The organism is Sabulicella rubraurantiaca (assembly GCF_017355885.1).
Classification (GTDB): domain Bacteria; phylum Pseudomonadota; class Alphaproteobacteria; order Acetobacterales; family Acetobacteraceae; genus Roseococcus; species Roseococcus rubraurantiacus.
Genome location: NZ_JAFEUU010000001.1, coordinates 1 through 112,884 on the forward strand (window position 1 = coordinate 1; position 112,884 = coordinate 112,884).

At 68.5% G+C, this 112,884-nt stretch carries 102 protein-coding genes, 2 tRNA genes and 1 pseudogene (1 of these 105 only partly in view); 52 read left to right on the forward strand and 53 right to left on the reverse strand.

What is annotated here, in order from left to right; genetic code table 11:
* On the forward strand, positions 1-222 hold a 222-nt coding region (locus tag JTJ31_RS00005), incomplete at its 5' end, for a hypothetical protein (RefSeq protein ID WP_207536551.1).
* Positions 223-318: 96 nt separating this feature from the next.
* Positions 319-1,272: pseudogene (locus JTJ31_RS00010) on the forward strand (IS5 family transposase).
* Between the two features lie 342 nt (positions 1,273-1,614).
* On the opposite strand, the gene JTJ31_RS00015 reads toward JTJ31_RS00010, so the two are convergent.
* From JTJ31_RS00015 to JTJ31_RS00040, 6 genes are all read right to left on the reverse strand, one after another.
* Positions 1,615-2,118, reverse strand: a complete 504-nt coding sequence (locus JTJ31_RS00015; protein WP_207536552.1) for a lipocalin-like domain-containing protein — start codon at positions 2,116-2,118, stop codon at positions 1,615-1,617.
* Between the two features lie 895 nt (positions 2,119-3,013).
* Entirely contained in the window at positions 3,014-4,183 is a 1,170-nt protein-coding gene (locus tag JTJ31_RS00020; RefSeq protein ID WP_207536553.1) for a zinc-dependent alcohol dehydrogenase, read from the reverse strand.
* A gap of 11 nt (positions 4,184-4,194) precedes the next feature.
* On the reverse strand, positions 4,195-4,899 hold the full coding sequence (locus tag JTJ31_RS00025; RefSeq protein ID WP_207536554.1) for an SRPBCC family protein: 705 nt from the start codon (positions 4,897-4,899) through the stop codon (positions 4,195-4,197).
* A 248-nt stretch (positions 4,900-5,147) separates the two neighbouring features.
* Entirely contained in the window at positions 5,148-5,348 is a 201-nt protein-coding gene (locus JTJ31_RS00030) for a response regulator transcription factor (protein ID WP_207537264.1), read from the reverse strand.
* A 213-nt stretch (positions 5,349-5,561) separates the two neighbouring features.
* Positions 5,562-7,508: an elongation factor G gene (locus JTJ31_RS00035; RefSeq protein ID WP_207536555.1), complete on the reverse strand. Its 1,947-nt coding sequence runs from the start codon at positions 7,506-7,508 to the stop codon at positions 5,562-5,564.
* A gap of 1,113 nt (positions 7,509-8,621) precedes the next feature.
* Positions 8,622-8,695 (reverse strand) — tRNA-Gln (locus JTJ31_RS00040).
* Between the two features lie 131 nt (positions 8,696-8,826).
* Between JTJ31_RS00040 and JTJ31_RS00045 the strand changes: the two genes are divergently transcribed.
* From JTJ31_RS00045 to guaB, 3 genes are read left to right on the forward strand one after another with little or no spacing between them, the layout of a single operon-like run.
* Positions 8,827-9,831, forward strand: coding sequence for a Ppx/GppA phosphatase family protein (locus JTJ31_RS00045; protein ID WP_207536556.1), 1,005 nt, complete (start codon positions 8,827-8,829; stop codon positions 9,829-9,831).
* A gap of 43 nt (positions 9,832-9,874) precedes the next feature.
* Positions 9,875-10,567, forward strand: a complete 693-nt coding sequence (locus tag JTJ31_RS00050; RefSeq protein ID WP_207536557.1) for an RlmE family RNA methyltransferase — start codon at positions 9,875-9,877, stop codon at positions 10,565-10,567.
* A 48-nt stretch (positions 10,568-10,615) separates the two neighbouring features.
* Positions 10,616-12,100, forward strand: a complete 1,485-nt coding sequence (gene guaB / locus JTJ31_RS00055) for an IMP dehydrogenase (RefSeq protein ID WP_207536558.1) — start codon at positions 10,616-10,618, stop codon at positions 12,098-12,100.
* Positions 12,101-12,106: 6 nt separating this feature from the next.
* On the opposite strand, the gene JTJ31_RS00060 is transcribed toward guaB, so the two are convergent.
* On the reverse strand, positions 12,107-12,919 hold the full coding sequence (locus JTJ31_RS00060; RefSeq protein WP_207536559.1) for a class I SAM-dependent methyltransferase: 813 nt from the start codon (positions 12,917-12,919) through the stop codon (positions 12,107-12,109).
* Between the two features lie 119 nt (positions 12,920-13,038).
* Here JTJ31_RS00060 and JTJ31_RS00065 point away from each other — a divergent pair, with 119 nt between their 5' ends.
* From JTJ31_RS00065 to JTJ31_RS00115, 11 genes are all read left to right on the forward strand, one after another.
* Positions 13,039-13,491, forward strand: coding sequence for a hypothetical protein (locus tag JTJ31_RS00065; protein ID WP_207536560.1), 453 nt, complete (start codon positions 13,039-13,041; stop codon positions 13,489-13,491).
* A 12-nt stretch (positions 13,492-13,503) separates the two neighbouring features.
* Complete coding sequence (locus JTJ31_RS00070) at positions 13,504-13,743, forward strand: hypothetical protein (RefSeq protein WP_207536561.1); 240 nt, start codon at positions 13,504-13,506, stop codon at positions 13,741-13,743.
* A 97-nt stretch (positions 13,744-13,840) separates the two neighbouring features.
* A complete protein-coding gene (locus JTJ31_RS00075; RefSeq protein WP_207536562.1) occupies positions 13,841-15,139 on the forward strand; it encodes an RsmB/NOP family class I SAM-dependent RNA methyltransferase in 1,299 nt (432 codons plus the stop codon).
* Positions 15,136-15,702 (forward strand): GNAT family N-acetyltransferase, encoded by a 567-nt coding sequence (locus JTJ31_RS00080; protein ID WP_207536563.1) that lies wholly within the window; start codon positions 15,136-15,138, stop codon positions 15,700-15,702. Before JTJ31_RS00075 ends, JTJ31_RS00080 begins: the two co-directional genes overlap by 4 nt.
* Before the next feature lie 58 nt (positions 15,703-15,760).
* Positions 15,761-17,320 (forward strand): glutamine-hydrolyzing GMP synthase, encoded by a 1,560-nt coding sequence (gene guaA, locus JTJ31_RS00085; RefSeq protein WP_207536564.1) that lies wholly within the window; start codon positions 15,761-15,763, stop codon positions 17,318-17,320.
* A gap of 226 nt (positions 17,321-17,546) precedes the next feature.
* Positions 17,547-20,402 carry a PAS domain S-box protein gene (locus tag JTJ31_RS00090; protein ID WP_207536565.1) on the forward strand — a complete coding sequence of 952 codons (2,856 nt, stop codon included), beginning with the start codon at positions 17,547-17,549 and terminating at the stop codon, positions 20,400-20,402.
* A gap of 75 nt (positions 20,403-20,477) precedes the next feature.
* Entirely contained in the window at positions 20,478-21,764 is a 1,287-nt protein-coding gene (locus tag JTJ31_RS00095; RefSeq protein ID WP_207536566.1) for an ArgE/DapE family deacylase, read from the forward strand.
* A 324-nt stretch (positions 21,765-22,088) separates the two neighbouring features.
* Positions 22,089-23,921, forward strand: coding sequence for a ribonucleoside-diphosphate reductase subunit alpha (locus tag JTJ31_RS00100; RefSeq protein ID WP_207536567.1), 1,833 nt, complete (start codon positions 22,089-22,091; stop codon positions 23,919-23,921).
* A 113-nt stretch (positions 23,922-24,034) separates the two neighbouring features.
* On the forward strand, positions 24,035-25,087 hold the full coding sequence (locus JTJ31_RS00105) for a ribonucleotide-diphosphate reductase subunit beta (protein WP_207536568.1): 1,053 nt from the start codon (positions 24,035-24,037) through the stop codon (positions 25,085-25,087).
* 69 nt (positions 25,088-25,156) lie between these two features.
* Positions 25,157-25,858 carry an SCO family protein gene (locus tag JTJ31_RS00110; protein WP_207536569.1) on the forward strand — a complete coding sequence of 234 codons (702 nt, stop codon included), beginning with the start codon at positions 25,157-25,159 and terminating at the stop codon, positions 25,856-25,858.
* A gap of 84 nt (positions 25,859-25,942) precedes the next feature.
* Positions 25,943-26,230, forward strand: a complete 288-nt coding sequence (locus JTJ31_RS00115; protein ID WP_236019745.1) for a hypothetical protein — start codon at positions 25,943-25,945, stop codon at positions 26,228-26,230.
* 467 nt (positions 26,231-26,697) lie between these two features.
* Here JTJ31_RS00115 and JTJ31_RS00120 read toward each other — a convergent pair whose 3' ends face one another.
* The 3 genes from JTJ31_RS00120 to modA are packed head-to-tail and all read right to left on the reverse strand — an operon-like array spanning position 26,698 to position 29,248.
* Positions 26,698-27,804, reverse strand: a complete 1,107-nt coding sequence (locus JTJ31_RS00120; protein ID WP_207536570.1) for an ABC transporter ATP-binding protein — start codon at positions 27,802-27,804, stop codon at positions 26,698-26,700.
* The gene (modB, locus tag JTJ31_RS00125; protein ID WP_207536571.1) at positions 27,797-28,468 is read right to left on the reverse strand and encodes a molybdate ABC transporter permease subunit; all 672 of its coding nucleotides are present in this window, start codon (positions 28,466-28,468) and stop codon (positions 27,797-27,799) included. Before modB ends, JTJ31_RS00120 begins: the two co-directional genes overlap by 8 nt.
* A 6-nt stretch (positions 28,469-28,474) precedes the next feature.
* A complete protein-coding gene (gene modA, locus JTJ31_RS00130) occupies positions 28,475-29,248 on the reverse strand; it encodes a molybdate ABC transporter substrate-binding protein (protein ID WP_207536572.1) in 774 nt (257 codons plus the stop codon).
* Between the two features lie 114 nt (positions 29,249-29,362).
* Here modA and ilvD point away from each other — a divergent pair, with 114 nt between their 5' ends.
* A complete protein-coding gene (ilvD, locus tag JTJ31_RS00135) occupies positions 29,363-31,219 on the forward strand; it encodes a dihydroxy-acid dehydratase (RefSeq protein ID WP_207536573.1) in 1,857 nt (618 codons plus the stop codon).
* 214 nt (positions 31,220-31,433) lie between these two features.
* On the opposite strand, the gene JTJ31_RS00140 is transcribed toward ilvD, so the two are convergent.
* On the reverse strand, positions 31,434-32,153 hold the full coding sequence (locus JTJ31_RS00140) for a tRNA1(Val) (adenine(37)-N6)-methyltransferase (protein WP_236019746.1): 720 nt from the start codon (positions 32,151-32,153) through the stop codon (positions 31,434-31,436).
* 4 nt (positions 32,154-32,157) lie between these two features.
* Entirely contained in the window at positions 32,158-32,355 is a 198-nt protein-coding gene (locus JTJ31_RS00145; RefSeq protein ID WP_207536575.1) for a putative signal transducing protein, read from the reverse strand.
* 112 nt (positions 32,356-32,467) lie between these two features.
* Between JTJ31_RS00145 and JTJ31_RS00150 the strand changes: the two genes are divergently transcribed.
* Positions 32,468-33,463, forward strand: coding sequence for a polyprenyl synthetase family protein (locus tag JTJ31_RS00150; RefSeq protein WP_207537266.1), 996 nt, complete (start codon positions 32,468-32,470; stop codon positions 33,461-33,463).
* A gap of 2 nt (positions 33,464-33,465) precedes the next feature.
* Positions 33,466-34,140: a substrate-binding domain-containing protein gene (locus JTJ31_RS00155; protein ID WP_207536576.1), complete on the forward strand. Its 675-nt coding sequence runs from the start codon at positions 33,466-33,468 to the stop codon at positions 34,138-34,140.
* A 38-nt stretch (positions 34,141-34,178) separates the two neighbouring features.
* Here JTJ31_RS00155 and JTJ31_RS00160 read toward each other — a convergent pair whose 3' ends face one another.
* The 3 genes from JTJ31_RS00160 to JTJ31_RS00170 are packed head-to-tail and all read right to left on the reverse strand — an operon-like array spanning position 34,179 to position 36,316.
* A complete protein-coding gene (locus JTJ31_RS00160) occupies positions 34,179-34,571 on the reverse strand; it encodes a TadE family protein (protein ID WP_207536577.1) in 393 nt (130 codons plus the stop codon).
* The gene (locus JTJ31_RS00165) at positions 34,549-34,953 is read right to left on the reverse strand and encodes a TadE/TadG family type IV pilus assembly protein (protein ID WP_207536578.1); all 405 of its coding nucleotides are present in this window, start codon (positions 34,951-34,953) and stop codon (positions 34,549-34,551) included. The genes JTJ31_RS00160 and JTJ31_RS00165 overlap by 23 nt, the downstream gene beginning before the upstream one ends.
* Positions 34,954-34,957: 4 nt before the next feature.
* Positions 34,958-36,316 (reverse strand): pilus assembly protein TadG-related protein, encoded by a 1,359-nt coding sequence (locus JTJ31_RS00170; RefSeq protein WP_207536579.1) that lies wholly within the window; start codon positions 36,314-36,316, stop codon positions 34,958-34,960.
* An 88-nt stretch (positions 36,317-36,404) separates the two neighbouring features.
* Between JTJ31_RS00170 and JTJ31_RS00175 the strand changes: the two genes are divergently transcribed.
* The 10 genes from JTJ31_RS00175 (at position 36,405) to JTJ31_RS00220 (ending at position 44,956) form a co-directional block, all read left to right on the forward strand.
* Positions 36,405-36,590, forward strand: coding sequence for a Flp family type IVb pilin (locus tag JTJ31_RS00175; RefSeq protein WP_207536580.1), 186 nt, complete (start codon positions 36,405-36,407; stop codon positions 36,588-36,590).
* Between the two features lie 101 nt (positions 36,591-36,691).
* Entirely contained in the window at positions 36,692-37,168 is a 477-nt protein-coding gene (locus JTJ31_RS00180; protein WP_207536581.1) for an A24 family peptidase, read from the forward strand.
* A gap of 3 nt (positions 37,169-37,171) precedes the next feature.
* The gene (gene cpaB, locus JTJ31_RS00185) at positions 37,172-38,026 is read left to right on the forward strand and encodes a Flp pilus assembly protein CpaB (protein ID WP_207536582.1); all 855 of its coding nucleotides are present in this window, start codon (positions 37,172-37,174) and stop codon (positions 38,024-38,026) included.
* The gene (locus JTJ31_RS00190) at positions 38,023-39,531 is read left to right on the forward strand and encodes a type II and III secretion system protein family protein (protein WP_207536583.1); all 1,509 of its coding nucleotides are present in this window, start codon (positions 38,023-38,025) and stop codon (positions 39,529-39,531) included. The genes cpaB and JTJ31_RS00190 overlap by 4 nt, the downstream gene beginning before the upstream one ends.
* 4 nt (positions 39,532-39,535) lie before the next feature.
* A complete protein-coding gene (locus JTJ31_RS00195; protein ID WP_207536584.1) occupies positions 39,536-39,841 on the forward strand; it encodes a hypothetical protein in 306 nt (101 codons plus the stop codon).
* The gene (locus tag JTJ31_RS00200) at positions 39,828-41,051 is read left to right on the forward strand and encodes an AAA family ATPase (RefSeq protein WP_207536585.1); all 1,224 of its coding nucleotides are present in this window, start codon (positions 39,828-39,830) and stop codon (positions 41,049-41,051) included. The genes JTJ31_RS00195 and JTJ31_RS00200 overlap by 14 nt, the downstream gene beginning before the upstream one ends.
* Positions 41,048-42,397 (forward strand): CpaF family protein, encoded by a 1,350-nt coding sequence (locus JTJ31_RS00205; RefSeq protein ID WP_207536586.1) that lies wholly within the window; start codon positions 41,048-41,050, stop codon positions 42,395-42,397. The genes JTJ31_RS00200 and JTJ31_RS00205 overlap by 4 nt, the downstream gene beginning before the upstream one ends.
* A gap of 2 nt (positions 42,398-42,399) precedes the next feature.
* On the forward strand, positions 42,400-43,335 hold the full coding sequence (locus JTJ31_RS00210) for a type II secretion system F family protein (RefSeq protein WP_207536587.1): 936 nt from the start codon (positions 42,400-42,402) through the stop codon (positions 43,333-43,335).
* On the forward strand, positions 43,335-44,276 hold the full coding sequence (locus tag JTJ31_RS00215; RefSeq protein WP_207536588.1) for a type II secretion system F family protein: 942 nt from the start codon (positions 43,335-43,337) through the stop codon (positions 44,274-44,276). Before JTJ31_RS00210 ends, JTJ31_RS00215 begins: the two co-directional genes overlap by 1 nt.
* A complete protein-coding gene (locus JTJ31_RS00220; protein ID WP_207536589.1) occupies positions 44,273-44,956 on the forward strand; it encodes a tetratricopeptide repeat protein in 684 nt (227 codons plus the stop codon). The genes JTJ31_RS00215 and JTJ31_RS00220 overlap by 4 nt, the downstream gene beginning before the upstream one ends.
* A 51-nt stretch (positions 44,957-45,007) precedes the next feature.
* Here the strand turns inward: JTJ31_RS00220 and JTJ31_RS00225 are convergent, their stop codons facing one another.
* From JTJ31_RS00225 to JTJ31_RS25140, 6 genes are read right to left on the reverse strand one after another with little or no spacing between them, the layout of a single operon-like run.
* Positions 45,008-45,826, reverse strand: a complete 819-nt coding sequence (locus tag JTJ31_RS00225; protein WP_207536590.1) for an HpcH/HpaI aldolase/citrate lyase family protein — start codon at positions 45,824-45,826, stop codon at positions 45,008-45,010.
* Positions 45,823-46,707, reverse strand: coding sequence for a polysaccharide deacetylase family protein (locus tag JTJ31_RS00230; RefSeq protein WP_207536591.1), 885 nt, complete (start codon positions 46,705-46,707; stop codon positions 45,823-45,825). Before JTJ31_RS00230 ends, JTJ31_RS00225 begins: the two co-directional genes overlap by 4 nt.
* Complete coding sequence (locus JTJ31_RS00235) at positions 46,704-47,591, reverse strand: polysaccharide deacetylase family protein (protein ID WP_328805598.1); 888 nt, start codon at positions 47,589-47,591, stop codon at positions 46,704-46,706. The genes JTJ31_RS00230 and JTJ31_RS00235 overlap by 4 nt, the downstream gene beginning before the upstream one ends.
* Before the next feature lies 1 nt (position 47,592).
* The gene (locus JTJ31_RS00240; RefSeq protein WP_207536593.1) at positions 47,593-48,768 is read right to left on the reverse strand and encodes an acetyl-CoA C-acetyltransferase; all 1,176 of its coding nucleotides are present in this window, start codon (positions 48,766-48,768) and stop codon (positions 47,593-47,595) included.
* Between the two features lie 38 nt (positions 48,769-48,806).
* The gene (locus tag JTJ31_RS00245; RefSeq protein WP_328805599.1) at positions 48,807-49,799 is read right to left on the reverse strand and encodes an alpha/beta fold hydrolase; all 993 of its coding nucleotides are present in this window, start codon (positions 49,797-49,799) and stop codon (positions 48,807-48,809) included.
* Between the two features lie 16 nt (positions 49,800-49,815).
* Positions 49,816-50,286 carry a hypothetical protein gene (locus tag JTJ31_RS25140; protein WP_328805600.1) on the reverse strand — a complete coding sequence of 157 codons (471 nt, stop codon included), beginning with the start codon at positions 50,284-50,286 and terminating at the stop codon, positions 49,816-49,818.
* A 31-nt stretch (positions 50,287-50,317) separates the two neighbouring features.
* On the opposite strand from JTJ31_RS25140, the gene phaR reads away from it, so the two are divergent.
* Positions 50,318-50,863, forward strand: a complete 546-nt coding sequence (phaR, locus tag JTJ31_RS00250) for a polyhydroxyalkanoate synthesis repressor PhaR (protein WP_207536595.1) — start codon at positions 50,318-50,320, stop codon at positions 50,861-50,863.
* Positions 50,864-51,252: 389 nt separating this feature from the next.
* On the forward strand, positions 51,253-51,567 hold the full coding sequence (locus JTJ31_RS00255) for a DUF3140 domain-containing protein (RefSeq protein ID WP_268956976.1): 315 nt from the start codon (positions 51,253-51,255) through the stop codon (positions 51,565-51,567).
* Positions 51,568-51,574: 7 nt separating this feature from the next.
* Here the strand turns inward: JTJ31_RS00255 and JTJ31_RS00260 are convergent, their stop codons facing one another.
* Positions 51,575-52,744, reverse strand: a complete 1,170-nt coding sequence (locus JTJ31_RS00260; protein ID WP_207536597.1) for an MFS transporter — start codon at positions 52,742-52,744, stop codon at positions 51,575-51,577.
* Positions 52,745-53,105: 361 nt separating this feature from the next.
* Here JTJ31_RS00260 and JTJ31_RS00265 point away from each other — a divergent pair, with 361 nt between their 5' ends.
* The 4 genes from JTJ31_RS00265 to JTJ31_RS00280 all read left to right on the forward strand — a co-directional run bounded on the left by JTJ31_RS00265 (position 53,106) and on the right by JTJ31_RS00280 (position 59,981).
* The gene (locus JTJ31_RS00265) at positions 53,106-54,260 is read left to right on the forward strand and encodes an efflux RND transporter periplasmic adaptor subunit (RefSeq protein WP_207536598.1); all 1,155 of its coding nucleotides are present in this window, start codon (positions 53,106-53,108) and stop codon (positions 54,258-54,260) included.
* Positions 54,261-54,270: 10 nt separating this feature from the next.
* Entirely contained in the window at positions 54,271-57,405 is a 3,135-nt protein-coding gene (locus JTJ31_RS00270) for an efflux RND transporter permease subunit (protein ID WP_207536599.1), read from the forward strand.
* A 69-nt stretch (positions 57,406-57,474) separates the two neighbouring features.
* Positions 57,475-59,793: a xanthine dehydrogenase family protein molybdopterin-binding subunit gene (locus tag JTJ31_RS00275; protein ID WP_207536600.1), complete on the forward strand. Its 2,319-nt coding sequence runs from the start codon at positions 57,475-57,477 to the stop codon at positions 59,791-59,793.
* 105 nt (positions 59,794-59,898) lie between these two features.
* Positions 59,899-59,981, forward strand: a tRNA-Leu gene (locus JTJ31_RS00280).
* A 4-nt stretch (positions 59,982-59,985) separates the two neighbouring features.
* Here the strand turns inward: JTJ31_RS00280 and cysG are convergent.
* The 12 genes from cysG to JTJ31_RS00340 form a co-directional block, all read right to left on the reverse strand.
* Positions 59,986-61,338 carry a siroheme synthase CysG gene (cysG, locus tag JTJ31_RS00285; protein ID WP_207536601.1) on the reverse strand — a complete coding sequence of 451 codons (1,353 nt, stop codon included), beginning with the start codon at positions 61,336-61,338 and terminating at the stop codon, positions 59,986-59,988.
* Positions 61,338-63,863 (reverse strand): nitrate reductase, encoded by a 2,526-nt coding sequence (locus JTJ31_RS00290; RefSeq protein ID WP_207536602.1) that lies wholly within the window; start codon positions 63,861-63,863, stop codon positions 61,338-61,340. Before JTJ31_RS00290 ends, cysG begins: the two co-directional genes overlap by 1 nt.
* On the reverse strand, positions 63,812-65,323 hold the full coding sequence (locus JTJ31_RS00295) for a sulfite reductase subunit alpha (RefSeq protein ID WP_207536603.1): 1,512 nt from the start codon (positions 65,321-65,323) through the stop codon (positions 63,812-63,814). The genes JTJ31_RS00290 and JTJ31_RS00295 overlap by 52 nt, the downstream gene beginning before the upstream one ends.
* On the reverse strand, positions 65,323-67,008 hold the full coding sequence (locus JTJ31_RS00300) for a NirA family protein (RefSeq protein ID WP_236019747.1): 1,686 nt from the start codon (positions 67,006-67,008) through the stop codon (positions 65,323-65,325). The genes JTJ31_RS00295 and JTJ31_RS00300 overlap by 1 nt, the downstream gene beginning before the upstream one ends.
* Positions 67,005-68,177 (reverse strand): NAD(P)/FAD-dependent oxidoreductase, encoded by a 1,173-nt coding sequence (locus JTJ31_RS00305; RefSeq protein ID WP_207536604.1) that lies wholly within the window; start codon positions 68,175-68,177, stop codon positions 67,005-67,007. Before JTJ31_RS00305 ends, JTJ31_RS00300 begins: the two co-directional genes overlap by 4 nt.
* Positions 68,177-68,965 carry an ABC transporter ATP-binding protein gene (locus JTJ31_RS00310; RefSeq protein WP_207536605.1) on the reverse strand — a complete coding sequence of 263 codons (789 nt, stop codon included), beginning with the start codon at positions 68,963-68,965 and terminating at the stop codon, positions 68,177-68,179. Before JTJ31_RS00310 ends, JTJ31_RS00305 begins: the two co-directional genes overlap by 1 nt.
* 4 nt (positions 68,966-68,969) lie before the next feature.
* Positions 68,970-69,830 carry a nitrate ABC transporter permease gene (gene ntrB, locus JTJ31_RS00315; protein WP_207536606.1) on the reverse strand — a complete coding sequence of 287 codons (861 nt, stop codon included), beginning with the start codon at positions 69,828-69,830 and terminating at the stop codon, positions 68,970-68,972.
* Positions 69,831-69,833: 3 nt separating this feature from the next.
* Positions 69,834-71,087 carry a CmpA/NrtA family ABC transporter substrate-binding protein gene (locus JTJ31_RS00320; RefSeq protein WP_207536607.1) on the reverse strand — a complete coding sequence of 418 codons (1,254 nt, stop codon included), beginning with the start codon at positions 71,085-71,087 and terminating at the stop codon, positions 69,834-69,836.
* Positions 71,084-72,058 carry a CmpA/NrtA family ABC transporter substrate-binding protein gene (locus JTJ31_RS00325; RefSeq protein WP_207536608.1) on the reverse strand — a complete coding sequence of 325 codons (975 nt, stop codon included), beginning with the start codon at positions 72,056-72,058 and terminating at the stop codon, positions 71,084-71,086. The genes JTJ31_RS00320 and JTJ31_RS00325 overlap by 4 nt, the downstream gene beginning before the upstream one ends.
* Positions 72,059-72,241: 183 nt before the next feature.
* Entirely contained in the window at positions 72,242-72,787 is a 546-nt protein-coding gene (locus tag JTJ31_RS00330) for an ANTAR domain-containing response regulator (RefSeq protein WP_328805605.1), read from the reverse strand.
* A 93-nt stretch (positions 72,788-72,880) separates the two neighbouring features.
* Positions 72,881-73,315, reverse strand: a complete 435-nt coding sequence (locus tag JTJ31_RS00335) for a hypothetical protein (protein ID WP_207536609.1) — start codon at positions 73,313-73,315, stop codon at positions 72,881-72,883.
* A complete protein-coding gene (locus tag JTJ31_RS00340) occupies positions 73,312-74,544 on the reverse strand; it encodes a cupin domain-containing protein (protein ID WP_207536610.1) in 1,233 nt (410 codons plus the stop codon). The genes JTJ31_RS00335 and JTJ31_RS00340 overlap by 4 nt, the downstream gene beginning before the upstream one ends.
* Positions 74,545-74,681: 137 nt before the next feature.
* Between JTJ31_RS00340 and JTJ31_RS00345 the strand changes: the two genes are divergently transcribed.
* Both JTJ31_RS00345 and JTJ31_RS00350 read left to right on the forward strand, forming a co-directional pair.
* Positions 74,682-79,202, forward strand: a complete 4,521-nt coding sequence (locus JTJ31_RS00345) for an NAD-glutamate dehydrogenase (RefSeq protein ID WP_207536611.1) — start codon at positions 74,682-74,684, stop codon at positions 79,200-79,202.
* Complete coding sequence (locus JTJ31_RS00350; RefSeq protein ID WP_207536612.1) at positions 79,199-80,443, forward strand: MFS transporter; 1,245 nt, start codon at positions 79,199-79,201, stop codon at positions 80,441-80,443. Before JTJ31_RS00345 ends, JTJ31_RS00350 begins: the two co-directional genes overlap by 4 nt.
* Here JTJ31_RS00350 and JTJ31_RS00355 read toward each other — a convergent pair whose 3' ends face one another.
* From JTJ31_RS00355 to JTJ31_RS00365, 3 genes are all read right to left on the reverse strand, one after another.
* Entirely contained in the window at positions 80,444-81,415 is a 972-nt protein-coding gene (locus tag JTJ31_RS00355; RefSeq protein WP_207536613.1) for a Bug family tripartite tricarboxylate transporter substrate binding protein, read from the reverse strand.
* Positions 81,416-81,503: 88 nt separating this feature from the next.
* On the reverse strand, positions 81,504-82,490 hold the full coding sequence (locus JTJ31_RS00360; RefSeq protein ID WP_207536614.1) for a cyclase family protein: 987 nt from the start codon (positions 82,488-82,490) through the stop codon (positions 81,504-81,506).
* Positions 82,491-82,579: 89 nt separating this feature from the next.
* Positions 82,580-83,278, reverse strand: coding sequence for a CBS domain-containing protein (locus tag JTJ31_RS00365; protein WP_236019748.1), 699 nt, complete (start codon positions 83,276-83,278; stop codon positions 82,580-82,582).
* A gap of 138 nt (positions 83,279-83,416) precedes the next feature.
* Between JTJ31_RS00365 and JTJ31_RS00370 the strand changes: the two genes are divergently transcribed.
* Entirely contained in the window at positions 83,417-84,388 is a 972-nt protein-coding gene (locus tag JTJ31_RS00370) for a TAXI family TRAP transporter solute-binding subunit (protein WP_207536615.1), read from the forward strand.
* A gap of 78 nt (positions 84,389-84,466) precedes the next feature.
* Positions 84,467-86,485, forward strand: a complete 2,019-nt coding sequence (locus JTJ31_RS00375; RefSeq protein ID WP_207536616.1) for a TRAP transporter permease — start codon at positions 84,467-84,469, stop codon at positions 86,483-86,485.
* A 6-nt stretch (positions 86,486-86,491) separates the two neighbouring features.
* On the opposite strand, the gene JTJ31_RS00380 is transcribed toward JTJ31_RS00375, so the two are convergent.
* Positions 86,492-86,671, reverse strand: coding sequence for a hypothetical protein (locus JTJ31_RS00380; RefSeq protein ID WP_207536617.1), 180 nt, complete (start codon positions 86,669-86,671; stop codon positions 86,492-86,494).
* A gap of 115 nt (positions 86,672-86,786) precedes the next feature.
* Between JTJ31_RS00380 and JTJ31_RS00385 the strand changes: the two genes are divergently transcribed.
* Entirely contained in the window at positions 86,787-87,722 is a 936-nt protein-coding gene (locus JTJ31_RS00385) for a TIM44-like domain-containing protein (RefSeq protein ID WP_207536618.1), read from the forward strand.
* A gap of 27 nt (positions 87,723-87,749) precedes the next feature.
* On the opposite strand, the gene JTJ31_RS00390 is transcribed toward JTJ31_RS00385, so the two are convergent.
* Positions 87,750-88,424 carry an RraA family protein gene (locus JTJ31_RS00390; protein ID WP_207536619.1) on the reverse strand — a complete coding sequence of 225 codons (675 nt, stop codon included), beginning with the start codon at positions 88,422-88,424 and terminating at the stop codon, positions 87,750-87,752.
* Between the two features lie 192 nt (positions 88,425-88,616).
* Here JTJ31_RS00390 and JTJ31_RS00395 point away from each other — a divergent pair, with 192 nt between their 5' ends.
* Genes JTJ31_RS00395 through lpxK form a run of 5 tightly spaced genes read left to right on the forward strand, consistent with a single transcriptional unit; the run spans position 88,617 to position 93,389 of the window.
* Positions 88,617-89,393, forward strand: coding sequence for a UDP-2,3-diacylglucosamine diphosphatase (locus JTJ31_RS00395; protein ID WP_207536620.1), 777 nt, complete (start codon positions 88,617-88,619; stop codon positions 89,391-89,393).
* Complete coding sequence (locus JTJ31_RS00400; protein ID WP_328805609.1) at positions 89,390-90,418, forward strand: glycosyltransferase family 4 protein; 1,029 nt, start codon at positions 89,390-89,392, stop codon at positions 90,416-90,418. The genes JTJ31_RS00395 and JTJ31_RS00400 overlap by 4 nt, the downstream gene beginning before the upstream one ends.
* 42 nt (positions 90,419-90,460) lie before the next feature.
* Complete coding sequence (locus JTJ31_RS00405) at positions 90,461-91,117, forward strand: lysophospholipid acyltransferase family protein (RefSeq protein WP_207536621.1); 657 nt, start codon at positions 90,461-90,463, stop codon at positions 91,115-91,117.
* Positions 91,114-92,361 (forward strand): 3-deoxy-D-manno-octulosonic acid transferase, encoded by a 1,248-nt coding sequence (locus tag JTJ31_RS00410; protein WP_207536622.1) that lies wholly within the window; start codon positions 91,114-91,116, stop codon positions 92,359-92,361. Before JTJ31_RS00405 ends, JTJ31_RS00410 begins: the two co-directional genes overlap by 4 nt.
* A 41-nt stretch (positions 92,362-92,402) precedes the next feature.
* On the forward strand, positions 92,403-93,389 hold the full coding sequence (lpxK, locus tag JTJ31_RS00415; RefSeq protein WP_207537271.1) for a tetraacyldisaccharide 4'-kinase: 987 nt from the start codon (positions 92,403-92,405) through the stop codon (positions 93,387-93,389).
* On the opposite strand, the gene JTJ31_RS00420 is transcribed toward lpxK, so the two are convergent.
* The 8 genes from JTJ31_RS00420 to hutI form a co-directional block, all read right to left on the reverse strand.
* Positions 93,382-94,950: a TRAP transporter large permease gene (locus JTJ31_RS00420; protein WP_207536623.1), complete on the reverse strand. Its 1,569-nt coding sequence runs from the start codon at positions 94,948-94,950 to the stop codon at positions 93,382-93,384. The genes lpxK and JTJ31_RS00420 overlap by 8 nt on opposite strands.
* On the reverse strand, positions 94,947-95,495 hold the full coding sequence (locus JTJ31_RS00425) for a TRAP transporter small permease subunit (protein ID WP_207536624.1): 549 nt from the start codon (positions 95,493-95,495) through the stop codon (positions 94,947-94,949). Before JTJ31_RS00425 ends, JTJ31_RS00420 begins: the two co-directional genes overlap by 4 nt.
* 4 nt (positions 95,496-95,499) lie before the next feature.
* Positions 95,500-96,585 (reverse strand): TRAP transporter substrate-binding protein, encoded by a 1,086-nt coding sequence (locus tag JTJ31_RS00430; RefSeq protein ID WP_207536625.1) that lies wholly within the window; start codon positions 96,583-96,585, stop codon positions 95,500-95,502.
* 44 nt (positions 96,586-96,629) lie between these two features.
* Positions 96,630-97,418: a phytanoyl-CoA dioxygenase family protein gene (locus tag JTJ31_RS00435; protein ID WP_207536626.1), complete on the reverse strand. Its 789-nt coding sequence runs from the start codon at positions 97,416-97,418 to the stop codon at positions 96,630-96,632.
* 61 nt (positions 97,419-97,479) lie between these two features.
* Positions 97,480-97,980 (reverse strand): HutD/Ves family protein, encoded by a 501-nt coding sequence (locus JTJ31_RS00440; protein WP_207536627.1) that lies wholly within the window; start codon positions 97,978-97,980, stop codon positions 97,480-97,482.
* Between the two features lie 5 nt (positions 97,981-97,985).
* The gene (hutU, locus tag JTJ31_RS00445; protein ID WP_207536628.1) at positions 97,986-99,647 is read right to left on the reverse strand and encodes a urocanate hydratase; all 1,662 of its coding nucleotides are present in this window, start codon (positions 99,645-99,647) and stop codon (positions 97,986-97,988) included.
* The gene (hutH, locus tag JTJ31_RS00450) at positions 99,644-101,143 is read right to left on the reverse strand and encodes a histidine ammonia-lyase (protein ID WP_207536629.1); all 1,500 of its coding nucleotides are present in this window, start codon (positions 101,141-101,143) and stop codon (positions 99,644-99,646) included. The genes hutU and hutH overlap by 4 nt, the downstream gene beginning before the upstream one ends.
* Positions 101,140-102,336, reverse strand: coding sequence for an imidazolonepropionase (hutI, locus tag JTJ31_RS00455; RefSeq protein ID WP_207536630.1), 1,197 nt, complete (start codon positions 102,334-102,336; stop codon positions 101,140-101,142). The genes hutH and hutI overlap by 4 nt, the downstream gene beginning before the upstream one ends.
* Before the next feature lie 84 nt (positions 102,337-102,420).
* Here hutI and JTJ31_RS00460 point away from each other — a divergent pair, with 84 nt between their 5' ends.
* Together JTJ31_RS00460 and hutC are read left to right on the forward strand one after the other, a co-directional pair.
* Positions 102,421-103,743, forward strand: coding sequence for a formimidoylglutamate deiminase (locus JTJ31_RS00460; RefSeq protein ID WP_207536631.1), 1,323 nt, complete (start codon positions 102,421-102,423; stop codon positions 103,741-103,743).
* Complete coding sequence (gene hutC / locus JTJ31_RS00465) at positions 103,736-104,446, forward strand: histidine utilization repressor (protein ID WP_207536632.1); 711 nt, start codon at positions 103,736-103,738, stop codon at positions 104,444-104,446. The genes JTJ31_RS00460 and hutC overlap by 8 nt, the downstream gene beginning before the upstream one ends.
* Before the next feature lie 14 nt (positions 104,447-104,460).
* On the opposite strand, the gene JTJ31_RS00470 is transcribed toward hutC, so the two are convergent.
* Both JTJ31_RS00470 and JTJ31_RS00475 read right to left on the reverse strand, forming a co-directional pair.
* Positions 104,461-104,730, reverse strand: a complete 270-nt coding sequence (locus JTJ31_RS00470) for a hypothetical protein (protein WP_207536633.1) — start codon at positions 104,728-104,730, stop codon at positions 104,461-104,463.
* 60 nt (positions 104,731-104,790) lie between these two features.
* A complete protein-coding gene (locus JTJ31_RS00475; RefSeq protein WP_207536634.1) occupies positions 104,791-105,231 on the reverse strand; it encodes a DUF3429 domain-containing protein in 441 nt (146 codons plus the stop codon).
* Between the two features lie 53 nt (positions 105,232-105,284).
* On the opposite strand from JTJ31_RS00475, the gene JTJ31_RS00480 reads away from it, so the two are divergent.
* A complete protein-coding gene (locus JTJ31_RS00480; protein ID WP_207536635.1) occupies positions 105,285-106,604 on the forward strand; it encodes a hemolysin family protein in 1,320 nt (439 codons plus the stop codon).
* 10 nt (positions 106,605-106,614) lie between these two features.
* On the opposite strand, the gene JTJ31_RS00485 is transcribed toward JTJ31_RS00480, so the two are convergent.
* Together JTJ31_RS00485 and gpt are read right to left on the reverse strand one after the other, a co-directional pair.
* Positions 106,615-107,112: a DUF4142 domain-containing protein gene (locus JTJ31_RS00485; protein ID WP_207536636.1), complete on the reverse strand. Its 498-nt coding sequence runs from the start codon at positions 107,110-107,112 to the stop codon at positions 106,615-106,617.
* An 81-nt stretch (positions 107,113-107,193) separates the two neighbouring features.
* Entirely contained in the window at positions 107,194-107,673 is a 480-nt protein-coding gene (gene gpt / locus JTJ31_RS00490; protein WP_207537272.1) for a xanthine phosphoribosyltransferase, read from the reverse strand.
* 125 nt (positions 107,674-107,798) lie between these two features.
* On the opposite strand from gpt, the gene JTJ31_RS00495 reads away from it, so the two are divergent.
* On the forward strand, positions 107,799-109,400 hold the full coding sequence (locus JTJ31_RS00495) for a gamma-glutamyltransferase family protein (protein ID WP_207536637.1): 1,602 nt from the start codon (positions 107,799-107,801) through the stop codon (positions 109,398-109,400).
* 3 nt (positions 109,401-109,403) lie between these two features.
* A complete protein-coding gene (locus JTJ31_RS00500; protein WP_207536638.1) occupies positions 109,404-110,900 on the forward strand; it encodes an amidase in 1,497 nt (498 codons plus the stop codon).
* 9 nt (positions 110,901-110,909) lie between these two features.
* On the opposite strand, the gene JTJ31_RS00505 is transcribed toward JTJ31_RS00500, so the two are convergent.
* Both JTJ31_RS00505 and JTJ31_RS00510 read right to left on the reverse strand, forming a co-directional pair.
* Positions 110,910-111,152 carry a hypothetical protein gene (locus JTJ31_RS00505; protein ID WP_236019750.1) on the reverse strand — a complete coding sequence of 81 codons (243 nt, stop codon included), beginning with the start codon at positions 111,150-111,152 and terminating at the stop codon, positions 110,910-110,912.
* Positions 111,153-111,269: 117 nt separating this feature from the next.
* Positions 111,270-111,515 (reverse strand): Lrp/AsnC family transcriptional regulator, encoded by a 246-nt coding sequence (locus JTJ31_RS00510; protein WP_207536639.1) that lies wholly within the window; start codon positions 111,513-111,515, stop codon positions 111,270-111,272.
* Positions 111,516-111,620: 105 nt separating this feature from the next.
* Here JTJ31_RS00510 and JTJ31_RS00515 point away from each other — a divergent pair, with 105 nt between their 5' ends.
* Positions 111,621-112,721 (forward strand): ABC transporter ATP-binding protein, encoded by a 1,101-nt coding sequence (locus tag JTJ31_RS00515; RefSeq protein WP_268956977.1) that lies wholly within the window; start codon positions 111,621-111,623, stop codon positions 112,719-112,721.
* Positions 112,718-112,884, forward strand: partial view of an ABC transporter ATP-binding protein gene (locus JTJ31_RS00520; RefSeq protein ID WP_207536640.1) — the 5' portion only. It continues 832 nt past the right edge of the window; the window shows 167 of its 999 coding nt (coding positions 1-167); it begins with the start codon at positions 112,718-112,720; its stop codon lies off the right edge, out of view. Before JTJ31_RS00515 ends, JTJ31_RS00520 begins: the two co-directional genes overlap by 4 nt.

A 112,884-nucleotide genomic window follows, 5' to 3' on the forward strand; every position in this document is an offset into this window, starting at 1 on the left:
GGCCGGCATCGCCGCGGTACGCCGCCGCCGCGAGCAGGGCTGACCGGGCGGGGAGGAAGTCCCGCCCTCTTCAAACCCGCCGTCTTCTTTCGGGAAGGCGGCGGACGCCTCAGCGCCGTGCCAGCGCAACCATCAGGCCGGCTCAACTGCGAGGTGGCATTCCGCTACTGGTTTACAGCATCACGGCACAGCATCATCAAGTTCGTCATGACCGGTACCTGAAGGTGGACCCCCCTATTCGCTCCCGTATTCTGAAAGGGGCGCGGGGGTCTCAACAACAAGAAGGCGTTGTTGGGTAAACCTTGCAGGTCGTCGGTCATGAGGAACGGTGCGGCCGGGGGTGAGCGGCCGAGGAGGCGCTATCGGGTCTGGAATTGGCGCGAGTATGACCGTGGCCTGATCGCACGCGGTGACCTGATGGTCTGGTTGTCACCGGATCTGACCTGGCAGGCGCCGGAGGGCACGGGGAAGCGGGGCCGGGCGCGGGAGTTCAGCGATGCAGGCATCCAGTGCGTGCTGACCCTGAACATGCTGTTCTAGTTGTCGCTGCGAGCGGTGCAGGGCTTGTGGGAAGTCTACTTCGGCTCACGGGGTTGGACTGGCCGGTGCCGCACTACAGAACCCTCTCACATCGGCAGTCCGGCCTGACCGTGGCCATTCCTTGTCGGTCGCGACGCGAGCCGCTGCTCCTCGTCGTGGATAGCACTGGGGTGAAGGTGCTGGGCGAAGGGGAGTGGAAGGTGCGACGGCACGGCGCTGACCGGCGTTGGGTCTGGCGCAAAGTGCACTTGGCGGTTGATGCCGAGAGCCATGACATCCGCGCCCTCGAGATGACCGACCACCGGCACGGCGATGGAGAGATCTTCCCGGACCTGCTGGCGCAAGTGCCGGCAGGGGAGGAGATCGCCTCCATCTGCGGCGACGGTGCCTATGACAACCGATCCGCCTACGAGGCCGCGGCGGCCCGCAACGCGGCTCTCCTCGTGCCACCCCGGCGCAACGGGACCATGGTAGATGCGGACCACAGGAGCAGAAGAGCGCAACGAGACACTGCGCGCTGTCCGGCTCCTGGAGCGACGCATCTGGAAGCGTTGGAGCGGCTACCACCGCGGAAGCTTGGCCGAGACGGCCATCATCTGGCGCCTGAAGCGCCTGGGCGAGCGGCTCGCGGCCCATGATCCGGCCCGCCAGGTCGCTGAGGTTCAGGTTCGCTGCGTCATCCTCAGCACCTACAACCGGCTCGGCATGCCCGACACCATCGCCATTGGCTGAGGTCAGCGCCGAAGGAACACCCGCGCGACCTCAGCCGAAATTACGCAACAAAGCCCTCCTCGGTGCTCTGCCTTTGAGCGCCTAAGCCGCTGTCTCGATCTCTTGCACCGCGTATAGGTGCAATAAATCCGCCTCCGAGATCGCAACAGCTTTTGCGTCTCGGCAGCAGCCCGCAGCCCGGGTCCCTTGTCGTACCTCGTTGCCCTTGGCCGCGTGGCCGTGACGTCAGCTGCTGAGTGCGTTTATGGGTCCGGGTGTCGAAGGCAACCCGGCCTACTGAGGCTGTGCGCTTCGGCTACGCCTCAGGGCACCTCGCCCCCGACGCGGTGCCTCCTGTGCCGATTACTGGGCTCGCCGCCAGACCGCCTGAGACACCTGGCCAGACGAGCTTGCCGGATTGGCAATGGTCAACATGTCACCGGAGAGCGTGAAGGGCCGCCTCTGCTCGGCCCCGGCCGTGTTCGGAAAGGTACTCGCCTCGATGCGAAGGATCAGCGTCCTGTTCGCCTCATCCACCGTGTAGGTGCCAAATTGGGCCAAGCTGCCCTGGACGATCGCCGTGTTCTCCTCCGGGGTTCCCCTGGTGCGGACGTTGGACGCGAAGACCGGCAGCTCGCGACGCATGGCCACCCACACATAGCGGCCGTCAGCACCCAGGATCAGTATCCCCCGGGGATTGGGACCGAACAGGTCCACTTGGTTGCTGCCTTGCCCGGTGGTGATCGAGACGGCTGTCCACGTTCCCACGAGGTCCCTGGCCGTCTGCGCCACTGCCTCGTCTCCGGGCAGAGCAAGCCCCAGGATCACCGCTGACACAGCCAAAGCAGGCATGATGCGGCGTTGCATGGCACTCCTCCTACTGAGCGTGCCCGGATGCCGCCGGGCTTGGGACACCCTGAGCAGGCGAGCTTACAGTGCCGGCCTGCCTTGGCTGCGTCCAGCAGCCAAGCGACCTCGGCGGGCGAGAGGAAGTCCTGCACGCGCCCGTGCTGAAAAGATGCACGTTCCCCAGTGGCCAAAACACACGGCTTCGCGGTCACTGGACCAACCGGTAGCACCTCAGGCCGCGGCACACCCGCCATGGACGGAGAAACGACCGAGCCTTTCGGCTTTCTAGCGATCGGCCGCAAGAAGGTGGCCGCCGCCTTCGATGGTGGGCGGCTAACCTCGGACGCAACCTCCAACGCCGTATGCCCGACCCCAACATCGCCGCCGTACGCGGAGGCCAACGCATGACCAGCGATCAAATTAGCGCGACGACGCACCCGCCATCGCCGCCCGCCCCGCCCGGCGACGCATCCAGCCCGCCTTCATCCTGGCCTGGTCCGCTTGGCGAAGAGCACACCAAGCCCAGGCACGAGACGCGCGCCTGAAACAGAAAGCGCAAGTGTAATGCAAGTCCTTCTTGGCGTTTCGCAAAGCGTTCCATTCCTCGGTCGGGTAGGGCTTGCCCTGGCCATTCTCCATGATTTCGGCGGCGGAGACGGGCGCCTCCTCGCTCAAGCGCAGGAAACTTACGAAGATGCACCCGTCCGCCGCGACCGTCAGCCCCTGTGACCTGGTGCTCGAAGCTCGCCACGAGCTACAGCCGCGCTGCGCCGCCCGGCGCCGGAGCGGCCTGCTGCAGCGCGAGGGATGCGCCGCTGGAGAGGAGCGCCAAACTGAGGGCGGTGGATGCAGCGGCCGCGAAGTTGGTCATGGTCACCCATTGGCACGGCAGGCTTGCGACGGGTGGCGGCCCCTACGGCGCGAACACCGCGCGCACGCAGCCATCCGTCTTGTGCTTGAACATGTCGTAGCCGCGCGGTCCGTCCTCGAGCGAGAAGCGGTGGGTGGCGAGGTAGGCTGGGTTGAGTTCGCCCTTCTGGGCATGCGCGAGCAGCCCGTCCATGTAGGCCTGCCCGTGCTGCTGGGCGGTGCGCACCGTCATGCCCTTGTTCATGATGACGCCCATCGGGAACTTGTCGATCAGCCCGTAGACGCCGAGCACCGACAGCGTGCCGCCCTTGCGGCAGGCCATGATGGCCTCGCGGAGCGCCTGGGCGCGGTCCGTCTCCAGGTGCAATGCCTGCTTCACGCGGTCGTAGGCGTATTGGGGTCCGGTGCCGTGCGCCTCCATCCCAACGGCGTCGATGCAGGAATCTGGCCCGCGCCCGCCCGTCATCTCCTTCAACGCTTCCAGGACGCTGTGCACTTGCGTGTAGTCGATCGTCTCGGAGCCGGCGTGTTCGCGCGCCATGCGTAGCCGCTCGGGGAAGCGGTCGATCGCGATCACCCGCTCGGCGCCCATCAGCCGCGCGCTCTGCTGCGCCATCAGGCCTACGCCGCCGCAGCCCCAGACCGCGACCGTGTCGCCCGGCTGGATGCCGCAGAAATCGGCGCCCATGTAGCCCGTCGGTGCGGCATCGGAAAGGAACAGCGCGGTCTCGTCCGCGACGCCATCGGGCACCTTGAAGCAGTCCACGTCGGCATGAGGCACGCGGATATACTCAGCGTGGGATCCCGCATAACCCCCAAAGGCATGCGTATAACCGTAGATGCCGGCTGTCGGATAGCCGAGCAGCGGCTCCTGGAGTTCCGGCTTCGGGTGGGTGCAGTCGCAGAGGGAGAAGAGTTTCTGCTGGCAGTACCAGCATTGACCACAGGCAATGAACGAGGGGACGACGACGCGGTCGCCTTTCTTCACCTGTTGCACCTCCGGCCCAACCTCGACGACCTCGCCCATGAATTCGTGGCCGATCACGTCGCCGGCCTTCATGGTCGGGATGTAGCCGTCGATGAAATGCAGGTCCGAGCCGCAGGTGGTCGACAACCTGACCTTCAAGATGGCGTCGTGAGGGTTGACGATCTCGGGGTCCTTGACGGTTCCGACGCGCAGGTCGTTGACGCCATTCCAGTAGAGCGCGCGCATGACCAAGCTCCTCAGCGGGAATCGCGCCGGGCCGCCGGCTGACGATCGGTGGTGGGAATCTCGCCTGTCAGGACAAGGCTCTTGAAGTAGCGCAGCGCTTTCGACGCTAGTTCTTTCGGCACGACGCCATTGAAGAAGCGGGCGGCCACGTCGCCGAGCATCCCTCCGGGCGGATCGAAGCGGACGCGCAACGTGGCGATCGTGCCGCGGCCACCCGTCGCCGCGCGGAAGCGGACCTCGCACTCGGTCACAAGGGCGCCGCCGCCCGAGCTTGCACGGATCAGCTCGCCGGGCCGCTCTTCGGTGATCTGCATGACCCAGGCATGGCTTTGGCCGAGCGGGCCGTCGACGCGCCACTCGCTCCGTCCGTCTCCGGACGGGCGAATATCAGCCAAGAATGCCATGATACGCGGGAGGGTCGCCGGATCTCGCCAAGCCCGATAGAGTTCGTCGGCGGGGCGCTCGATGGTGATGGAATATTCGACCTCGGGCTCCTCGCTCCAGCCGTTTGCAGCTTCGGTCTCTCTCGCGCGACCTCGATTCGGCTGACCGAGCAGCTGGGTGCCGAGGATGGCAAGAGCTGCCACTCCAGCTGCACCGGCCAGCGCCCATCCGGCTCCGCCGAAGCCGGGCCCAGCGTGCTCACGCGAGCCAGATGGAGCGCGATAATGCTCCATTCGCTCGCGCGTTCTGCCGTTGCCCAATCGATCAGCCATGGGTCACCCTCTTGGTCAGATTGCTGCGACGTGCGGACTCGCGTGATAGTCAGGCGGCGAGTTGGGATGCGGAGCGACCGGCTCCGAACAGCCCGACCATTTCTTGAAAAACGGCGGCTGGAGCGCCTGGGTTTGATAAGGAGTGTCCCTAAGGATGTCCCGCTGTTTGCGCGAGCCGGAAGCTTCGCTGCACCGCTGACGTAATCCGCTCGACCTCTCACGCCTCGTGGGTCGATCAGGCGGGCACGTCAATCTGACGGCTTCAATCCGGCGGTAGCCATCGCCACAAGCGCGGACAGCGTCTTGGCGCCGAGCCGCTCCATCAGGCGCGCACGATGAACCTCGACCGTGCGCGGACTGATGCCCATCCTCTTGGCACTAAACTTGTTGGTGCCGCCGCCAACCAAGCCATCAAGCACTTCGCGCTCACGGGTGGAGAGTTGAGCAATCCGGGCTGACGTAACATGGGTCGAGCGATCGCGCGCTCACACCACCGTGCGGGACCTGGCCGAAGGCGCCTTGCTTCCAGAATGAATGTCCGGCTTGGGGCGCAGCATCAAGGTATTCATCCGGCGAGGGCTGCGGCGTGGTGGCTGGATCTGGCGGTCTAAGGCAAGTTGGCGTCTGAACCTGAGTCAGACCAGGGGGGCGGACCCAGGATGCTAGCGGCTTCGTACCTCCGCCAGATGATCGAAGCGATGCACATAGTTGCCCAAACCCTGTGTCTGCGATCGCAGTTCGATGATGAAATCGGATAGCTCCGGAGCCGGCACCAGCGCCTGGACCTCGTCCCAGCCTTCCCAACCAGCTTTTGCAGCGAAGCCGAGAATCTGCCCTCGCCTGCCAGTCAGTAGCCGTTGGACCGCGGAAGTGAAATCCGCAGGTGCCGTGACGACCACCTGCTCGACGGGTTCCAGAAGAATGGGGCCGGCTTTCGCCAGCCCCTCCTGCATTGCCATACGGGTAGCTGTCGCAAAGGCCATGTCGCTGCTGTCCACGGCGTGGAAGCCGCCATCCAGCAGGATTACCGCTACGTCCACGACTGAATGGCCCAGAGGTCCCTTCCGCGCGGCCTCCTCCGCCGCCTGGGCAATGGCCGGGATGAAGCGCTTCGGGACGGCACCGCCCACGACCTTCTCGTCGAAGTGAAAGCCTGCCCCACGGGGGCGGGGCGCGATCTGCAGCTTCACGTCCGCGAACTGGCCGTGTCCGCCGGTCTGCCGCTTGAGGCGCGCATGTTGGATGACGGCATGGCGGATCGTCTCCCGAAAGGCCACCGGAGGCCGTCCCGTGCGGATCTTGACCCCCGTCGACGCTGTCAGGCGATCGAGCGCGGTGCGGAGATGGATCTCTCCCTGGCCTCCGAGAATGGTCGTGCCGCTCTCTGCGTCCTGGGTAACCGTCAGCGCAGGGTCCTCCTCGGTCAGCCGCTGCAGGCCGGTGGAGAGGCGCACTTCGTCAGTGCGCGCTTCAGATATGATGCTTAATGCGAAGACCGGTGGAGGCGGCTCCGGAAATGCAAGGGGGTCGCCACCCAGGGTATCCCCGGTACGGATGCCATCCAATCGGCCAAGGGCCACGAGATCGCCTGCCTCGGCCTGCCGCACCTTCTCCGTCTCGCCGCCGGGAAAGCGGTAGATGCCGCCGACGCGTTGGCCGCCCAATGCCGCTCCATCCTCCAGCGGACCTCGCCAGAGCCGCACGAATGACAGTCGGCCAGCATGGCCTGCCTGAAGCGTACGAAATACCTGAGCGAGCGGTGCGCCCGCTAACGATATGCCGCGCCGTGCGGCGGTTTCCGTCGCCGAGGGAACGTCATGGCGGAGAGCCTTCCAGAGACGCTGGACGCCATTGCTGTGCTCGGCCGCTCCGAGAAGTACGCTGACCACGGCACCGCTTCCCTCGCCACGATGGAGCGGCCGGTAGATCTCGGCGGGCTCGGGCGCCAGATCCTCCAGCACTTTCTCGAACAGCGCGTCGTCATGGTCGGCCAGCGATTCGAGAAGCTCGGTGCGCGCCTCGCTTTTCCGGACCTGCATGAACTCGGGCATGGCGATGCGCTCGGAAGGCGCGCCCCGATGGTAGCGATAGGCGCGCTCACTCACGAGGTCGACGTAACCGGTCACCGTCTCGCCCTCGCGGATCGGGACCTGCCGGAGGACCAGCTTACGCCGCGTTTGCGCCTGCAGGGCAGCGAGGCTTTCGCGGACTGTTCCAACCAGCGTATCGATCTTGTTGATAAAGATGAGCGCGGGCGTGCCTGTCTCTTCAATGCGACGGAACAGGGGGGCGAGGTTCGCACTGCGCGCCGGAGCCGCCTCGCAGACAACCACGGCTAGATCAACAGCGGAGAGTGCACACTCGACATCGTAGGAAAACTCGGCGGAACCCGGGCAATCGAGGATCGCCCAGCTTGTATCCGACATCTGACGATGGGCGATCCGCAACTCCGTAGTCGCTCGGCGTACCGTGTTGCGGCGAGTGGGAGCAGTGGCTGCAATAGCCAGTAGTGCCTCGAACAAGGCTGATTTTCCGCTTCCTTGTAGACCCACCAGCGCAATGGAGCGAGGGGACGCACGGGTGGGCACGTCCAAGAACTGATCCTGCATCGGACTTTCCTTCCGATTGGGTCTGGTTCTGCTGAGCCGAGTGGACCTTGAGACTGGGCGCCTCTAAAGAACCTCGACCCATGCTGTGAAACTCATTGATTTAGCTAAGGAAGAAAGAGGCAAGCAGAGGTGTCCGCCTCTTATTATAAGAATTACAGGGCATTATCGCTATCAGCAGTTGAACACCCCCAAGATCTCTGGCCTGCACGCCGATGGGCTGAATCTCAGTACGGCTGGCACAGTTACGCCTCGCTGGTGATGCTGGCCTTTGCTATTCGCGCCCTTACCCGCCACCGCGCCAACGCCACAGTTTGGAAAACTCCGCCGCGCCTGAGTCGGAGGAGCGCAGGCCCGTCCGCTGGTCGCTCCAGGAGATCCGCCGCATCGCCGCCCACCTGGCCCATCGGCCCATCCAGCCCACCTTCATCGTGGCCTGGTCCGCTGGGCGAAGAGCACACCAAGCACAGGCACGAGACGCGCGCCTCATACAGAAAGCGTAACTGTTATATTAAATCCCAACCATAAAGTATTAAAACCGTCGGGGATGTGTCCCCAGATCCAAAAGCACCTGCGGGATGTTCACGCCCGCCGTTGCAAGGCTATCGCGACTACCGCGTTGAAGCTCGAACGCTGTACGACCCCGGCTCCCCGGTCTGACGCTGTCGAGAGATGGCTCAAAAGCCGCCGGCAGCGGCACTGAGGGTTACCCTCGGTGATCTCATTCCGCCGAGCAGACGGCTCAGGTCGAAGTCCACCTTCGCGAGGGCGTCACGCTGCAGAGGTAGTTTGTATCCGGAGAGGTAGACCGTGGTATTCACCCCTCTTCGGTGTGGCCATGATGGCGCGGACTAGCGTGTCCTTCACATCGGCGTTGTGCAGCCGGGTGTTCAGCGTGTGGCGGAGGGCATGGAAATCCCATCCAGGCTGGTAGATGCCATGCGCTCGCAAGAAGACACCGCCAACACCAGGTGGTGCCGCGCAACTGGAGGTGTGCAGGCACAGGCGGCGCCAGGGTCGGTCGTCGCGTCCGGGTATCGCATCCACGGCCTTGTGCGCTCCGCCGGAGGGCCGGCATGGCCAGAGGCAAGGTGTTGCGCGCGCTACGGAGGCGGATGGCTGGGGGACCTGGATTCGAACCAAGGCTGCCCGGGTCAGAGCCGGGAGTTCTACCGCTAAACTATCCCCCAGCAGGGACGGGCGGTGCCGACGCGGCAGGCAGATAGCATCGGCCCCGTCACTTGCCAAGACCGTGACGATCCTGCTTGCGCCCGGGGCCCGGGACGGGGATCATGCAGGACTGCCATCTGGGAAGAGTTTGATGCGCGCGCCTACCCTCCTCGATGCCCGGGGCGGGGCCGAGGACGGTTCAGCGGCGCTCTTCGCCGCCCTCGACCTGGGCACCAACAATTGCCGGCTCCTGATCGGCGCACCGACGCGGGGCGGGTTCCGCGTCGTGGACAGCTTCTCGCGCATCGTGCGGCTGGGGGAGGGTCTGGCGCGGACCGGCGCCTTGTCGCAGGCCGCCATGGACCGGACGGTGGAGGCGCTGGCGATGTGCGCCGACCGCCTGACGCGGCGCCGGGTCTATCGCGTCGCCGCCGTCGCGACGGAAGCCTGCCGCCGCGCCGCGAATGGCGTGCCCTTCCTGCGCCGGGTGGAGGAGGAGACGGGGCTGCGGCCGCGGATCATCTCCCCGCGCGAGGAGGCGGAGCTGGCGATGGAATCCTGCGCGCCGCTGCTCGCGCCGGATGACCGTCGCGCCATCCTGTTCGACATCGGCGGCGGCTCGACCGAGATCGCCTGGATCCGGGCGGGGGTGCAGCCGGAGCTGATCGGCTACGCCTCCATCCCCCTGGGCGTCGTGACGCTGGCCGAGCGAGTGGGTGAGGATTGCTTCTCCGCCAATGGCTTCGCCGAGGTGGCGGCGGAGGTGGAGGCGCGGCTGGCCGAGTTCGAGCGGCTCCATTGCATCCGGCACGAGATCGCGCGCGGCGGCGTCCGCCTCATCGGAACCTCGGGCACGGTGACGACGCTGGCCGGCGTCGTGCTGGACCTGCCGCGCTACCGCCGGCAGCTGGTGGACGGGCTGAGCCTGCCGGCGGAACGGGCGGACGAGGCGCTGGCGCGGCTTTTCGCCATGGGGCGGGCCGGGCTTTCCGCCCATCCCTGCGTCGGGCCGGAGCGGGCGGATTTCGTCCTGCCGGGCTGCGCTGTCTATGCGGCGATCCGGCGGCTCTGGCCGGTCCCGGAGCTCACCGTCGCCGATCGCGGGCTGCGGGAGGGGATGCTGATGCGCCTGATCCGCGGCGCGTCGCGGCGCTGAGCGGCCTGCTTCTGCCGGGGCGCGCGGCGCGTTAGGGAAGGGCATGGCCCCGCCCCCGCGCAACCTCCACACCAAGCTCAAGACCGCCAAGGGTCGGTCCACCGCCTCGCAGCGCTGGCTCGCCCGGCAGTTGAACGACCCCTACGTCAAGGCGGCCAAGGCCGCGGGGTGGCGGTCGCGCGCCGCGTTCAAGCTGATCGACCTCGACGCGAAGTTCCACCTGCTGCGGCCGGGGATGCGGGTCGTGGACCTTGGCGCCGCGCCGGGGGGATGGACGCAGGTGGCGCTGAAGACAATCGGCGAGGCGGGGCACGTGGTCGCGCTCGACCTGCTGCCCATGGACCCGGTGCCGGGCGCCGTGACCCTCCAGGGCGACTTCCAGGACGAGGAGGCGGAGCGGGAGGTGATCGAGGCGCTGGGCGGCAAGGCGGACCTCGTCCTGTCGGACATGGCGCCCAACACCACGGGGCACAACGCGACCGACCACCTGCGGATCATGGCGCTGGGGGAACTCGCGCTCGACTTCGCGGAACGGGTGCTGACGCCCGGCGGGGCCTTCGTGGCCAAGCTGTTCCAGGGCGGGGCGGAGCGCGCGATGCTGGATCGGCTGCGCCAGGGCTTCGCCCGGGTGGCCCATGCCAAGCCGCCCTCCAGCCGCAAGGAATCCAGTGAACTTTATGTGGTGGCCACCGGCTTCCGCGGGGGCAATCTGGACGCGGCCGGGCGGGGGGAGTAGGAGGGGCCGCCAAGGCCCGCGACCCCGCCCGAAAGGTCCCATCCCGCCATGGCTCCCGATTCCATCGAACCGCTCCGCATCGCCGAGGCCTATGCCTTCGACGACGTGCTGCTCCTCCCGGCCTATTCCACGGTGCTGCCGACGCAGACCGACACGCGCACCCGCCTGACGCGGGAGATCGGGCTGAACATCCCGCTGATCTCCGCCGCCATGGACACGGTTACGGAAGCGCCGATGGCGATCGCTATGGCGCAGCGCGGCGGCATCGGCGTGATCCACAAGAACCTCACCGCGGAGGAGCAGGCGGACCAGGTCCGCCAGGTGAAGCGCTTCGAGAGCGGGATGGTGGTGAACCCCGTTATGGTCCATCCGGACCAGACGCTGGCCGACGTCATGGCGCTCAAGGCGCGGCACAAGATCAGCGGCTTCCCGGTGGTCGAGCCGAAGACCAACCGGCTGGTCGGCATCATCACCAACCGCGACGTGCGCTTCGCCACCGACCCGAACCAGCGCGTCTATGAGCTGATGACGCGCGAGAACCTGGTGACGGCGCGCGAGGGCGTCAGCGCCGAGGAGGCGCGGTCGCTGCTGCACCGCCGCCGGATCGAGAAGCTGCTGGTGGTGGGCGAGGCCGGGCGCTGCGTCGGCCTCATCACCGTCAAGGACATGGACAAGAGCGAGGCGCATCCCGTCGCGGTGAAGGACGCGATGGGGCGGCTGCGCGTCGCCGCCGCGACCGGCGTGGGCGAGGACGGGCTGAAGCGCGCCGAGGCGCTGGTCGCCGCCGAGGTGGACGTGGTGGTGGTGGACACCGCCCATGGCCACAGCGAAGGCGTGATCCGCGCCATCGAGCGCATCAAGCGGCTGAGCAACACGGTGCAGGTCATCGCCGGCAACGTGGCGACGCCGGAGGCGGTGCTGGCGCTGATCGAGGGCGGGGCCGACGCTGTGAAGATCGGCATCGGACCCGGCTCGATCTGCACGACGCGCATCGTGGCCGGGGTGGGCGTGCCGCAGTTGACCGCGGTGATGGAAGGCGCGGCCGCGGCGCGCGAATCCGGCGTGCCCTGCATCGCCGATGGCGGCATCCGCAACTCGGGCGACATCGCCAAGGCGCTGGCTGCGGGCGCTGACTGCGTAATGATGGGCAGCATGATGGCCGGCACGGACGAGGCGCCGGGCGAGGTGTTCCTCTACCAGGGCCGCTCCTACAAGTCGTATCGCGGCATGGGCTCGCTGGGCGCCATGGCGCGCGGCTCGGCCGATCGCTACTTCCAGGCCGAGGTGCAGGACCAGATGAAGCTGGTGCCCGAAGGCGTGGAGGGCCGCGTCGGCTACAAGGGGCCGGTGGGCGCGGTGATCCACCAGATGGTGGGCGGGCTGCGCGCCGCCATGGGCTACACCGGCAGCGCCACCATCGCCGACCTGCAGAAGAATGCACGCTTCCGCCGCATCACGAATGCGGGGCTGCGCGAGAGCCACGTGCACGACGTGGCGGTGACGCGCGAGGCGCCGAACTACCGCGCCGACTGAGGGGCGTCAGGCGGTGCCGCGCACCGCCCAGGCGCGCGCGACGAGGCGGATGCTGCCGTCGGGCTCCGTCGGCAGCGTGCCACGCAGTCTTTCGCGCAGCGCGGCACGGCGGTCCTCGGGAAGGGCCTGGCAGTAGCTGGGCGCCGGGGCGCCGCCGGCCAGGAAGGGCGTCCAGTAATCGTCGAAGTCGCGGAAGGCGGTGGGGATGGCGATGCCCGTCACCTCGACCGCGCCAATGTCGGCGCCGCGGAACAGCGCGGCCAGCGGGTCGGGGCGGCAGGCGGGGAAGCGCAGCGCCTCGTCCCTTCCGCCCGCGCCCTCGGGGTCCAGCGCGGCGGCCGCGTCCCAGAAATGGCGCATCATCTGCATGCCCTCCGCATAGTCCCAGACATAGACGGCGACCGTGCCGCCCGGGCGGGATGCGCGTCGCAGCTCCGCCACGGCGCGGTGCTGGTCGGGCACGAAGTTCAGCACGAGGCCGCTCACCACCGCGTCGAAGGAGGCTTCCTCGACCGGAAGCGCCTGGGCGTCGCCTGTGCGGAAGCTGGCGCGCGGGTCGGTGACCTGGGCGCGGGCGTGGTCGAGGAACGCCTCGGAGAGATCCACCCCCGTCACGGATTCCGGATCGCATTGCGCAAGGATTGTGGAGGAAAGCGCGCCGGTGCCGCAGCCGACATCCAGCCAGCGCGCGCCGGATGGCACGCCGAGCCAGCGAAGGAACTCGGGCGCGACGCGGCGGCTCCAGCGCCCGACATAGGGTTCGTAGGCTGCGGCGGCGGACCAGAGCGGGGCCGGGGAGGGCGGCGTGCTGGCGGACATGGGCGCGTTCCTTGCGGCAGCGGGGGAAGTAGGGCGTTGCGGGCGGCGGCCTCGCAAGCGGAAGCTTGACTTCACCGTATCGTTCTTGGTTTGTTCGGTCGGTTTTGCGTGGAGGCGGCATGGCGGTGGCAAGGGCGGAGCGGGAGCGGAAACGGGGCGAGAGGGCGCTGCTTTTCGCGGGGGCCGTCGCGACGCTGGGGCGGATGGAGGTGCGGGGCAGGGCGAAGCCGCGCCTGTCCGCGCCGCATCCCTGGCGCCTGCTGACCGAGGCGGAGATCCGCTTCGTGTGGCCGGTGCGGGAGGCGCTTTGCGCGCATGAGGTCGGGCGGCCGGCGCGGCACGACCTGCTTTCGCGCTTCGAGGCCTGCCTGGAAGCCGCCTGCTCGCGCCTGCCCTGGCGGCAGGTCGAGACGCGCTCCGCGCCCGGGATGAAGGGCGACACGCTGCACCGGAATTTCCGCCGCTGGACGGAGCGGCGGCTGTGGATGGCGCTGCTGTTGAAGATCGGGCGGGAAAAGCCGGATCTTCTGGCGCTGGAGTATTTCCTGTGCCGCGCCTTTCGCCGCGCCTAGCGGGGGCAGGGGATGCGGGGCGTGCTGGTGGCGCGGGCGACGGGGCTGATGTCGGCGCTGCGTGCGCCGTTTTCCTGCTTCCCCGATCCGGGTTTGTCCGCGCGCTGCCACGCCGCTTTCATTTCGCCCGGAATCGCGGCGCTGCCGGGAGGGCCGCCGGAGGTGCAGGGGAGTTTCCTGCGTGCCAGCCGTGCCTTGTTCCGCCTGTTCGGTGGCACGCGGCGCATCCGGCGCTGCTGGGAGCCGGCATGAGAGCGGGCGCTTCGCCCTGCGGCGCATCGCTGGCAGGATACGGCATGATCTTTTCCATGATTTTTCCGAAGTCCTTTCTTCGCGCGGAGTACCGCGCATGACGCCCGAAGCCCGCCTCGCCGCCGCCATCGACCTGCTGCACGGCGTGATGGACCAGCCGCGCCGCCCGGCCGATGCCATCGCGGCCGAGTTCTTTCGCGCGCGCCGCTACATCGGCGGCGGCGACCGGCGCGAGGTGAGCGACCTCGCCTGGGGCGTGCTGCGGCAGAGGCTGCGGCTGGAATGGTGGATCAAGCAGTCGGGCGTGCGGGTGACGCCGCGTTTGCTCGTGCTGGCCTTCCTTCTGCTGGTGCGCGGCATGAAGCCGGGCGAGGCGTCTAAGCTCTTCACCGCCGGACGCTACGGCGCCGGGACGCTGGATGTCGGGGAGGAGGAGGTGGCGCGCGCCCTGGCCGGCAAGCCGCTGGTCGGCAAGGAGATGCCCGATGGCGCGCGGCTGAATCTGCCGGAATGGGCGCTGCCCGGGCTGCGCGCCCGCTTCGGCGAGACGCTGGAGGTGGAGGCGGCGGCGCTGGAGGCGCCTGCGCCGCTCGACCTGCGCGCCAATGCGCTGAAGGCGACGCGCGATGCGGCGATGGCGGCGCTGGGGATGGAGGCGGCGCCGACTCCCTATTCGCCCTGGGGCATGCGGCTGCGCGGCCGCGCCTCCGTCGCGGCCACTCCGGCCTACAAGGACGGGCTGGTCGAAGTACAGGATGAGGGCTCGCAACTCATCGCTGCGCTTGTTGGAGCGAAACCCGGGATGCGTGTCGCGGATTATTGCGCGGGTGCTGCCGGGAAGACTTTGGCCATGGCCGCGACGATGGCGAATCAGGGACGCATCACTGCCTGCGATGTCTCCGCCCCGAGGCTGGAGGGCGCAGGGAAGCGCCTGCGCCGCGCCGGGGTCCACAATGCCGAGACGCATCTCCTGAGCCCCGGCGACCGCTGGGCCAAGCGGCGGGCCGGACAGTTCGACCGGGTCCTGGTGGATGCACCCTGCACCGGCACCGGCACCTGGCGCCGCAATCCCGACGCACGCAGCCGCACGAATGGCGAGGATTTGGCGGAGCTGGTCGGGAAGCAACGTGAAATTCTGTCCATCTCAGCGCAACTTGTCCGACCGGGCGGTAGGCTCGTCTACGCGACCTGCTCGCTGCTGCCAGAGGAGGATGAGGGACAGGTGGACGGGTTCCTGCAAGCGCATGCGGATTTCCGAGCCGTCCCGCTTTCCCGGGCCTGGGAGGAGGCGGGGCTGCCGGGCGCGCCGCCTTGCAACGGGCCGCACCTCGCCCTCAGTCCCGCGGCGCATGGGACGGATGGGTTCTTCTGCGCCGTGATGGAGCGCGTTTCATGACGGTCAGCATTCGCCGCGCCCGGCCGGGCGACGCCATGGCGATGGCAAGGGTCCACCTCGCCTCCTGGCGGAACACCTATCCGACGCTGCTTCCGGCGTCCTATCTGGCCAATCTTTCCGTGTCCCGGGAAGCGGCGTCGTATGAGCAGGGGCTCGCCCTGGGGCGGGGTGGCCATGCCGGCTTCCTCGCCATCGCCGACGGGACGGAAACGCCGGGTGGCGGGGTGGTGGGCTTCGTCACCGGGGGCTTCGCCCGTCGGGCCGGGATTGCCGAGGGGGAGGTGGAGACGCTCTACCTGCTCGACGATTTCCATGGCCGCGGCATCGGGCGCCGGCTGATGCGGGCCATGGCCTCGCACCTCGCCTCGCTGGGAGCGCAGAGCGCCTTCGCCTGGGTGCTGGAGGGCAACAATTCCCGCTACTTCTACGAGCGCCTGGGGGCGCGGGCCGTGGCGCGGGAAGTGGTGCGCTTCGCCGGGCAGGACCTGCCGCAGCGCGCCTATGCCTGGGACCCGATCCACCTGCTGCTGACCGCGACCGCGGGCACCCGCGCGCCGCGGTGAGGCCGGCAAGCAAGGGGGTCTCGCTTGACGGCGCGCGCCGCTTGTGGTGCCAGCCGCCATGACCCAGCGCCACGACCGACTCCTTATCCTCGATTTCGGCTCCCAAGTGACGCAGCTCATCGCCCGGCGGCTACGCGAGGGTGGGACGTACTGCGAGATCTGGCCCTTCAATGCGGCGCCCGAGGAGAAGGTGCGGGACTTCGCGCCCAAGGGCATCATCCTGTCCGGCGGCCCGGCCTCAGTGACAGAGGGAGAGAGCCCGCGCGCGCCTGACCATGTCTTCTCCATGGGGCTGCCGGTGCTGGGCATCTGCTACGGCCAGCAGGCCATGGCGCAGCAGCTGGGCGGGCAGGTGGAGGGGCATGACCACCGCGAGTTCGGCCGCGCCTTCGTGGAGGTGGTGGCGGATTCCGCGCTGACCCAGGGCATCTGGTCCAAGGGCGCGCGCGAGCAGGTGTGGATGTCGCACGGCGATCGGGTCACGCGCCTGCCCGAGGGCTTCAAGGTCGTCGCCACGAGCGACGGCGCGCCCAATGCGATCACGGCCGACGAGGCACGGCGCTTCTACGGCGTTCAGTTCCACCCCGAGGTGGTGCACACGCCGCATGGCGCGCAGCTCCTCGACAATTTCGCCAAGGCGATCTGCGGCTGCGGCGGCGACTGGACCATGAAGGCCTATCGCGAGGAGATGGTGCAGCGCATCCGCGAGCAGGTGGGGAAGGGCCGCGTGGTGTGCGGGCTTTCTGGCGGTGTGGACTCCTCCGTGGCAGCGGTGCTGATCCATGAGGCGATCGGCGACCAGCTGACCTGCATCTTCGTGGATCACGGGCTGATGCGGGCGAACGAGGCCGACCAGGTCGTGCAAACCTTCCGCGACCGGTTCAACATCCGCCTCGTGCACCGCGACGCGTCGGACCTGTTCCTGGGCCAGCTTTCGGGCCTCACCGACCCCGAGGCGAAGCGCAAGACCATCGGGCGCCTCTTCATCGAGGTGTTCGAGGAGGAGCAGAACAAGATCGGCGGGGCGGATTTTCTGGCGCAGGGCACGCTCTATCCCGACGTGATCGAGAGTGTGAGCGCCACGGGCGGTCCTTCCGTCACCATCAAGTCGCACCATAACGTGGGCGGTCTTCCCGAGGGGATGCGGATGCGCCTTGTCGAGCCGCTGCGCGAGCTGTTCAAGGACGAGGTGCGCGTGCTGGGCCGCGAGCTGGGCATTCCGGAGGAGATCGTGGGGCGGCACCCCTTCCCGGGGCCGGGCCTCGCCATCCGCATCCCGGGTGAGGTGACGCGCGAGAAGGCGGATCTGCTGCGCAAGGTGGACAGCATCTTCCTGGAGGAGATCCGCAGCGCCGGGCTCTACGACGCGATCTGGCAGGCCTTCGCCGTGCTGCTGCCCGTGCGCACCGTGGGCGTGATGGGCGATGGCCGGACCTACGATCAGGCCTGCGCGCTGCGCGCCGTGACCAGCACCGACGGGATGACGGCGGAGTTCTATCCGTTTGACATGGGCTTCCTGGGCCGCGTGGCGAACCGCATCGTCAACGAGGTGCGCGGCATCAATCGCGTCACCTACGACATCACCTCCAAGCCGCCCGGCACGATTGAGTGGGAGTGAGGGGCTCCGGGCGCCCTTTTCCGCCTTTCGGGGAGGGCCGGACCCGGTCCTCTGGAACGCCGATGCCGGCATTCCGCCGAGACGACCGCGACCGCCCTGATCTGCTGCGAGGCGGCGTGACGGGGCGGGGCGCCAATGGGCTCGCGCAGGGGTCAACCCCCTGACGCGCGCGGGAAATTCAGATAATCAAATGCGACTGCGACTTCGATTCGTGGAAAGGATGCGCTTGACCCAGGATCAGGCGGCAGCCGACCCATTCCTGGCTTTTCTCGCCGATGGGGGCGGGATGCGGGAAAGGGTGCGCCAGCACGACTGGGCGGCCACTCCGCTTGGTCCCATCACGTTCTGGCCGCAAAGCCTGCGAACGGCGACCGGGCTTCTGCTGTGTTCCCCCGTGCCCATGGTCATGCTGTGGGGTGAGGCGGGGGTCATGATCTACAATGACGCCTACTCCGTCTTCGCGGGCGGGCGTCACCCCGGGCTTCTTGGCTCTCGCGTTCGCGAAGGTTGGCCAGAGGTCGCGGAGTTCAACGACCGGGTGATGCGGGTCGGCCTCGCCGGAGGCACGCTCTCCTTTAAGGATCAGGAACTCACGTTGTTTCGCCACGGCGTTGCCGAGCGCGTGTGGATGGATCTCGACTACTCGCCCGTTCCGGACGAGCAGGGGCGGCCGGCCGGCGTCATCGCCGTGGTGGTCGAAACCACGACCCGCCGCATGGCCGAGCGCCGCAGGGCTGCCCTCTCGGAGTTGGGCGATCGCTTGCGCGAGACGACGACGCCCGTTGCCGCTGCCCAGGCGCTCGCGCAGGCGGCGCTGCGCCACCTGAGTGCCGAGGGCGTGGCGATGTTCGAGGCACGGTCCGATGGGTTCCATCCCCTCAGCCATGCCGGGCGCCTGCCGACGGCCGAGGGCGAGGCGGCGCCGCACCGTCTCGTCACGTCGGTGATGCGGGATGGAGAACTCGTCGCCCGCTTGGTTGTGGAGCGGCAGGGGCCTCCGCCCTGGACGCCGGACGAAACCTCCCTCGGTCTCGAGCTTGCCGAGCGCGGCTGGTCGTCCATCCTGCGCGCCCGCGCCGAGGCGGCGTTGCGGGAAAGCGAGGACCATCACCGCGCGACGGTGGATTTGAATCCGCAGGTCAGCTGGACGGCCATTCCCGAGGGAGAGCTCGACCAGGTCAGTCCTCGCTGGATGGAGTGGACCGGTACGTCGGGGCTTGGCTCCACATGGGCTGACGGTCTTCATCCCGACGACCGCGCCCGCACTTTCGAGATCTGGGGTCGTTCGGTCGCGACGGGCGAGGCGTATGACATCGAGCACCGCATGAAGATGCGCGACGGCTCGTATCGATGGGCGCATTCCCGCGCCTATCCGCGCCGTGACGAAACGGGCGCCATCGTGAAGTGGTATGGCGCGACCGAAGACATCCACGAGCGCCGAATGGCCGAGGCGGCGTTGCGGGAAAGCGAGGAGCGTTTCCGCTCGCTTGCTGACTCCGCGCCGGCCCTGATCTGGATGGCGGACTCCGAAGGACGCCTCATTTACGCGAACCGCCATCACGAGCGCGTCTTCGGGCTGGACCCCGCCACCACGGCACCCGAAGCTTGGCGCAGCGTGATCCACGAGGCCGATCTCCCTGGTTTCGAAGCCAGTTTTGGTCGCGCCTTCGCCGCGCGCGAGGATTTCCTGGGCGAGGTGCGCATCTGGGACCGCCAGCGGCGTACCCGCTGGATGCTCGCCCAGGGTGTTCCGCGGACGGATGCGGAGGGCCGCTTCCTCGGCTATGTCGGCGTCTCCATCGACGTGACCGAGGCCCGCCTCGCCCGCGACGAGCTGGAGCGCCGCGTTGCCGAGCGGACGGCCGAGCTGGCGGCCACGAACCGCCAGCTTCTCGGCCAGATCGAGGAGCGCGAGCGCATCGAGGCGACTTTGCGCCAGATGCAGCGGCTGGAGGCGGTGGGGCAGCTCACCTCCGGCGTCGCGCATGACTTCAACAATTTGCTCACGGTCGTTCTCGGCAACCTCGACTTCCTGGAGCAGGCCGCGCAGCAGGCGGGGCTCGACGCACGCTCGCTGCGGCGCCTTTCCCTCATGCGTGCGGCAGCGCAGCGTGGCGCAACCCTGACCGCGCAGCTTCTCGCCTTCTCGCGCCGCCAGCGCCTCGCCGCGCGGCCGCTCGACCTGAACGAGACAGTGGCCGGGATGCGCGACCTGCTCGAAAGTACGATGGGCGGGTCCGTGACGGTCGAGGGATCCCTGCAGCCGGGACTTTGGCCCGCGCTGGTGGATCCGACCCAGATCGAGCTCGTGATTCTCAACTTGGCCATCAACGGGCGCGACGCCATGGGGCCGGGGGGGGCGATCCGGGTGGAGACGGCGAATGTTTCGCTCGGTCCTCCGGAGCGGCCGGAGGAGCCAGCGCCTGGCGACTACGTCATGGTTGCCGTTTCCGACACTGGCAGCGGCATGTCGCCGGAAGTGCGGGAAAAGGCCTTCGAGCCCTTCTTCACGACCAAGCCTGTTGGAAAGGGCTCGGGGCTTGGCTTGGCGCAGGTCTATGGCTTTGCCAAGCAGTCGGGCGGTGGGGTGCGGATCGAGACTGCGCCTGGTCGTGGCACCACGGTGCGCGTCTTCCTGCCCCGTGCCGATGCCCCGGTCGCGCCGGATGGCCTGGAGGGGTCCGAGAATGATGGCGCGTCGCGCCGGCGCCGTGTCCTGCTGGTGGATGACGATGCGGCAGTCCGCGAGGTGACCGGCGCCATGCTCGACCGGCTCGGTTGCGAGGTGCTGGAGGCCGGGAGCGGTGGCGCGGCGCTGGACCTGCTGGCGAACGAGGAGGTCCCGTTCGACCTCGCGGTCTTGGATTACGCGATGCCCGGCATGACAGGCGCCGAACTGGCGCGAGAGATCGCGACACGCCGCCCGGGTCTCCCTGTCATCTTCGTGACGGGCTATGCCGACGAGGCGGCGCTGCGGGAATTGGGAGAGGGGAGGGTGCTCCAGAAGCCTTTCACGGCCGAAGCCCTTGCCCAGACGATGGGCCGCGCCACGCCTCTCTCCTCCCATGTGGGGGAGGGCTGACGGCTCGGGCTCCACGCTGCAACAATGCCGGGCGCCCGGGCGTTGCCCGGGAATTCCCGGAGGAGAGCACCCGATATGCCAGACAGCGCCACCTTCCAGGCCCTCCGGGACGCGGTGGACGCGGCCTTCGACGAGGAGCTTCGGTTCCTGGCCGATATCGTGCGCTTCCAGTCTCTCCGAGGGCGGGAGGCGCCGCTGCAGGATTTCCTGGCACGCTGGTTCGCCCATCGCGGCTATTCGGTGGATCGCTTCTCCCTGGCCGATGTTTCCCTGACCGACCATCCCAAGGCGGCACCGATGGTGGAGGTGGACCCGGCGCAGAGCATCCAGGTCGTCGCCACGCGCCGGTGCGGCGAGGCGAATGGTCGCTCCCTGATCCTGCAAGGCCACATCGACGTGGTGCCAGAGGGGCCCGCCGAGATGTGGAGCGTTCCACCCTACTCGGCCGCGGTCCGCGAGGGCTGGCTCTATGGGCGTGGGGCGCATGACATGAAGTCGGGTGTCGCCGCCATGGTCTTTGCCATGGAGGCGATCCGCGCCGCCGGATGGTGCCCCGCCGGCGACGTGCATGTGATGACGGTGACGGAAGAGGAGAGCACCGGCAATGGCGCCCTCGCAACGCTGCTGCGCGGCTACCGCGCCGATGCCGTGCTGATTCCCGAGCCCACCGGCGGCACCATCACGCGCGCCCATACCGGCACGCTGTGGTTCCGCCTGCGCGTGCGCGGCATTCCGGTCCATGTTGCAGTGGCGCAGACCGGCTCGAACGCCATCACCAGCGCGATGCGTCTCGTCCAGGCGCTGGAGAACCACACGATCGCTCTGAATCGCGAGGCTCGCAGCCATCGTTGGTATTCGGAGGTGATGGACCCGATCAAGTTCAACCCGGGCATCATTCGTGGTGGCGACTGGGCGTCCAGCACTCCCGCCTGGTGCGAAGTGGATTGCCGCATCGGCCTGCTGCCCGGTAGCGACGTGCACGACGCGATGGCTGCCGTGCAGCGGGTCGTCGCCGAGGCGGCCCGGGGCGATCGATTCCTGGAGGAGAACCCGCCCGAGATCGTGTGGCACGGGTTCCAGGCCGACGGCTTCGTTCTCGAGCCAGGGTCGGAGGCCGAGGCGGTGCTGTCGCAGGCCCACCGCCAAGCCTTCGGGGAGGACATGAGTGCGCGCATCTCCACCGCCGTGAACGACACGCGCTATTACGGCCTGTATTACGATATTCCGGCGCTCTGCTATGGCCCACGCGGCGAGGGCGCGCATGGCTTCGATGAGCGAACGGAAATCGAATTCCTGCGGACGACGACGCTCTCGATCGCCGCCTTCATCGCGGATTGGTGCGGTCTCAAGCACCTTGAGTGACGCACCGAGGCGTAGCCTCTAATCGCTAAAACCTTGCCAGATAGTTCATGATATGTTCTCGTTGTGCCATGAGCCGAGGCAGGCTGTGGATAGCGGGGATATCGGATCATGAGCATTGCAGACGGTCCCTGTGGCACGGCAAACACAGGCTGCCCGCCGGTGCTGGGCCCGGAAACCCAGGAATCTCCGCGAGTCGCACTGAATCGTAACGTACGGGCAACTCACACCGTATCTAGCCGTTTCTCTGGCCAGGGACCGCAAGATGTTGTATCCCGTCAGGCCGGCTCTGAGGGGTTAGAGCCTGGGGGATCAGGGGAGATTGCCGTGTTCGATGCCGTTCAGCTTCAGGGCCATGGCCAAGTGCAGGTGGACCGTTCACGGGACACGCTGCTGACGGATTTCGGTCGTGCGACCCTCGATGATCGCTACCTCCTGCCCGGCGAGTCCTATCAGGACCTCTTCGCGCGCGTGGCGTCGGCCTATGGCGACGACGCCGCCCATGCCCAGCGCATCTATGACTATATCTCGCGCCTTTGGTTCATGCCGGCGACGCCCGTCCTGTCGAATGGCGGGACCACGCGTGGCTTGCCCATCTCCTGCTTCCTGAACGAGGCGAACGACTCGCTCGAATCCATCGTCGGGCTGTGGAACGAGAATGTCTGGCTCGCCTCCAAGGGCGGGGGCATCGGCTCCTACTGGGGCAACCTACGCTCCCTGGGCGAGAAGGTCGGCCAGAACGGCAAGACCTCGGGCATCGTGCCGTTCATCCGGGTGATGGACAGCCTCACCCTCGCCATTTCGCAGGGTTCGCTGCGCCGCGGCTCGGCGGCCGTCTACCTGCCGATCAGCCACCCGGAGATCGAGGAGTTCATCGAGATCCGCCGCCCCACGGGCGGCGACCCCAACCGCAAGGCGCTGAACCTGCACCACGGCATCCTGGTGCCCGACGCCTTTATGCGTGCGGTGGAGGCCGACGAGGCCTGGGCGCTCACCAGTCCCAAGGACAATGCGGTGGTGCGCACGGTCTCGGCTCGCTCGCTCTGGATCCGTCTGCTCACCGCCCGGATCGAGACGGGCGAGCCGTACATCATCTTCTCCGACCACGTGAACAACGCGCGGCCCGAGCACCACAAGCTGGCAGGGCTGGAGGTGAAGACCTCCAACCTCTGCTCCGAGATCACCCTCCCCACCGGCCTCGACCAGCATGGCGAGCAGCGCACGGCGGTGTGCTGCCTGTCCTCGCTGAACCTTGAGACCTGGATGGAGTGGAAGGACCATCCGCTCTTCATCACCGATGTGATGCGCTTCCTGGACAACGTGCTGCAGAACTTCATCGACACCGCACCCGACTCCATGGCCCGCGCGCGCTACTCGGCGATGCGCGAGCGGTCAGTCGGGCTCGGCGTGATGGGGTTCCACTCCTTCCTGCAGAAGATGGGCGTTCCGTTCGAGAGCGTGGTGGCCAAGGTCTGGAACAAGAAGATGTTCCGCCACATCCGCGAGCAGGCGGATGCGGCCTCGCGCCTCCTCGCCGAGGAGCGCGGCCCGTGCCCCGATGCCGCCGAGTACGGCTTCATGGAGCGCTTCTCCAACAAGATGGCAATCGCGCCCACCGCCTCCATCTCCATCATCTGCGGCGGTGCCAGCCCGGGCATCGAGCCCATCGCGGCGAACGTCTATAACCACAAGACGCTCTCCGGCTCCTACATTGTCCGCAACCCGTATTTAAAGGCGGTGCTGGCAAAGCACGGCCGCGACGACAGCGACACCTGGACGTCGGTCACCGTGAACAAGGGCTCGGTGCAGCACCTGGACTTCCTGGATGAGCAGGAGAAGGCGATCTTCAAGACCGCCTTCGAACTGGACCAGCGTTGGGTCGTTGAGCACGCTGCCGACCGCACGCCCTTTATCTGCCAAGCGCAGTCGCTCAACGTCTTCCTGCCTGCCAATGTGCACAAGCGGGATCTTCACCAGATCCACATGATGGCGTGGAAGAAGGGGGTGAAGTCGCTCTACTACTGCCGTTCCCTGTCCATCCAGCGCGCCGACGCGGTTTCGCAGAAGGCCGTGATGATCGAGGCCAATGAGCCCGCTGCGATCGCGGCCCCGCTGACAGCGAATAGCACCAACTACGAGGAATGCCTGGCCTGCCAATGAGGCAGGCTTTCCGGGCCTAGTTCCGAAGGGCCAGGAAACGGTGTTTCCTGGCGTGGAGCGCGAGGGGCAGGGTCCCTCGCTAGAGACAACACGACAGCATCACAGAGGCACCCATGCCCGACGGCTACACCAACGACGACGCACCGCAGCGCCTCGACCTCCTGACGGCCAACCCGGTCTACAAGCCCTTCCGCTACCCTTGGGCCTATGAAGCCTGGCTGCAGCAGCAGCGCATCCACTGGCTGCCGGAGGAAATCCCTCTCGCAGATGATGTGAAGGATTGGCAGAAGAACCTCACGGCCGGCGAGAAGAACCTGCTGACGCAGATCTTTCGCTTCTTCACCCAGGCCGATGTCGAGGTGAACAACTGCTACATGAAGCACTATTCCCAGGTCTTCAAGCCGACGGAAGTGCTCATGATGTTGTCTGCCTTCAGCAACATCGAGACGGTGCATATCGCCGCGTATTCTCATCTTCTCGACACGATCGGGATGCCGGAAATCGAGTACACGGCATTCCTGAAGTACAAGGAGATGAAGGACAAGTACGACTACATGCAGAACTTCTCGGTCGAAAGCAAAACCGAGATTGCGAAGACCCTTGCGGCATTCGGTGCTTTCACCGAGGGGCTGCAGCTCTTCGCCTCATTCGCCATCCTCATGAACTTCCCGCGCTTCAACAAGATGAAGGGCATGGGACAGGTCGTGTCCTGGAGCGTGCGGGACGAGACGCTGCACTGCCTCTCCGTCATCCGCCTCTTCCGCACCTTCGTGCAGGAGAACCCGGAGATATGGACGGAAGAGCTGCGTCGTGACCTATACCTGATCTGCTCGACCATCGTGGACCATGAGGATGCCTTCATCGACCTCGCCTTCGAGATGGGCGGCGTCGAGGGGCTGACCGGCGATGAGGTGAAGCAATACATCCGCTTCATCGCCGACCGCCGCCTGACCCAGCTGGGTCTGGAGCCGCTGTACCACGTCGAGAAGAACCCGCTCCCTTGGCTCGATGAGATGCTGAACGCAATCGAGCACACCAACTTCTTCGAGAACCGGGCGACCGAGTACAGCAAGGCTTCCACTGAGGGTACGTGGGAAGAGGCCTTCGGCGCCTCCACGTTTACCACCGCCCAACCCGAGGGCCAGATCCTCGGCAGCACGCACTAGACGCGAGCGATTGGTCAGCGATGCGCCCCGGGAATACCCCCGGCGGCCGGACCGGGCTAAACCCCGCCAATGCTGACCGTGATCCGATACGCCAGCCTTGCGCTGCTCGTCTTTGTTGCTGGTCTCTGGGGTTGGGCCTGGACCTCGCGCATCCCGGGGGAGAGCGTGGGCGAGGCCTTCGCTTCACGCCTAGCCAGCGTCTTCGGCGCGGAGCTTCCGGTACCTGCGGCTGGGGGTGGTCAGGGTGGCCTGACCCTTCCCCCTGGTCTCGCCCTGGGCGGCGCCTTCTCGCTGATTGACCAGGATGGCCGTGCGGTTTCGGAGCAAGACTTCGCTGGGCGGTGGATGCTGGTCTATTTCGGCTTCACTCATTGCCCTGACGTCTGTCCGACGGAGCTTGGCACCATGGTGGCAGCGCTTGATACCCTTGGCGAGGCGGCGGACCAAGTCGTGCCAGCCCTCATCACGATTGATCCAGCCCGCGACACGCCTGCAGCGTTGAAGGACTATGTCTCACGCTTCCATCCGCGGATGGTTGGCCTCACTGGAACGACGGAGAAGGTGGCCGAGGCGGCGCGTCGGTACCGCGTTTATTACGCTCGCGCACAGCGTGCCGAACACACGGATTACACGATGGACCATTCTTCGTTCATCTATCTCGTCGGTCCCGATTCCCGGGTGCGGACCATGTTTCGCCCCGAAACGCCGCCTGAAACCATGGCCGCGTCCATCCTCGGGCAACTGCGTAGTGGATCACGCGGAGGTTCTTGAGCCTTCCATGTGCCATGGAACTCTGTGCATAAGTGGTGGCGACGCAACAAGCGTGCGAGAGGTTTTCGCAGGATGGAGCAGGTAATGGCCGACCAGGACGAGCGCGAACTGGTTCATGACGAGGTCACCCGACTGCCGCCCGGCGTGCGGCAGGGCAGGCGCCTCTCGGACAAGATCCTGGTCGCCTTTCATCAGGCTTGCGACCAAAGCGACTTCGAAGTGGCTGAGCAGTTGCTCCGCGTGCTGGAGATGATGCTGACGCGGCGCCCGGTGATGCCGGACATCAATCGGCGCCGCAACATCGAGACGCTGGTTGCGGCGCATGAGCGCCTGTGGCACTTGCGCCACCCCGACGCCGATCTAGACGACTGAGACTTTCCGACTCGGCCAAGGCAGCCCTAAGGGTATTCAGCAGGTAGAGTTCCAAGGCCGATCCCAAGCAGGTTGCCACGGCGGCACCGGTGTTCTCTTTTGCCCTGGGGCAGTCGACCGTACCAACCTAGAGGCTCGCTGGCGCCGCTGGTGATCGCGCCGGCGACGATAGGCGTCTTCCGATTTCCGCCCGAGCTACGATGCGCGCTTTGGCCTTGGCGTCGCACCTCGAAGCTTCGTCAATTGCCGACACCAGTTCGCGGCGATAACCTGACGGGACGATCCAAAAAACCACTGCGCGTTTTGCTTCTGGCCCTATCTGGCCCCAACGCCACCTCGCAGGCGATCATGGGACCACAGGGCGCGCCTCATATTAGCTCCGGCTCCTTCCGCCAGCCTGCGACCTCTATGGGCTGTCGCCCCCGAGGCCAGTCGACAACGCCGGACAAGGGATTGTCGTGCAATTCCTAGTTAGACCGCGGCATCAAGTGGATTGCCTTGGCCAGCAGCGAAACGCTGCATTCCGCTCCGCGAGCGAGACCGTTCCGCCTCGCGTGATGCAGCGGCAAGGCGAAGGCGAGAGTGCCACCCTCCGGGTCATCTACATCCAGGGTGACTCGCGCTTCTTCACCCATGGGAACAAGGTCGATCACCCGTGCCAGGATCGGGTTCTCCCGCTCGCCCTGCGAGGGCCGCTCGCGTCGATGCAGAACCACCGCGCCGCCTGGGACGAGCCAATCCACTTCCGTACCAGCGTGTAAGCGCCTATCGGCCAGGGCTTCGACGCGCCTGCTTCCCCAGCGGAAAACGGTTCGACCGGAAACTTCGTCCTGCGCTTCGATGCGGCCTCGGAACAGGTTCCGCAGGTCCAACAATCGCGCGACCTCCGCCGATGCCGGTCGTGCCAGTACATTGGCTGGCGTGCCTTGTTGCAGGCCCGTTCCGCGATGCATCACGCAGATCCTGTCGGCGAGTGCCACCGCCTCCTCTAAATCGTGGGTGACCATGAGCACCGGAATCGCCAAGCTTCGTCGAAGCCCTGCCAGCTCCGCCTGAAGGCGTCGCCGCGTCGCTCGGTCCACGGCGGAGAATGGTTCGTCCAGCAACAGCACCGCCGGGTCGCGCGCAAGGGAGCGCGCCACCGCAACGCGTTGCTGTTGCCCGCCTGACAGCTCCTCGGGGCGTCGCCCTTCCAGCCCAGACAAGTGGACGCGCGCCAGCCACTCCCGCGCTCGCGCTTCCCGCTGCGTGCGGGGCAGGTGACCGGTGGCCGCCATGACATTGCCCAGCGCTGTCATGTGCGGGAACAGTGCGTAGTCCTGGAAGACAAGCCCAGCGCTCCGGCGATGCGGCGCAAGGGCCAGACCCGAAGCAGTATCCAGCCACGTTTCGCCGCCACATCGCACCTTCCCTTGCGAAGGTTGGTGCAGCCCTGCAACGCAGCGCAGCGCCGTGGATTTTCCTGCACCTGAGGGACCCACCAGCGCGACCACCTCGCCGGGGGCAACGTCCAACGACAGGTCCAGCGGGATCGGGCCTTCCGCCCTCAGCCGCAGGCTCAGCCCTTCAGCCATCGCGACGCCGCCCCACACGCCGTGACAGCGTATTGGTCAGGCCCAGCGCCAGCACCGACGTGCCCAATAGGACAGCAGACATCAATCCTGCGCCCCGGTCGTCGAAAGCCTGCACGCGATCATAGATGGCGATGGCAGCCGTGCGCGTCTCGCCCGGGATGGAGCCGCCCACCATCAGCACCACGCCAAACTCGCCAAGCGTATGGGCGAAGGTGAGCACCGCGGCCGTGGCGATGCCCGGCCAGGCCAATGGCAACTCCACCCGCCGGAACACCGTCCAGGGCGCCATGCCGGACATTGCTCCAGCCTCACGCAGCCGCGGCGGTAGGGCGGCGAAGCCGTTCTGAATGGGCTGGACCGCGAAGGGAAGGTTCACCAACACCGAAGCCAGCAGCAGCCCCTCAAAGGAAAAGGCGAGGCCGCGCCCCGCTAACGCCTCCCAGGCTCGGCCAAGCGGCGATCCGGCGCCAAAGGCCAGCAGCAGGTAGAAGCCGACGACGGTGGGGGGAAGCACCAGGGGCAGTGCAACCGCCGCCTCGATGAAACCGCGCCCGCGGAATGACCGAACCGCCAGGAGCCGCCCCAGCCACACCGAGACCGGCAGCAAAAGCGCCAGCGTCCATAGCCCCAGTTCGGCCGAAAGCCGGAAGGCCGCCCAGTCCATCTCGCCTTACTCGCCAGGGAGGGCGAAGCCGAAGCGTCGCTTGATCGCCCGTGCCTCCGCTTCCTGCATGAAGGCGAAGAAGCGCTCCGCCACCGGGCCCGCGCGGCGTGTCAGCACCATACGCTGCCTCAGGGGTTCGTGCAGCGTGTCCGGAAGCAGCTGATAGGTTCCTCGCCCGGCCATCGCTGGCGCCAGCACAAGGGAGAAGGCGACCAGCCCACCCTGGCTACCCCCCGCCAGGGCGAACTGCGCCGCCTGGGACACGTTCTCGCCCAGCGCGAGCAGGGGCCGGATGCGGTCCCACAGGCCTTCTGCCCGCAATGCTTGCTCAGCGGCGCGGCCATAGGGGGCGTGTTCCGGGTTGGCGATGGCGAAGCGCCGGATCCGTGCTGCTTCCAATGCCGCGCGCAGTCCGGCCAGCCCATCCTCGGCGCGCAGCGGCGATGCGGGCGGCACCAGCAACGCCACCCGCCCGGTGGCGTAGAGAACTCCTCGGTCCCGCGTATGCCCGCCCTCGGCGAGGCGGAACACGAAGCCCTCATCGGCGGACAGAAATAACTCTACCGGGCTTCCCTGTTCGATCTGCCGCGTGAGGTTGCCTGAGGCACCAAGCGTGGTCCGCACCTCCATACCCGTCCGTTCACGGAAGAGGGCGACGATCTCGGCGAGGGCGAACTGCAAATCGGCCGCACCCGCCACCAGAGGTGCCGCCCCCTGCGCCCGTGCAACGGCGGGAAGGAGGAGTGCAACCGCAAGGCCGCGGCGGGGCAGGCGGGGCACGCTTCACTCCGTCGTTATCTTCCTTCATAGATATCGAAACCTTCGCCTCATCGCAACCGGTCTGGCCGGCTACGGCGCCCCGTCGTAAACCGGGCCGGAGAGAGGATCAGCCCCATGCCGCAATACCGTTCCCGCACCACCACCCATGGCCGCAACATGGCCGGCGCCCGCGGGCTGTGGCGCGCAACGGGAATGAAGGACGCGGATTTCGGCAAGCCGATCATCGCCGTCGCCAACAGCTTCACCCAGTTTGTGCCCGGCCATGTCCACTTGAAGGACCTCGGCCAGCTCGTCGCGCGGGAGATCGAGGCGGCAGGAGGCGTCGCCAAAGAGTTCAACACCATCGCCGTGGATGACGGCATCGCCATGGGCCATGACGGGATGCTCTACAGCCTCCCGTCGCGCGAGCTGATCGCCGACAGCGTCGAGTACATGGTGAATGCCCACTGCGCCGATGCGCTGGTCTGCATCTCCAACTGCGACAAGATCACGCCCGGCATGCTGATGGCCGCGATGCGCCTCAACATCCCGACCATCTTCGTTTCCGGCGGGCCGATGGAGGCGGGTAAGGTCGTGCATCGCGGCGTGAAGCGCAGCGTGGACCTGATCGACGCCATGATCGTCGCGGCCGACAGCAGCGTGACGGACGAGGAGGTGCAGGTCATCGAGCGTTCGGCCTGCCCAACCTGCGGGTCCTGCTCGGGCATGTTCACCGCCAACTCGATGAACTGCCTGACGGAAGCCCTGGGCCTCGCCCTGCCGGGCAACGGCACGGTGGTCGCCACCCATGCCGACCGCAAGCGCCTGTTCCTGGAGGCCGGTCGCCGCATCGTCGAGATCACCCGTCAGCATTACGAGACGGACGACTACTCCCTGCTGCCGCGCTCCATCGCCTCCATGGCAGCCTTCGAGAACGCGATGACCCTGGACATCGCCATGGGAGGGTCCACAAACACCGTCCTGCATCTTCTCGCTGCCGCGCAGGAAGGGGGCGTCCCCTTCACCATGGCTGACATCGACCGGCTTTCGCGCCGTGTCCCTGTGCTGTGCAAGGTCGCGCCCTCCGTCATCAACGTCCATGTGGAGGACGTGCACCGCGCCGGCGGCATCATGGGCATCCTGGGAGAGCTGGACCGTGCCGGTCTGCTCGATACCTCAGTCGGCCGCGTGGACGCACCCAGCCTGGCCGAAGCGCTGGCCCAGTGGGATGTTCAGCGCGCGCAGGACGCCAAGGTGCACCATTTCTTCCGCGCCGCGCCCGGCGGCATCCCGACCACCGAGGCCTTCTCGCAGGAAAGCCGTTGGGAAGCGCTGGACACGGATCGTGAGAAGGGTGTGATCCGCGGCATTGCCCATGCCTTCTCCGCCGATGGCGGGCTGGCGGTGCTCTTCGGCAACCTCGCGGAGGAGGGCTGCATCGTAAAAACGGCCGGGGTGGATGAAAGCATCCTCCGCTTCAGCGGGCCGGCCCGCGTCTTCGAAAGCCAGGACGCGGCAGTGGAGGGTATCCTAGGCGGCTCCGTTCAGGCCGGGGACGTGGTGCTGGTGCGCTACGAGGGACCGCGCGGCGGCCCCGGCATGCAGGAGATGCTGTACCCGACCAGCTATCTGAAGTCGAAGGGTCTCGGAAAGCTTTGCGCGCTGGTCACTGATGGTCGCTTCTCCGGCGGCTCCTCCGGGCTCTCCGTCGGCCACTGCTCGCCAGAGGCGGCGGAAGGTGGGCTGATCGGCCTCGTCGAGGATGGCGACACGATCGAACTCGACATCCCTGGCCGGCGCATCCACCTCGCTGTCGGCGATGAGGAGATCGCCCGCCGTCGCGCCGCGATGGAGGCCAAGGGAGACGCCGCTTGGCAACCCGCCGCCCCCCGGAAGCGTCAGGTTTCTACTGCACTCAAGGCCTATGGCGCGCTGGCGACAAGCGCTGCCCGCGGTGCGGTGCGTGACCTGTCCGGGCTGCGGCGGCGCTGAGCGTGGGGGGCTAGGCGGTTCCACCTTGCTCGGTGGGGCGTGACGTAAACAGAGATGTGCTCGTCTCAGTCCCGCCCGCGCCGGTGATCCGTCATCCGAAGTGGGCGCAGGTCAAAATTGGCTGTGCCTACTGGGACGGCATCGGCGGCGGGACGACGGCGCTATGTCTGAGGGCAAGGGGCAGGGTCTGAGCTTTCCGCCTCCGATCTCTCTGTCACCGAGCGAATTCGGGACCGACGGGGAGGGCGGCACCGTCGCGTAGCACTGCGTCCGCGGCGACGCTCCAGCTCGCCCCCTCGTGCAGCGCCAGGCCAGGCAGAACCACATCCGGCCCGCGCCCGCCCTTCACCGCGCGCAGCAGCACACGCTTTGCTGCCACGCCCGCGCGTGGCCAAAGCGGGCACAGCACCACCGCGCCAAACCCCGCTCCGCGCAGATGGCATGCTGCCTCGGCGAAGCGTGACGCCGGCAGGATGAGGCTCGCTGTGCCGCGTCGCCGAACCGCCCGGCCCAGCGCACTCACCCAGTCGGCAAGCACGGCCTGCTCATGCGAGGCCTGTCGGCGGGCGGCATCGGGGGAGGGTGTCCCGCCTGACCAAAAGGGGGGGTTGGCGAAGCCGTGAGCGACCTCGGGCAGGGCAGCCGCGCGCAGGTCCCCCGTAAGCACAGTCGCGGCGACGCCATTTGCTGCTGCATTGCGTGTCGCGAGTTCTGCCAAAGATGCATCGCGCTCCAGCGCCGTCACCGTGATTCCAGGCACCCGCGTGGCGAGGCACAGGAAGGCCGCGCCGCTGCCGCAGCCCAATTCCAACACTGCATCGCCTGCACGCGCAGGCACGAAGGCTGCCAGCAGAACCGGGTCCACCGCAGCACGGAAGCCATGTCGCGGTTGCGCCAGCCGCACGCGGCCGCTCAGCAGCGTGTCCTCGGTCAAGGAGCTATCCATCCGCGTCGTCCAGGATGCGCCGCGCCTGTGCCTCATCCTCGTCGCGCATGACGAGGCGCGCCGGCACGACGCCAAGGCCCAGCGACGCCGTCGCGGAATCGAGGATCACTGCCTCGATCCCCGCATCGGCCAGCACCGCGCGCAGGAACCCCATCCGCACGGGGTCCAGCCCCTCCGCTACCACGCGCATATGGCCAAACCCCTTGATTTTCCTTGCCTTGCAGCCAAATGGCCCCGCCGGTAGATTGGCGGCGCAGGCGAGTTCGGGCAAGGGAAGATCTGTGACGACGGCAGCGGATGCGATGGCAAGGGGCGAGGACGCGCTGGCGCGGCTCACCGCGTTGGTGCAGGCGGACCTCGAGGCCACGAACCGCGTAATCGTGGAACGCATGCACAGCCCCGTGGCGCTCATCCCGCAGCTTGCGGCGCATCTCGTCGCGGCGGGTGGCAAGCGGCTGCGTCCCTTGCTCACCCTCGCTGCCGCGCGACTTTGCGGATACGCCGCGGGCGGGCCGCGCCACGTCGCGCTCGCCGCCTGCGTCGAATTCATCCACACCGCGACGCTGCTGCATGATGACGTGGTGGACGAAAGTGCGCTTCGACGTGGCCAGGCGAGCGCCAATGCGCTCTTCGGCAACAAGGCCTCCGTATTGGTGGGTGACTTCCTGTTCGCTCGTGCCTTCCAGCTGATGGTCGAGGATGGTTCGCTGGAAGTGCTGCGCATCCTCTCTGCAGCTTCTGCCACCATCGCGGAAGGCGAGGTGCTGCAGCTCGTTACGCAGAACGACCTTTCCACCACCGAGGCTCAGTATCTTGAGGTGATTGAGGGCAAGACCGCTGCGCTCTTCGCCGCTGCCACCCGGGTTGGCGCCGTCGTGACCGACCGGCCCCCGCGCGAGGCCGAGGCGCTCGACGCCTATGGCCGCAACCTCGGCATCGCCTTCCAACTGGTGGACGATGCGCTCGATTACGCAGCCGCGCAGGAAGCCTTGGGCAAAACGGTCGGCGATGATTTCCGCGAGGGAAAGATCACACTGCCCGTGCTGGTCGCTTTCCATCGCGGCGGCGAGGTGGACCGGGAATTTTGGCACCGCGTGATGGAGGAGCGGGCGCAGGAGGAGCAGGACCTGGCCCGCGCCCAGGACCTGATCACGCGGCATGACGGCATCGGCGAGACTATCCGGCGCGCCGAGCGCTACGGTGCGGCCGCCCTAGACGCGCTGGAAACCTTTCCGCCAAGCGAGTTTCGCCAAGCCCTGGCCGACGTGGTCGAGTTCTGCGTCAGCCGTGCTCGCTGAGGATGCGCATCCTCTCGACCCTCGGTGTTGCCGTCCTGCTGCGTCGCTTGATGCCCGTGCTGGAACAGGAGGGATTGCATGCCAGCTTCAGCTTCGATCCCACGGCCCGCATCCTGCAGCGCATCGGGGAAGGGGAGCGTGCCGACGTCGCTATCCTCACCGATGCGGGCATCAAGGAACTGACCGCGAAGGGTATCCTCGTCGCCGGCACGAGGCGCGACCTCGTCCATTCCTTTGTCGGCCTCGCTGTCCGCAAGGGCGAGGCGCACCCGCGGATCGGCACGGTGGAGGAACTGCGCGCGACGCTGCTTGCCGCCCCATCCATTGCCTGGTCGCGCGCAGGTGCCAGCGGCATCTTCTTCTCCTTGTTGGTGGAGCGCCTCGGCCTCGCCGAGGCGCTTGCGCCCAAGGCAACGATCATCCCTGCCGGATTCACGGCCGAACTCGCCGCGCGGGGCGAGGTGGCGATTGCCATCCAGCAGGTGAGCGAACTCCTTGCCGTCGACGGGATCGAGGTCGTGGGCAAGCTGCCTGAGGGCGCCAATACCTGCGCCGTCTTCTCCGCAGCGCTTTTCACGGATGCGGCGCCCGGTGCCGCCGCCCTGCTGGATCGCATCGCCAGCGCCATGACGCCGGAGGCCGTGCGCAAGGCTGGTCTGGAGCCGCCTTCCAGCTAAAGCTGCGTCAGCACACAAGCTCTGTAGCCTTGCACCCCTTAGAACCGGAGTTCGGTTACTTCCCGAAGTGAACGATTGCGCGAGCCAAAATACGGCATCGCGAAGCGGAAATCCGTTGAGCCAGTCACAACCAACTGGCTCATGCCACTCACCGTTCCGCGCGTGATGCAAAGATCCAGCGTGTCCCTTAGGCCTGGGCGGCTACTGGCCAGCTTGGTGGGATTGCAGCCAGTGAGGGTATCATCGACCATTGCCTTGCGCGACGCTTCCGCCACCGCATTACGCAGGGACTGGGTGGTGAACCAGAACCGCGCAAGATCCATGGCGCCCACCATCATCATGATGAAGATGGGACCGCAGAAAGCGAACTCGAGCGCGGTCACGCCACGCCGGCCCAGACGGCGCCGCTTATTGAAGGCGAAGAACGACATTTGCGCTCACTTCGGAGAGGTTCCTGAGCAGCAGAGGCGTGAAGGACCGCGTGAGGGTGATGGACACATAGGTCTGCCGGCCGGTTAAACAGACCGTGTCACAATTCACGGGGCCGACGACTCCCGGGCATTCGCAGACGGGAGCCGGAACCGTCACCGTGACGCCGCTCCATCCTCCCAGTAGCCGGTTGACCGCCGCCTGGATGCCGGTGCTGTCCGCGGGATGGGTCAAAGCATAGGCGGCGCCAGCCTGCGCCGCCGCCGTAAGCCGCTGCTTCTGCTGCAGCGCGCTTCCAAGGTCCATGACGCCCATCAGCACAAGGGCCAGGATCGGCGCAACGAACGCAAATTCGATAGCGGCAACGCCCTTTCGGCAACGCATTATCCTACTCCGTCAACCGGATGGCCTGGACACGGGGCACCACCGTGTTGCGCGCGGCGCAGCCTGCGACGCTCGCATTGCCGCCAAAATTCACCGTGTCCGCGACGAGAGAGACGCAGCTCGTGTTCGAGAGGCTCATGTTTCCCAAGAACTCAAGCGTCGAAGTCGGGAAGTACAAGGCGCCGCCGATCTGGCTGTCGGAGGTGCCATTGACCCGCACCGTGTGGCCGAGGGGTGCGCGCGCGTCACGATACATCAGGATGCCGTTCCAAGCCGGGTCCGCAGACTGGGCGGGGGCCTGGAGACTGATCTTCACGTTGCCGTTCAGGTCGGGCCCGCCGATCGTGCCCGGGGTCCCAGTAAAGACGAGCGTAACACCGGCATCCCCAGTGCAGGTCGGACAGACGATGGCGCCATTCTGTCCCGTGAGGGAGGCATTCGAGAAGTAATAGGTGCCTGGCGTCAGAGTCACGGTATTGTTGCCGTTCAGCCTCACATCAGAACAATAGGCTTTCCCCGTCGTTTCGTAGGGTTCGAGGATCGTTGGCTTCGCGTCAGGATAGATGCAGGTGCTGGGACCGAAGGTCGGCAGGACCTTGTCGTTCAGCGAGGCGTAGGGGTCCGGAAGGTTCGGCTGGTACTCGGAATACGCACGGGTGAGGGTCAGGCGGCTATTGTTGGCGCAGCCGCTACAGCTGCCGCCCATGACCATCGAGAACACGTTCACCGTGGCCGCGCCCTGAAGGGTGATGGCACCTGACGCACGTGAGTTCGAAGCCAGAACGCAGCCAGACCCCGCCGTGGTGGAGCTACCGCTGAGCGTCATACTTCCCCGGAGGCTCAGCACGCAGCTTTCCGTCGCCGGCTGAACGACCGCGACTGCGCGCGCCCTGACATCCACGTCGGAAGGGGAGAAGATCCGAGAAAGCCCAGGCGTCATCCGCCGCTGCAACACCACCTCGACGGCTCCGGTTTTCCCGGCGCTTGGACCCGAAGTCGGTGGGACGTTCACCGCAATGGTGGTGCGCGTGTTGGCGACGAAGCCATTGCGGCCCGCGACGTTCAGGCTGGCGGCGGAGGCCGAACCGCCGGCGATGATGGCTGCCGCGCCGCCAATCGCCGCCGCATCGGCTGCGTTCTGGGCCGCGCGCCGCGTCACGTAGAAGAGCCCGCCATCGGTCGCGAGGGCGGTCAGTCCGACGAGGCCGGCGGAGCCGACGGCAAATGCTATCAGCACGGATCCCCGCCGGTCCGCCAGCCGAAGGCGGGGCGAAATACGTATCATCCCGAACATATCAACCCTTGCGTGCAGGTTGGAGCGACGCCTATAGACTATAAAGGCCCAAGTAAGAAACTCAACCAAAGAGTGTATTCCTTGGCAAACAAGTCGCTTTTTGGGCGAGCAAAAGCGACTTTTTTCGTCCTCGGCTCGCAACAGAAGGAATTTGTTCATGGTGCAAGCCGCGACCGCGCTTTTCGCGAAGCTTCAGTCCGACCGCCGTGGCGTGACGGCTCTTGAGTACGGCATCATCGCTGCCGCCGTGGTCCTGGCCGTTATCGCTGGCATCGCGGGACTGAAGGGCGAGCTGCAGGGTATCTACACGGCCATTACGGCTGGCGTCACCGCCGCAAACTAACCCTGTGCTGTCGGCTGCGCCTCGCGCCACCACTTTAGCGCGAGGTCGCAGATTTGCCGCATCCTTGGCTTGTAGGTTAGGATTTCCCAGGGCGAAGCCACATGACCTATACAGCCGGATTAATCGCGTTCCTCATCCTAACGATCGCAGCTTGGCGGGACATCGCAACGCGGACCATCCCGGACGCTACTAGCCTTTTCATCGCTGGGATCGGCGTCGGTGCACGTGGTGCGCTGGGTTTTGAGGCGCTGGCAGTTTCATTGATGAGTGCCGCTCTTCTCTTTCTCGTCCTGCTTTTTCTTTTCTCCCGCGGTCTCCTCGGCGGCGGGGATGTGAAGCTAGCCTCGGCCCTCGCTGCCGGTTTCACGCCAGCTGCTACCTGGGACTTCGTCGTCGCCACCACGATGGCGGGCGGCATCCTAGGCATCCTCCATCTCGTCCTCCGCCGCTGGGGGCCGGTTCGGTTCCCCGGCCGCGTGGGTGCGGTGGAGGCTTGGCGCATCCGACGTGGTGCGCCGCTTCCCTACGGCGTCGCCATCGCTGTGGGGGGAACCCTCGTCCTATTTGGACAGACCTGACCCATGCCCTTCCGCCTCCTTGCCGTCCTTCTGCTCCTCCTGACTGCGGGCGGGCTCGGTTACGTTGCGCTCCTCGCCGTTCGACCAAGCGCACCGGTCATCGTGGCCGAGGCCGCGCCCGCTCCGCCCCCGCCACCGGCCCGGCTCCGGCTGCTAGCTGCTGCACGGCCCCTTCAGGCTGGCACCTTGCTGAAGGACGAGGACTTCACCATCCGCGAGTTCCCAATCGAGGGGGCGCCGGAAGGCTCGCTGGTTGCCTCAGACGACGTGAAAATCGAACTGCGTGGCGCGATGTTGCGCCGCTGGCTGGAGCCGAATGGGACTCTCACTCGCGCGGATGTCCTGCATCCGCGCGATCGTGGCTTCCTGGCCGCCGTGCTGCGGCCTGGCGCTCGTGCCATGGCCGTGGGGGTGGACGCGGTCACCGGGGCGGCCGGCCTGATCTGGCCCGGCGACCAGGTGGATGTGCTGTTGACCCAGGAGCTTGAAGGTGGCGGCGTCACCGCCGCGCGTCGCTATGTTGGCGAGACGGTGCTGAACGGCGCACGCGTCATCGCTGTGGACCAGCAATTTACGCAGGGTGCCGGCCCGACCGATTCAGGTCCGCGCAACGTGGCACGCACGGTCACCCTTGAGGTGTCCGCCGAGCAGGCGGAGCGCCTCGCCGTCGCCCAGCGCCTGGGGCGTCTTTCCCTCACGGTGCGCGCCATCGAACAGTCAAGCGATAAGCCCTCGCTTGTCTCGACCGCTCCCGTTCCGACCTTTGGCGGCGATGTGTCCCGCGCCCTGCTGCCGGGAGACGGGGTGCGAATGCGCCTGATCCAAGGTGGCGACCAGACAGAGGTAAGTTTTCGATGATGCGCCTTGCCTTTTTCGCGGGCTTTCTGGGCATTGCCGGCTCAGCCCTCGCGCAGGTGCCGGCTCCTGCAATGCAGGCCACGCCTCTGACCCCAGCGACCTCCGTCGCACCGGCTGTGCCGGTCCCGCTCCGCCTCGAGGCGGGCACGGGGCGCATGCTGACCCTGCCGGCTCCGGCGGCGACGGTCCTCGCCGCGGATCCGCGCGTCGCGCGCGTGCAGGCAGCCTCGCCGACCAGCCTGTTCCTGATGGCAGTCGGCAACGGCCGCACGACGCTCATCGCGACGGACAGCAACGGTGCACCAGTCGCGCAATACGACATCACCGTCTTCGGTGGGCGTTCCGAGGGCGCGGCGTCCCTGCCAATGGGCGCGGCGATGGGAGCGCAGCCCTCCAGCGCACCGCCGCCGCCCCCCAGCGCCGCGGCGGTGGAGGCGACGTTGCGGCAGGCTGTCGGCCCGAATTTGCGTGTCCTCTCCAATACGGGCGGTCTAATCCTCACCGGAACCGTTGCGACGGCAGCAGAGGCTCAGCGCGCCCTCGCCATCGCACGCGGCTTCGCTGGGGAAGGACGCTCCGTCCTCAACCAGCTCGAAGTGCTGCAGTCGGTGCAGGTGAATCTGCGGGTCCGCGTCGCCGAGATTTCTCGGCAGGTCACGCGGGACCTGGGCTTCAACTGGCAGGCCATCGGCCGCGTGGGCGAGTTCGTCATCGGCCTCCGGACCGGTCCCTCGGCTGCGCAGGTGCTTTCGGCGATCACTGGTGCGGCAGGCGCTGCCGGCTCCGCGGCCGCGCCTGCCCGGTTTGGTGTCGGCATCCAATCCCGTCGCCTCGACATCAACGGCGTCATCGACGCCCTGGCCGCCGATCAACTCATCACCATCCTCGCGGAGCCAAATCTCACCGCCCAGTCGGGCGAGACGGCCAGCTTCCTCGCGGGCGGCGAGTTCCCGGTTCCGGTGGCAGCGAACCTGACCGGTCAGGTCACGGTGGATTTCAAGCAATTCGGCGTTTCGCTCGCCTTCGTGCCGACTGTGCTAGCGCCGGACCGGCTGAACCTGCGCGTCCGGCCCGAGGTGAGCGAGCTTTCGGAAAATGGCGCGATCAATCTGCCCATCGCCGGCGGCACACTGCGGATTCCGGCGCTGACGGTCCGCCGCGCCGAAACGACGGTGGAACTCGGCAGTGGCCAGAGCTTCGCGATCGCGGGGCTGCTCCAGCGGAGCAGCGGCCAGGTCGGCCAGGGGATCGCGGGCCTCAGCGAGGTACCGGTCCTTGGCGCCTTGTTCCGGTCCACCCGCTTCCAACAGGCGGAGACGGAGCTCGTGATCATCATCACGCCGTATCTGGTTCGTCCTGCCGCGAGCCAGCAGACCCTCGTGGCGCCCACCGATGGTTTCCGCCCGGCCACCGACCTCGACCGCATCCTGCGGCACAGGCAGATCGCCGCTGGCCGCACGCCAACGCCGCTGCCCGCCCTGGATGCGGGCTTCATCCTGGATTGACCCGATGCGCGCCGCACCGCTCCTCCTCCTGCTCGCTGCCTGCGCTCCTTTGACGCAAGATCCGTTTGATCGTCCCGGCACCTGGCGTGCCACGGGCGCGAATGACGCCAATCTCCGCGCCATGGTGGCCGAGCCGCGCGACCTGCGGCAGGGGAGGGCGGCACTCACAACACGGGGACAGGCCGCGACGCCGGGCGTGGACCGGTTACTGGCGGGGCAGGTTCCGGAGCTCCCCAACCCTCGCTCGTCCAACCCGGCCCCCGCGATCACCATCGCCCCCGCTGCCGGAGGCGGAAATGTCGCACGTTGACGCGACGCTTCCCCTTGCTGTCGAGGGGGACCGGCTAGCCCTCGCGGCCTGGATCGCGGATGAGGCGAGTGAAGATGCGGTCCGCGCCGGGTTGCCTGACATTGCCGCCGGCTCAGCGATCCGACGTGGAAACATCCGCGCCGCGATCAAGGCCCTGGCCCAGCAGCCGACGCCCCGCCTCCTCCTTGTGGACATCGAGGGTGACGCCTCGCCACTCCAGGCACTGGACGCGCTTTCCGCCGTCTGCGCACCCGATGTGCGGGTGATCGTGCTGGGCGACCGATCCGATATCGGCTTCTACCGCCAACTCACACGCGAGCTTGGAGTGGATGAGTATCTTCCGAAGCCCCTGACGCGAGACACGATCTCCGGAGTGCTGAGGCGCCGCATGTCCGAAGCTCCCGAAGGCGAGGGCGCGGCTGGTGCGCGGGGCGGCCGGCTCGTCGCGGTGATGGGCGTTCGCGGCGGCGCGGGCGGCACGACAATTGCCGCGAACCTCGCGATGCAGATTGCCAGCGACACGCGCGGCCATGTCTGCCTTCTGGACATGAACCTGCGTGGGGGCAATGCGGCCCTGCTGCTCGGCGTGCAGCCAAGTGGCGCGCTGAGGACCGCTCTCGAGCAGCCCGAACGCGCCGATGCGCTCTTCATTGACCGGGTCGCGGTGCCGGTGACGGAGCGCCTGAGGGTCATCGCGTCGGAGGAGCCGCTGGGGAGCCAGCCGGCACCCACGGAGGAAGGGGTCAGGCACCTGCTCGACCTCCTGCTGCAACGCTTCAACGTCGTTGTGGCGGATGTTGCCCTGCCGCCCAGTGCGGCGGAGCGCACGCTTCTTTCGCGCGCGCGGCAGCGCGTGCTGGTCATGACGCCCGAGGTGACTCAGATCCGCGACATGATGGCGGCCCGCACCTTCCTTTCCGAACTGCCGGGAGACGGCTCGACCATCTCGGTGCTCAATCGCGCCAATGCACGCTGGGGGCTCGAGACGAAGCTCTTGGAGCAGGGGCTCGGCGGCAAGCCGGATATCCGCCTGCCCGACCTTCCCGTGGAACTGGCGAAGGCTGCCAATATTGGTCGCGCGGCAGTGCTTGATTATCCGGCATGGCGCAAGGCCCTTGCGCCGCTCGTGCAGGAGGCGACCGGCCACCGCCTGGTCGACGCCCAAGCCAGCGGGCTGGGCCAGATCTTCAAGGGGCTGTTCCGGCGATGAGGAATTTCGGGCGCCGCGTCGACCCACTCGTGCTTCCGGTTTCGCCGGGCGCTGCGGGGAATGACGATCCCGCGCCTGAACTCAATACGGGCGACGACCTGCCCGAAGAACTGCGCACGCGCGTAATGCAGCAGGTCGATCCCGTCGCTGCCGCGAAGCTCGACATGGCACAGCTGCGGCGGGAGTTCGAGGCGCTCGTCCATTCCATCGCCCAGCAGGACCGGATCGAGGTCACCGCGCGTCAGCAGCAGCGCCTTGCGGAAGACATCGCCTGGGAGATGGCCGGATACGGGCCACTCGAGCCGCTCCTGAAGGACGAGACGATCAGCGACATCATGGTGAACGGCCCGGATCGGGTCTTCATCGAGGTGCGTGGCAAGACTCAGCTCTCCAAGGTCCGCTTCCGCTCTTCGCAGCAGGTGGCGAATATCGCGCAGAAGATGGCGGCGGCCGTGGGACGCCGTGTCGATGAGTCAAGCCCGCTCCTGGATTGCCGCCTCGCCGATGGCAGCCGTGTCAACGTGGTCTTCCCGCCGCTCGCCCTGGACGGGCCGTGCCTGTCCATCCGGAAATTCTCGAAGAAGAAGCTCGACTTCAACGCGATGGTCGAGAATGGGAGCCTTTCTGCACCCGTTGGGCGCGTGCTGGAAATCGCGGCTCGCTGCCGCTTGAACATCGTGATCTCGGGCGGCACGGGTTCGGGCAAGACGACGATGCTCAACGCCATGAGCCGCCTGATCGACCATGACGAGCGCATCGTCACCATCGAGGACGCGGCCGAACTTCAGCTTCAGCAGCCCCATGTCGTGCGGCTGGAAACCCGCCCGATGAACCTAGAAGGCAAGGGCGAGATCACGCAGCGCGACCTGCTGAAAAACGCGCTGCGAATGCGTCCCGACCGCATCATCGTCGGCGAGGTGCGTGGCGCCGAGGCCTTCGACATGCTGCAGGCCATGAACACGGGCCATGACGGAAGCATCTGCACGGTCCATGCCAACACCACGCGCGACGCCGCCATCCGCATCGAGAACATGGTGCAGATGGGCAGCATGTCGCTGCCGGTGCGCGCCATCCGCACTCAGATCGCCAGCGCGGTGGACCTTATCGTCCAGATCGAACGCATGCGCGACGGCTCCCGTCGCGTCACCCAGGTCTCCGAAGTCTGCGGCCTGGAGGGCGAGGTCATCACGATGAACGAGGTCTTCACCTTCGTGTATGATGGCGAAGACGCCACCGGCAGGATCCGCGGGCATTATGAGACGCCGCGTGTGCGCCCCTCCTTCATCGAGAAGCTGCGCTATTTCGGCCTTGATGAAGTCTGGATGCGGGCAATCCAGGAAGCCTGAGCATGGCTGTCGCACTCATCCTCCTCGTCGCCTTCTGCCTCGTCCTCTGGGCCCTGTGGCTCATGCGCGATGGCACGGCCCGGCGGGTGCGCGACCGCGTACGGGAGGTTGGCGGCGCAGGGACAACCCCTGTCGTGGCCGCGATGCGCGGGTCCAGCATTCGGATTTCCGAAGCGGGGGAGGGAGGACGCGCCGCGCGCTTCTTCCGCTACCGTCCGGAACTGCCTTCGCGCTTGCCTGTCGTCGTCGTCGCGGCACTCGGCGGAGCTGTCGCGCTCTTCGCCTACTGGAGGGTGTCGGGATGGTTCGGAATGCCGGTTGGCTTGGCCGGTGGCGCCGTCGGTGGCATCCTCGCGACGCGAACCCTCTTCTCCTGGCAGGCGCAGGCCTATCTCCGCCCGCTCTTTGAGCAATTGCCCGATGCGCTTGGCTTCGTGGTCCGGTCGGTCAAGGCTGGCCTGCCGGTCGCTGAGGCGCTTCGCGGCCTTGCACGCGAAATGCCTGAGCCGACACGCAGCGAGTTCGGCCGCGTCGTGGGCGAGATCTCCATCGGAAGGCCCGTGGAACTGGCGCTCTGGCGCCTCTATAAGCGCACCGGCTTGACCGAGTATGCCTTCTTCGCCGTGACGCTCGGCCTCCAGGCGCAGACCGGCGGCAGCTTGGCCGAAACGCTCGAGAACCTCGCGGAGATCGTCCGCAAGCGCGTGGCGATGCGCTCCCGTGCACGCGCCCTTGCCGCGGAGGGGCGCATGTCCGCAGCGATCCTCGTGGCGATGCCTTTCGTCGCGGGGCTCGGGCTGATGCTTCTCTCGCCCGGATACATGGATGTGTTCTTTCAGACAGAGACGGGTCAGCAGCTCCTCATCACCGGGGCCACGCTGCTCGGCCTCGGCCTCCTCACCATTCGCTGGCTGATCCAGCGCGCGACGACCGACTGATGACCCCTTTCGCCCTCGCTGCCCTCGCCGGGCTTGGTTCGCTGCTCCTGGTCAGCATCGCCTCCTTCCTGCTGAATCGGGAGGCCGCGCGCCGTGATTTGAGCCGGCGCATCCGCAGCATATCGAGCATGGAGGAGGAGGGGCCTGATGCGGGCCGCGCACCCATCCTCGGCGGTGTCATCGGCCTCCTTCGTCAGATCGGCGAGGCTCTCCGCCGCCGATCGATCTTCTCGCCGCCCGAGGTGTCGCAGCTCGAGCAGGCGGTCGCCGCTTCGGGCCTGCCGATCGGGCAGGCGGTGCCGATCTTCATTGGCACGAAGGTGGTGCTCCTCGTGCTGACTCCGCTTGCTGGCTTGGTCATTGCGATCCTGCGAGGCTCGGAGACGCAGGGAATACTGCTCTCGGTGGCCCTCGGGCTCGTCCTCGGGATCATGCTTCCTGGCTGGATCCTGAAGATGGTGCGCAAGCCATACGTCAAGGCGCTGCAGCGCGGACTGCCCGACTCGCTCGACCTCCTCGTGGTCTGCGCCGAGGCCGGGCTTGGCCTCGACAGCGCGGTCGAGCGCGTGGCGCTGGAGATGCGTGCCTCGAACCAAGCTGTCGCGCGCGAATTCAGCGTGCTCGGGCAGGAACTCCGGGTGTTGCCCGACCGGCGAGAGGCACTGGACCGGCTGGGTGAGCGCACGGGGCTCGAGGGGTTCCGCCGCGTCTCCGCGACCTTATCACAGACCTTTCGCTACGGAACGCCGCTTGCGCAGGCACTGCGCGTCCTGGCCGCAGAAATGCGCCAGGAGCGGATGATCAGCCTGGAAGAGCGCGCGGCGCGGCTCCCGGCGCTGCTCGTCTTGCCGCTCATCATTTTCATCATGCCTTGTCTCTTCATCGTGCTGATCGGCCCTTCGGCTATTCAACTCGGCTCCCATTTCGGAGGTTCCCCATGATGCAGCTTCCCTCCCTTTTCGGGGTTCTCCTCCTTGCTGGATGTGCGTCGCTCGGCCTTTCGAACGAGGAGCCGGACCAGGGGACCGCAGCGCGACTTCGCGTGGCCGAGGTGGCGGAGCGTTCGGGCCAGTCGGACATGGCGCTGTCACTCTATGGTGCGGCCGTTGCCGCAAGCCCTGGCGCGATTGAGCCTGTCCGCCGGCAGGCGGCGGCCCTGGCGCGGACGGGCAGGCTTGCTGAGGCAGAGCGCGCGCTGAACGGCGCAATGGCGCGCCATCCCAACTCGCCCATGCTGCTCGGTGAGATGGCGCGGTTGCGCCTGCGCGCGGGCCGCTCGCAGGAGGCGTTGGTGCTGCTCGAGCGCGCCCTTGCCGCCACGCCACGTGACGCGCGGCTGGTTGGCGCGCGCGCCGTCGCCCTGGACCTACTGGGTCGGTCGGATGAAGCCGCGGCGCAGCACGCCCTCGCTGCGTCGCTGGCGCCGCACGATGCGACCATCGCGAATAACCGCGCTGTTTCGCTTCTCCTGGCCGGCCAAGCACGGCCGGCCGTTGAGATCCTTTCTCCCTTCGCGGGGAGGGACGACCTGCCCGAGCGTGTTCAGGCCAATCTTTCCCTCGCGCGCCGCATGGAAGAGCGGCCGGGCACGGACCTCGCCGGCGCCATGGCCGGTGAGTGACGCGGGGCCAAAGGGCGAAGATTTCTGGCCTGAAGGGAAGGCGACCCGGTCTCAGGCGCGACGCAGCAGGGCCTTGGCGCGCTCCACGATCGGACGGTCGATCATCTGACCTTCGAAGGTCACCGCGCCGCGGCCCTCGGCCAAGGCGGCATCGAAGGCCAGGACCATGCGCCGGGCGCGATCCAGTTCCTCCGCGCACGGGCCATACTCCTCGTTGATGACCGCGACTTGCGAGGGGTGAACGCAGGTGGCGCAGGCGAAGCCCAGGGCGCGGGACCGGCGCAGCATGGCGCGGTAGCCCTCCGGGTCCGAAAGACCGGCCACCGTTCCGATGAAGCCCAGCGGAAGGATGCCCGCCCCCCGCGCCGCGATGAGGCCCAAGCGCTTCGGCAGGTCCAGCGCGTCCGGCGTGGCCTCGGCGCCTAGGTCGGTGGCCAGATCCTCCCCGCCGATGCCGAGCGCCACGAGGGCGGGATGGGCGCGGGCAATGGCGTCGAGGTGGGGCAGGGCCTTCGCCTCCTCCACCAAAGCGATTAGTTTCATGCCCGGGTTCGCCAACTCGGCGAGGAGTTGGACGTGCTCGGGCCCCATCACCTTCGTCAGCACCAGCCCATCTGCTCCGGCCGCCACGGCAGCCTCGATATCGGCCACGGCCATGGCGAGCGGCCGGTTGACCCGCACCAGAACGTCTCCTCCGGGTGGGCGAGCGCACGGCACGGCGCTCGCCAATGTGGACCGCGCTTCTTCCTTGCGGTCAGGCGCGATGCTGTCCTCGCAGTCGAGGATCACTGCATCCGCTCCGCGCTCCGCCGCCTTGGCGACGAAGCGCTCCTCCACCACGGGCACGTAGAGCAAAGAACGCCAGGTCACGTTGCGGGGTGTTCCTTCATCCAATGGGCGGCGATGTCGGCGCGGCGGCAGATCCAGATGCCTTCCTGCGCCTTCGCCCAATCGAGCAGCTTCGCAAGCCCGCTTGCCCGCCCAGCATGGCCGATGATGCGGTTGTGCAACCCTACAGAAAGGATGCGCCCGCCGGGTTCTGTCAGCATTAGCTCGCAGGCGTGGCGGATATAGGCGAAGAACTCCTCGCCCGTGGTGAGCGCCGCGCGCTGGAAGCGCACGTCGTTGTGCGTGAGCGTGTAGGGAATGACGAGGTGAGGCTTCCCCTTCACCGTGCGCCAATAGGGCAATTCATCATCATAGGCATCGCAATCGTATAGGTAGCCGGCCTCGGCCAGGAAGCGCCGCGTGTTCTCGGATGCGGCGTAGCGCGTGTACCACCCTTTCGGCCGTGCGCCGGTCAGGCGCTCGATGATCGCGGTAGCCTCGGCGATACGTGCGCGCTCCTTCGCCTCCTCCATCCCGGCGTGCATTTCCCAGCGTAGCCCGTGGCCGCAAATATCCCAGCCTGCCTCGACCATCGCCGCGGCGGCATCAGGCGTGCGTTCCAGGGCACGCGCCACGGCGAAGACGGTGCAGGGCAGGGCCCGGTCGGTCAACAGGCGGTGGATGCGCCAGAACCCGACACGCGAGCCAAACTGGAACATGCTTTCCGCCGCCAAGTCGCGGCCCTTCACCGGGGCGGTGCTGCCCTCGGTGAGCGCCGTCTCCGATCGCGGGTCACCATCGGGGAGACTCTCCTCGCCACCCTCCTCATGGTTCAGGACGAAATTCAGTGCGATGCGCGCGCCGTTGGGCCAGTGCGGGTCGGGTGGCGTTCTTCCGTAGCCAGTGAAGTCCCGGTCGGTCATGGCACCAATCCATCGGGCAGCGTCGCCACGTAATCCGCAAGTTCACCCGGCCGTGCGGCCCACAGCCTGTCACGTTGCTCCAGGATGCGGCGCATCGCCTCGCGGAAGGGGCGCAGCCGGTGCGGCTGGCCGAGAATGAACGGGTGCAGGACGATGGAACAGACCAGCGGGCGCTTCTCGCTCTGATCCAGGAGTTCGAGGAACTGGTCCTCCACCATCTCCGCGAATTCACGTCCCGAGTGGTGGCGGGCGATCAGAGCCGGACTGTCGTTGATCTCGACGGAGTAGGGTACGGAAAGCAGCCGCCCGGCGCGCGTTTCCATCCAGAAGGGCTGGTCGTCCGCTGGCCAGTCCATCACGTAGGTGAACCCCGCCTCGCGCAGCAGGTCAGGCGTGTGAGCGGATTGCGCGATATACGGTCCAAGCCAGCCGCGCGGCGCGACGCCGGCGTGTTGCGCGAGGATGTCGCGGCTTTCCTCAATGAGGCGCCGCTCATCCTCCTCCCACAGCCCGTCCTGGCGCTCGCTGTTGGTGCGGCCATGGCCGATGAACTCGTCGCCGCGTGCGCGCAGGGCGGGGGCGATCTCCGGACAGGCCTGCAACGCCGCGCTGTTGACGTTGTGCGCGGCGGGGATGCCCAGCTCGTCCAGCAGGTCGAGCAGGTTCCACAGGCCAACCCGATTGCCGTAGTCGCGCCAAGCATAAGGACGCTGGTTCTGCACCGCGTTCAGCCCGGTGGAATCCGACCCCAGTCCGGCACGGAAGGCGAAGTGCTCGATGTTGTTGACGACGAGCAGGGCCAGCCGCTTCCCGCCCGGCCAGTCATAGACTGGCCGGGTCGGGATGGCGGAAGGGGAATACCGGCGGTGGGCCGGCAGCCTCACTTCACGGACGCTCGAGGCACATGGCGACGCCCATGCCGCCGCCGATGCAGAGCGTGGCGAGGCCCTTTTTGACACCGCGCCGCTGCATCTCATAAAGGAGCGTCGTCAGCACGCGGGCGCCCGAGGCGCCGATCGGATGGCCGAGCGCGATGGCGCCGCCATTCACGTTTACCTTGCCCGTATCCCAGCCAAGGTCCTTGTTCACCGCGCAGGCCTGCGCGGCGAAGGCCTCGTTCGCCTCGATCAGGTCGAGGTCGCCGATGCTCCACCCCGCCTTCTCCAGTGCGCGGCGGCTGGCCGGGATCGGCCCCGTGCCCATGATGGCCGGGTCCACGCCCGCCGTCGCCCAGGACACGATGCGCGCCATCGGCGTGATGCCGCGGCGCTTCGCTTCCTCCGCGCTCATCACCACGGCGGCGGCGGCGCCGTCATTGATGCCGGAGGCGTTGCCGGCCGTCACCGTGCCCTCCTTGCTGAAGGCCGGGCGCAGCTTGGCCAGGATCTCCATGCTCGTTTCGGGCTTCGGATACTCGTCCGTATCGACCACGACGTCGCCCTTTCGGCCCTTCACCGTGACGGGGGCGATCTCGTCCTTGAAGCGGCCGGCCTTCATGGCCTCGCCGGCCTTGCGCTGGCTGGCCTGGGCGAACTCGTCCTGCTCCTGCCGGGTCAGCTGGTACTTCTGCGCCACGTTCTCGGCGGTGTTGCCCATGTGGTAGCCGTGGAAGGCGTCCCACAGCCCGTCCTTCAGCATGGTGTCCACCAGTTCCAGCCCGCCCATCTTCTGGCCGGAGCGGAGATTGGCGGCGTGCGGCGCCTGGGACATGCTTTCCTGCCCGCCGGCGACCACCACGGTGGCGTCGCCCGTGGCGATCTGCTGCGCCGCCAGGGCCACGGCACGGAGGCCGGAGCCGCAAAGCTGGTTGATACCGAAGGCGGTCCGCTCCGCGGGGATCCCCGCCGCCATGGCGGCCTGGCGCGCCGGGTTCTGCCCGGCCGCAGCCGTGAGGATCTGCCCCATGATCACCTCGTCCACCTCACCGGGGGCGACGCCCGCGCGGCTCAGCGCGGCCTCGATGGCGATCTTGCCCAGCGTGTGGGCTGGGACATTGGCGAAGGCCCCACTGAACGCCCCGACCGGGGTGCGGGCGATGGAGGCGATGACGATCTCTTGCATGGGCTGGCTTCCCTTTTCGACCGTATCCTTGCGCGGCGTCAGGCGTCGCGCAACCATTCCAGCAGTGGCCGCCACAAGGCGCGCTCGGCCCCTTCACCCGCCACCATGCCAATATGGCCAGCCGCCGCATCCAGCACATGGGGCGCCGGAAGCGCCGCCGCCAGGGCACGGGCTGAGGTCGGGAGCACGATGCGGTCGCGCGAAGGGATGGCGACAAAAGCGGGGCCGCGCCATTCCTCCGGCCGCACCTTCCAGCCCGCGACGCGCCATTCCCCGCGTCCCGGCAGGTTCGCGCCATACCAATCCGCCAAGCACTCGCGTGCCACGGGGGCGGCGAGGGGTATGCCGTCATTCAGCCAATCCTCCAGCACCACGAAGCGCCGGGCCCGCGCGCCCGCCATGTCCAGCCGTCCGAAGGCCCGGTACTTGCGCGCCAGGCCGAAGGGGTCGAGCAGGGCAAAGAGGGACTGGATCGTATCCACGGGCAGCGCGCCCATTGGCGACATCATCGCCTCCAGCCCCGGAAGGAGGCGCGCAAGGCCGGGCGCCTCGGGATCGGCGTGGAAATTCCATGGCGTGGCCAGCAGGGCGAGGCCCGACACGCGTTCTGGCCGCCGCAGCGCCGCGGCCAGGGCGAGCAGACCGCCCATGCAGTAGCCCAGCAGCACCATCTCCCCCGGGACAGCGGCCATCGCCCGCTCCAGCCGCCCGGCGATGAGGTCGGTGAGGGTCATGCTCCGCTCCTCCGCCTCCGGCCAGCCCCAGTCGAGCAGGAGGGGCCGCAGCCCCTGGGCGGCCAGGAAGCGCACCAGAGACGCGCCTTCGTCCAGGTCCAGCACCTGCGCGCGGTTCACCAGGGAGGGAACGAACAGGATGGGCCGCCCACCCTCGGGCCGGTAATCCAGGAGCCGCGACGCGCCCTCCCGCCAAAGAACAGGCGGATCCTCCAGGGTGCGCCGGTGCGGGTGGCGGCGATACAGCGCGATGCCGCGTATCAGGGCGGCATCCTCGCGCATGAGGCGGCGCAGCACGGCGCTGCGAAAGGTCTCAGCCCCGACGCCGTTTTCCGCCAGTCGGGCCGCGATCCGTGCCGCTTCCGCCTGTGCCGTTTTCGATCTCGGAAAGCCGCCGTTCCAGCTCGGCAATACGCTGGCGGAGGGCGGCGGGGCCATCGCCGCCATCCCCCGCGCCGCGCCCAGCATCAGGTGGAGGGGCAGGGGGCGCGGGCCGCGGCGCGGGATGGGGAGAGTGCTCACGGGCCCAGCGCACCAGCGCCGCCGCACCCGCAGCCTGGGCGCGCCAGAAGGCGGCCAGCAGCGCCATCCCCGCCGACCAGGCCTCGGCAGCTTCTCGGTCGCGCGCGGCAGACGCCACCTCGGATTCCCAAAGCGCGATCCAATCCGCGGCCAGCCGCTCGAGTTCCTCGGGGTCGTTCATCCGGTTCCAGGACCAAGGGCATTGATGGCCTCTATAACCGAAGGGCTTCCCGTCGCCCATGCCGATGGTGCTACGCTGCACAGCAACGAATCCACAGGGGGCTGGGAATACGATGGCAGAAGCCGCACTGAAGACCACGCAATCGACGCCGCCGGTGGTGATCAAGAAATACGCCAATCGCAGGCTCTACAACACCGAGAGCTCCTCCTACGTGACGCTGGAGGATTTGGCGAAGATGGTTCGCGACGGGCGGGAGTTCGTCGTCTACGACGCCAAGTCCGGCGAGGACATCACGCGGTCCGTTCTTACCCAGATCATCGTGGAGGAGGAGGCGAAGGGCGGGCAGCTTCTGCCGGAAAGCTTCCTTCGGTCGCTGATCGGCTTCTATGGCGGCTCCATGCAGCAGATCGTCCCCCGCTACCTAGAGGCGACGATGCAAGGCTTCGCCCGCCAGCACGAGGAGATGCGCCGCAACATGGCGAGTGCGCTGAAACCCTTCACCTTCGAGGAGATGGGTCGGCAGAACCTCGCGATGATGGAGCGGGCCATGAGTCTGTTCAGCCCCTTCCCGCGCCCCAATGAACTGGAGCAACTCCGCGCGGAAAATGAGCGCCTGAAGGCCGAGATTGCCGCGCTGAAGGAGCGCAAGCCGGGCTGAAGCCCGCCTTTAGGCGGGTGTTGCGCCGCCATGCCCGCGACCGCCGAGAAGACCGACCCTGCCCTCTGGAAGCGCATCATCGCGCGTCAAACGCGGCGCGAAGGGTGGTGGAGCCGGCGAATGGTCGGCCCGGAAAGCCCAGCTTGCCACCGCTGAATAAAAGAAGGCTGGCGGCGGCTATGCCGGCCGTAAGAGCAAGGACAACCACCTCAGCCCGTGGACGAAGGAAGAGTCGGGCACCGAGTCGGGCCGCCGCTCAGAGGATACGGGCGAACGATACCTGCCCCAAAATGCGCGGGGGTGTTGTCGGAGAAGGAGTACGCCGCCATCGCGCGCAAGACGGCCCGGCGCGAAGGGCACCTCCTGTCCGGAAGGCCTCTCCCGACGCAATGGTGCAGGAGTTCCGCGAGGCCGTGAGCATGGGCCGCTCGACCCTGGAGCGCTGGCCCACGACCAAGCGGTCGATGGAGGTCGGGCAGAAGCGCAACGGTGGCGAGTCAGTGGTCCATGCCTCCAGGCGCCGGGTCGCCACGATCCTCGCGAAGGGGCGCTCGGCCGAGTACACGAAGGAGGAGCGGGCGCATATGCGGAAGGTCGTGAGATATGTGTGCCGCCACCTCGCCCAGCGCCCGAAGGGCGACATGCGCGATACGGATTGGCGCGCCTCGCTTCGCAATCGGGGCCACGATCCGCCGAAGGGTTGACGCTTTCCTAGATCGGGACAGGCGCGGCGCGCACCGCCCTGGCGAGGGCGACGCAGCCGCCCAGCCCCACAAGCGCGATCAGCGCTGGGAGGCCCCAGCCCGGCAGGGCCTCCAGCGCGCCTCCCGCCAAGGGCGCCCCGAGAGCGCCGCCCAGCAGATAGGCCGTGTTGAGTCCCGCCATGCCGAGCGCCCGCGCCGGCCCGGCGAAGCGCTGCACCGCGCGCACCATGCCGAGTGTATAGATTGCCCCGGCCGCGCCGCCCCATGCGGCCAGCACCGGCCAGACCGGCAGAGCTGGCGCCAGGACCGGCCAAAGCAGCGAGGCCAATGCCACCACCAGCCCGCAGAGCAGCAGCGCCCGATCCGTTCCCCAACGATCCGCCATCATGCCCAGGGGAAACTGTGCCAGCACATTGCCGAAGCCCGAGGCGACGACGATCGCCGCTGCCGCGCCTGCGGCCATGCCCAGAGCAAGACCCTGCACGGGGAACACGGCGCCGGCCGCTGCCTCCAGCGCGCCGCAAAGGGCCGCGGCACCAGCGGGTGCCGCCATCACGAAGGCCACGGGCCGAAGCCGCGTCAGGGACAGGCGCATCCGTGTTGGCACCGTCCCAGCCGGGTCACGCAGCGCCGCGCCTAACACCAGCCCCAGCAGCAGGATTCCGGCCGAGGCCCAGAAGGCCTGCGGCACCACCCCTGTTAGCAGCAGGATGGCCGGACCGCCGCCGATCGCAGCGGAAACGAAGGTCTGATACAGGCCCAACGACGCGCCCTCGCGCCCCTCCGGCGCCATGGCGGCGGCGATCGCGTCCGCAGTCGTCCAGGCGAGGCACGACCCGACCCCCAGCATTCCTCCGAAGACGAACCAGAGCGGCAGAGACGGGTCCGCCCCCAGCCCGGCCAGAGCCAACGACGCCAGCCCTGCCGCGATGCGATGCAGGGCAAAGGCCCCACCCAGCCGCGCCGCCAGCCAGGGTGTCATCGGCGCCGCCAGGAGCGCCGCACCCCACACCACGGAGGCGTAGAGGCCGATCACCGCTGCCTCGACGCCACGCTGCGCCAGCAACACGGAGGCGAGGGGCGTCGCCATCCAGACCCCGGCAAAGGCGCAAGTCGCCGCGCCCACGAACAGGGCGAAGGAGGCCGTGTGCGGCTTCGCATGAGTGGCGATAGACATGGGACTCCCAGGGGCGTGACCCCAGCTGGGTCATGAGGCGGAATGTGACTGCCGGTACTGGGCAAGTCAAAGCGGCGCGCCTCGTCCCGCATGGCAGCATTGCGGAGCCACCCGCGACAGGGGAGCCGGGGATCCCTCTTAAAGGTGAAAGGCCGCGGATTCATGTCGTTCGCGGCATCCCACATATGGATCAGCGCGATGCGCAGACGCCCGTTGGGTGCCCTTCCCTAAACTTCAAGCCTCTTGCGCGCTGCACCATGCGTGGTCTTCATTCATCCTGACCGGCTTCCACGCGTTCCCAGCCTGCGGGCGGGTGCGCCATTGCCCCTCCTCCGGTTCGCATGAAGGCATCCCCCCGGTGATGAAGAAGATCGCCCTGTTTCTCGCGCTCGCAGCCTTTCCCGCCCAGGCGCAGATGGGTGCAGGTGGCCCGCCGCCCGCTGTCGGCTTCGTCGAGGCACGGCGGCAGGCCGTCACCGAGAGCAACGAGTTCATCGGCCGGATCGAGGCGATCAACCGGGTGGATATCCGCGCCCGCGTCACCGGCTTCCTGGAGCAGCGCCTTTTCACCGAAGGCAGCGAGGTGCCGGAGGGCGCGCCCCTGTTCCGCATCGAGCGTGCACCCTTCGAGGCGCAGCTGGACCAGGCCCGCGCCAATGTCGCCTCCGCCGAGGCCCAGTTGAACAATGCCCGCGTCGCCCTGGCCCGCGCGCGTGAGCTGCGCTCAACCGGGGCGGGCACCCAGGCTGCGCTGGACAATGCCCAGGCACAGGAGCGAACCAGCGCCGCGGCGGTGCTCGGCGCCCAGGCGCAGCTTCGCTCGGCCGAGATCAACCTCGCCTACACGGAGATCACCGCTCCGGTCGCCGGGGCCATCGGCCGTGCCTTCTATACGCCGGGCAACGTGGTCGGCCCGGCCCTGACCGATCCGCTGGCGACCATCGTGAGCCAGGATCCGATGCGTGTCGCCTTTACGATACCGCAGCGAACCGCGATCGAACTCCGCGAGCGCTACCAGGATCGCGGTGGCGCTCAGGCGACGCGGGTGCGGGTGCGGCTCGTCACCGGGGCGCTATATTCCGAGGTGGGTCAGATCGATTTCATCGACACCAGCCTCGGCCGCGATACGGACAGCATCCTGGTCCGCGCCAACATCCCGAATCCGGTCCGCCCAGGCATGCGCGCCGGCGAACCCGGGGCGCGCGCCCTGATCGACGGCCAGCTCGTCACCGTTGTGCTGGAGGCGGCGGAGCCGGTGCAGGCCATCGTGGTCCCGCGCAATGCCATCGCGCAGGACCAGCAGGGCTTCTTCGTCTTCGTGGTCGGCGAGAATAACATCGCCCAGCGCCGCAATGTCCGCCTCGGCCGCTCCACCCCCGAGACGGCGGTGCTTGAAGAGGGCGTCAACGAGGGCGACCGCGTCATCACCGAGGGCATCCAGCGCATCCGTCCCGGCGCGCCGGTGAATCCGCAACCGGCCGGACCTGCCCCCGGCCGGCCGCAGCGCGCGGGCTGAGGAATAGGCCATGATCTCCGCCGTCTTCATCCGGCGGCCGCGGCTTGCCGTGGTCATCTCCATCGTCATCACCCTGGCGGGGCTGCTGTCGCTGACCCGGATTCCGGTCGCCCAGTTCCCTGAGATCGTGCCGCCCGTGGTGCAGGTGACGACGCGCTACCCCGGCGCCTCGGCCGCGGTGGTGGAAAGCACGGTCGCCCAGCTGATCGAAAGCGCGGTGAACGGCGCGGACCGCATGCTCTACATGCGGTCCAACTCCGGTAATGACGGCTCCTACACGCTCGCCGTCACCTTCGCCCTCGGCACCAACCCCGACATCAATACGGTGAACGTCAACAACCGCGTCCAGGGCGTGCTGGCGCGGTTGCCGCAGGAGGTGCAGCGCGCCGGCGTCACGGTCCGGAAGCAATCCTCGGCGGTGCTGATGTTCCTCGGCGTGTCGTCAGACAACCCGGACCACACGCCACTCTTCATCTCGAACTACGTCACCATCAACATGCTGGACGCCATGCGGCGATTGCCGGGCGTGGGCGACGTGCAGATGTTCGGTGCGCAGGACTACTCCATGCGCGTCTGGTTCGAGGTGGACCGGCTCAACAACCTCAATCTCTCGCCCTCCGAGATCATCGCCGCCATTCAGTCGCAGAACGTCCAGGCGGCGGTGGGGCGCATCGGCGCCCGTCCGATCAGCGACGACCAATCCTTCCAGTTCAACATCCAGACCCAGGGGCGGCTCATCTCGCCCGAGCAGTTTGGCGAGATCGTGATTCGCGCCAACCCGGATGGCTCGACTCTGCGCATCCGGGACGTGGCACGGGTGGAGCTTGGCGCCGCAAACCTTGACGTCGAGGCCCGGCTGAACGGGCAAAGCGTCGTCAACATGGGCATCTACCTGGCCCCAGGCGCCAATGCGGTGCAGGTGGCGGAACTGGCCAAGCGCACCCTCAACGAGATGTCCACCCGCTTCCCGCAGGGGCTGCGACATACGATCATCTACAACACCACCGACTTCGTCATCGATACGATGACCGAGGTGGTGAAGACCCTGGTCGAGGCCTTCGTCCTGGTCGTTCTGGTGGTCTTCCTCTTCCTGGGCTCGCTTCGCGCCACGATCATCCCGACCGTCGCGGTGCCCGTCTCGCTGATCGGCACCTTCGCCGTGCTGCTGATGATGGGATACACGGCCAACACGATCTCCCTGCTCGCCATGGTGCTCGCCATCGGCATCGTCGTGGACGACGCCATTGTCGTGGTCGAGAACGTGGAACGGGTGATGGAGGAGGAGCCGGCACTGACCCCCGCAGAGGCCACGGACAAGGCGATGCGGGAGATCACAGGGCCGATCATCGCCATCACCCTGGTCCTGCTGTCGGTCTTCGTGCCGATCGGCCTCATTCCGGGCGTCTCGGGCGTGCTGTTCCAGCAATTCGCGGTGACGATCAGCGTCGCGATGGTGATCTCGGCGGTCAATGCGCTCACCCTCTCTCCAGCGCTCTGCGCCGTGGTGCTGCGGCATACCGGGCCGCGGCGCGGGCCGATGAAGTACGTGCTCGGCGCCATCGACAAGGTCCGGGACGGCTATGCCTGGATCGTGGCGCGGCTCGTGCGCTTCGCGCTGCTTTCGGTCGTCCTCACCGCCGCCATCGCCTTCGGCATCTTCGAGGTCTCGAAGCGCACGCCCCAGGCCTTCCTCCCGGCTGAGGACCAGGGCGCGTTCTTCGTGCAGCTTCAGCTTCCCCAGGGTTCCTCCGTCGCCCGCACCAGCGAGGCGTCGCGCCAAGTGGCAGGATTCCTGCGTCAGAACGAGGCGATCGAGAACATCCTGGAGATCATCGGCTTCTCCTTCATCGATGGTGGCGCCCAGTCCAACTCTGCCTTCATCGTTGGCCGCCTCAAGCCCTTCGAGGAACGCACCCGCGCCAACCAGAGCGTCTTCGCCGCGATCGGCCAAGTTTTCGGCTTCGCTCAAGGCTTCCGCACCGCCAATGTCTTCGCTTTCAACGTGCCGCCCATTCTGGGTCTCGGCACGGGTGGCGGCTTCGAGTACCAGCTACAGGACTTCCAGGGCCGCGACCCGGTGGAGCTGGGTGGCGTCTCCCTCGCCCTGATGGTGGCAGCGAACCAGGATCAGCGCCTGGCAGGGGTGTTCACGACCTATGCCCCCACCAGCCCCTCGCTCTACCTCGACGTGGATCGCGACAAGGCGCAGGCGCTGGGTGTGCGGATCAGCGACGTGTTCACGACTCTCCAGGCGGCTCTGGGCGGGATCTACGTCAACGACTTCAACCTGTTCGGCCGCACCTGGCAGGTGAACGTGCAGGCTGTCGCCGGCGACCGCGACGACCTGCCGGATATCTGGCGCCTCCAAGTCCGCAACACGCGCGGGCAGATGGTGCCGCTCGCTGCCTTCGCCAATGTGCGGGTGGTGCTGGGGCCGCAGACCATCCAACGCTACAACAATTACCGCTCCGTGAACTTCCTGGGTCAGGGCCGGCCCGGCATCTCCTCTGGCGACGCGTTGCTGGCGATGGAGCAGGTGTCGCGCAACGTGCTGCCGCAGGGCTTCGGCTTCGACTGGACCGGCACGGCCTACCAGGAGAAGCAGGCGGCCGGGCAGACGGGCATCTTGGTCGGGCTCGCGCTGCTCTTCGCTTATCTCTTCCTGGTCGCCCTGTATGAAAGCTGGGTGATCCCGATGCCGGTGCTGCTCTCCGTCGCGGTGGGCGGGCTTGGCTCCTTCATCGCCTTGCTGGTCGCGGAGGCGCCGCTGACCGTCTATGCGCAGATCGGCCTGGTCGTGCTGATCGCGCTGGCGGCCAAGAACGGTATCCTGATCATCGAGTTCGCGAAGGAGCAGCGCGAGAAGGGGCTTTCCATCCGCGACGCGGCGGTGATGGGCAGCCGGATGCGCTTCCGTGCGGTGATGATGACCTCCTTCGCCTTCATCCTCGGCCTCGTGCCGCTGGTCTGGGCGACGGGCGCCGCCATGCTGTCCCGCCGTGCCGTGGGCCTGCCGGTCTTTGGCGGGATGCTGGCCGCCTCTCTGGTCGGGATCTTCATCATCCCCATGCTCTATGTCGTGTTCCAGGGGATGCGGGAGCGGACGCACAACCTGGTCCGCGGCAAGGGCCGCGCGGCGCACTGACGCCACGCCCCCTTCCCAAACCCGTCCTTGCTGTCAGATGATGGCGAGGACAGGTGAGGGAATCCCGATATGGCGAAGTTCGGCTTGAGCCAATCCCTGCGGCGCGTCGAGGACCCGAGGCTCCTGCTGGGGCAGGGCCGCTACACGGACGACATCGCATTTCCCGGCCAGGTTCATGGCCACGTGCTCCGCTCTCCGCATGCGCATGCCGCCATTACGTCGCTGGACGTGACGGAGGCGCGCGCCATGCCCGGCGTACTGGCTGTCTACACCGGCGCCGACCTCCAGGCCGCTGGAGTCGGCGACGTGCCGTGCGCCGTCCCGCTGAAGAGCAGCGACGGCAAGCCCCGCGCCGACACGCCGCATCCGGTCCTGGCCGTGGACCGCGTGCGCCATGTCGGTGACCCGGTGGCCTTCATCGTCGCCGAGACGCAGCAGCAGGCGCGCGACGCGGCTGAGGCAGTCATGGTCGATTACGACATCCTCCCCTCCGTGACCGACCTCGCCACCGCGCATGAGGCTGGCCAGCCGCGGATTTGGGACGCCGCGCCGAACAACACCTGCTTCGACTGGGAAGCCGGGGACAAGACGAAGGCGGAGGAGATGTTCGCGAAGGCTGCCCATGTCACGCGGCTGACGGTGGTGAACAACCGCATCGTCGTCTCCTCCATGGAGGGCCGCGCCTGCGCCGCCTCCTACGACACGACTTCCGGCGCCTTCACGCTGCATGCCGGCACGCAGGGCTCCTGGCTGGTGAAGGGGCTGCTCGCCTCCAACGTGCTGAAGGTGGACCCGGAGAAGGTTCGCGTCGTCACGCCGGATGTGGGCGGCGGCTTCGGCATGAAGATCTTCCTCTACGCCGAGTATGCGCTCTGCGCCTATGCGGCGCGCGACATCGGCCGCCCGGTGAAGTGGACCTCGGAGCGAACGGAAGCCTTCCTGTCCGACACGCATGGCCGCGACAACGTCACGACCGGTGAGCTGGCGCTGGACAAGGACGGCAAGTTCCTGGCGCTGCGCACCCTGAACCACGCGAATATGGGCGCCTATCTTTCCACCTTCGCGCCCTTCATCCCGACCGGGGCGGGCACCAAGGTGCTGGCGAGCGTCTATGACTTCCAAGCCATCCACGCCCGCGTGCTCGGCATCCTCACCAACACCGTGCCGGTCGACGCGTATCGCGGTGCGGGCCGCCCCGAGTCGAACTACCTCGTCGAGCGGCTGATCGACCAGGCGGCGCGCGACCTCGGCATCGACCGGATCGAGCTTCGCCGTCGCAACATGGTGGCGCAGTCGCGCATGCCCTACACCAGCGCCATTGGTCAGCGCTACGACAGCGGCGACTTTCCGCGCGTCATGGACGCCGCGCTGGAGAAGATCGACTGGGCCGGCTTCCCCGCCCGCAAGGCGGAGGCCGCGTCGCGCGGGAAGAAGCGCGGCATCGGTCTCGCCTACTACCTCGAGGCGACGGGCGGCAGCCCGACGGAGAACGCCAAGGTCGTCTTCGCAGAGGATGGCATGGTGGATGTCTATGTCGGCACGCAGAGCACGGGGCAGGGGCACGAGACGGCCTATGCCATGCTCACCTCGCACGAGCTGGGCATCCCGGTGGAGAAGATCCGCGTCAAGCAGGGCGATTCCGAGACGCTGCCTTCGGGCGGCGGGACGGGCGGCGCGCGTTCCCTCTACTCCGAAGGCCAGGCCATCCTCGTCACCACGGCGAGCGTGATCGAGAAGGGCAAGGAGGCCGCGTCGCAGCTTCTGGAAGCGGCAAAGGTGGATATCGAGTTCTCCAGGGGCCGCTTCACCGTCGCTGGCACTGATCGTGGCATGGACATCCTCGACATCGCGGCGAAGCAGCGTGCCCGCATCGCGGCGGGCGAAGACACGATCCTGCTGGACGCGCTGGAGACGGCGAATATCGACAGCCACACCTTCCCCAATGGCTGCCACGTCGCCGAGGTCGAGGTGGACCCGGAGACGGGGCAGGTCACGATCCCGCGCTACATCGTGGTGGACGATGTGGGTCATGCGCTGAACCCGCTGATCGTGCGCGGGCAGGTGCATGGCGGCGTGGTGCAGGGCATCGGACAGGCGGTGCTGGAGCGCACGGCCTATGATCCCTCCAGCGGCCAGCTCCTTTCCGCCTCCTTCATGGACTACGCCCTGCCGCGCGCGGAGGACGTGCCGGAGATCGAGGTGGAGCTGATCTCCGTGCCCTGCGAGACCAACCCGCTCGGCGTAAAGGGCGCCGGCGAGGCCGGGGCGGTCGGCTCGCCGCCTGCCGTGGTCAATGCGCTGGTGGACGCCCTCTCGGCTGATGGCGTGCAGACCATCGACATGCCTGCCACGCCCGAAGCGGTGTGGAAGGCGCTGCACGCGGCCTGAAGGCTAGGCGCCTCGGTCGCGATTCGGCCGAGGCGCATCGCTTGGCACGCGGGCTTTGCCAGCGTGCCATGACGGCCTAGACAGGCCGACGCGCGCAAGCGCTTGGCGGGCGTGCCGAAACGGTAGCCGGAAGGGTCTTAAAAACCCTGGGTCGAAAGGCCGTGCGGGTTCGAATCCCGCCGCCCGCATTCCCTAGACCGGGTCTGGCGTCCCCACCACGGCCTTGGCGGCCGTCAGCGGCATGAGCGGCGGCGGAGCCATGCCAACCGCTTCGCCGAGGATCAGCAGGACCGGGCCGTCGCCAGCCCATTCCGGCCCGTGCTCGACCAGCTCGACGAGGGTGCCGCGAAGCTCCCGCTGCTCCGGCGTGCCGCCGCGCTCGATCAGCATGCCTGGGGTGGCATCGTCATAGCCTTCCCAGATCATGCCCTGGTGCAGCGCCGCCAGCGTGGTCATGCCCATGTAGACGCACAGCGTCTGTCCCGGGCGGGCAAGGGCTCGGAAATCCAGGTCCAGGATGCCGTCGCGCGTGTGGCCGGTCACCAGCGTCAGCATCCGCGCCGCGTCGCGGTGGGTCAGGGGGATGCCCGCCTGGGCGGCGCAGCCCAGCGCGGCGGTGACGCCGGGGATGACCTCGTGCGCGATTCCCGCTTCGCGCAGCGCAGTCGCTTCCTCGCCGCCGCGGCCGAACACGAAGGGATCGCCGCCCTTCAGGCGCACGACGCGCTTGCCTTCCCGCGCCAGCTCCACAAGCAGGGTGTTGATGCCTTCCTGCGGCACGCAATGTTCGCTGCGGCGCTTGCCGACGAAGATGCGTCGCGCGTCCCGCCGCGCCATCTCCAGCACCGCATCCGGCACCAGCCGGTCATGCACGATCACGTCCGCCTCGCCCAGGGCGCGCAGGGCACGCAGGGTCAGCAGGTCGGCAGCGCCAGGCCCGGCGCCCACGAGTTGGACGAAACCCGTCGGCTGTGCGTCGGCGCGGTCCAGCATGGACAGGAAGGCGGTCTCCGCCTCCAGCTGCCGCCCCGCTTCCGCCAGATGTGCCGGGGTGCCGGTGAAGGCACGCTCCAGGAAGGCGCGCCGCGCGGGCAGGGAGGGCAGGCGCTCGCGCACCATCGCGCCGAAGCGCGCGCCCAGTGCGGCGACCCGGCCAAGCAGCGGCGGCAGCGCCGCCTCGATGCGCTGGCGGATCAGCCGCGCCAGCACCGGCGCCGCGCCACCCGTCGAGACGGCGACGGTCACTTCCTCGCGCTGGATGATCGCCGGGGTAATGAAGGAGCAAAGGTCCGGCCGGTCCACCACGTTCACCGGGATGCCGCGCGCCACGCAGGCGCCGTGCAGTGCGACGAGGTCGTCTTCCTCCGCGCCGGCACCGACCGCCAGGGCCACGCCGTCCAGCAACTCGGCGGTGAAGCGCTTCGCCTCGCGCGTCACCGCGCCAGCCGAGCGCAGCAGCGCCGCCTTGGCTTCCAGCGCCTCGCCCTCGCCCAGCAGGAGGACGTCTCGCCCCCGCAGTTCGAGGAAAGCCGGAAAATGTCGCATCAGACGGGCTCCAGCGCTTCAGTCAGCAAGGCTTCCAGTTCCGGCTTGCAGGAACCGCAACCCGTGCCCGCGGTGCAGGCATGCCCTATCGCTGCCACATCACGGGCGCCTGCCACAATGGCTGAGCATATGTGGTCTTTACTGACTCCATTGCAGATGCAGACGATTGGAGAGGGCGGCGGCCCATCCGGCAGCGCGCCCAACAGCAGCGCCCGCCTCGCTTCGCTGCCGATCCGCGCCTCCCCGAAGAGCGAAAGGAGCCAGTCGCGCGGTGGCACGTCGGGGGTCGCCCCGAGCATCACGACGGCCATCAGGCGCCCATCGGAAATCCATGCTGCGCGATGCTCTCCCGCGTCCGGCGCATCAAGCCGCAGTGTCGGCTCGCCCAGGGCCAGCGCTGCTGCCAGGGATTCCGGCGTTGCCCCTGCCACTTCGTGCCGCCACGCGCCGTGTGAACAAGGCGCCACCGCGCACCACGGCGCCAGGCGCGAGCCGAGATTGCGCCGCGCCAGCACGAAGCCGTGAGACGCCGCGACGAAGGGATGCAGCGAGACTGGAGTGTGCTTCAACTCGGGCTGGCCGCTCACCGGGTCGGCATCCGGGTTGACTGCCGCGTTGATGCGGGCGTGCGGCGCCAGCTCGTCCGTCCAGTGCATCGGCGCGAAGCAGGCGCCACGCGGCAGGCGCGCATCCCCCGCAAGGCGCAGCACCGCGCTTCCCCATTCGGATCGGACTTCCACGAGCCCGCCCGGCTCCAGCCCGATGACATCGTCGGGATGCGCGGTCAGCAACGGTTCGGGCGCATGGGCCATCAGCCGCGGCACCCTTCCGGTTCGGGTCATGGAGTGCCACTGGTCGCGCAGCCGCCCGGTCAGAAGCACGAGGCTTCCCGCATGGGCCGGCGGGCGGAACTCCGGCTCCACCATCCGCTGCACCGGCGGCAGAAGACGCCCCCCGCTGGGAGCAGCGGCCGGGACCGGCCATTGCACGGGCGTCATCGTTGCGTAAGCGGCGTCACTCACCGCCGCCAACCCGCCCAGGTCGAAGAGGCGCTGAGCGGGGCGCGCCAGCGTCGTCACGGAGGCGTGCTCGCGGAAGATCGCCGCCGGCCCGTCCCAGGCGAAGGCGTCGCCCCAGCCCAGACGCTGCGCCACCTGCGCGACCGCCCACCAATCCGGCCGCGCCTCGCCCGGTGCAGGCCGGAAGGTTCGCTGGCGGGAGATCACGCGCTCGCTGTTGGTGACGGTGCCATCCTTCTCGCCCCAGCCCAGGGCGGGCAGGAGCACATGCGCGAATCCTTGCGTGTCCGTGCCGGCGTGGCAGTCGCTGACCACCAGCGCCGGGATGCGCGACAGGCCACGCCGCACCGATTGGCTGTCGGGCAGGGACATGGCGGGGTTGGTCGCCATCACCCACAGCGCGCCGATTGTCCCGTTCTCCGCGGCGCGGAACATCTCGATGGCCTTCAGCCCAGGCCCGGCCGTCATGCGCGGCGCCCCCCAGAACTGGGCCAGCGCCGGAGAGTCCGTCCATTCCAGGTGCCCGGCCAGCATATTCGCCAGCGCGCCTACCTCGCGCCCGCCCATCGCGTTGGGCTGGCCCGTGACGCTGAACGGCCCCATGCCCGGCCGCCCGATCCGCCCCGTCTCGATGTGCACATCGAGGATGGCATTGGCCTTGTCCGTGCCGGCGCTCGACTGGTTGACCCCTTGGCTCCACAGCGTCACCACCTTCTGGGTGGCCGTGAAATCGCTGAAGAATCGGGCGATGATGGGGCGTTCGAGCCCTGTTTCTGCCGCATCCCATTCCTGGGCACGCAAATGGCGGAGCAGGGCACGGAACAGCGCGACATCGCTGCCTGGCCGCAGCGGCAAGTGCAGGTCCGCCCCTTCGCAGGTCGCGGTGCGGCGCGGGTCCACCACGACGACGCGCATCCCAGGCCGCGCCGCCTTGGCCGCCATCAGCCGCTGGAACAGCACCGGGTGGCACCAGGCGAGGTTGCTGCCGACGAGCACCACGAGGTCCGCGAGTTCGAGATCTTCGTAGACCCCAGGTACGATATCCTCGCCAAAGGAGCGGCGATGCGCCGCCACGGCGCTCGCCATGCAGAGACGCGAATTGCTGTCGATGTTTCCCGTGCCAAGGAAGCCTTTCGCCAGCTTGTTGGCGGCGTAGTAATCCTCAGTCAGCAACTGGCCGGAGACGTAGAGCGCCACGCCCTCCGGCCCCAGCCGATCGAGCGCGCGGCGAAATCCTTCCGCCACCGCGTCCAGCGCCGCATCCCAGGAAGCGCGCTTGCCGCCCACCATCGGGTGCAGCAGCCGTCCCTCCAGCCCCAGTGTTTCGCCCAACGCCGTGCCCTTGGAGCAGAGGCGCCCGCGATTGGCCGGATGGTCCGGATCGCCACGCACCGTGCCGTCCGGCGCTGCCAGGACTCCGCATCCCACGCCGCAATAAGGGCAGGTGGTGCGGATCAATACACGTCCCTCTGGTAGCGGCTCTGCCGAGCCAAGGCGACGATCCATTGCCGCGCCGCCTCGGCGTCCATGGCTCCCTCGCGCATCGCAACCCCGCGCAGTGCGGCGTCCACGTCCTTCGCCATGCGCGAGGCATCGCCGCAGACATAGACATGCGCCCCATCCTGCAGCCAGCGCCACAGATCGGCCGAGGCCTCCGCCATGCGATGCTGCACGTAGTCCTTCGCGGCACCGTCGCGCGACCAGGCGAGGGACAGACGTTCCAGCGTACCGTCACCCTGCCAGGCAGCGATCTCGTCGCGGAACAGGAAGTCGGTGGCGGCATGGCGGTCGCCGAAGAACAGCCAAGTGCGGCCCTTCATTCCCAGTGCGGCGCGGTGCTGCAGGAAGGCGCGGAAGGGCGCGATGCCGGTGCCGGGCCCGATCATGATGACGGGCGTTTCCGCACGTTCGGGCAGGCGGAAATGGCTTTCCTGCACATGGGCGGGCACGGCGTCGGCGCGGAAGGCGAGGTGGCAGGACGCCACGCCATCCCGCACCCGTCCGCGGCGCTCCTCCCGCACCACGCCGACGCAAAGCTCCACCCTTCCGGGAACGGCGAGGGGGGAGGAGGCGATGGAGTAGAGCCGCAGCTTCAACACAGGAAGCGAGGCGACGAGGTCTGCGACGGGCGGCCGCGCGGACGGATAGGTGCGCAAGAGGTCCAGCAGATCCGCCCCATCCAGGATGCCCTCCTCGCCATCGGCCAGGGCGCGGAGCGCCTTCGCCTCCCCCGCGTCGCGCGCCGCCCCGGCCAGGAGGTCCAGCGTGCGGTCGAGCGGCCGGGCGATGTCGCGTTCCGCCGACAGCGCCTCGCGCAGTGCCTCGTCCCCGCCACCCAGGGCTGCAAGGACGGCATCTACCAGGGCCGGATCGTTGCGCGCGGCGACGCCCAGGCTGTCTCCTGGCTCGTAGCGCAGGGACGTGCCGGACAGGTCCAGCACGATGCGGCGCACGTCCTTGCCGCTGCCCTCACCAGTCAGGCGCTGCGACAGGATGACCGGCGCGTGCTCCGCCGCGGGCTTCGCGGGCGTGGCGGCAATGGCCGGGGCCGCGGCGGGCTTCGCCTCCGCGACCAGCGCCTTCAGCGCCTCGCGCGTCGGCTTTCCGCCGGGCTGGCAAAGGGAAAGCGACGTCTCGGAGCCGTTCGCCAGCGCCTCGGCGTAGGTCTTGCAGACATAGCCGCACTGGCCGCAATCCAGCTGGGCCATCGCCGCCATCATGCGCCGCGCCGGCGCTCGCCCCTCGGCCAGGGCGAGCCGTTCCGGGAGCTCAAGGGCTGGGTCGTGCCAAGGGAAATCCTCTGGCGGGGCAGGGGGCGCGGCTGGCGCGGGGGCACCCGAGGCGCCGCCATAGAGCCCTGCCAGGAACCCGTTCAGCCATGCGCGCTGTTCCGGCGTGAAGGGGGCGCTGTCGGGGATCAGCGGCACCGGGGCGGGGCCGCCAAAATGCTGCGTCAGCATGTCCATCAGCCGAGCATCCCGTCGAGCGCCGCGTCGTCGTGTCGCGCGCAGAAGGCCTGGAAGGGCTCGCCCGGCTCGCGCTCCGCGAGGAAGCGGCGGAGCAGGTTCAGCAGCAGCGGCGCCACCTCCTCCGCCGCCACCTTCGGGCGGATCAACCGCCCGATCGCCGCATCCTGTGCCGTGCCGCCGCCCAAATGGATGTCATAGCCCGGCAAGGTGTCCTCGCCGCGCTCCACCTTCGCGCCCAGCAGGCCGATATCGGCAATGAAATGCTGCGCGCAGGAATTCGGGCAGCCGGTGAGGTGGATGTTGAGAGGCGCGTCCAGCGAGATGCGCTCCTCCAAGAAGGCGGCGATGCGCTGCCCGTCGCCCTTGGTGTCGGCAGCGGCGAACTTGCAACCGGCCGACCCCGTGCAGGCGACGAGGCCGGCGCGAAGAGCGTTCGCCTCGTCGGTCAGGTTCAGGGCGCGCAGGGCCCCGCGCGCCGTCGCCACATCCGCCACATGCGGCAGGATGACATTCTGCCACACGGTCAGCCGCAGCTCCGGCGCCAGTGCCGCAAGGCCGCGCAGCTGGTCGGCGGATAACCGCCCGGCAGGGACGACGACGCCGAGCCAGTGAAGCCTCTCCTTCTGCGGATGAGCCCCTAGATGCGCCGAACGGTCCTTGGGCGGTGGCGTCTCAAACCGGTCGAAGCGGGGCAGGGGGCTGCCCAGCAGCGCCTCCACCTCGCTGAGGAAGCGATCATGGCCCCATTTGTCCAGCAGGTATTTCAGCCGCGCCTTCTTGCGGTCGGTCCGGTCGCCATGCGCCAGAAAGACGCGCAGGATGGCGTCGCACAGCCGCACCACCTCGCCGGGCAGCACGGCGATGTCGGAGGGCCGCGCCAGATCCTTGTGGCCGGTGATTCCGCCCAGCCCCAGCCGGAAGCGCAACTCGCCCGACGGGACGCGAACTACCGACAGGGCGATGTCGTTGGTTTCCTCCAGCACGGCCACGGCCCCGCCGCCATCGATCGAGATGTTGAACTTGCGCGGGAGGCCGAACAGGTCGCGGCTGCTGAGGATGTGGTGGTGCAGCGCCCGCACGACGGGGCGCGTGTCCACCCACTCCAGCGGGTCGATGCCCACGGTGGGGGAGGCGGTGATGTTGCGGATATTGTCCGCCCCGGTGCCGCGCGGCAGCAGCCCGATCTCGCCGAGGCGCATCACCACCTCGGCGGCCTTGTCCGCCGGGATCAGGCGGATCTGGAGGTTGGCGCGCGTGGTCACGTCCACGTAGCCGCCGCCGCATTCCTCCGCGATGGCGGCGACCTCCCGCGCTTGGTGCGCCGAGAGGATGCCGCCCGGGATGCGGAGGCGGCACATGAAGGCGTCCTGGGCCGGGCCGACGAAGAACAGCCCGTGATACCGGCCAGCGAAATCCTCCAGGGGCTTGGGGAAGCTGCCCTTCTCCGCCCGTGCGGCGATCTCGTCCCACCGGTCCAGCGGGTGGCGCTCGCGCTTCATCTCCTCCTGCGGCACCAGCGTCCTGCCTTCCGCCAGGGTGCGGTCCTGCGCGGCGCGCAGCGCATCGGGCGGGGCGGTGCCTTCGGGGGAAGGCGCCAGCGAGCCGCGCCTTGCCTCCACCCCCGCCATGAAGCCCTTGAGGTAGTTCTGCTGCTCGGTCGAGAAGCCCTGGCCGTCCATCATCCTGCCCTCCCGAGGGCCAGCGCCGCGCGGGAGCCGACCTGCCGCCGTGACGCGATCATCTCCATCAGTTCGCGGCTGCCACTCACGTCGCCGAACAGCACGGCGCCGACGAGCCTGCCTTCGCGCAGGAACAGGCGCCGATAGTGCTCCTCCTCGCGGTCAAGCAGCACCACCTGCTCAGCTTCCGGAGCGATCTCGCCGGCTGACCACACGGCCGTGCCCGAGACCTTCAGCGCCGCCGAGTCGGCGCGCGGAGTCCAGAGGGCCAGCTCCCCCGCCAGTCGCGCCGCCGCTGCCTCGGCCTGGTCCAGCGCCGGGGCGACGAGGCCGATGCAGCGCCCCTCCACCTCCGCGCATTCACCGATTGCCTTCACATCGGGCCGGCTGGTCCGCAGCGTCGCATCCGTCAGGATGCCGCGTCCGACCGCGATGCCGCTCGCTTCCGCCAAGGCGGTATCCGGCCGGATGCCGACCGCCATGACTACGAGGCGGCAGGGAATGCGCCGCCCATCGGTCAGCGTCACCGCCTCCACTTTATGCGTCCCTTCGATGGAGGCGAGCCCTGCCGGCATGGCGAAGCGGATGCCGCGCCGCCGAAGCCGCCCGGCGAGCAGCCCGCCCGCGCCCTCATCCAGTTGCCTCTCCATGGGCCAGCCAACGGGATGCACCACGGTGACTTCCATGCCGCGCCGCGCCAGCCCGTCCGCCGCTTCCAGCCCAAGCAGGCCCCCGCCGACCACCACCGCACCCCCTCCGTCGCGCGCGGTGCGCAGCATGGCGCGCACCTCGGCCTCGGTGCGGTAGGCGTGGACGCCGGGGAGGGAGGAGCCCGGGACGTCGAGTCGAATGGCGCGAGACCCGGTGGCAATCACCGCACGGTCGAAACCGATGCGTTCGCCGCGGTCGGTCACCGCCTCCTGACCCTCCAGCGCCGCGATGCGCGTAGCCGGGCGGTAGTGGATCCGGAGGCCGCGCAGCACCGCGAGCGGATGTGTCAGCAGCGCCTCCGCCTCGCACTCGCCGGAGAGCCAGCGCGACAGTGCGACGCGGTCATAGGGCAGGGCGGGCTCCGCCCCGCAGAGCGTGACTGTGGCACCCGGGAGCCTTTCCGCCACACGAACGGCGCAGCGCGTCCCCGCCGGACCCGCCCCGATGACGAGGACACGCATCACGGCACCGGCTGCGCGTGGCGCGCGTGCAGGAATTCCAGCACCGAAGCGCGGTATTCGACGAAGCGATGGTCATGCGCCAGCTTCAGCCGGTCACGCGGGCGCGGCAGGTCCACCTCCAGGATCTCGCCGATGGTGGCGTTGGGACCATTGGTCATCATCACGATGCGGTCGGACAGCAGCACCGCCTCATCCACGTCATGGGTGATCATGATGACCGTGGTGCCGAGGCTCGCATGGATGCGCATCACCTCGTCCTGCAAATGGGCGCGCGTCAGCGCGTCCAGAGCGCCAAAGGGCTCGTCCAGCAGCAGAACCTTGGGCTTCATCGCCAGCGCACGGGCGATGCCCACGCGCTGCTTCATGCCGCCCGAGATCTCCGCGGGGCGCTTGTCCTTGGCGTGCCCCATCTTCACGAGGTCGAGGTTGCGCAGCGTCCACTCGTGCCGCTCCGCCTTGCCCATCATGCCGGCGAGGGTCCGGTCCACCGCGAGGCGCACATTTTCGTAGGCGGTGAGCCAGGGCAGCAGCGAATGGTTCTGGAACACCACCGCGCGGTCCGGGCCCGGATTCGTCACTTCCTGCCCCTCAAGCAGGACGCCGCCCAGCGTGGCGGGTAGCAACCCCGCCACCACGTTCAGAAGCGTGGACTTGCCGCAGCCCGAATGGCCGATGACGGAGACGTACTCCCCAGCCGCGATGCGCAGCTCGACGTCATGCAGCACCGGCAGCGGCGCGCGAGGGAATGCGACGGAGAGGCGGGAGATTTCCAGGAAGGGCGTGTTCATCGCCTCAGCCCTCCGAGGTGCCGCGGGTGACGAGGCGCCCGACCAGCGCCACCGCGCGGTCCAGCACGAAGCCGGTCAGCCCCACATAGGCGAGGGCCACCATGATGTCGGACAGGTTGGAGGAGTTCCACGCATCCCAGATGAAGAAGCCGATCCCCACCCCGCCGATCAGCATCTCCGCCGCAACGATGGCGAGCCAGGACAGTCCGATGCCAATGCGAAGCCCGGTGAAGATGAAGGGCGCCGCCGCGGGCAGCAGGATGCGGAGGAAGTAGGAAACGCCGGTCAGGCGGATCACCGCGGCCACGTTGCGGTAATCCTGCGGCACGTTCCGCACGCCCACCGCCGTGTTGATGATGACGGGCCAGACGCTGGTGATGAAGATCACGAAGATCGCGCTAGGCTGCGCCTCCTGGAAGGCGGCCAGCGATAGCGGCAGCCAAGCCAGCGGCGGGACGGTTCGCAGCACCTGGAAGACTGGGTCCAGCCCCCGCATCGCCAGCGGCGATGTGCCGATCAGGAGGCCCGTCAGCACTCCCACCACGGCAGCGAGGGCGAAGCCCATTGCCACGCGGGAGAGCGAGGCGGCGAGGTGCCAGAACAACCCCTTGTCCAGCCCGCCATTGTCGAAGAAGGGATCGGTGATGAGCTCGCGCGCATCCGCCCAGATTTTGGAGGGCGGCGGCAGCGTCGCGCCCGGTGTGCTCATCACGAGTTCCCACAGGAGGCCGAGCAGCAGCACGACGAGAAGCGGCGGCACCACGTCGCGGGTGCGTCGTGCCCAGGCGCTCTCGCTCGTCACCAGGGTTCGCGGCAGGCTCAGCAGTGGCTTGGCCGGGGCGGCCTTGCGGATGGAGGCGTTCATGGCTCAGGCGCCCCCGTTCTTGCGAATGGATTGCGCCTCGATCCAGGCGCGCGGGTTCTCCGGGTCGAAGACCTTGCCGTCGAAGAATGTCTCGCGTCCGCGGCTGGTGCCGGTGGGTGTGTCGGCGGCATGGACACCCGCGCGTTCCGCCGCCTCGCGCCAGATGCCCTCGCGATTCACCTGGGCAATGGTGCCGGCGCTGTCGAAATCCATCGGGAGGATGCCCCAGCGCTGGTTCTCGGCGAGGAACCACAGGTCATGGGAGCGGAAGGGGTAGCTGGCGTGGTCGCGCCAGAACTTCATGGTGGTGTCGGTGTTGGTGACGCGGCGGCCATCGCCGTAATCCACCTCGCCACGCTGGCGGCCGAGGATGTCGGCGGGCGGCACGTTGAACCACGCGCGGCGGCCCAGGATGGCGCACATCTCCTCCTTGTTTGCCATCGCGTCGCACCACTGCGCGGCCTCGATCACGGCGGCCAGCAGGGCGCGGGTGGCGTTTGGGTGGCGCTCCACGAAGTCGGCGCGTAGGGCGAAGCACTTCTCCGGGTGGTCCTTCCAAAGCTCCCCGGTGGTGAGTGCCGTGTAGCCGAGGCGCTGGGTGACGAGCTGGGCGTTCCAGGGCTCGCCGACGCAGAAGGCGTCCATGGTTCCGACGCGCATGTTCGCCACCATCTGCGGCGGCGGCACCACGATGGTGGACACATCACGCTCAGGGTCCACGCCGCCGGCGGCCAGCCAGTAGCGGATCCAGAGATCATGCGTGCCGCCCCGAAAGGTCATGGCCACCTTGCTGTCGCCGTTCACCGCGCGCTTCAGCGGCGCACTGTCCAGCTTCAGACCCAGCGCGGCGTGCTTTGCGGCGACGGAGATGGCCTGGCCGTTGGTGTTCAGCCGCGCCAGCAGCGCCATCGGCACGGGTTGATTGTTCTGGACGATGCGGCCGGTGTGGATCAGGTAGGCCATCGGCGTCAGCAGATGCGCGCCGTCGATGCCGCCCGACCCGCCTCCCAGCACGAGGTTATCCCGCGTCGCGCCCCACGAGGCCTGCTTCGCGACCTCTACTTCCGGCATGCCATGCTTGGCGAAGAAGCCCTTCTCCTTCGCGATGATCAGCGGCGCGGCGTCGGTCAGCGCGATGTAGCCGAGAGTGGCCTTGCGAACCTCCGGAGTGGTTTCGCCCTGTCCGAAGACGCCGCGCGGCGCGGCGGCGAGCAGGGCGGTCGTGGCGAGGATGGCCTGGCGTCGGGTGGCGTTCATGAGGTCACTCCATGATGGGAAGCGGGGGCAAGGCGGCGCGCCGCCTCGGGCTGGAGGGAGCGCGCCCAGGGGGCGAGCAGGGCGGCGTCGGCGATGTCGGGCGGGAGGTGACCGGCCTCGCGCATCTCGGCGATCCAGCGGGAGGCGCCTTCCGCGGTGGCTTCGGGCACGAAACCCATGCGGTGCGTCCCGTCGAAGGCGGAGGCGATGACGGCGTCGGGCAGGGCGGGGAAGGCGCGGCGGCGCAGGATCGCCACTGCTTCCTCCCGGTTCTCCGGCGCGTTCAGCCACGCTCCTGCCGCAAGGATCGCGGCGGTTGCGGCCAGCGCGGCCTCACGCCGCGCCTCCGCGACGTCACCGCGGAACGCCAGCAGCTTCTCCGGATGGTCCGGCCAGAGCGCGGCGGTGCCCGCCACAACTCGGCCCAGCCGGGAGGCCTCGGCGGCGGCCGGCCAGGGTGCGCCGGCGCAGAAGCCATCAATCACCCCCTGCGCGACCAGATCGGCCATGGCGGGCGGGGGCGCGGCGAGCGGCACGGCATCCTCCACACCCTGTGCGGCGAGCCAGCGGCGCAGCAGGTAATGATGCGCAGAGAAGGGGTGAACGATGCCAAGCCGCGCCCCGGGCCGCAGCCCGGTCTCGAGCGCGCGCCACGACAGGAAGATACCGTTGCCGTTGCGCGACAGCCCGCATCCGACCGCCAGATCGGCGCGGATCCCACCAGCGCCGGCTCCGAGCGCCAGGGCAAGCGGGGTCAGCAGATGCGCTCCGTCGAGCGCCCCGAAGGCAAGCCTATCCCGCAGGCCCGCCCAGGACGTCTCGGGGGCGAGCGCCGCGCGCAGCCCCACGGCCTGGAAGAAGCCAAGTGCCTCCGCCACCAGCAGGGGCGCCGCGTCCACCAGCGGCACGCATCCGAGGCGCAAGGCTGGCGCGTCGGGACGGAGATTGGGGAGTGACAGGTCGAGCGGCACGCGGCGCCACCGGCTTCGGGCGGGCCGTCCTGGGCCGCCGGGAAAAGGGATGGGCCGCGTGGGGTGCGCCCTTGCATCCCGCCCATGCCCGAAGCCCTACCAGCGCTTCGGCGGTGCAGCAAAGCAAAAATGCACGAAAAAAAGTCCATCAGCTTGTTATATGCTGATTCTTAGGCTAATTGCCTAAATATTGTTCAGATACTGTGCCGCAGCCTGCCCGAGCCCGACCCTCCGAGTCATCGCCAAGCGCTGCAATCGCCGATGTGCCTCGGGTTCCGAAAGACCTTCATCGCGCATCAGGCGCCGCTTCGCCTTGGCGATGCGGTCGCGTTCCTCGATCGTCGCGCGGGCCTGGGCGAGTTCGGCCCGCAACGCTTCATGAGCGCGGAAGCGCAGGATTGCGACCTCCAGCACCCTTCGCACCCGCGCCGGGGAAAGCCCCTCCACCACATAGGCCGCAACCCCTGCCTCCAGCGCTGCGCTGATCTGCTCCGGCGCACCACGCTCGGCGAAGAGCACCACCGGGCGGGGTTCGTCGCGATTCAGGGCGCGCATCGCCTCCAGCGCATCGCGGGATGGGTCGTCCATGTCGCAGACGATGACATTCGCACCTGAGTCGCGGACGCGTGCCGTCAGGTTGGCGACATCAGGCGCGATGGCGACAACGGTGCATCCCGTCGCCTCCAGCCCCTCGCGCACCGCCTGGGCGCGCGCTGCCTCGGCATCCACAAGCAGAATCTTCAGCGTCCCAGACCCCCGGCATGGTGCCCGGCGCTGGCGTCATTCCCTGCTCCCCAGTCTGCCCGATGCGCAGCCCGCGCGCTACGGGGAAGGGGGCATCAGCACCACCCGGACGCCGGAGGCCCGCGCCACGCCCGCCGGGCCGCGCTGCAGGAAGCCACGCGTGCGGGCTTCCGCGCGGATGCGGTCGCGCTCCAGACCCGTCTTCGCCAGCTCCGCACTCACGAAGCGTGCCCGCCGCGCCGCGAGCCGGCTCGCCGTCTCTGCGCCGCCTTCGTCCGAAGCCGCAAAGCCCAGGACGCAGAGGTTGCGCGAGGGGGCTGCCTTGGCCTGTGCGATCAGCTCCTCCAGTGGGTCAAGCGCGGCTGCCTCCGCTCGGTCACGCCCGCGCCCGAAGGCGACGATCGCGTAATCCTCCTCAAGCCGCTCCGCGCCGACGCAGGAGAACTCGCGGATCTGTGCATCCACCGGCGCAGCGGCGAGCAGGAGCAGGGCGGCGAGGGCGAGGCGCATCACGCTGGCACCACCAGCCCGGCCTCCTTCAGCTTGCCAAGCAGCCCCGCGGCATCGGCACCCGGATGCGCCTTCGCCAGCTCGGTTTCCGTCACATCAGGCCGCGCCAGCGCCCAGGCCGCGGCTTCGGCTTCGTGTGGCGAGAGGGGAAGGGCGCCGCTGGGCGCCTTCAGCACCCATTCCGCGCCACGGCGGACCGGCTTCGCCCCGGTGGCGACGATGCGGAAGGCGGCGGCATCGGCGCCCTCCGACTCGCCGGCACCAGCGCCTTCCGGCACCATGCCGCGCCAGCCCAGCAGGTCGTTGCCGCCGCGGCGATAGCGGTAATCGGCGACAAAGCGCTCGAGCACCTCCATGACCTTCGGATCCCTGCAAAGTTCGGCGATGCGCTGGCCCAGCTGGCCTGCGCGCTGCGTCAGCGCGAACTTCGCGGCGGCGGAGCCGTCCTGGCGCGGCAAAGGCTGGCGGAAGGCGGCGTCGTAGAGGACGCGTTCTCCGAGGATCGTCATCAGGTCCATACCCACCGGCGCATGGGCGCCATAGGCGACATGGACGGAAGCCGGAGCCTCGGCCAGCGCGTCGTGATACCAGCCGCGCGGCAGGTAGAGCAGGTCGCCCGGCTTCATCAGGACCTTGGCGCGCAGCCTGCCCTTCGCCTGCTCGTGATGCTCCTGCGTCTGGGAGCGGAAGATGGGGTGGCTGATGGGCCACTCGGCGCGGCCTTCCCAGACATTCCAGGTCTTCTCGCCCTCGACCTGCACCGCCCAGACGTCATGTGTGTCGTAATGCGCCGGGAATGCCTTGTGGGACTGCCAGGAAATATAGACATTCGCCTGCGCCTTCCCGAGCCCCGCGGACTCGATGGCGTGGGAAACGGAAGCGAGGCCCGGCGTCAGGCTGTCCACGTCGTTCATGACGACGCTCGCGCCGCGCTTCACCCATTCGCGCACCTTGTCCACCACGGGCTGCATCAGCGTGCCGCCGTCGTCGCGCCCCGTGCTGCTGGCGCAGTATTCGTGCGGCGGCACCGGCTTGCCATCCAGCACCAGCTTGAGCGAGTGCGACGTCCAGGCATGGGTCATGTCCAGCAGCCGGTTGATCTGCCGCCAGGACAGGACGGAAGCGAACTTCGCCGGGTCGCCTTTGAGGTGCAGCGGCTGCTTGTCGTGGTATTCTGCGAAAAACTGCTCCGGCGTCATGGGCGCCAGAAGCTGGGCGAGGGTCATGGTCATGGCCACCTCCTTAGCGAATGCGCGACGGAACTTCACGCGTGGCCGGCAATCCCGGCCGTTTCCACGACCTTGCCCCAGCCGACCCTGGACGGGGAAGGCCCCCCTGGCCCATGGTCGGCCCCAATCGGAGGATACGGATGCCTGAAGCCCCCAACCCCACGCGCGACCCGTTGCGGCAGGAGATTCTCGCCGCGGCCTCCCGCCGCGTGCCTGAAGGCTTCGCGCAACGCCTGCTGCCCGCCCTCTACCATGACGTTCCGACCCCCGAACTGGCTACCCGCCCGCCCGAGGCCTTGGCCGCCGCCGCCGCATCGCTGGCCGACCTCGCCGCGACGCGCCGCAAGGACGAGGCAGCGGTCCGCCTTACCCCGCCGGGCGCCGGCAGCGGCCCCCATGCCGTGGCGGAACTCGTGACCGACGACATGCCCTTCCTGGTGGACAGCGTCCTCGCGGCGCTGACGCAGCACGGGCGCGTCGTGAAGGAGTTGCTGCACCCGATCCTGGACGGGCAGAGCCTGATGCGCGTCAGCATTGCCGCCGCACCGGGGCAGCTCCTTTCGACCGCGCGGCCCGGCGACTGGCCGACCGTGGAGGCGGCGCTGCGCCGCGCCATGGCCGATGTGCGCGCTGCGGTGTCGGATTTCCCGCGCATGGCGGAATTGCTGCAGGGCGCCGAGGAGGAGGTGGGCGGCGGCGAGGCGGCCGAGTTCCTGCGCTGGATGCGCGAGGATAATTTCGTGCTGCTGGGCCATCGTAGGCTTGTCCTGAGCGGAGAGGGTGCGGCGCCGGTGCCGGAGGAGAATCTCGGCCTGCTGCGCTCGCCCGAAGTGCCGGTCTTCGATGCACTGGCGCATCTGCCGGAAATCGCGCCCTCGATCCGTGCGGCGCTGGTGGAAGGGCCACCGGTCACCGTGGCGAAGGCAAATATGCGTGCGACCGTCCACCGGCCGCAGCATGCCGACGTGGTGGCGACGCGCGGTCCCGATGGGACGCGACTGTTCCTGGGCCTCTTCGCCGCGGCCGCTTACAACCGCAACCCGCGTTCCATCCCTCTGCTGCGCGGCAAGGTGGAACGCATCCTCGACGCGGCCGGCGTCTCGCCTGCCACCCATGACGGGCGCGCCCTGCGCAACATCCTCGACACCTGGCCGCGCGACGAATTGTTCCAGGCAAGTGAGGCGGAGATCCTGGAAGGCGCGCGGCGCGCCCTGGATCTGACCATCCGTCCGCGCCCCGCGCTCTACCTCCGGCGCGATCCGTTCGGCCGCTTCACCAGCGCCATCGCCTGGCTCCCACGTGAGAGCTTCGACACGCGGTTGCGCCACCAAGTCGGGGGCATGCTGGCCTGTGCGCTCGGCGGGCGGCTTTCCGCCTTCTATATCGCGCTGGGCGACGCGCCGCTGGCGCGCGTCCACTACATCATCGGCACCGATCCGAGCTCCGCGCGCGAGGTGGACCAGGTGGCGCTGGAAGCGGCGGTCATCCAGGCCGCCCGTTCCTTCCCCGAGCGGCTCTCCGAGGCCCTGTCCGCCGAGCGCGGCGAGGCGGCGGCGGGAGAGGCGCTGTCGGTCTGGCGCGACGCCTTCCCCGCTTCGTACCGCGAGGGCGAGGATGCGGGCTCCGCCGCGCAAGACCTTGCCTTGGCCGAAAGGGCCGTGAGCACCAACCGTCCCGCCGCGCTGCTGGCCCGTGTTCCGGGTGCGCCCGCCGACCGCGTGACGTTACGCCTCGCCATGCCGGGTGCTCCGCTGGCCCTGGCGGATGGGCTGCCCATCTTCGAGAGCCTGGACCTTCGCGCCATCGAGGAGGTGCCGCATCGCCTGTCGCCGCAGGGGCGCGAGCCGATGACGCTGCACGTCTTCCAGTTTGACGCCCGTGCCAAATGGGAGGAGGGGCGCGCCCCGCTGCTGCTCGATGCGCTGGACGCCCTGCTTTCCGGCCAGGCCGAGGCGGACGGCTTCAACCGGCTGATCCTGCGCGCAGGCCTGTCCTGGCGCGAATGCTGGCTGCTCCGCGCCATCTTCCGCTGGTGCAAGCAGGTGGGCTTCACCTTCGCGCAGGAAAGCGTCACCGCGGCCCTGGCCCAGGAGGCCAAGGCCGCTGGCCTGCTGGTACGTCTGTTCCACGCCCGCTTCGCCGAGGGGGCGGAGGCGGACGAGAAGGAAGCCGAGGCCGAGTTCGACCGCGCCCTCGACGAAGTCGCCGATCCGGATGCCGACCGCATCCTGCGCCGCATGAAGCGCGTGCTGGACGCGATGCTCCGCACCAATTTCTTCCAGGAGAAGCCCTACCTCGCCTTCAAGCTGGACAGCGCGCGGGCAGGCGACATGCCGGCGCCACGCCCCTGGCGGGAGATCTTCATCCATTCGCCGACGATGGAAGGATGCCACCTCCGCGCCGGCCCGGTCGCGCGCGGCGGCATTCGCTGGTCCGACCGGCGCGAGGATTTCCGCACCGAGATCCTGGGCCTGATGAAGGCGCAGCGCCTCAAGAACGTCGTGATTGTCCCGACCGGCGCCAAGGGCGGCTTCGTCCTGAAGGGCGAGGTTCCGACGGAGCGCGAGGCGCTGCAGCAGACGGGCATCGCTGCCTACCAGTCCCTCGTGCGCGGGATGCTGGACCTGACGGATAATTATCGCGGCACGGAGGTGATGACGCCACCCGGCATCCGCCGCCGCGACGGCGACGACCCCTACATCGTCGCCGCGGCCGACAAGGGCACCGCTACGTTCAGCGACATCGCCAATGCGCTCTCGGCCGAGTACGGGTTCTGGCTGGGTGATGCCTTCGCCAGCGGCGGCTCTGCCGGCTATGATCACAAGGGAATGGGGATCACGGCGCGTGGTGCCTGGGTGATGGTCGAGCGCCATTTCACCGAGACGCTGGGCCGATCCATCCACGACGCGCCCTTTACCGTCGCAGGGGTGGGCGACATGTCGGGCGACGTGTTCGGAAATGGCCTGCTGATCTCGAAGCAGGCGAAGCTGCTCGCGGCCTTCGATCACCGCCACATCTTCCTCGACCCCGATCCGGATCCGGCGCAAAGCTACGCGGAGCGGGAGCGCCTGTTTCGCCTCCCGCGTTCCTCTTGGGCGGATTACGACGCCGCACGCATCAGCAAGGGCGGCGGCGTCTTCCCTCGCCAGCAGAAATCCATCCCGCTCTCGCCCGAGGCGCGCGCGATGTTGGGCATCGAAGCGGAAAGCGCGGAGCCGGCCGAGGTCATGCGCGCCATCCTGCGCATGAAGGTGGACCTGCTGTATTTCGGCGGCATCGGCACCTACGTGAAATCCTCCGCCGAGAGCCAAGCCGATGCGGGCGACCGCGCGAATGACGCGATCCGCGTGGATGGGCGGAACCTGCGCGCGCGCGTGGTGGGGGAGGGGGCCAACCTCGCCGTCACCCAGGCCGGGCGCGTGGAGGCGGCGCGGTCCGGCGTGCGGCTCAATACGGACGCGATGGACAACTCCGCCGGCGTCTCCACCTCGGACCATGAGGTCAATATCAAGATCCTGCTGGCCGACGCGGAGGCGGAGGGCGTGTTGACCCGCCGTGGCCGCGACGACCTCCTCGCCGCGATGACAGATGAGGTCGCGGCGCTGGTGCTGCGCGACAATCACCTGCAATCCGTTGCCCTGTCGCTGGAGGGCATGGCCGGCGCCTCCGCCCTGCCGGCGCATGCCGCGCTGATGGCGCGGCTGGAGGCCGAGGGCATCCTGGACCGCGAAGTGGCGGGCCTGCCCGACGCTGCCGCGATGACGGAACGCATCGCCGCCGGTGACGCGCTCACACGGCCTGCGATCGCGGCCCTGATGCCTTTCGCGAAGCTTTGGCTGGCCGACGAGCTGGGCGAGAGCGCACTGCCGGAGGATCCCGAGTTCGCGGAGCTCCTGCATGACTATTTCCCCACGCCACTGCACGAGGAACCCTATGCCGGCTTCATCGCCCGCCATCGCCTGCGCCGGGAACTGGTGGCGACGGCGCTTTCCAACCGGGTGGTGAACCGGCTCGGCCTCGCTGGGCTGTCGCGCCTGACCGCCGAGGCGGGACCGACGGATCTCGTCGCCGCTGCCTTCATGGCGGATGCGCTGTTCGGGCTGGAAGCGCGCTTCGAGGAAGCGGAGGCGCTGCCGCCCGAGGAACGCCTAGCCGCACAATGTGCCCTGCGCGATTTGATGGAGGCCGCAACGGCGGAGCTGCTGCCCTTCCTGCGCCAGGGCATCGGCCCCGCCCTGACCGAGCTGCGCCCCGGCCTTGCCGCCCTTGCCGAAGGGCAGGAGGCAGCAGGGCTGCGCGACTTCATCCGGAGCGTGCCGCGTCTTGCGGTCGCGCCACCCATCCTGCGCCTCGCCGCGCGACAGGGCGCCGCCCCGCCGGAGGCCGCGAAGGCGTGGGAGGAGGTGGGACGGCGCTTCATGCTGGATGCGCTGCGCGACGCAATCCGCCGCGCCCCGTTGCGCGGCCCCTTCGCCGACCGCGCCCGCGCTGCCCTGCTGGGCGAGTTGCGCGACATGCAGTCGCGCCTCGCCGCCTCGCTCTTGCAAGGCCGCGCCCCAGAACCAGGTGCTGCCCTGCCGCTTCTGCGCGAGGCAACGCGCACTCCGGATTTCGCCGCTGCCAGCGTCGCCCTGCGCGCCCTGGCGCTGGTGGAGGCATGACGCGCCGCGAATGGGCCTGGGCCTCCTATGACTGGGCCAACAGCGCATTCCCGACCGTCGTCTCCACCTTCGTCATAGCCGCCTACTTCACCCGCGGCATCGCGCCGGACCCGGTGACGGGGCAGGCCTGGTGGGGCTGGATGCAGGCCCTGACCGGCCTCGCCATCGGTTTGGCCTCGCCTGTGCTGGGAGCGATGGCGGATGCGGGCGGAAGGCGGCGCTTCTTCCTGGCGGTCTTCACGGCGCTGATGGCAGCCTGCACCGCCTCCATCTGGTTCGCCCAGCCCAGCCCGTCCTGGGCGATCTGGGCGCTGGCCTCCGTGGCGCTCGCGACCTTCTGCTTTGAGCTTGGCACGGTGTTCTACAACGCCATGCTGCCCGAGGTGACGGCGCCCTCGCGCATCGGCCGCGTCTCGGGCATCGGCTGGGCGCTGGGCTATGCGGGCGGCCTGGCGTGCCTGCTGGTCTGCCTCGTCCTGCTCGTGCGGCCCGATCCGTCGCCGCTTGGCCTCGAGCGCGATGCCGCCGAGCATGTACGGGCAACCGCGCCCTTCGTCGCGATATGGCTCCTGCTCTTCGCCTGGCCGCTGCTGATCTGGGCGCCGCCCGAGCGGCGTGGCGGTGACTGGCGCAGCGGGTTTAGCGAGGTGCTCGGAACGATCCGCCGGCTGCCGCGGCGCCCGGCGCTGCTGCGCTTCCTCCTGGCGCGGCTGCTCTACACGGATGGGCTGAACGTCCTCTTCGCCTTCGGCGCGGTCTTCGCCGCCGGGGTCTTCGGGATGGGATTCGAGGAGATCCTGCTCTTCGGCATCGCGCTGAACGTGACGGGCGGGCTAGGCGCGCTGGCCGGTGGCTTCGCGGAGGAGCGGCTGGGAGCGCGCAACGCCGTGCTGTTTTCGCTGCTCGCCCTCATGGCGGTGGGTTCGGCCATGTTGCTGGTGGAAAGCAAGGCGGCCTTCTGGGTGCTGGGCGTCGCGCTTGGCCTGTTCTTCGGCCCGGCCCAAGCGGCCAGCCGATCCCTCATGGCGCAGATGGCACCACCTGGCGAAGTCGCGGCGCATTTCGGCCTCTTCGCCCTCAGCGGACGCGCGACGAGCTTTCTCGGCCCAGCGCTGCTGGCGCTGGTCACCGAGGCCACGCGCTCCCAGAGATGGGGGATGGCCGTGGTGCTGGTGCTGCTGGGGGGCGGCGCGGCGATCCTGGCTACCCTGCCGCGCCGTGCCGCGCCGGCGGAGCCGTGATCACCCCTCTGCCGTGATGCCTGACTCGCGGATCACGCGCGTCCAGCGTTCGCGCTCGGCGCCCAGGAAGGCGGCGGCATCGCGCTGACCACGGAAGCGCGCGGCCACGCCCTGCTGCGCCATCGCCGCCACCAACTCAGGATCCCGCAAGGCGCTATCCAACGCGGATTCCAGCCGGTCCAGCACCAGTTGCGGCGTGCCGCGCAGCGCCATCAGCATGTGCCATGACCCGGCTGTAAAGCCGGGCGCACCGGCTTCGCCAGTGGTGGGCACATCGGGCAGCAGGGACTCGCGCCGCGCCGATGCGACGGCCAGGACGCGCACGCGGCCGCTCTCCACCGCTCCGCGCATCAGCGAGTAGCCGTCAATGATAACCTGCACCCGGCCGCCCGCAAGGTCCTGAATCGCCGGGGCGCTGCCGCGATAGGGCACGTGGACGATGTTCAGGCCGAACTCGCGCTTGAACAGCTCGAGCGCGAGATGGGACGGTCCTCCAGACCCGGCCGATGCGCCGTTGAGCCGCCCCGGGTTGGTGCGGGCATATTCCATCAGCTCCGCCAGGTTGCGCGCTGGCGTGTCGTTGCTCACGGCAACGACCAGGAAGCTTTCCATCGTCTGCCCCGCGGGCACGAAGTCCCGCGTCGTGTCGAAGGAGAGGTCGCGATAAAGGGCGTTGGTGACCGCCAGATTGCCGACATTGCCGTAGAACAGCGTGTAGCCATCCGCACCTGACTTGGCGAAGGCATCCATGGCGATGTTGCCGTTCGCGCCGGCGCGGTTCTCGATGACGAAGCTCTGCCCCAACCGGTCTGCGACGCGCGGCATGACGAGACGTGCGACGATGTCCACACCGCCGCCAGGCGGGAAGCCGATCAGGACGCGAACGGGCCGTGCCGGCCAGTTGCCCTGCGCGCGCGCAGCGAAGGGAAGCAGGAATGGCGCAGTCAGCGCCACCCGGCGGGGCAATGTCATGGCGATCCTCCCTCGGGGCGTCTTCGCGCCCCGAAGGAAGGCTGGCCCGGCCCCGTCACACGACGCAAGCGAAACCGGGCCAGCCGGCTCAGAACATCGCGGCGGGCGCCACGGTGCTGCCGGTGAATCCGCGCATCCGGAGCGGCTGCATCATGAAGCAGAACTCGGAGCGCCCGGTGGAGACCATCTCCGCGAGGTTCATGTTCTCCAGCAGGTGAACGCCATTCACCACCAGTGCGATCTGGTGCACGGGCAGGGAGGCGTTCGGCATGGTCTTGGACGGCGCGCATTCCACCGGCCAGTTGTCGGAGCCGAGCAGCAGCGGATTGCGCTGGATGAGCCACTCCGCCGCCGCCACGCCGATGCCGGGACAGCCGCGCACATAGCGCGCATTGTCGCGGCCCCAGAGGTGACCCCATCCGGTGTTGATGATCATCGCGTCGCCTTCGCGCAGCTCCACGCGTTGGCGGCGCAGGGCCTCCTCCAGATCCTGGACCGTGATCTCGTAATCATCGGGCAGGGTCTGCACGCCCTTCAGCCCCGCCACATCCATCAGCACGCCGCGCGTCATGATGGTGCCGACCGTCTCGATCCCCATCTCGGTGAAGCCGCCGCGGGTGGAGATGGAGGGGACGTTCACGCAATTATACGTCTCGTCGCCGATGGTTTGGTGCGGGAAGCCGTCGAACTGTGTCCCCACCTGCGCGATCTCGCCGACCACCAGCTCCTCGTTCGAGCCGCGCCGGTTCGCTTGCGGGTTCATGAACAACTGCTTCAGGTGCACGTCGAAGCGCCGCGTCCCGAAGAAGGGCATTTCCTGCGACAGCATGTGGCCCAGCTCGACCTTGCGCCCCTCACGGATCATTCCCGCGGCGTCGCGCATCCGCTCCGGCGTCAGCAGGTTCATGGAGCCGCGCCGGTCATTCGGTCCCCATCGGGACGGGCAGCGCTGTGCCGAGGCAGGAGGCGACCAGCCCGATCCCTGCGCCTGGATGGGGGTGGCGGTCAGACCGAGATGAGCCGAACCGCAGGCAAGGCAGGCGCCGAAAAGCGACCTGCGCGACAATCCCTTCATTTCGTTCCCTCCGCGGCGGGTCCTCTGCTGGAACCGCGCCGCCTTGGGAAGCTTATCACTGCGCCGGAAGAAAGTTCCAGCGCATTGAATCAGGTGCCAGACATCATCACTGAAGGCATCGGAATGGTCTCGTCGCGCACGCCACGCACGCCGGGGACGGATTCGGCCAGCACGCGCAGGCCCCGCCGCACGGAATCGTCGCGCATGAAGCCGTGAAACTCCACGATGCCATCCTTCACCTCGACGATGGTGTGGAAGCCGTCCACCCAAGGCTGGCGGCGCATCAATACCAGCATTGCGCGCCGGATGCGCTCATCCGAGCAATCGGCGGGTTCAGGCGAAGGCGCGACCAGGGCGCGCAGGAGGTCGGCGCGGCTGACAATGCCGCGTAGCCGCCCATCCTCGATCACCAGCACGCGGCGGATGCCCCGCTCCTCCATGAGCGCCGCCACCTGGCCGGCACGCATGTCGCTGGTGACAGAGACGACGTCCTCCGTCATCACGTCAGCGGCGCGCAGCCCGTGGGTGCGGGCGAAGCGGTCGGCCATGGCGCCCGCGTCGCTGAAAAGCGTGCGGAACCAGGAGGCGGGGCGATCCTCCTCGCCGGCCAAGCGGCGGATCAGATCGGCCTCGGTCACGATGCCCATGACGTCGCCCTTCTCGCCCAGCACGGGCACGGCGCTGATGCCGCGCTCGGCCAGGAGGCGCGCGATGGCGAAGACGGGGGTGGCGAGGGGGACCGTGACCACCACGGCGGTCATCAGGTCCCTGGCGGTGAGGCGGTTCATGGCAGGCTCTCCAGCAACTTGTCCCTGTCTTGCGACACTCCTGGGCGCGCCGCCTTGATCCTGCGCAAGGGCTTTGCTTTTGCGAGGCGCCTCGCCTAATGGAGAAAAAACGACTCAATTCGCCCGGAGGAATGAGCCTTGCACCGCATCAGCCGTCGTACCGCCCTTGCCTTGCCCGCGATCATCGGGGCATCCACGGGCGCCCTGGCCCAGGGCCGGCAACTCGTGATTGCGACCGGAACGACTGGCGGCGTGTACTATCCGCTGGGCGGCGCGCTCGGGAACTATCTCAGCCGCGCCCTGCCCAACACCTCCGCCACGGCCGAAGTGACGGCGGGCTCCACCGCGAATTTCCAGCTCCTCGGCGCGAACCGTGCGCAGATCGTGTTCGGGCAGGTGGACGCGGCGGTGGATTCCGTGCGCGGCGCCGGGCAGTTCCGCGGCCGGCAGGTGCCAACGCGTGCCATCGCGGTGCTCTACACCAACCGCATGCAGGTCGTGACCACGGCGGACCGCAACATCCGCTCCATGGCGGATCTGAAGGGCAAGCGCATCTCGACCGGCGCGCCGCAGAGCGCGACGGAGCTGTTCGCCACCCGCCTCATCACGGCGGCCGGGCTGAATCTCAACAGCGACTTCCGTGGCCGTGAGCGCCTGTCGCCTGCCGAGAGCACCAACGCGATCCGCGACAACAAGATCGACGCCTACTTCTTCGTTTCCGGCGTGCCGACCAGCGCCATCACCGACCTCGCCGCTACGCCGGGCACGCAGATCGTGCTGGTGGACCACGCCGAATTCCTGGAGCCAATCGTGCGCGAGAGCGGCCCGGTCTACTTCGCCGAGGAGATCCCGGCGAACACCTATCCGGGCCAGACGCAGCCCAACAAGCAGCTTTCCGTCGCCAACATCCTGGCGATGCGCGAGGATGCCTCGCCCGACCTCGTCCGCTCCGTGCTGACGACGGTGTGGGAGAATCGTGAGGACTGGGCGCGCGTCCATGCCGAGGCACGGAACTTCACGCTTCAGCAGCAGAAGACGGCAGCGGCGGGCGTGCCCTGGCACCCGGCGGCCGAAGCGTTCTGGCGTGGCCTGGGCGCCAATCTGGGCTGACGTCTACCGAGTTACACTGCCATCACGGGGCGCGGCGACCCGGCCGCGCCCCCGCTTTTTTCAGGGTGACCCTGCCGCATGACCCAGCCCGCCAGCCCCCTCCCTGAGATCGCGCCCAACGCGATGGACGCCGAGACGGCCGCCAAGGTCGAGAAACTGATTGAGGCGGAAGAGGGGGTGATGAACCGCTTCCAGGGGGCGCTCGGCGTGGTGGCGGTGGGCATCGCCCTCGCCATGTCGCTGTTCCATCTCTGGGCAGCCTGGAGCATCGTCCCTACCACGACGTTGCGCTTCGCCCATGTGGGCTTCACCCTGGTCCTGGGCTTCATGCTCTTCCCGGTCGTGCGCCGGTTCCGCGACCGCTTCCCACCGTGGGACTGGGCACTGATCGCGGCCGGGATCTACGTCACCTGGTACCTGATTTCCGGCGGCGACGACCTTCAGGACCGCATCATCTTCCCCGAGCCCATGGACATCGTGGTGGGCTGGCTGCTCATCGCCCTAGTGCTGGAGGCGACGCGGCGCTGCACCGGCTGGATCATGCCCTTCGTGGCGATCTGCTTCCTGCTCTACGCCTTCTTCGGCAACCACCTCCCGGCGCCCTGGACCCATCGCGGCTATGATGAGGAGCGGCTGATCCCGCACATCTCCATCACATTGGAGGGCATCTTCGGCACGGCGGTGGACGTTTCGGCCACGCTCATCATTCTCTTCACCATCTATGGCGCCATCCTGAGCGCGACGGGCGCCGGCAAGTATTTCGTGGATTTCTCCTTCGCCGCCACGGGCGGGCGCCCATCCTCGGCGGGACGGACCGTGGTGCTATCGGCCTTCCTGCTCGGCGGGCCTTCGGGCTCGGGCGTCGCGACTACGGTGACGATCGGCACGGTGGCTTGGCCGATGATGCGCAAGGTCGGCTACACCTCGCACGACGCGGGCGGGCTTCTCGCAGCAGGCGGGCTGGGAGCGATCATCTCCCCACCCATCATGGGCGCCGCCGCCTTCCTGATCGCGGAGTACCTGAAGATCAGCTACCTCGATGTGCTGATCATGGCGATCATCCCGACGGTGCTCTACTACGCCGCGCTGCTCTTCATGGTGGAGCTCGACCAGCGCCGCATCCGCACCTCGGGCGTCAAGGTGGACGATGCTCCCGCGACGACCGAGCGCGTCTGGCCGATGTTCAAGCGCGGCTGGTACCACTTCACCTCGCTGGTCGCGATCATCGCCTTCATGTCGGTCGGCTACTCCGCCACGCTTTCCGTCCTCTACGCGATGCTGCTGGCGGTCGCGCTGTCCTTCCTGTCGCGGGAGAGCGCCCTCTACCCGCTGAAGCTGGCGCGCACCCTCGCCGCGGGGTCAGAGCAGGCGATCGGCATCGCCGCCACCTGCGCCTGCGCCGGCATCATCGTCGGCTGCATCACCCTGACCGGGCTGGGGCTGAAATTCTCCGACATCGCCATCCAGGCGGCGGGCGGGTCGCTGATCATCACGGCGATCTACACTGGGCTGATCGTCTGGGTGGTCGGCCTCGCCGTGCCGGTCACCGCCTCCTACATCATCTGCGCGGTGGTGGCTGCCCCGGCGCTGATCAAGCTGGGCGTGCCGGACTACGCGGCGCATATGTTCGTCTTCTACTACGCCGTGCTCAGCGAGGTCTCGCCCCCGACGGCCCTTTCGCCCTTCGCCGCAGCGGCGATCACGGGCGCCGGTCCCTACCGCACCACGCTGATGGCCTGGAAATACACGCTGCCGGCCTTCGTCCTGCCCTTCGTCTTCGTCACCGACCCACACGGGGTGGGGCTGCTCCTGAACCTCGTCGAAGGCATGAGCTGGATCGACGTGTTCTGGCAGGTCTTTTTCGCCACGCTTGGCCTCGCGGGGCTGGCCTCGGCCTGCCAGGGCTTCGCCATCACGGCCATGGGTACGCTGGAGCGCTGGGCCATGGCCCTTGCTGGGCTGCTGATGGTCTTCCCGGCCATCCTGGAGGCGGTGGCGCGGGATATCATTCCGGCACCGCACTGGGTCGGGCTCGGCCTGGGCGTCCTGCTTCTGGCCGGGCAGCTCATGCGGCGGCGCCGCATCGCGCCGGCCTGACCGCCTTCAGATCCGCCCGTCGGGCCGGTGGAGCGCGAGCATGACCTCGGGCTGCTCAACCCAGGAAGGGGCGCGGGGCAGCGTCCGGGGTCGGTCGGTCTCGGCACTCGGCGGAGGGGGTCGTCCGGCGCAAGCGGCCAGGGCGGTGGCGATTGCCAGCGCGGCCATGAGGCGTCCTGCCTTCATCCCTTGCTTCTCCTCGGTCGTTTCCGAGAGTGCGCAAGTGCTGAGGATATCGCAATCCGTGATCGCCCGCACCATCTATGGGACACTTGGTCCCGAACCTAGGAGACGCCGAATCATGCGCCGTCCTGCCCAATTCCTCGCCATCGCCGCCGCGGCGCTGATCGCCCTGGCGCCGGCCCTGGCGGATGCCCGCCCTGGCGGCGGGTTTTCCTCCGGCAGCCGGGGCGCGCGCACCTACTCGCCGCCGCCCTCCACCAACACGGCCCCGGCCCCCAGCCGGCAGATGGACCGCACCATGGCCCAGCCCACGCGCCCCGGCTCCCCGGCCGCGACGCCGGGCGCGATGCGGCCGCAAACCGCCCAGCCGGGCGGGTTTTTCCGTAACCCCTTCATGGCGGGGCTGATCGGCGGCGGGCTGCTCGGCCTGATGCTGGGCGGCGGCTTCTTCGCGGGTGGCTTTGCTGGGATGCTCGGCGTGCTGCTCCAGGTCATCCTGATCGCCGCCCTGGTCATGCTGGTGGTATCGCTGCTGCGCCGCCGTTCCCAGCCCGCCCCGGCCGGGATGGCGCGCCAGGCCCATGGCGGCGGCATGTCCGGCATGCTGCCCGGCCTCGCGGGCGGGGGCGCCGCCTCTTCGCCCCCGGTATCCATTGGCCCAGCTGACTACCAGGCCTTCGAGACCCTGCTGAAGCAGGTGAACGAGGCTTGGTCGCGCGAGGATCTCGCCACGCTGTCCCGCATTTCGACCCCTGAGATGACGGGCTACTTCCGCGATGACTTCGCCGCCCTCAGGGCGCGCGGTTGGAAGAATGAGACGCGCGACGTCAGGCTGGAGCAGGGCGACCTTGCCGAGGCCTGGAGCGAGGGGGCGCGCGACTACGCCACCGTCGCGATGCGCTTCTCCGCCGTGGACGTGACGCGGGAGGTGGCGACCGGCCGTGTTACCGAGGGTGACCCGGAGACGCGGACGGTGGCCACCGAATACTGGACCTTTGTCCGCAGCCAGAGCGGCCCCTGGCAGCTTTCCGCGATCCAGCAGGCCGGCGCCTGAGCGCCGGACCAGGGCAGGTGAGGGGGCTCAGCCCCCCTCGCACCCCTTTTCCTTCAGGCTGGCCGGGACCCAGTCGCGCGGCCAGCGCCCGTTGCGGATGTCTTCCTCCGCCTTGATCTCTTTGGCCTGGTGCTGCTCCGCCGCCGCGATCACCGATTCGGCCTCGTCCAGCGGCACCACCACCACCCCATCCTCATCGCAGCAGATCAGGTCGCCTGGCATCACCACCTGACCGCCGCAGGAGATCGGGGTGCCGATCTCGCCAGGGCCTTCCTTCCAGGGGCCCGCCGGGGTGTGGCCCCTGGCCCAGACCCCTAGGTCCATCTTCGCGAGCGAGGCCACGTCCCGCACCGCACCGTCGATGACGACGCCAGCGATGCCGCGCACCACGGCATGGCCCAGCATCAGGTCGCCCATCAGCGCCACGGACAGGTCGCCATTGCCGTCGCAGACGATGATGTCGCCGGGCCGGGCCATGTCCACGGCGCGGTGCAGCATGAGGTTGTCGCCTGAGCGCGCCTTCACGGTGAAGGCCGGGCCCACCAGGCGCTTGCGCCCACCATAGGCGTGGAACGTGCCGGAAAGCGACTGCATGCGGTTCATCACGTCGCCGATATTGGCGACAGGCACCTTGGCGGCGCGCTGCGCCAGGGCCTGATCCACCCGGCGCTCCACCTCGCGCACGCGGAATCCGATCGTCATTCTGTCTCCTCCTCGGATGGGCTTGAATCGGCGGAGCGCACCACGGATCGAGCCGTCCCGCCAGGGGTGGACAGCGCACGAGTCCGAGTCGCGCGGAAGCGGCATGTGCGCGGTGCAGGGTTCATGCAAGCTTCACGTGCAACGCAAGCTTTCTCGCCGCATTGCCGCAGCAGGCAGAACGGAATCCGGCGCATGTTGCAGGCCCGCAGCGTCTTCGTCTCGGACATCCATCTCGGGACGCGTGGTGCCCGCGCCGACATGCTCCTCGACCTCCTGCGCGAGGTGAAGTGCGAGCATCTCTACCTCGTCGGTGACGTGGTGGATGGTTGGCGCCTCCGCAAATCCTGGTACTGGCAGCCCGAGTTCAGCGAGGTGATCCGCGCCGTCATCGCCCTGTCGCAATCCGGCGTGAACGTCACCTACATCCCCGGCAATCACGACGAGATTTTCCGGGATTGGCTCCATCTCGACGTCGCGGGTGTGCGCATCCGCCGCGAGGCCGTGCATATCGGCGCGGATGGCCGCCGTTTCCTTGTCATGCATGGCGACGAGTTCGACGGTGTGATCCGCTACGCCAAGTTTCTCGCTTATCTGGGCGACTGGGCCTACGACACGGCCCTCGTGCTGAACCGATGGTTCAACGTGGCCCGGCGCAAGCTCGGCTATCCCTACTGGTCGCTTTCCGCTTGGCTGAAACGGCAGGTGAAGGAGGCGGTGAAGGCCATTGACCGCTTCGAGGTCGCGCTGGCCAACGAGGCGAAGCGGCGCGGGCTGGACGGGGTGATCTGCGGCCATATCCACCACGCGGAGATGCGCCACGTGCATGGCGTGCTCTACATGAATGATGGCGACTGGGTGGAAAGCTGCACAGCCCTGGTCGAGCACGCGGATGGCCGCTTCGAGTTGGTGGACTGGCCGGCCCGCATGCGCGCCCGCGAGGCGGCGGAGACGGTGGACGCGCTGGCGTGACGGCACCAGCAGAGGGGGCGCCGATCCGGCTTCTCCTCATATCCGATGCTTGGCGCCCGCAGGTGAACGGCGTCGTGCGGACGCTCGAGGCGGTCGCCGAAGTGCTTCGCAAGGAGGGCGACACGGTGGAGGTGATCGGTCCTGATCGCTTTCGCTCCGTCCCGATGCCCTTCTATCCGGAGATCCGCCTCGCCCTGCTGCCGGGCCGCTTCCTTCCGCGCATGGTCGAGGAGTTGGACCCGACCCATCTGCACATCGCCACGGAGGGGCCGCTCGGACTCGCTGCGCGGCGGCTTTGCCTCCGCCGAGGTTGGCACTTCACCACGAGCTTCCACACGCGCTTCGCGGAATACGTGGAGGCGCGCACGCGAATCCCGGCCTCGCTCACCTGGGCGTGGCTTCGCCGCTTCCATGCTTCGGCCAGTGCGACCTTCGCCGCCACCGCCACGTTGCGCGAGGAACTCGCGGCGCGCGGCTTCGGCCGCATCCTGAACTGGACCCGTGGCGTGAACCTCGCGCTCTTCCGCCCCGAGGGGGCGCGCGATGCCTGGGACGGGCTGGAGCGGCCGATCTGGCTCCATGCCGGGCGCGTCGCGGTGGAGAAGAACATCGAGGCTTTCCTGCGCCTCGACCTGCCGGGCACCAAGGTCATTGTCGGGGACGGGCCCCGCCGTCCCGCATTGCAGGCCGCCTTCCCGGATGCGCATTTCGCTGGCTGGCGCCATGGCGCGGCCCTGGCCGACGCCTATCGCTCCGCAGACGTGCTCGTCTTCCCGTCCCGCACGGACACGTTCGGCCTCGTAATGCTGGAGGCAATGGCCTGCGGCACCCCAGTCGCCGCCTTCCCCGTCATGGGGCCGCGCGACGTGGTGGCGGAGGGGGGCGCCCTCGACGAGAATCTGTCTCGCGCCTGCCGCCTCGCGCTCGAGGTCCCGCGGGAGGCCGCCCTGGCCGTCGCGCGGCGCCATTCCTGGGAGGCGGCGGCCCGGATGCTGCGCGACGGGCTGGTTCCCATGCGGGTCTAGGCTTGCGCCGTCGGGCGCGCCGTGCCACGGCCCGGGGTGACGATGCTGCGCCGGATCACGCGACACCCTGCCTTCCAGACCGGCGCCGCCCGGCTCCTGGGCCTATACCTCGCCTTCGTGTACCGCACGACGCGCTGGCGCATCCTGGGCTGGGAGCATGTCGAGGCGACGGGCGGGCGCTTCGTCCTGGCTTTCTGGCATGAAATGCTGCCTCTCATGCCGCAGCTGATGCTGGAGGCGCGGAACCGGGACTTCGCCTCCAGGGCGCATGTGCTGGTCTCGCGCCACCGGGATGGGCGCCTCATCGGCCACGTGGTGGATCGCTTCGGGATTCGCCTCGTCCATGCTTCCTCTTCGCGCGGCGGGGCGGCGGGGTTGTTGTCCCTCCTGCGACTGACCCGGGCCGGGGAGGTGGTGGCGATCACCCCAGACGGGCCGCGTGGCCCACGCCGCGTTGCCGCACCCGGCATCGCGCAACTGGCCACCATGGCGCGCTTGCCCGTGGTGGCAGCGGCCGCCTTCACCTCGCGCGGCATCCGCCTGCGCTCCTGGGACCGCATGGTGGTGCCGCTGCCTTTTGGCCGGGCCGCACTGGCGCTGGAACCGCCCGTCCCGCACGAAGCCGGGCTGCCCGCCATCGAGGCGGCGCTGAACGCCGCCGCCGCCCGCGCCGAGGCCGAGGCGCGACCGCCCGCATGAGCACGCTCTGGCACGGGCTGGCCGCGATCGCCGCGCCGGCGCTCCGGTTGCACCTGCGCCGCCGTGCCCGGCGCGGCAAGGAGGATCCGTCCCGCCTCGCCGAGCGCGAAGGCTATGGCGCTGCCCGCCCGGAGGGGCGCGTCTTCTGGCTTCATGCCGCCAGCGTCGGCGAGAGCCTGTCCGTCCTGCCGTTGCTCGAGGCGCTTCTGACGCGCGACCCGTGCCTCTCCGTCCTGCTCACCACCGGCACCGTCACCTCCGCGACGCTGCTGCCGAAGCGCCTGCCAGAAGCGCTGGCGCACCGCGTACACCATCGCTACGCGCCGCTCGACGTGCCGGGCTGGGTGGAGCGCTTCCTCGATGGCTGGCGCCCCGATGCTGCCGGCTTCGTCGAGAGCGAGTTGTGGCCCAACACCCTCTCAGAGCTCGTCCGGCGCGGCATCCCGGTGGCGCTGATCAATGCTCGGCTCTCCGCCCGCTCCTTCGAGCGCTGGCGTCGCTGGGCGCCGGGCCTCGCCGGGCGGCTACTCGGTGGATTGTCGCTGGTCTTGCCGCGATCTGCCGAGGATGCCGAGCGTGTCTCGGCACTCGGTGCAAGGCGCGTCGCCGCCCCAGCCGATCTCAAGCAATCCGCCGCACCCCTTCCGGCGGATCCGGACGCCCTGGCGGAATTGCGAGCGGCCATCGGTGCGCGACCGATGCTGCTGGCTGCCTCCACCCATCCGGGCGAGGAGGAGCAGGTGGCCGCTGCTCACCGGGCGAGCGGGGTGCCGGGCCTCCTGACGATCCTCGCCCCTCGCCATCCCGAGCGCGGCGCGGAGTTGGCCGGTCTCACCGGTGCGAGAAAGCGCTCCGAGGGAGCGTTGCCGGATGGCGGCCCCTTCTACGTCGCGGACACGATCGGCGAGCTTGGGGTATTCTACCGGCTCGCCGGGGTTTCCTTCATCGGCGGCAGCCTGATTCCGCATGGCGGACAGAATCCGCTGGAGGCGGTGCGGCTCAGCTGCCCCGTGTTGATGGGGCCGCACCGGCAGAATTTCACCGAGCAGACGGAGGCCCTGATCGCCGCGGGGGCCCTGCGTCCGGTCGCCGATGCCGCCGCGCTGGCGGAGGCAGTACATGACGTGCTAACGAATCCCGCCTCGGCGGACGCGATGCGTCGCGCGGCCGGGGGCTTCGCCGATGCGGCCGCACATGTGCCGGCCCGCATGGCGGAGGAGTTGCTGGGCCTGATGCCGGGCTGAACCCCGCCGGGCCGCTAGTGAAGGAGACGAAGGCCATCGGCATCCGTGCCCCCGAATTCTGGGGACGCGGCGGGGGAATCTGGCCCCTGCTGCTCCGCCCTGCCGCAGCAGCCTATGCCCGCGCCACCGCGCGCCGCGTGGCCAAGCCCGGCTGGAAGGCGCCCGTGCCGGTGATCTGCTGCGGCGGCGCCACGGCTGGCGGCGCGGGCAAGACCACCCTGGCGCTGGAGGTGGGAAGTCGCCTCGCCGCGCGCGGACTCTCGCCGCACTTCCTCCTGCGCGGCTATGGCGGATCGCTGAAGGGCCCGGTCCGGGTGGACCCGGCGGAGCATGACAGCAGCAAGGTGGGGGACGAGGCCCTGCTTCTCGCTGCGCTGGCACCCACCTGGGTCAGCGCCGACCGCGCAGAGGGTGCGCGGCGCGCCGTGGCGGCGGGGGCGGGCGTCGTCATCATGGATGACGGGCTGCAGAACCCGACGCTCGAGAAATCCCTCGCCCTGCTGACCATCGACGGGTCGTACGGCTTCGGCAACCGCCACGTCATCCCGGCCGGGCCGCTGCGCGAACCCGTCGCGATGGTCGCCGCGCGCTGCCAGGCGGCCGTGCTGGTCGGCGAGGACGAGACCGGCGCGCTGGCCGCCCTGCCGCCGAGCTTGCCGGTGCTGCGCGCCTCGCTGGTTCCGGGGCCCGAGATGGAGGAGCTGCGCGGCGGAAGCGTCTTCGCCTTCTGCGGCATCGGCAATCCGCGCAAGTTCTTCAACACGCTGCGGACCGGCGGTGCCGTGGTGGCTGGCAGCGAGGCCTTCGCGGACCACTACCCCTTCGATGCGAGCGACCTGACCCGCCTTCTCGCCGAGGCAGAGAAGCTGTCTGCCACTCCGGTCACCACGCGCAAGGATTGGGTCCGCATTCCGGTCGAGTTCCGGTCGCGGGTGAAGGTGGTCAGCGTCTCCCTCCAATGGGAAGACGAGGCTGCCTTCGAGGCGCTGCTGCGCGGCTGCGGCGCGACTCAGCCCGCCGCTACTTGAACAGCACCGAGGGCAGCCAGGTCGCAAGCGCCGGAAAGGCCACCACCAGCCCAAGCCCGACAAGCTGGAGGCCGACGAAGGGCAGGATGCCGCGATAGACATCCTGCGAGGTGACGCCCGGCGGCAGCACGCCCTGAATGTAAAACAGGGTCGGCCCAAGCGGCGGAGTCAGAAACGATGTCTGCAGGTTGACGGCAATCAGCACGCCAAGCCAGATCGGGTCCACGCCCATCTGAAGCAGCACCGGCCCGACAATGGGGATCACGATGATCGCGATCTCCACGAAGTCGAGCGGGAAGCCGAGCACGAAGACGATCAGCATCACCACCAGCAGGGCGCCGTACTTCCCGCCCGGGATCATCTCCAGGAACCCGCGGATCAGGTCGTCCCCGCCGAGGCCGCGAAACACCAGCGAGAACAAGGTCGCGCCGATGAGCGTGGCGAAGATCATCGCCGTCACGCTCATGGTGGCGTGAGAAACGGAGCCGAGCACGCCCCCGCGGAACGCCCGCCGCAGCGCTTCCAGCATGCCGTAGGCGAGGCCCAGCGCCAAAACGAGCGCGACCCAGGTCGCGGCCAAATCGGCATCCGACACCTCTTGCCGCCCCAGGCGCATGTCGAAGATGGACCCCAGCGCGACCAGCGATATGGCGCAGATCGCGCCGATATAGATGGGCCATGGCTTGCCGCGCTCGACCCGCAGCCCGGCCAGCAGCGTCGCGCCCACCGCCCCGACGGAAGCGGCCTCGGTCGGCGTGGCAATGCCGGCGAGGATGGAGCCAAGCACGGCAACGATCAGCGCGATGGGCGGCACCAGCGCATGTGCGAGCTGCCAGCCGGTGACATGCTCCGCCTCGCCGCGCGGCATGGCTGGCCCCACCTCCGGTCGCAGCCAGGAGAGGGTGAGCTGGTAGAGGATGTACAGGCCGGCGAGCATCAGCCCCGGGATCATCGAGCCGGCGAAGAGCTGCCCGACCGAGATGGTCTCGACGCTGAACAGGCCCTGCGCCAGCTGCGCCTGCTGATAGGCGGCGGCTAGCACCTCGCCCAAGATGACCATGACGGTGGAGGGCGGGATGATCTGCCCAAGCGTCCCGGCTGCGCAGATGGAGCCGGTGGCGAAGCCGGGCTCGTAGCCGCGCTTCATCATGGCGGGGAGGGCGATCAGCCCCATGGTCACGACGGTGGCGCCGACGATGCCGGTCGAGGCTGCCAGCAGCGCGCCCACCACCGATACGGAGACCGCCAGACCGCCGCGCACGGTGCCGAAGAGCCGGCCCATCGCCTCCAGGAGTTCAGGCGCGATGCGGGACCTTTCCAGCATCATGCCCATGAAGATGAAGAGCGGGATGGCGATCAGCACCTCGCTCGTCATCGTGCCGAAGAGGCGCTGCGCCAAGGCGCCCAGCATGAACGGGTCGAAGGCGCCGAACAGGATGCCCAGGCCGGCGAAGATGATGGAGCATCCGGTCAGGATGAACACCACTGGGATGCCCGTCATGATGAGGGTGCACAGCGCCACCATCATCAGGAGGTCGAGGATGGAGCCGATGCTCGTCATGCCTCGCCCACCGTACGGCGCGAGGGGAAGAGCACGTCGGCCGTGCCGGTGATCACCGCCAGCGACCGGAGCAGCAGCGACAGGCCCTGGATGGCGAGCAGCCCCGCCATCACTAGGATCAGCGCCTTCAGATAGGGCTGGAAGGGCAGGCCCCCGTATTGCATCGGCCCTTCGCCCATGCGGAAGGACATCGAGACGTAGCCCCAGGACGACCAGACCAGAAGCCAGCAGAATGGCAGGATCGTCACCAGCACGCCGACGAGGTCCATCCACGCCTTGCCGCGTTCGGACCAGCGTCCGTAGAAGAAATCCACGCGCACATGTGCATCGATCAGCAGCGCGTAGCCGATCGCCAGCATGAACAGCATGGCGTGGACATAGATGACCCCTTCCTGCATTCCGATGAAGGAAGTGCCGAAGGCGTAGCGCAGCACCACCACCGAGAATTGCAGCAGCACCAGCAGCACCGCGAGCCAGCGTACCGCCATGCCGATGGCCCGCGATACGGCGTCGATGCCGTTCGCGAGGGTGACGAGTGCGCGCAAGAACTCAGCCCCGACGGATCGCAGCGCCGCGCGCGTTGAAGATCGCGCCGTAGCTCTGCATCATGTAGGTCTGTGTCCGCTCGCGATACGTCGCATAGCTGTCCGCGATCTGCTTCACCTGCGCGTCCGAATGGCTGCGATACTCGGCCATCATGTCGGCTGCCGTGTTAGCGAAGACCTGCAGCAGCTCGCGCGGCACCTCTCGCACCGTCACGCCGTGGCGCGACACCAGCTCCTGCAGTGCGATCGGATGGCGCGTGTCGTATTCCGTCGTCGTCTCCTCATGCAGGGACATGGCAGCGATGCGAACGATGGCCTTCAGCTCGTCGGAGAGGGCGTTCCAGCGCGCCATGTTGATGCCGATCTCCTCGGCCGAGGAGGGCTCCTGCACGCCGGGGTAGTAGTAATTCTTCGCCACTTGGTGCAGGCCGAGCGGAAGGTCGGAGAAGGGACCGACGAATTCGGCGGCATCGATGGTGCCGGATTGCAGCGCAGAGAAGATCTCGCCCGCCGGCAGGGTCACGACGGAGGCGCCGGCGCGGCGGAACATCTCGCCGCCCAGCCCGGCGGTGCGGAAGCGCAGGCCCCGGAAATCGTCGGCGGAGCGGATCTCGCGCCGGAAGAAGCCCATCCATTGCGGGCCACTGTCGCCGACGATGAAGGGCTTGATGCCGAAGCGGCCATACATCTGGTCGTAGAGTGCCTGCCCGCCGCCATGCATCATCCAGCCCTGGCGCTCGTAGGCCGTGAGGCCGAACGGGAAGGAGCCGAAGAAGCCAATGCCAGGGCTTTTCGAAATCCAGAAGGAGGGCACGCCATGGTAGAGATCCGCCGTGCCTGCCGCCACCGCGTCGAAGGCGCCCGGTGCCGGCACCACCTCGCCCGCCGCGAAGAGGCGAACCGTCAGGCGGCCGCCGGATAGCTGGCCGATGCGGTCCGCGCAGCGCTGCGCCGCCACGCCGGGACCGGGCAGGTTGCGCGGCCAGATCGTGACCATGCGCCACTCGATCCGCCCTTGGGACAGGGCAGGGGTGGCGAGGGCCGCCGCGCCGGCGGCGGCCGAGGCGGCGAGGACGTTGCGGCGCTGCATGGTTGTCTCTCCGGATGCGCGGGGAAGTTGGCAGAGGCGGAGCCTCAGGTGAAGCGCGGAAACTCCGGCCCCGACAGCTTATCGCCGGTCTTGAGGGTCAAGTGCCGCAGCGGCGGCGAGCCGCGCCCCTGCCGGTCGATGAAGAAGGCATCATCCCCGACCCAGCGCGCCGAGAAGACCCGGCGGCGCTGGTGCCTGTTTGTGTTGGCCGGCGCGCCATGGATGGTGCGGAAGTCGAAGGCCACGGCGTCGCCCGGCTGCATCTCCCAGCCCAGGATGCGGAATTCGCCACGCCGGGCGTCGATATCCGGCATGTCCTCGGCCGTGTCGCCCTCGTAAAGATCGGTGCCGTCGAAGCGCTTGGGCTTGTGGTTCTTGCCCCAGCGTTGGCTGCCCGCGACGCATTCCAGCGTCACCTCACGCGCTACGGGGTCGAGCGGGATCCAGAAGGACACGCTCTGCTGACCGCCCACGCAGTAATAGGGACTGTCCTGGTGCCAGGGGGTGACGATGCTCGTCCCCGGTTCCTTCACAAGCACGTGGTCATGGAAGAATTGCGCGCCTTCGCTGCCCATCAGGGCACGGGCGATGGAAGCGCCCGGCCCGCGTTCGACGAAGTCGCGGAACTCGGGAATGCGCTGCCAATTGCAGAGGTCCTGGAAGAAGCGGGCCGATCCGTCCTTGGGCGTGTAGGAGCGCTCATAGGGCCCCGGGGCCGCCATCAGCGCCTCGGTCCCCACGCGCAGGGCTTCCACCCAGTCGGCGAAGGCACCGCGCAGAAGGATGACGCCATCCTGCTGATAGGCCCGGAAATCGGCACTTGTCACCGCCATGTCCATGCCTCCTCTGGGGATTCGGATCATGCGTGGCCGACTTCGCACATGCAAACACATGTCACGCGGGGCGGAGCGTCACTTCCACCAGTTCCGCTGCGGCTTCAGGCACGGCCCGGACCGGAACGCCTCCCGTTTCGGCGACATCGAGCGGGTGCAGCCGCTCGCCCCCCAACGCCACGGGTCCGCCCAGCACCAGCACGAAATCCGCCGCCACCTCGCGGGGGACAGTGAGCGCGGTCCGCTGCACCGAATGGGTGACGGCGCCGCGGCGCGTGATGACGTTGAAGGCGAGGACCTGCCCGGCCTCCAGCACGGCCTCCACCTTCTCCTCCCCGGCGAAGGAGAAAGGTGCCGGCCCGACCAGCCTGCCGTTCAGCCGGAGACCCTCGCCAATGGCGGTCAGCGTCCGGTCGAAACCGGAATAGTCGGAGAAGGGGCCGCCCCGTGCGATCTCGGCCAGGGAAAGACGCCAGTCATCATCCGGATGCCAGGCGATCTCGTGGCTGATGCCGCCGCCATTGCGCCAGGGCCGCGTCTCGAAGGCAGCTCGCCGGATCACCCGCATCACAGGATGGCCGGCAGGTCGAGGCCCATCTTGCGGGCGTGGTCCTTGGCGATGTCGTAGCCCGCATCGGCATGGCGCATCACGCCCGTGGCTGGGTCGTTCCACAAGACGCGCGACAGGCGGCGCGACGCGGCTTCCGTTCCGTCGCATAGCACGACCATTCCCGAATGCTGCGAATACCCCATGCCCACGCCGCCGCCATGGTGCAGCGATACCCAGGTCGCGCCCGAGGCGCAGTTGAGCAGCGCGTTCAGCAGGGGCCAGTCGGACACCGCGTCCGATCCATCCATCATTGCCTCCGTCTCGCGGTTGGGCGAGGCGACGGAGCCGGAATCGAGGTGGTCGCGCCCAATCACGACCGGGCCGATCTCGCCGCGCGCCACCATCTCGTTGAAGGCGAGGCCGATGCGGTCGCGGTCGCCCAGCCCGACCCAGCAGATGCGTGCCGGAAGGCCTTGGAAGGCGATGCGTTCCCGCGCCATGTCGAGCCAGCGATGCAGATGCGTGTCGTGCGGCATCAGCTCCCGCACCTTGTCGTCGGTCTTGCGGATATCCTCAGGGTTGCCGGAGAGCGCGGCCCACCGGAACGGCCCGACCCCACGGCAGAAGAGCGGACGGATATAGGCCGGCACGAAGCCCGGGAAGTCGAAGGCATTTGCCAGGCCTTCGTCTTTCGCCATCTGACGGATGTTGTTGCCGTAATCGAGCACGGCCGCGCCCATCTTCTGGAAATCCAGCATGGCCTGGACATGCGCCACCATGGACTTCTTGGCTGCCGCCGCCACCGCCTTGGGGTCGGTCTCGCGCTTGCGCTCCCATTCCTCCAGCGTCCAGCCTGCGGGCAGGTAGCCATTGGCCGGATCATGCGCGCTGGTTTGGTCGGTCACGATGTCCGGCACCACGCCGCGCCGCACCAGCTCCGGAAACACCTCCGCCGCATTGCCAAGCAGCCCGACGGAGATGGCGCGCTTCTCGTCGCAGGCGCGGCGGATCATCGCCAGCGCCTCGTCCAGCGTGTCGGCCTTGTGGTCGAGGTAGCGCGTCTCCAAACGCTTCTCGATGCGCGAGGGCTGGCATTCCACTGCCAGCACGGACGCGCCCGCGAAGACGCCCGCGAGGGGCTGCGCGCCGCCCATCCCGCCGAGCCCGCCCGTTAGGATCCAGCGCCCTTCGAGCGAGCCGCCGAAATGCTTTCGCCCGGCCTCGGCGAAGGTCTCGTAGGTGCCCTGAACGATGCCCTGCGAGCCGATATAGATCCAGGAGCCGGCCGTCATCTGGCCGTACATCATCAGTCCCTTGCGATCGAGCTCGTTGAAATGCTCCCAGTTCGCCCAGGCCGGAACGAGGTTGCTGTTGGCGATGAGCACGCGCGGTGCGTCCGAATGGGTGCGAAACACGCCGACCGGCTTGCCGGACTGCACCAGCAGCGTTTGGTCTTCCTCTAGCCGCCGCAAGACCGTGCAGATGCGGTCGAAGCTGTCCCAATCACGTGCGGCGCGCCCGATGCCGCCATAGACCACGAGTTCGCCGGGCTTCTCCGCCACCTCGGGGTCAAGGTTGTTCATCAGCATCCGCAGCGGTGCCTCGGCCTGCCAGGATTTCGCGGAGATCTGCATCCCGCGCGGAGCCTGGATCACGCGGTCATTGCGGCTTGTGGTCACAGCGAAACCTCCGTCAGTTCGGCGAGGGCGCCAGTGGCGATCAGGTCCGTGGCGGCCTGCATGTCGGGTGCCATGTGGCGGTCTTCCTCCAGCATCGGCACGCAGGCGCGCAGCAGGGCTCGCGCCTGCTCCAGCTTCGGCGAGGACCGCAGGGGCGCGTGGAAGTCGCAGCCCTGGGCCGCCGCCAGATACTCGATGCCCAAAATCGCGCGGAGGTTCTCTGCCATGGGCAGGAGGCGCCGCGCGCCATGCGTGGCCATGCTCACATGGTCCTCCTGATTGGCGGAGGTCGGGATGGAATCCACGCTCGCCGGCATGGCGCGCTGCCGGTTTTCGGCCACGAGCGCTGCCGCCGTCACCTGCGGGATCATGAAGCCGGAGTTCAAACCTGGGCGCGGCGTCAGGAAGGCGGGCAGGCCGGATAGGACCGGGTCGGTCAGCAGGGTGATGCGCCGCTCGGCAAGGGAGCCGATCTCGCAGATTGCCATGGCGATGGTGTCCGCCGCAAAGGCCACCGGCTCGGCATGAAAGTTTCCGCCCGAGATCACCTCGCCTTCCGCGCTGAACACCAGCGGATTGTCGGAGACGCCATTCGCCTCGATCTCAAGGGTCGTGGCTGCCTGACGCAGGATGTCCAGGCATGCGCCCATGACCTGTGGCTGGCAGCGCAGGCAGTATGGATCCTGGACGCGTGGGTCGTCCACGCGGTGGCTGGCGCGGATCTCGCTGCCCTCCATCAGGGCGCGCAGCGAAGCGGCTGCCTCCGCCTGTCCGCGATGGCCGCGCAGCGCGTGGATGCGTGGATCGAAGGGCCCGTCGCTGCCCTTGGCCGCGTCGGTCGAGAGCGCGCCGGTGACGAGGGCAGAGGCGTAGGCGCGCTCCGTCTCGAACAGTCCTGCGAGGGCGAGCGCCGTGCTGACCTGCGTGCCGTTCAGAAGCGCCAGGCCTTCCTTCGGCCCCAGAACCAGGGGCTCCAAGCCATGTCGCGCCAGTGCCGCCGAGGCCTCGCCCTCACCCAGGAACTCGCCAACCCCCATCAGCGCCGCCGTCATGTGGGCGAGCGGCGCGAGGTCTCCCGATGCGCCGACCGAGCCCTGCGCCGGGATGGCGGGCAGGAGGCCGCGTTCCAGGCAGGTGGCCAGCATCTCGATCACCGCCCAGCGCACGCCAGAGGCGCCGCGCGCCAGGCTGCCAAGCTTCAGCGCCAGGATCAGCCGCACCACGTCGGCGGGAAGGTTCTCGCCGACGCCGGCCGCGTGGGACAGCACGATGTTGCGCTGGAGCATGGCGAGGTCCGTATCGGCGATCCGCACCTGCGCCAGCTTCCCGAAGCCGGTGTTGATGCCATAGACCGCCTCGCCCTTGCGCAGGATGGCCGCGACGGTGGCCGCGCCCGCCTCCACCGCGCCGCGGCAGGACTCGTCGAGCGTTGGCACGGCACCGCGATACGCTTTGCGCCAGAGGGCGAGGGGGGCATTGCCGGGGGTGATTATCATTGGCCCCTCCAGATGCGGGCGTGCAGCGGGTTAAACCCGATGCGGTAGACGAGCTCCGCCGGGCTCTCGACGTTCCAGATCGCCATGTCGCAGGATTTTCCGGGCTCCAGCGTGCCGGCCTCCTCCAGCATCCCCAGCGCCCGCGCCGCCTCCCGCGTCACCCCCGATAGGCACTCGGCGACGGTCAGGCGGAACAGCGTCGCACCCATGTTCATAGTCAGCAGCAGCGAGGTGAGAGGCGAGGTGCCCGGATTGCTGTCGGTCGCCAGGGCAATGCGCGCGCCGGCCCGGCGCAGCGCATCCACCGGCGGGTGCTGAGTTTCGCGCAGCGTGTAGAAGGCACCGGGAAGCAGCACTGCCACCGTGCCGGCGCGAGCCAGCGCCGCCGCACCTTCCTCATCCGTATACTCCAGGTGGTCGGCGGAAAGCGCGCCATGCTCTGCCGCCAGCGTGGCGCCGTGCAGGTTGGAGAGCTGGTCGGCGTGCAGCTTCACCGGAAGCCCATGCGCCTTCGCGGCGGCGAAGACACGCCGCGTCTGCTCCGGCGAGAAGGCGATGCCCTCGCAGAACGCGTCCACCGCATCGGCCAAGCCTTCGGCGGCCAGCGCCGGCAGCATCTCCTCGCAGACGCGGGCGATGTAGCTGTCCTTGTCGCCGGCCGCTTCCGGCGGAAGGGCGTGCGCGCCAAGGAAGGTGGTGCGGACGGTCACGGGCCGCTCGTGAGCGAGGCGCCGCGCCGCACGCAGGCAGCGTCGTTCGGTGCCGAGGTCCAACCCGTAGCCCGACTTCACCTCCACCGTGGTCGCGCCCTCGGCGAGCAGATGGTCGAGCCGCCGCAGCGCCGAGGCGACCAGCGAATCCTCGTCCGCCGCCCGCGTCGCGCGCACGGAGGAGGCGATGCCGCCGCCCGCCCGCGCGATCTCCTCATAGGACGCGCCGGTGAGGCGCATCTCGAACTCCCGTGCGCGGTCGCCACCGAAGACGAGGTGCGTGTGGCAGTCCACGAGGCCCGGTGTGGCCCAGCGCCCGGCGCCGTCCACGACGCGCTTCGCGTCGTGCGCGGGCAACTCCGCCTCGGGACCCGCGAAGGCGATGCGCCCGTCTTTCGCGGCGATGGCGCCGCGCTCCACCGGGCCCGCGCCTTCGGCCATCGTGAGGAGGCGCAAATTGCGCCAGACCGTGTCGAAGAGCATGGTGCCTTCCCGAGCGGCTTCATGTATAGACATAACCGCGTCGCGCGGTGGCGTCCAGCGCCGCGTGAAGGGAAGGGTCACGCCATGCCGAACCGCATCCTGCTCGATGAAGCCCTGCTGGAAGGCGGCTGGGCGCGTTCCGTCGGCTTGGCGGTCGAGCACGGCGTGATTGCCGAGGTGAGGCCGGATGCGCCGCTGAATTACGGCCCACGCATGAGCGGCCGTGCCATTCCCGGCATGCCCAACCTCCACTCCCACCTGTTCCAGCGCGCGATGGCCGGCCTTGCTGAGACACGCGGACCCGCCTCCGACTCCTTCTGGACCTGGCGCGAGGTGATGTACGGCTTCCTGACCCGGCTTTCCCCGGAGGATGTCGAGGCCATCGCCGCCCAGGCCATGATGGAAATGCTGGAGGGTGGCTTCACTGCCCTCTGCGAGTTCCATTACCTGCACCACGCACCCGATGGCTCCGCCTACGCGAATCCTGCGGAAATGGCGGAGCGAATCGCTGCGGCAGCCGACGAAACGGGGATGGGCCTCACGCTGCTGCCGGTCTTCTACGCCCATGGCGGTTTCGGCCCGGTGCCGGCCGCAGAGGGCCAGCGCCGCTTCCTCTCCAGCCTCGACTCCTACGAACGATTGCTGGAAGCCAGCGCCTGTGCGGTTCAAGCCTTGCCCGATTCACGGCTCGGCGTGGCGCCGCATTCCCTTCGCGCGGCGACGGGCGCGGAGATTAGCCATCTCCTCTCCCTTCGCCCGAAGGACCCCGTTCACATCCACGTCGCCGAGCAGGTGGCAGAGGTGGACGCCTGCCTGGCTTGGTGCGGTGCGCGGCCCGTCCAGCACCTTCTCGACACGCAACCTGTGGACGGGCGCTGGTGCCTGATCCACGCGACCCAAATGGAGGCTTCGGAGACGGAGGCCCTGTCCCGCAGCGGCGCCGTTGCCGGGCTTTGCCCGATCACCGAAGCCAATCTGGGCGACGGCTTCTTCGACGCCACGCACTTCACCGGTCCTTGGGGGGTCGGCAGCGATTCCAACGTGGAGATCACCGCGCCCGGCGAACTGCGCCTGCTCGAATACGGGCAGCGCCTGCTCCATCGCGCCCGCAACGTGCTGGCGCGCGGGGAGGGGAGTTCCACCGGTGCAAGTCTCTACAAGGCGGCGCTGGCCGGCGGCGCCCAGGCTTCCGGCCGGGCCCTGGGCCGCATCGCGCCGGGTGCGCGGGCCGATCTGGTCTGGCTGGAGCCGGGGTCGGAAGTCGACGACTACGTCTTTGTCAGCGGTGCGCGCGCCATCCGGCGCGTCATGGTGGGTGGGCGCGTCGTGGTGGAGGAAAGCAGGCACCACGCCCGTGACCGCACCGCCAAGCGATTCCGCGCCGTGATGGAGCGTCTGCGTGGCTGAGACCATCGCCTCGCGCATCCGCGCTGAGATCGAGGGCCCGATCCTTTCCGGCGAGTGGCCGCCTGGCACGCGCATTCCCTTCGAGCACGAGCTCACCGCGCGCTTCGGCTGCTCGCGTATGACGGTGAACAAGGTGCTGTCGGCCCTGGCGGCAGAGGGGCTGATCACGCGCCGCCGCCGAACCGGCTCCGTCGTCGCCAGCCCGCCTGGCGAAAGGGCGCTGCTGGAAATTCATGATCTGGCGCTGGAGGCCCGGCGCGCCGGTCGGCAATACCGACACGAGGTGCTGGAGCGCGTGATACGCCGCGCCAAGCCGCCCGAGGCGCAGGCGCTTGGCCTTTCCGCCGGGGCGCGACTCCTTTGCCTCACAACGCTCCATCACACCGATGGCGTGCCCGATGCCTACGAGACGCGCCTGATCTGCCTCGACACCGTGCCCGAGGCGGAAGCGGAATCCTTCCGGGACATGCCGCCGGGCACTTGGCTCCTGGCCCGTGTCGCCTGGACCGAAGCCGAACATGCCGTCGCGGCCATTCCAGCCGATGCTGCGCTGGCGCAGCGCCTGCAGGTCGAGCGCGGGGCCGCCTGCCTGCTGCTGGAGAGACGGACCTGGCAATCCGGCCGTCTCGTCACCGAGGCGCGCATTGCCTATCCTGGCAACCGTCACCGCCTCGTTGGACGCTTCGGCCCTGGGGGCCGGTAGGGAGGCTCAGGCCTTCAGCCAGTGATCGGCGGTCCGTTCCAGCTTCGCGCCTCCCGCGCGCCGCTGCGCGCGTCCTGCGACAACCGCGCGAGATTGCCCTGGTAGGCGACCACACTGCCCTGCAGCCCCATGACGCTTTGCCGCAGCGAACCCAACTCGGCGCGGAACTGCGCCAGGGCGGCCTGCTGGTCTGCGAGGGCGGCGTCGAGGCTGCGTAGCGCAGTACGGAGACGGTGATCGGGACGGGCGGGGAAACGCAGGATCTCGGCCATGCGGCGCTCCATCAGGGCGATGGAGCTATCCTTAACACTCCGCTAAATTTGTCACCAAGTCTCATAAAATATTCAGGCAAGCGCCGCCGCGAGAAGGCAAGCGCCAGCGCTGAGCGAGAGGACCCAGCGCAGCACCACATACGGACCGGACACGAATCCACGCAGCGAGGCCCATTGCTCCACGGCGGCGACCGCCACCAGCGCGGCAGCCAGGAGCCAGAGTCCAGATTTGATGGGCAGCAGCAGCGCGGCCCAGCCAACGAGCGCAGGTAGGACGCCCATGCTCAGCCGCTGCCGGTTGGTCGGCGCTTCCGCCTCCGGCGCCCGAAGTGCGACACCCCAATGCACCGCGCCCAGGAAGGACAGGATCACCGCACCGTACGCGCGCAGCGCCATCAGCGCCCAGTCATGCCAGCCGGTCACTGCCAGCGCCACCAGCGCCAGCCCCGCGAAGGGGAGGAGGCCCAGCAGGCCAAGGGTCCATGCGAGGCGCATCGTCGCGGCTTCCATCATTCAACGTCAGCCCATCCTCGTCCTGCTGTCCAGCATGCCCTACATAGCGCGGCATGGGTGTCACCTTCGAGATTGCGATCGTTCTCCTGCTCACCGTGCTCAACGGCATCTTCGCCATGAGCGAACTGGCCGTGGTGTCTTCGCGAAAAGCGCGCCTCATCGCCATGGAGCGCAAGGGTAGCCGCGGCGCTGCCGCTGCCCTGCGCCTGCAGGAGAACCCCTCCCGCTTCCTGCCGACCGTGCAGGTGGGCATCTCGCTGGTCGGCATCCTTGCTGGCGTGTTCGGCGGTGCGGCCATTGCCGGACCGCTCGGCGACTGGCTGGTGCAGGTTCCTGCTCTCGCCGTGTGGGGACGCAGCCTCGCCTTTTTCCTCGTGGTGGTGGGCATCACCTATCTCAACCTGATCCTCGGCGAGCTGGTGCCGAAACAGATTGCCCTGCGCGACCCGGAGCGCGTGGCCACCATGCTTGCCTTGCCGCTGGAGACGCTGGCGAGGCTGAGCGCGCCGGTGGTCTGGCTGCTGTCGCGCTCGTCCAACCTCATCCTACGCCTGGTCGGCGCGCACCGCCCCATGGAGCAGGGCGTTACGGAAGAGGAGGTGAAGGCGCTGGTCGCGGAAGGAGCGGAGGCCGGTGCGCTGGAGCACACGGAACGCCAGATGATCGAGCGCGTCCTTCGCCTCGCCGACCGTCCGGTGCGTGCGCTGATGACGCCCCGCACCGAGGTTGCCTGGATCGATCGCAATGCCACGCCCGAGCAGGTCGCGGAGGCGCTGCGGACGGAGAGCCTGACCCGCTTCGTCGTCGCCGATGGCCGCGTGGACAACGTGGTGGGGGTGGTAGCGGTGAAGGATCTTCTGGATCAGTGCTTGGCCGGGGGGAAGATGAGCCTCGCCACCGTGCTGCGCCAGCCCACCGTCTTCCCCGACAACCTCTCCGCCATGGACGCGCTGGAGCGGCTGCGCGCCGATGCGCTCGGCATCGCGCTGGTGCTGGACGAGTACGGCTCCTTCGAAGGGGTGGTCACCGCCTCCGACCTTTTGGAAGCCATCGTGGGCGAGTTGGGCCCCGCGCCGGAATCCGGGAAGCCCTCGGCCGTGACGCGCCACGATGGCTCGATGCTGCTGGATGGAATGATGGCGTTGGACGAGCTGCGCGAGCGTCTGGGCGAATTCGAGCCGCCGCCGCAATCAGCCGCCTACCACACCGTCGCCGGCCTGATGCTGGCGCTGCTGCAGCGCGTCCCGCGCGAAGGCGACCGCATCGCCCATGGCGGCTGGCGCTTCGAGATCCTGGACATGGATGGGCGCCGCGTGGACAAGGTCCTCGCGGCGCGGGAGGAAGCGGTCCCGCCGCCTCCTGTGGCGGGCTAGAGGCGGGGCCTCAGCCGCGCTGCTGCGACAGCAGCATCTCGATCGTCGCGATATGCGACTTGATCGCCGGCACCGCCATGGTGCCGATGATGCGCTCCTCGGTCGAGTTGCCGCTCTGCGCGATGGAGCTGTGGATCCGCAGCAGCTCCTGATGCCCTTCGAGTTGCGACTGAAGGAAGGCGCGGTCGAACTCCGTGCCGCTCATTGCCTCCATGCGCTGCATGGCCTGCATCTTGTCGGCGGGGAGGGAGACTGTCTGCGGAATGGTCACGCCCGCCATCCGCATCGCCTCCATGGTGGCCATCTGCTCCTCTGCCTCGAGCTGCGCGAACTGACGCACGGCGGGATTGCTGGCGCGCCGCATGCCCGACTGGGCGGATTGCAGCGCGGCAGTGCCGGCGGTCAGCGCAGCGGTGCGCATTTCCATGGCACCCTGCGCACGTGCGATGGTGGGGAGGAGGAGCGCGCTGCCCATCAGGGCAAGGCCGGCATTGCGACGCTGAAGCATGGGAAAGCTCCGTCTGGAGGTGGTGCCACGCCGGAACGGCGAGCTGAAACCCGCGGTTTCCCTTGCCCCAATGGGTTCCTGCTACTTCCCCCCGGCCGATCGGGCGATGGGCGGGACGAATTGCTGCTCTGTATCCCAGGGGAACAGGATCCAGGTGTCCTGGCTCACCTCGGTCACGAAGGTGTCCACCAGGGGCTTGCCCGCCGGCTTCGCGTAGACGGTCGCGAAATGCGCCTTGGGCAGCATGGCGCGCACCACGCGGGCCGTCGTGCCCGTGTCCACCAGATCGTCCAGCAACAGCCAGCCCTCGCCATCCCCTGCGGCGGCGGCCGCCTTCACGATGCGGGGCTCCCCCTTCACCTCTTCGTCATAGGTGACGACGCTCACCGTCTCGATGATGCGGCAATCCAGCTCGCGGGCCACGATGGCGGCGGGGATTAGCCCCCCACGGGTAATGGCGATGACGCCCTTCCAGGGACCGGCCCCCACCAGCCGCCACGCCAGGGCCTTGCCGTCGCGGTGAAGCTGGTCCCAGGACACGGTGTAGTAGCGCTGCGCCATCATGCTGCCTTCTCGAATCGTTCTTTTGGCGCCTAGCCGATCCCTGGCCCCCCTGGAAAGGGGGCTTCCGGGCGGCTGAATTTGCGCCATACAGGGCAGGACGTCCTGCTGAGAAAGGTCCCACCATGCGCGATTTTCATGCCCCTGGCCGCAGCCCGGTCCTTGCCGGGCGCGGAATGGCCGCGACCTCCATGCCCGCCGCGACCCTCGCGGCCATCGAGGTGCTGAAGGGGGGTGGCAACGCGCTGGACGCCGCCATCGCCGCGGTTGCCCTGCTGGGCGTCATCGAGCCGCAATCCACGGGCATCGGCGGCGACTGCTTCTGCCTCTACGCCCCGGCCGGGACCGGGCAGGTGATTGCCATGAACGGCTCCGGCCGGGCCCCTGCGGGCGCGACGCCCGAGGCGCTGCGAGCCGCCGGGCTGACCGCGATGGTCAACACCTCGGCCCATTCGGTCACCATCCCCGGCGCGGTCGCGGCCTGGGAGAAGCTGAATGCCGCCTATGGGAGGCGCGGCCTCGACGTGCTGCTCCAGCCCGCGATTCGCGCGGCGGAGAAGGGGTTCCACGTCCATGCGCGCGTTGCCCATGACTGGTCCGAGGCCGAGGGCAAGCTGCGTTTGCATGCCGTCACCGCCCGCCACTACCTGAAGGGCGGCGCAGCCCCGCGCATGGGCGACCGGATGCAATTCCCTGCCCTGGGCCGCACGCTGCGCGCCATCGCCAAGGACGGCGCCCGCGCCTTCTACGAGGGCGAGATCGCGGCCGACATGGTCCGCACCCTGCGCGCGGCCGGCGGAACGCACACCGAGGCGGATTTCGCCGCCGGGCTGAACGGGCCCGAGTTCGTGACGCCGATCCAGCGTCGCTTCAAGGGCCTGGACATCTTCGAGTGCCCGCCGAACGGCACCGGCATCATCGCACTGATGATGCTGGGCCTGCTGGAAGGCTTCGGCCCAGCGCCGGACGGCCCGCTTGGCCTCACCCGCCTGCATCGCCACATCGAGGCTGGGCGCCTCGCCTATCGCGACCGCGACGCCTTCATCGCCGACCCGGCGCATGTGGAGGTGCCGGTGGAGAAGCTTCTCTCCGACGAGTACCTGCAGGCCCTGGCCCGCAACATCCGCGACGATGCCGCCTCGGAGTTGCCGCCCGCCGGGCAGGCGCTCATGCCGGTCCATGCCGACACCGTGTATCTCTGCGTGGTGGATGAGGACGGGAATGCCTGCTCCTTCATCAACTCGCTCTTCGAGAGCTTCGGCTCCGGCATCCTCGCCGAAGAGTCGGGAGTGATGCTCCATAATCGCGGCTTCGGATTCCGGCTCCAGGAGGGGCATCCGAACTGCATCGCGCCGGGCAAGCGGCCCATGCACACCATCATCCCCGGCATGGCGATGAAGGATGGTCAGGCCTACATGCCCTTCGGCGTGATGGGCGGGCATTTCCAGCCCATGGGCCAGTCGCTGCTGCTCACCAACATGCTGGATTACGGCTTCGACGTGCAGCAGGCCCTGGACCTGCCGCGCCTCTTCCCGCGCGAAGGCCGCATCCAGGTGGAACGCGGCATCCCCACCGAGGTGGTGCGCGGCCTCAACGCCATGGGCCATGACTGCCTCTCCATCGAGAAGCCGCATGGCGGCGGGCAGGCCATCGTCATCGACCGCGAGCGTGGCTGCCTGATTGGCGGAAGTGACCCTCGCAAGGATGGCTGCGCGCTGGGATACTGAGCCATGACCGAACCCTGTGACCTTTCCGCCGTCGAGGCGCGCCGCCTGATCGGGCAGAAGCGCCTTTCCCCCACCGAGCTCCTCGAATCCTGCCTGCGGCGGATCGAGGAGGTGAACCCGGCCGTCAACGCCATGGTCGCCATGGACGAGGAGTCGGCCCGGCGCGAGGCCAAGTCTGTCGAGGAGGCCATCGCACGCGGCGATACGGTCGGGCCGCTCGCGGGCCTGCCGCTTGGCATCAAGGACCTGGAGCAAACCAAGGGACTCCGCACGACTTGGGGCAGCCCGATCTTCCGCGACCACGTTCCCGACCGCGACGAGGGGATGGTCAAGAATCTCCGCGACGCGGGCGGCATCGTTTTGGGCAAGACCAACGTGCCGGAATTCGGCCTGGGCGCGAATAGCCGCAACGCCGTCTATGGCGCCACGGGCAATGCCTTCGACAACACGCGCAACGCTGCCGGCTCCTCCGGTGGTTCCGCCGTGGCGCTGGCGACCGGCATGGTCCCGCTGGCCAGCGGCAGCGACACGGGCGGGTCACTGCGCAACCCCGCGGCTTTCAACGGTATCGTCGGCTACCGGCCCTCGCCGGGCCTCGTTCCCTCCGAGCGGCGCATCCATGGCTGGTCGGCGCTCTCCGTGCTCGGCCCCATGGCGCGCAACGTGCCCGATTTGTCGCTGATGCTCTCGGCAATGGCGAGCGACGACGCAGCAGACCCGCTTGCCTACACGCTACATGCCCGCACCGTGCGCGGGGAGGCGGCGCTGTTCTATCCGCCGCGCCGCATCGACCTCTCCACCGTGCGCTTCGCCGCGACTGAGGATTTCGGGCACGCGCTGGTGGAGCAGGTGGTGCGCCGCAAGTTCCGCGAGGCAGTCTCCGCCATCGCGCCGCATGCGCGCGAAATGGAAGAGGCGACGCCCGACCTTTCGGGTGGGGACGAGGCCTTCGAGGTGTTGCGCGCCATCGGCGCCCTCGCCTCACATGGTGAGCGTGTGCGGAAGCGGCCCGAGGATTGCGGCCCCAACATGCACGCCAATGTCGAGGAGGCGCTGCGCTACAACGTCGAGGACGTGGCGCGGGCGCTCACGACGCAGACGCGCATCTATCGCGACTTCCAGCGCTTCTTCGAAAACCATGACGTCCTGATCTCGCCGGCCATCACCACCAGCCCGCGCTCGTGGCGCGAGCTGTTCCCGGAAATGATCGACGGGAAGAAGGTCCGCACCTACTTCCACTGGCTGGCGCTGGCCTATTACGTAACCCTCACCGGTTACCCGGCGATCAGCCTGCCGGTCGGCCTCGATGAGAATGGCATGCCCTTCGGCCTGCAGATCGTCGGGCCGCGCGGCGGCGATGCCTTCCTGCTCGGCGTTGCGGCCGCGCTCGAGGAGGCGCTTTCCGGCAGCGCAGCGACGGCGCGGCCAGTGCCCGATCTCGGCAAGCTGCGTGCGGCGAAGCCGATCGCCCAAATGGAGGGCTTCCTGGGCTTCGGCTGACGCCGGGGCCTACCAGCCGTAGTAATGACGCGGGCGGCCGTAATAGCCGTAGGCGCGCGGCGGCGGGGCGTAGTAGCCGCGGTCGTAATAGGCGTATCGCGGCGGCTGGCTCGCTGCCGCGATGCCCAGTCCCGCCGCGGCGCCAATGCCCGCACCCAGCAGGCCCGTGGCCAGCGGATCAGGGTAGCCGTAGGGGTCGGTGCAGGCGCCGAGCGCCAGGAGAGCCGCGGGCAGAATCAGGAGCTTGCGCATGGGAAAACCTCCGATGCGCCCAGAAATGGGCGTGCATCGTGTCCAACGCGCGGCGGGGCGGAGGTGTTTTCGGGCCGATTGCGGCGATGCGAAGGCAGGGAGGCCCCAGCCGGGACCTCAGCGCGAGAAGGCGTTGAAGGTCTGTAGAGTATAGGTGTCTTTCACGCCCGGCACGGTCTGCACCTTCTCTACCACGAACAGGCCGATATCCTGCTCGGCGGAGAGGTAGAACTTCCCCAGCAGGTCGTATTGTCCGGAGATGGAATGCATCTCCGACATCTCCTCGATGCCGTCGGCCATTTCGCGCGCCACGCGGTAGGCCTGTCCCATCTCGCATTTGACCATGACGAAAATGGCGCGCATCGGACCCTCCGCTTCGGTGCGGACAGGATATGCCGCGCCGCCGGGCGCGCGTCCACCGCGCTGCCCAGGGCGCGGGCAGCGGCGGCTCCATTCCGGCGCCAGGGCATGACGGAACCGGTTGCGCCCGGCGCGCGCCTGCCGCCAAATCGGCGCATGGACGCGCTGCCCCCTTCCGCCGACCGCGGCGGCCCCGCCCAGCCGCTGCTCCGCCTGGACGGGCTGGTGAAGCATTTCCCCCTCAAGGGCGGCCTGCTGGGCCGCACCCAAGCCGTGGTGCGCGCCGTGGACGGGGTGGGCTTCGAGGTCCGCAAGGGCGAGACGCTCGGCATCGTGGGGGAGAGCGGCTGCGGCAAGTCCACCACCGCGCGCCTCCTGATGCGGCTCCTCGACCCCGATTCCGGCACGATGGTCTTCGATGGCGAGGCGGTGGGCGGCAGCGCCCAGGTCGGCGGCCTGCCGCTGCGCGAATATCGGCGCCAGGTGCAGATGGTGTTCCAGGACAGCTACGCCTCGCTCAACCCGCGCCTACCGATCGAGGACAGCATCGCCTTCGCGCCCAAGGTCCACGGGCTGGGCAATGCGGAGGCGGTGCGCCGCGCCCGCGACATGCTGGCCGCGGTCGGGCTGGCCCCGGCCAACTTCGCGCGCCGCTATCCGCACGAGCTCTCCGGCGGTCAGCGCCAGCGCGTGAACATCGCGCGCGCTCTGGCGCTCCGTCCGCGCCTCGTCATCCTCGATGAGCCGGTGAGCGCCCTCGACAAGTCGGTCGAGGCGCAGGTGCTGAACCTCCTGGTGGACCTGAAGGAGGAGTTCGGCCTCACCTATGTCTTCATCTCGCATGACCTGAACGTGGTGCAGTACATCAGCGACCGCGTGTTGGTGATGTATTTGGGCGAGGTGGCGGAGATCGGCCCGGTGGAGCGCATCTATGAGCACCCGGCCCATCCCTATACGGCTGCGCTGCTCGCCTCCCGCCCCTCCATGGACCCGTCGAGGCGCCGTACCGCGCCGCCTTTGACGGGTGACCCACCCAACCCGGTGAATCCGCCCTCCGGGTGCCGGTTCCGCACGCGCTGCCCGCATGCCGAGGCGGTCTGCGCCGAAAGGAAACCCATCATGGCCGATCTGGGCGGCGGTCACGCCGCTTCGTGCCACATCGCGAATCCCGGCAGCGGCCACTCCCTGGCCGAGAAGGTGGCGGCATGAGCTTGGTCACGCTGCGCGACTTGCGCGTCACCTTCCGCACCCGCGACCGCACGGTGCATGCGGTGAACGGCGTGGACCTCGACCTCGCCGCCGGCGAGACGCTCTGCATCCTCGGCGAATCAGGCTCGGGCAAGTCGGTCACGCTGCGCGCCCTCATGCGCCT

What these genes read in the sequence shown, in the direction of transcription:
- JTJ31_RS00420 (WP_207536623.1), bottom strand. Translation starts at nt 94,950, where the DNA reads ATGACGAGCATCGGCTCCATCCTCGACCTCCTGATGATGGTGGCGCTG.
- JTJ31_RS00515 (WP_268956977.1), top strand. Translation starts at nt 111,621, where the DNA reads ATGACGGAACCGGTTGCGCCCGGCGCGCGCCTGCCGCCAAATCGGCGC.
- JTJ31_RS00205 (WP_207536586.1), top strand. Translation starts at nt 41,048, where the DNA reads ATGAGGAATTTCGGGCGCCGCGTCGACCCACTCGTGCTTCCGGTTTCG.
- ilvD (WP_207536573.1), top strand. Translation starts at nt 29,363, where the DNA reads ATGCCGCAATACCGTTCCCGCACCACCACCCATGGCCGCAACATGGCC.
- JTJ31_RS00220 (WP_207536589.1), top strand. Translation starts at nt 44,273, where the DNA reads ATGATGCAGCTTCCCTCCCTTTTCGGGGTTCTCCTCCTTGCTGGATGT.
- JTJ31_RS00310 (WP_207536605.1), bottom strand. Translation starts at nt 68,965, where the DNA reads ATGAACACGCCCTTCCTGGAAATCTCCCGCCTCTCCGTCGCATTCCCT.
- JTJ31_RS00485 (WP_207536636.1), bottom strand. Translation starts at nt 107,112, where the DNA reads ATGCTTCAGCGTCGCAATGCCGGCCTTGCCCTGATGGGCAGCGCGCTC.
- JTJ31_RS00290 (WP_207536602.1), bottom strand. Translation starts at nt 63,863, where the DNA reads ATGGATCGTCGCCTTGGCTCGGCAGAGCCGCTACCAGAGGGACGTGTA.
- JTJ31_RS00360 (WP_207536614.1), bottom strand. Translation starts at nt 82,490, where the DNA reads ATGAAGGGATTGTCGCGCAGGTCGCTTTTCGGCGCCTGCCTTGCCTGC.
- JTJ31_RS00145 (WP_207536575.1), bottom strand. Translation starts at nt 32,355, where the DNA reads ATGCGCGTGGTAGCGGAGGGGCTGGACCCCGTGCGGATGGGGTTCCTG.
- JTJ31_RS00150 (WP_207537266.1), top strand. Translation starts at nt 32,468, where the DNA reads ATGGCAAGGGGCGAGGACGCGCTGGCGCGGCTCACCGCGTTGGTGCAG.
- JTJ31_RS00390 (WP_207536619.1), bottom strand. Translation starts at nt 88,424, where the DNA reads ATGACGATCGGATTCCGCGTGCGCGAGGTGGAGCGCCGGGTGGATCAG.
- JTJ31_RS00070 (WP_207536561.1), top strand. Translation starts at nt 13,504, where the DNA reads ATGCGGGGCGTGCTGGTGGCGCGGGCGACGGGGCTGATGTCGGCGCTG.
- JTJ31_RS00260 (WP_207536597.1), bottom strand. Translation starts at nt 52,744, where the DNA reads ATGTCTATCGCCACTCATGCGAAGCCGCACACGGCCTCCTTCGCCCTG.
- gpt (WP_207537272.1), bottom strand. Translation starts at nt 107,673, where the DNA reads ATGGCGCAGCGCTACTACACCGTGTCCTGGGACCAGCTTCACCGCGAC.
- JTJ31_RS00355 (WP_207536613.1), bottom strand. Translation starts at nt 81,415, where the DNA reads ATGACATTGCCCCGCCGGGTGGCGCTGACTGCGCCATTCCTGCTTCCC.
- JTJ31_RS00320 (WP_207536607.1), bottom strand. Translation starts at nt 71,087, where the DNA reads ATGAACGCCACCCGACGCCAGGCCATCCTCGCCACGACCGCCCTGCTC.
- JTJ31_RS00350 (WP_207536612.1), top strand. Translation starts at nt 79,199, where the DNA reads ATGACGCGCCGCGAATGGGCCTGGGCCTCCTATGACTGGGCCAACAGC.
- JTJ31_RS00075 (WP_207536562.1), top strand. Translation starts at nt 13,841, where the DNA reads ATGACGCCCGAAGCCCGCCTCGCCGCCGCCATCGACCTGCTGCACGGC.
- ntrB (WP_207536606.1), bottom strand. Translation starts at nt 69,830, where the DNA reads ATGAACGCCTCCATCCGCAAGGCCGCCCCGGCCAAGCCACTGCTGAGC.
- JTJ31_RS00110 (WP_207536569.1), top strand. Translation starts at nt 25,157, where the DNA reads ATGCTGACCGTGATCCGATACGCCAGCCTTGCGCTGCTCGTCTTTGTT.
- cysG (WP_207536601.1), bottom strand. Translation starts at nt 61,338, where the DNA reads ATGCGACATTTTCCGGCTTTCCTCGAACTGCGGGGGCGAGACGTCCTC.
- phaR (WP_207536595.1), top strand. Translation starts at nt 50,318, where the DNA reads ATGGCAGAAGCCGCACTGAAGACCACGCAATCGACGCCGCCGGTGGTG.
- JTJ31_RS00345 (WP_207536611.1), top strand. Translation starts at nt 74,682, where the DNA reads ATGCCTGAAGCCCCCAACCCCACGCGCGACCCGTTGCGGCAGGAGATT.
- JTJ31_RS00015 (WP_207536552.1), bottom strand. Translation starts at nt 2,118, where the DNA reads ATGCAACGCCGCATCATGCCTGCTTTGGCTGTGTCAGCGGTGATCCTG.
- JTJ31_RS00065 (WP_207536560.1), top strand. Translation starts at nt 13,039, where the DNA reads ATGGCGGTGGCAAGGGCGGAGCGGGAGCGGAAACGGGGCGAGAGGGCG.
- hutH (WP_207536629.1), bottom strand. Translation starts at nt 101,143, where the DNA reads ATGATAATCACCCCCGGCAATGCCCCCCTCGCCCTCTGGCGCAAAGCG.
- JTJ31_RS00395 (WP_207536620.1), top strand. Translation starts at nt 88,617, where the DNA reads ATGTTGCAGGCCCGCAGCGTCTTCGTCTCGGACATCCATCTCGGGACG.
- JTJ31_RS00300 (WP_236019747.1), bottom strand. Translation starts at nt 67,008, where the DNA reads ATGATGGACGGCCAGGGCTTCTCGACCGAGCAGCAGAACTACCTCAAG.
- JTJ31_RS00270 (WP_207536599.1), top strand. Translation starts at nt 54,271, where the DNA reads ATGATCTCCGCCGTCTTCATCCGGCGGCCGCGGCTTGCCGTGGTCATC.
- JTJ31_RS00365 (WP_236019748.1), bottom strand. Translation starts at nt 83,278, where the DNA reads ATGAACCGCCTCACCGCCAGGGACCTGATGACCGCCGTGGTGGTCACG.
- JTJ31_RS00165 (WP_207536578.1), bottom strand. Translation starts at nt 34,953, where the DNA reads ATGCGTTGCCGAAAGGGCGTTGCCGCTATCGAATTTGCGTTCGTTGCG.
- JTJ31_RS00385 (WP_207536618.1), top strand. Translation starts at nt 86,787, where the DNA reads ATGCGCCGTCCTGCCCAATTCCTCGCCATCGCCGCCGCGGCGCTGATC.
- JTJ31_RS00115 (WP_236019745.1), top strand. Translation starts at nt 25,943, where the DNA reads ATGGCCGACCAGGACGAGCGCGAACTGGTTCATGACGAGGTCACCCGA.
- JTJ31_RS00230 (WP_207536591.1), bottom strand. Translation starts at nt 46,707, where the DNA reads ATGACCGACCGGGACTTCACTGGCTACGGAAGAACGCCACCCGACCCG.
- JTJ31_RS00475 (WP_207536634.1), bottom strand. Translation starts at nt 105,231, where the DNA reads ATGATGGAAGCCGCGACGATGCGCCTCGCATGGACCCTTGGCCTGCTG.
- JTJ31_RS00510 (WP_207536639.1), bottom strand. Translation starts at nt 111,515, where the DNA reads ATGCGCGCCATTTTCGTCATGGTCAAATGCGAGATGGGACAGGCCTAC.
- JTJ31_RS00495 (WP_207536637.1), top strand. Translation starts at nt 107,799, where the DNA reads ATGCGCGATTTTCATGCCCCTGGCCGCAGCCCGGTCCTTGCCGGGCGC.
- JTJ31_RS00210 (WP_207536587.1), top strand. Translation starts at nt 42,400, where the DNA reads ATGGCTGTCGCACTCATCCTCCTCGTCGCCTTCTGCCTCGTCCTCTGG.
- JTJ31_RS00035 (WP_207536555.1), bottom strand. Translation starts at nt 7,508, where the DNA reads ATGCAGGATCAGTTCTTGGACGTGCCCACCCGTGCGTCCCCTCGCTCC.
- JTJ31_RS00025 (WP_207536554.1), bottom strand. Translation starts at nt 4,899, where the DNA reads ATGGCTGATCGATTGGGCAACGGCAGAACGCGCGAGCGAATGGAGCAT.
- JTJ31_RS00045 (WP_207536556.1), top strand. Translation starts at nt 8,827, where the DNA reads ATGCGCGCGCCTACCCTCCTCGATGCCCGGGGCGGGGCCGAGGACGGT.
- JTJ31_RS00175 (WP_207536580.1), top strand. Translation starts at nt 36,405, where the DNA reads ATGGTGCAAGCCGCGACCGCGCTTTTCGCGAAGCTTCAGTCCGACCGC.
- cpaB (WP_207536582.1), top strand. Translation starts at nt 37,172, where the DNA reads ATGCCCTTCCGCCTCCTTGCCGTCCTTCTGCTCCTCCTGACTGCGGGC.
- JTJ31_RS00265 (WP_207536598.1), top strand. Translation starts at nt 53,106, where the DNA reads ATGAAGAAGATCGCCCTGTTTCTCGCGCTCGCAGCCTTTCCCGCCCAG.
- JTJ31_RS00505 (WP_236019750.1), bottom strand. Translation starts at nt 111,152, where the DNA reads ATGCGCAAGCTCCTGATTCTGCCCGCGGCTCTCCTGGCGCTCGGCGCC.
- JTJ31_RS00195 (WP_207536584.1), top strand. Translation starts at nt 39,536, where the DNA reads ATGCGCGCCGCACCGCTCCTCCTCCTGCTCGCTGCCTGCGCTCCTTTG.
- JTJ31_RS00480 (WP_207536635.1), top strand. Translation starts at nt 105,285, where the DNA reads ATGGGTGTCACCTTCGAGATTGCGATCGTTCTCCTGCTCACCGTGCTC.
- JTJ31_RS00080 (WP_207536563.1), top strand. Translation starts at nt 15,136, where the DNA reads ATGACGGTCAGCATTCGCCGCGCCCGGCCGGGCGACGCCATGGCGATG.
- JTJ31_RS00060 (WP_207536559.1), bottom strand. Translation starts at nt 12,919, where the DNA reads ATGTCCGCCAGCACGCCGCCCTCCCCGGCCCCGCTCTGGTCCGCCGCC.
- JTJ31_RS00470 (WP_207536633.1), bottom strand. Translation starts at nt 104,730, where the DNA reads ATGGAGCGCCGCATGGCCGAGATCCTGCGTTTCCCCGCCCGTCCCGAT.
- JTJ31_RS00295 (WP_207536603.1), bottom strand. Translation starts at nt 65,323, where the DNA reads ATGGACATGCTGACGCAGCATTTTGGCGGCCCCGCCCCGGTGCCGCTG.
- JTJ31_RS00215 (WP_207536588.1), top strand. Translation starts at nt 43,335, where the DNA reads ATGACCCCTTTCGCCCTCGCTGCCCTCGCCGGGCTTGGTTCGCTGCTC.
- JTJ31_RS00435 (WP_207536626.1), bottom strand. Translation starts at nt 97,418, where the DNA reads ATGGCGGTGACAAGTGCCGATTTCCGGGCCTATCAGCAGGATGGCGTC.
- JTJ31_RS00200 (WP_207536585.1), top strand. Translation starts at nt 39,828, where the DNA reads ATGTCGCACGTTGACGCGACGCTTCCCCTTGCTGTCGAGGGGGACCGG.
- JTJ31_RS00430 (WP_207536625.1), bottom strand. Translation starts at nt 96,585, where the DNA reads ATGCAGCGCCGCAACGTCCTCGCCGCCTCGGCCGCCGCCGGCGCGGCG.
- JTJ31_RS00500 (WP_207536638.1), top strand. Translation starts at nt 109,404, where the DNA reads ATGACCGAACCCTGTGACCTTTCCGCCGTCGAGGCGCGCCGCCTGATC.
- hutI (WP_207536630.1), bottom strand. Translation starts at nt 102,336, where the DNA reads ATGCTCTTCGACACGGTCTGGCGCAATTTGCGCCTCCTCACGATGGCC.
- guaB (WP_207536558.1), top strand. Translation starts at nt 10,616, where the DNA reads ATGGCTCCCGATTCCATCGAACCGCTCCGCATCGCCGAGGCCTATGCC.
- JTJ31_RS00275 (WP_207536600.1), top strand. Translation starts at nt 57,475, where the DNA reads ATGGCGAAGTTCGGCTTGAGCCAATCCCTGCGGCGCGTCGAGGACCCG.
- JTJ31_RS00095 (WP_207536566.1), top strand. Translation starts at nt 20,478, where the DNA reads ATGCCAGACAGCGCCACCTTCCAGGCCCTCCGGGACGCGGTGGACGCG.
- JTJ31_RS00380 (WP_207536617.1), bottom strand. Translation starts at nt 86,671, where the DNA reads ATGAAGGCAGGACGCCTCATGGCCGCGCTGGCAATCGCCACCGCCCTG.
- JTJ31_RS00020 (WP_207536553.1), bottom strand. Translation starts at nt 4,183, where the DNA reads ATGCGCGCGCTCTACTGGAATGGCGTCAACGACCTGCGCGTCGGAACC.
- JTJ31_RS00255 (WP_268956976.1), top strand. Translation starts at nt 51,253, where the DNA reads ATGGTGCAGGAGTTCCGCGAGGCCGTGAGCATGGGCCGCTCGACCCTG.
- JTJ31_RS00160 (WP_207536577.1), bottom strand. Translation starts at nt 34,571, where the DNA reads ATGTCGTTCTTCGCCTTCAATAAGCGGCGCCGTCTGGGCCGGCGTGGC.
- JTJ31_RS00190 (WP_207536583.1), top strand. Translation starts at nt 38,023, where the DNA reads ATGATGCGCCTTGCCTTTTTCGCGGGCTTTCTGGGCATTGCCGGCTCA.
- JTJ31_RS00120 (WP_207536570.1), bottom strand. Translation starts at nt 27,804, where the DNA reads ATGGCTGAAGGGCTGAGCCTGCGGCTGAGGGCGGAAGGCCCGATCCCG.
- JTJ31_RS00460 (WP_207536631.1), top strand. Translation starts at nt 102,421, where the DNA reads ATGCCGAACCGCATCCTGCTCGATGAAGCCCTGCTGGAAGGCGGCTGG.
- JTJ31_RS00155 (WP_207536576.1), top strand. Translation starts at nt 33,466, where the DNA reads ATGCGCATCCTCTCGACCCTCGGTGTTGCCGTCCTGCTGCGTCGCTTG.
- JTJ31_RS00105 (WP_207536568.1), top strand. Translation starts at nt 24,035, where the DNA reads ATGCCCGACGGCTACACCAACGACGACGCACCGCAGCGCCTCGACCTC.
- JTJ31_RS00340 (WP_207536610.1), bottom strand. Translation starts at nt 74,544, where the DNA reads ATGACCATGACCCTCGCCCAGCTTCTGGCGCCCATGACGCCGGAGCAG.
- JTJ31_RS00240 (WP_207536593.1), bottom strand. Translation starts at nt 48,768, where the DNA reads ATGCAAGAGATCGTCATCGCCTCCATCGCCCGCACCCCGGTCGGGGCG.
- guaA (WP_207536564.1), top strand. Translation starts at nt 15,761, where the DNA reads ATGACCCAGCGCCACGACCGACTCCTTATCCTCGATTTCGGCTCCCAA.
- JTJ31_RS00180 (WP_207536581.1), top strand. Translation starts at nt 36,692, where the DNA reads ATGACCTATACAGCCGGATTAATCGCGTTCCTCATCCTAACGATCGCA.
- JTJ31_RS00305 (WP_207536604.1), bottom strand. Translation starts at nt 68,177, where the DNA reads ATGCGTGTCCTCGTCATCGGGGCGGGTCCGGCGGGGACGCGCTGCGCC.
- modB (WP_207536571.1), bottom strand. Translation starts at nt 28,468, where the DNA reads ATGGACTGGGCGGCCTTCCGGCTTTCGGCCGAACTGGGGCTATGGACG.
- JTJ31_RS00410 (WP_207536622.1), top strand. Translation starts at nt 91,114, where the DNA reads ATGAGCACGCTCTGGCACGGGCTGGCCGCGATCGCCGCGCCGGCGCTC.
- JTJ31_RS00405 (WP_207536621.1), top strand. Translation starts at nt 90,461, where the DNA reads ATGCTGCGCCGGATCACGCGACACCCTGCCTTCCAGACCGGCGCCGCC.
- JTJ31_RS00050 (WP_207536557.1), top strand. Translation starts at nt 9,875, where the DNA reads ATGGCCCCGCCCCCGCGCAACCTCCACACCAAGCTCAAGACCGCCAAG.
- JTJ31_RS00375 (WP_207536616.1), top strand. Translation starts at nt 84,467, where the DNA reads ATGACCCAGCCCGCCAGCCCCCTCCCTGAGATCGCGCCCAACGCGATG.